The organism is Sedimentibacter acidaminivorans, assembly GCF_017873955.1.
In the GTDB taxonomy this organism is placed as follows: Bacteria; Bacillota; Clostridia; order Tissierellales; family Sedimentibacteraceae; genus Sedimentibacter; species Sedimentibacter acidaminivorans.
Map to the genome: position 1 here is coordinate 173,014 of NZ_JAGGKS010000004.1, position 115,343 is coordinate 288,356.

The window sequence follows — 115,343 nt, forward strand, 5'->3', positions numbered from 1 at the left end:
TGACATTGTTAGATTTATCCTTTGCTCAGATAATGAAGATCTCCTGAATATTATTATTAATCAACTGTTTGATTTAGCTTTATTAAACCAACAGGCTTTAGAACCCGAAGATATTGAAAGCTTCGTCAACAGAAGCGAAAATTTGCTCATTAGAACAATAAAGAAGTAAAAAAACACCATTTTAAAAAACTACCTAGATTATAAAAGGTAGTTTTTTGTTTTATGAAATTCTTTCAAGCCATCCTTTTACAGTGTTTACTTTCTCCAGTTGGTCTAATCCCTCTAAAATTACAAGGAAGTCCTTTATATAAACAATATACCTTTCATCCATATGAAGGGAATACACATTTATCAAATAATTAATAACTTCACTTATTTCCTCTGACTTAGTTTGATACATTTGCCTAGAATTTTTTTTAATTACCATTTTTAAATTTACTGTTGTAATCTGATAAATTATTTCTTCAAATTTTTGTAATTCACAACAACCCATTATGCCATAGTATATTCTTAGCATATCCCTAGTCATATCACTGGACCAAGGTTTTTTCTCGGTTGCATAATAAAGAGATAAAAGTTTAGCAAGAAAAACCCAATCATAATGAACTGTACTACTGATATCTAAATTTATATAATGATCAACTTCCACAATATAATGATAAATAATTCCTTTGTTCACTGCAGATTTAAGCTCCCCTTCGTAAAACTTTTCGTTCATATCGTTATCTCTCTTGTATATAGAAATTGTTGAACCCTGAACATACGTTTCAAATTTTAGTTCCTCAAATCCAACAATTTTATCCTTTATAGTTTGATCATCAACTATATCTAAGATATCTTTTTCCTCTTTATTTAAACCTGATAGTGAATACTCCTCCTCTATATAATTCAAAACCCCTTTAATATCATCTCTGTCATAATATGTATAACGCTGATTTCCCTTTAACTTTACAATTATAATTTTTAATCCTAATAAGTATTGAACAAAATCTTCTTTCTCTAAGTCCCTGCAAGCCATTTTATAAATACTACTATAAGTTAATCCTGTAATATCCATCCTAAATACAAAATTATCAGCTGCAGTATAGTATTTATGTTCAAATACTTCTTTTGAAAAATACTCATCTTCAATATATTTAATAACGTTATTAAAATCTCTTAAAATAATCAAACTTCCTATACGATGAAATTTAATGATATTTTGTTTATTTATCCTTAGGCTATTGTCCATTTGAATCTCCTTTTTTATTTTAATATAAAATAGTATTTATATTATAATCATTAAAATAGGTTAATATATTTAATTCAAAATACTAAATTTAACATCTTAATTATTATAGCAGAATATTCTTAACTTTTCTATAATGTACATGGATATTTATCCATACGAAATTAGCATTATACAATCCATTTTACTTTTGCTATAATGATAATCTAGAATTTATATTACATACTAACATCAAAATTTATTTAGAATCCCATAGGAGGTATAAAAAATGAAAAAACTAGAAGGCAAAATTGCCATAATTACAGGTGGAAATTCAGGAATAGGACGCGCAACTGCTGAACTTTTTTGTAAAGAAGGTGCTAAAGTAGTAATAGCATCAAGACGTTCTGAAAAAAATAATGAGACAGTAAATGAAATCACATCTCAAGGTGGAGAAATTATGGCTATTATGGCTGATGTTTCTAAAAAAGATGACTGTAAAAAGATAGTTGATGAAACAATCAAAAAATATGGACACATAGATGTCTTAGTAAATAATGCTGGTATTGCAGACAAGCATATGCCTATAAATCTTTGCACTGAAGAATGGTATGAATATGTGTGCATGGTTGATCAGTTTTCTGTTTTCTATATGACAAAATATGTATTAGAATATATGGAAAGGGAAGGAAAAGGCTCAATAGTAAACATATCTTCTATAGGCAGTCAGGGTGTAGCAGGTATTTCTTACAGTGCAGCTAAGGCAGCAGTAAACAGTATGACTAAAAATGTAGCCCTTCAATATTCTCCTACAGAAATTCGTTGCAACGCAGTTGCACCAGGGCCAACACCAACTCCATTGAATGCGGCTGAACAATTCAAGCAATTTAATCAAGAATTTGCAGCAGCCTGTGCAAAACATATAGATGTTGAACTTCCAGAAGCTCAGGCAAGTGATCAAGCTGAAGCAATTTTATTTTTTGCTAGTGATGCTTCAAGAGCAATTACTGGCCAAATTTTATATGTTGATCACGGTACTACTTTATATTAAATAAGCTTCAGAAGGGCGGGTATATAAACCCGCCCCTACGTTAGATTCTAATTATTGTCTCGACACTGTTATTGTTTTCTACGTTCTATTATTTTTTTCAGTTCTTTTTCTTTTTCTTCTATGATTAATTTTTTATTCACTTTTAGTTCTATTTCTAACATGTTGATTAGTTCATCAGCAAATCTCAATTTCCATTCTGTCATTATGGGATTGTATGTTAAGGCATATGCTACTAGCTTTCCCAAATCAGATTCTATTTTACCTTCGCATGATTGTTCAAAGTCAATTCCATATATTTCTCCATTTTTTATAATGAAATTTCTAAAATTTACATCAGAAATAATAATTCGTTTTTTGTAATAGTTAAAAGTTACATCATAGAACTTTTTCAACCACATGCACAATTTTATAATTATATTTTTGTAATCACATGAATTATCTACTTCAATTTGCTCATACCAATCTAGTAAAGTTAAATCTCCTAGGTCTTCCAATTCTAGTGTATTATTTTCTTTAGAAATAATATTTGGAACATTAATATTTTGATTTTTCAATAAAATTAAGAAATCTTCTTCTTTTCTCATATCGGATATATTCATAAATGTTTTTGAAATATATTTTTTATCACCATCTATAATTCTATAAACATCATTTCTCTTACTCAGTAGTTTTATCTTCTGATACATATTTCTATGTCTCCATTTTCAAAATATCCATCTAATTCTTTGGCTACAGCTTCAACTGTATTTTGTAATATTTGTTGTACGAAGGGAACCATTTTGATTTCTTTTCCATTTATTTTAAGTGATACCTCTTGATTATCCAATAAGCATTCACTTCTTTTTGCTTTTTTTCCTAATATTAATGAGCTTAATTCTCTACATGTATGTCCGCATTTTTGACAGCATTCATCTTTCATATCAGGTAACAATTTAAATACCTTTTCTTCTATTAAATCTACTAATTTATCCACATGTGTAATTGAATTTATAACTGGTATTCCTTTATATTCTGTCATAGAATTCGATATTTGTCCAGAAATTGCAAATGTAGTTTCATCAATTCTATCTTCTATACCCTTTATATCATGTGCTGTTACAATTTTTGGTGCCGATGTATCTCTAACACCTTCCATAACAACATAGTCATGGTCATAAAATTTCAAAATTTCATTTACACTTAATTTATGTTGGTACATTATATCTGTTTCATAGTGACCTCTTGCAGTAACTAAGCTAGATCCTGCTTCTTTATGTCTGCTTGTATTTGTTCCATCTGCATCTATTTTAAACTCTTCAAAATGAATTTCTTTTATAGTACCTACTGTATAATTTCTTTTTACTAGTTCTTTTATTATGTTTTCTATAGTTGTGGTCTTGCCTGTACTTGATGTGCCTATTACTGAAAAACCTTTCATTTTACACCTCTTTATTTATAAAGTTGTAGTTAATTTTTACATTGCTTTAATTAAAATAAATAAAATAGTAACTACTATACTTGAAGCTATAATTAAATAGTCTAGTCTATTCATTTTTAAAACCATATAGCTTGTTCTAGTTGAATATGCTCTAAACCCTCTCATTTCCATAGCTAATGACAACTCTCTTGCTTTTAATATGGAATTAGTTACAATTGGAAGCATTATATATTTATAAATTTTTATTTTCTTTATAAGTTTAACTTTTTTTATATCTATTCCTCTAAGTTGTATTGCAATTATCATATCGGACATTTCTTCTTTTAAAATTGGAAGAAATCTAATTGCAATCGAAACCATGAATGCTATTTCATATGGACATTTCCACTGAACTAACCCCTGTACTATTTCTCTGCTAGTAGATGTTGTAATTATTGTAGCTGATACAACTATTATGCTTATCCTTAGAATAAATTGCAAGGCACTCCTAATACCGTAATCTGTAATAATCACAATATTATGAAATTTTAAAATAGGCTGTCCCATTTTTATAAACATACTCTGAGCTATTGCTATAAAAACCATTAAAATAAATACTTTTTTTAATTTAAAAAACACAACAGCTACATCACTTTTGATTAGCAGTGAAACTGAAAGGGATATTAACAAAATTATAAAAAGCATCGATATTTCATTATATATCAAAGCTAAAGTAGATAATAATAGCACTATGACAAGTTTTGGACGAGGATCAATTTTATAATCTTTTATCACTTATAATTTCCCCTTCCTCCATATTTATAATTCTATCTCCATGCCTTTCCATAAAATAATCATTGTGAGTTATTATTAAAAAACCTATTTTTTCAGCCCTTAATTTATCCATTACTTGAGATAAAATTTCTACTCTTTCACTATCTAAGGATGCTGTAGGCTCATCTAATATAATATATTCAGGCTTATTCATTAAAACAGATGCTATGGCAAGCCTTCTTTTTTCTCCATAACTTAAAAAAAATGGGTAAGAATTTTTAACCTGGTTTAATTCAAACAGCTTAAGCATTTTTTCTGCTCGCTTATCTACTTCTTCTTTATCATAACCCTTAAGTATAAGTGGAAATACTAATTCATCCATAACAGAAGTAGAAAAAAGTTGTCTTTCAGGATATTGAAATACATATCCTATTTTTTCACCTATTTGCCCAAGAGTTAATTTTTTTGTTTCTTGTCCAAATATTTCAATATAACCATTATTTGGCTTTAATATACCCATTATAAGTTTAGTTAACGTTGTTTTTCCGCATCCATTTTTCCCTGTAATTACAGTTGATTCATTAACATTCAGTTGTAATGAAAAGTTATTAAATACGCATCTTCCCTTTTGATATTTATATGTAATTTCATTTATTTCAATATTATTTTTCTTAATATTAGTATTCATGGATACCACCAGTTTTTATATATTAATTACCCTATCGGCTATTTTCAAGTTTTCTATATCATGTTCAACAATGATTATTGTCTTACCTTGTTTTTTTAAATTCATTAACAAGTTTTTGATGATTTCCTTACCACCTTCATCAATCCAAGACATTATTTCATCACAAATTATTATTTTAGGATTTAGCATTAAAACAGAAGCTATTGCTATTAATTGCTGTTGTCCACCTGATAATGAATTAGGATTTTCATATCTATATTCTTCCATATTTATTATTTTAAGTATTTCATCTATTCTCATGGCTATTTCGTTTCTATCCACGCAAAGATTTTCTGGTCCAAATGCTAGTTCATCTTCAATAGTTGGTGAAAAAAGCTGTGTTGATGGATTTTGAAATATTATTCCTATATTTGTAGCTATTTCTGCCCTTGACATAAGGCTAATGTCTTGTCCAAATATTTTGACCTCTCCACTATATTCACCTTCGTATACATTAGGGATCAAACCACATATACAATTACATAGTGTGCTTTTTCCAGATCCACTCACCCCGCAAATAGCAAGTATCTCTCCTTGATTTACAATTAAATTTACATTTTCCAATGTCCTTTTTTGTACACTTTTATATTTAAAGTTTAATTTATTTAATTCTACTGCATTCATTTTATTACCTCAATTTTAGTTAGCCATTTACATCTTCTATTGCTAAATTTATCAGATACAACTATAGACTCATATGGCCCTCTTCCACCTTCATTCCTGCTTTTTAAAAACTTCCCATCTTTTTTATAGGTAATATAGACATTTTTATCTAATAGCACCTCTTCTATTGAATATGCAACAGAATATCCATCTACTGCGCTTAATATTACAGCTTTTCTATCAGATAAATCAATATTATATTTATTGAAGATATCTTTTAATTGTGCTCCTGTATAATTATGTTCAACTGGGTCAGTTGTAGATGTATCTAGAACTGCCTTAAAATTTCCTACTGTGATATTGTTAATTTCATTAATTCCAACAACTACCTCATTATCTCCATCTACTAAAACTATTTCTGCATTTGCAAGAATTTCTTTTTGCTTTTGAATTGACGGTTGCGACAGTTTTATTGAAACAATCATAATAACAAATAACACTATTATCACTAATGAAACTACAAACACTCTTTTATTCATATCATTCCCCTATTATAAAATATGGAACTATCATATCTTCCGACCTACACTCACCATGACTTCCACCATCTTCTGTATCATGCATACCGTGATCAGCTGTTAAAATTATAGATTTACCCCATACTTCACTTAGTTTTTGTATATAACCATCTACTTTATTTATGTAGCTTAATGTTTTCTCAGATTGAGTACCATAGGCATGACCTCTATCATCTATTCCATGAAAATGTATAAATATTAAATCATTATCACCACTTACAGCATCTAGACAGCTATTGAACATCTCATCATCTGTATCAGAATCCTTATTTAAATCTAAATGTAGAATTGGTTCTATTTCCGTATTGAGGATTTTTATATCACTTTCTAACAATATCGCTTTTTCCCCTTTTTCTAGAGCATATGCAAATATACTATTTACATTCATTTCACGCACACTCCTATCGTGAACACCATTTATATTAGGTGTTTGACCTGTAATCATGGCTGCATATCCAGCATTAGTAACTGGAGTATAAACGCTAAGAGCTGTATGCTTATAATACTGACTTAAAAATGGTATATAATCTTTTTCTTTTGCTAATTTATACTCATTGTATCCAAACCCATCTAACAAAACTACCATAAGCTTTTTATCATTATCTATATAATTTTTAATGTGATAATAAACATATGTAATGCTTTTATAATTATCTGATAAATAAATACCCACAATATTTTCTATAATATTTTTTTTATCTATGGTAGCACAATATACTCCATCTTTATTTTTACCTATAAACACATCCGAGGTCATCTTGAAAGATTCTCCATCTGCTTTAATTACAGTTATATTTCCAATTGAAACATCACTAACAATGGATTTTAGCAAAATGTCCTTTTCAATTTGAGGCTCATAGTTTAGTAAATAATTTCGATTATCATCAAATATATTTATACTATGTTTTACATTTGTATCTTCAATTGTTTCTTTATAACCCATACTTAAAAATATTTGATATCCTATCACAATAGCAAATATTATAAAAAGATCAGCAACAATAATTTTCATATTTTTATTCATACGTATGTCCCTCTATATATTTATATTCATTTTTTCTAAACTATTAATAATACTGCTAGCTATGATTCCTCCAACAGCACCAGAAAAAGCAGCACTTGATAACATAATCATAACAGCTAGACCAGGAAGTCTAAAGAACATTATGTTAGATATAAATGTTCCTAATATATTAGCAAACATACATCCAAAAACATAATGCAAAATATTGTAATTTTTATTTTTAGCAAGCATAAACACTAGGTCAACACAAAAACCTGGTAATGTATATGATACAATTGACATAATTCCATGAGACCCCATAGCGCCAGTAGCAATTACCAATATCGCTTGCACTATGCCAATAAGTAGTCCTGTACCAAATTTTTTAACCAAACCTGCTCCTATGACAATCCACAGCATATAAAAGCCGCCTGCTATAGCACCGCCTGGTATAAACAATGGACCTGTAATAATATGTACCAATGGTACTACTATTGGTTTAGTTGCTACTCCTAAAGCTGAAACAATGGCTATAATAGTTAAATTAAAAACTGAAAAGTTATATAGTAATGTTTTTTTCTTATACATATTTTTTCCTTTATAAATTTATTGATTAATTATAAGATTATTCTATGATTATTTCACCCACATGTTTGCACCAACGCTGGCTAAAAGGATCACGCCTTATAACAATTTGATAAGGTCCACTTCCACCTTGCTTTTGTGATTTTAAATATTCACCATCTCTTTTTAAAACTAAATAAACATTTTTAGGTTCATAAATTTCTTCTATGTCCAATACAACCATATATCCATCTAATGCATTGAAAGTGATTTTACTTTTACCAGATAAATTAATATTTAATGAATCAAACAACTTTGTCAGCTCTATTCCTGTAAATTTGGTTTCAACTGGTTTATTTCCACTACTCCTAATAACCGAAGGAAATTCTATCACAGAATCTAAATCAAGGATATGACCTTGTCCAACACTATAAAAAGTAGTACCATCTTGAATTTCTAATAAAAATGTTTTATTTTCATTGTTTGTACATGAAGTAATAAATATAATCATAATAAATATTGTTACAATTAATCTCTTATTTTTTAAAAGAGTTAATTTCATTTTTAATACCACCTGTACTTTATTTATTTCTATCAATACCTTTGCTCACAGCATCTCTAACTGCATTAATCATACCCCTACTAGATACAGTTGCACCACTGACAGAATCTACTTTAATATTCTGTTCTTCGACTATTTCCCTGGAAATAATTTTAAATACTTCCTCATAATATCCCGAAGTTTCACTATGTTTGTCTACAAATATTTTATTTATTTTATTGTCGCTTACATATATCTCAATAATTATTTTACCGCCAAAACCCATACTCTCTCCAATGTATGTCCCATTTTCAATTGTACCTATTTGTTCTATTATATTGTTATTTCTACTTAATGGTACAATGGGTAAAATAAAATAAATTCCAAGTAATATAATCATACTTATTATTACATATGATATGCTTTTAATTGTTTTACCTGCAAATTTTATTGTGTACCCTTCCCCTCCTTTGAAACACTTTGAATTTGTGCATTCTAAACAATTTATGCACTCTGGCGATATTTCTATATCTTTAATATTGTTAATATTTTTTGTTTGATTTATATTTTTAAAATTCGATGTATTTCCTGTTTTTTCAACATATTCTGCATTATCTATATTCACAGGACAATCGCTTATACACTTATTACATTCTTTGCAACCTGTACTACTAACTATCTTCAATGGGCCAATTGCATAAAATAATGCTTGTACTGCGCCAAGAGGGCAAAAGAATCTACAAAAAATCCGCTTTACAAATAGTGATAAAATTATAATAAGAAATAATATCCAAGTACCCCTGATAAATTTAAATCCCATAAAAATATTCAAATAAGCTATCCAAGGTGAATAAACTGATACAACCATACCCATTTTTAAGATACTTAACACTAATACAAAAATTAGTATTAAGTATTTAATAATTTCAGGATTAAAATGTCTGCTTCTGCCCAAATGAATTTCTTTAATATTTAATTTTTTACCTATATACTTAAAAAAATCCTGCAACGCACCAATTGGACAAATGTATCCGCAGAAAAATCTACCCATCAATAGAGATGTACTTAAGATGGCAATTGTCAAAGCAATACTTTTGCTTATTCCCCGAAATCGGTAGGATATATCTATAAACGCTGATTTTAAAGCACTCCAACCTCCATATGGATTCATATCACCTACAGATAAAATTTTCATGCTTATAATATCTCTTATATACAAATAATATATAAAACAAATTGCAATTACTGCTAGCGTTATTGTAATTTGAATAACATTACGAAGTTTTAGCTTCATTACACTCAATCCTCAATAAATCTTTTAACACTTCCTCAGTGCCATTAAACAATATTACTTGATTGTTGTTATTTATTATATAGCATTTTAACAATTCATCTAAAGAAAGTACACTCTTTACTCCATCTAGATTAACTGCTGTAAATTTACTATTATCATCCCATCTCATCCCAGCTGTCAACAGAACATCCTCTAATAGCAAACCTTCTGATCCATTGATATCTTTGGTTCTTACTACTTCTTTCATTTTATCAGGGAAAATTACGGCGTCCTTTGTTGTAGAAAAATGGCTCATTTTTTTTACATTCATACCAAGCTTAAAGTTTGGTGCTATATTCATAGGAGCATTTTCACCTTCAACTTTTATAAAATACCTTTGTCTAACCAAAGATATAGTTTCGTTTTTAATTAATCCATCTTCTGAAACCATAGTAAAAAAACCTTTTAAATCAACTGAATCAAATTTATTAAGAATTTTACCTACTTCTATAGATTTGTCTTTGCTTCCATAATATTCATAATAATACGGTTCGATATCTCTTGTCAACGCATCAAACATATATACTTTATTTATTTGTTTTGGAGAAACTTCTAAATATAAATCTATATTGGAAACCATCTTAACCCAATATGGACCCATTTCGTTTGGAATAACAACTCTTATAGGTTTCTCATCCTTCTTAATTTCCTTACCATCAAATTTCCACCCAAGAATTACTTGATTTGCATCAAGTTTTTCCTTATCCACCATTGTGTAATATCCATCTCTACCGTTTATCCCAATTCCTTGATAATCACCTAATTCTATTCCTTCTTTTTGTAGAACTTCACTAAGAGTTGGACCTTGCACATGCATATTTGTTTTTGTACCAGTGGTATTAATTAAAATTACATCTTCTTCAATTTGTTCGTATTCTTTAAGATCATCTGAATTTAACCTAACTGTTCCACCTTCCCAATTAATAGAAAAACTGTTTTCATCCTTTTGCCACATTTCTTGTGAAACAACATCTGAAACTTTTTCCATTTCCACATTATTATTAAGATATTGATATGCTCCAATTGCAGAATTAACACCATTTACAACTGCTTGGGAACTAACAGTTGCTCCTGTGACTTGTATTATATCCTCAGGTTTTTCTTTGTCTAATACAACTAGATTTAAATATTTATTTAAACCCATATTTATAAATCTCTCTAAAAACCAATCACTTTCAATATGTTCAGCATAATCTAAAGCTTCTACATGTGAAAGTATTTTTATTCCCTTCAATGTATCCTTGTCAATATCCATTGCTGCTAATAACTCTATTGGACCATTATATCCTACGCTACTAACGATATATGCTGATATTTTCCCGTCTACTTCATAGGCTCTTTTAACAGCGGGAAAATTTAGAGATATAAACAAATTGTCACTTGTGTTTTTTATGAGCTTTATTTCCTTCGCATTCGGATAAAATGCTTTTACCTGCAATTTTTCTTGTTTTCCTTCATCATTGAAAAAAAACAAAACTCCAATAACAGCCACTATAATTATAATTAAACCTAAGTAAACTTTCTTATTTTTCATAGCATACCTCTATATTTTTTTATTCTATAATTATTTTACTTATATTTGAAACCCACTGAGGTTTATTTACATCTCCTGCTTCCTTTTGTCCTACCACTAATTTAAATGGGGCACCTTCTGAATCATCGTATTCTACATTATTTTCTTCCCATGCAATTATCATAGGATAAAGCATGTTTTCATTTTGTTCATCTATATAATCCTGTTTTTTTACTTGTTCTAAAGTAAACACCATTTTATAGCCATCTTCTGCTTGAATAGTTACACTTGTTGCATCTTCAGATATTTCAGCCTTTTGCTCTAATAAATTCCAAAGCTTTGCACCTTTAAAATGAAAATATGCTTTTGTACCAAAGCTATTTAAAGCAAAAAAATCTGCTTCGAAAATTATATCATCCATTGATTTTAAATCTTTTACAGATAATTGTATTTCATTTTTTACATTACCTTCAACACTAAATGAGACATCATTATTTTGTTTCTCATCTTTATCATCTTTTGTTATGCCTTCATCTTCTTCGTTTGTTTTTAAATCTTGTTCTTCCTGATTTATTTCTTGGTTTATAATATTATCTTTTTCATTGTTATTTGTACTTACTATTTCTTCTGTTATGTTGTTTTCAACGCTATTTGTATCACTTGTTGTTTGTTGTATCTTAGATTCTATGTTTTTATCAACTTCACTATTTTCAATTGCTTCATCTTCTTGCTTTTTTTCATCTGTCTTTAAGGTATCATCTGTTATTTCCTTTTCTGTTTCTGCTTGGTTTAATTTGCCCATTTGAATTTCATTTGCTGATTCTAATTCTTTTTCCTCATTAGTTGTATTTTCTTCTGAAGCATTAGGAACTTCTAAAGTTTCAACATTATTTTTAGGGGCACACCCTGAAATTACAATTAAAGTTATTAAAAATATAACAGCTAGTTTATTTAATATATTCATATTTTCCTCCCACTAAGGAATTTTACAACTTAATTCAATAGGAGAATTGTTGATTCTCCTATTGAATATTAATTCTTTTAATATTAAAATAATCTAAATAGCATAACAACCATTGTTGACACTTTATTTATACTTTCTTTTATACAATTAAATTTAATATCTTCTAATGTTTTCGCTTCTTTAAGTACTGCCAAACCACCATTAGATCCAATTACTGTTTCGCCATCAACTTCTTTTAAATAATAAATGTTATCCCATTTCTTATTAGGAAAAACTGTTGTTGAGTTATATTTTTCAACAATTTCTCCGGGTTTATTACAAACTAATACTCCACTTAATTTTGTTGCAACATATAGTTTCCCATCCTTAGATACATGAACAAGTCTTATATCATCATCAGTGCTAATTCCTGGATAAATTTGCTCTGCTGTATAAACTGTTCTAACGCCATCTAATACATAATCTACTTCTCCATGTCCTTGTCCAGTGTAGTTTCCAGACCTAGTTACCCAAACTCCTCCTTTATCATCAATTGAGATACTTCTAACCCAATTTCCTCCATAGCTTTTGTTCTCAAAGTTTGTGTAAGTAGTAATTTTACCATCTACATCTATATGTTGATATGCACCTTTACATACCATATCTGTGCCTTCACCGTTTGCTTCAACAAAAAATCCTAACCATACTCCGCCTTTTCCATCTAACTCAATAGCATCTATTGAATCTAACAAAAGTCCAGTTGTCTTATCATATATGGTCCAATTTTCATCTTTATCCACATGTACTGCTCCAATTCCTGTTCCTATCCACAATCCTCCATTGCCATCAAGCTCTATTTCTTGAACAAAATCTGAAGGCAATTTGGAATTATTAGTATTAATTAAATTCCAATTATTATCTTTTTTAACCAATATACCTTTTGGAGTTTCAGGTCCGCCTATAGCCATCCATAGTTCACCGTTTTCTCTTTGAACTATAGCATAAGATGTGTCAACTTTAACATTTTCACCTTTTTCTGTAATTATTTCTTTGTATAAATTCCACTCACCTTTTGGACTTCTAACAGAAACACCACCATTGTTTGTACCAATCCACATATTGCCTTGTGAGTCATACTCCATACTTCTCACACTAGCCTCTGGGAGCTCTTTACCTGTATCATTTCTAAATGTAACCCATATTTTATTTAAAGTAGAATTTAAAGAAACATCCTGTTCTTTTTCTTGTTCACCAAAAGTTAAATCTTTTACATCTTTAATATCTGGTGCTTCATAATCTCCAGTTCCAACTACAATACAATCTGCCCACTTAACCCACATTGATTTGTTTTCTTCAATTATAAGTCTCAATGGTCCATGTGCGTTATTATTTGCATATCCTATATCTCCTTCATTTCCTACAAGAGGGTAACCATCTACAGCATATGCCAAAATTATGTCCTTTATTTTTCCCTGTGAATTTGTAACTCCATTCACAACTTGTTCATTGCTTTTTAATATTTGATTGTAATTAACCCCACTAAAAATCCTAATACTAGGTACATCAACCTCATCTTTAACGCCTACAACCTTTGATATGATAGCCCACAAATTTATTCCTTCAAATTCATGGATTCCATCACCTGTATACACATCTCTTAGAGCATACTCTGTTATAGCTTCCACTTGACCTAAAGTGAATGTCATTGGTTCTTTTACTTGAGAACCAGTAACTCTTAAAACAGGCATATCTTTGTAAGTTTCATATACTCCTTGATTGTGTTTCCAACTTGAATTTTCATCTACTTGTATCTGAGTTTTTTCACCACCAGCAGTTGTCTCTGTACCTTCTACTTCATTATTTAATGCTTTTCCTTCACCTATAATTATTTCTTTGACAAATTGAACTTGATTAGATCCATTTGTATGTTGATAATTTGTTTTTCCAAAAATTATTCTTAGTGGACCACCATCATTTCCAATACCTGCATTATATCCAGCATCATTAGGACGTGTAACATAAGGGTATCCGTTAAATCCATACGCTACTAATACAGGTGCACCAGTATATAATGGTTTAACATCCTTGCCATTAAATTCTCCATCGCCTTTATCATATACACTTTTTTCGTAGTAACCATACAATGAATCATCTTTGATTTCTTTGATTGTCATCGGCGGAAAATTATAATTATCGGCTGCTATAATTTGAACCTTTGTATTGTCATTTATTTTTGGGTTCATGCCTGCTTTTAAAAGCAGATCCCACAATGGTACTCCCTTGTATGTATTGTAATACCAAAAATACTCACTGTTTGATAAGCTATATTCTTTTGATATCTGTAAGTTTTTCATAGCTTCTATGTCTGATACTTTATACCTTACTTCTTTACCTATTCCATCCCCATGTATAACTAATTCATAGCTCTTATACTTTGAATCGTTATAAGGAGCATATGAGTGTTCGAAGATATTTTTCGCATCACGCTCTTCTATATAAATATATGCTACATTTGAAAATTCTTTTGCTATAGACTCTTGTTGTTCTGTTACTAGCTTAAAGCAACCATTATCATTATATTTTTCATCCTTATATCCAACATCGCTATCTAAAAAAACAAGGGGAACTTCATTTATACCATATGCAACCATATATTTTTCTGCATCTTTTATAGGACATGTAAGAATTGTTTTTCTTGATTTATCCTTAAAAATAATATTCCCTGCATTGTCTTTTGCTTTTACAAAATTATCAATTAAATATTTAACATTTATTCCTTCATAGGAATTTCGAACAACTTTGGTATTTATTTTTTCATTGTAAATACCCTTTTCTTGACCAGCAGTTTCCTCTTCTATTTGTCTCATGGATATAGCTCTATATCCTTCTACTCCAGGTCCTTCAATAGTAAGAGTTGCACTTGTTATGGCATCTATATTGTAAGGAGCCCCACTATAACTAATATGTTTGTATGTGGATTTATCATCTACACCTTTATCATCATCTACAGTATTATTTGTTTTTTCATCACCAACAGTTATAGTAACAATTCTTTTTCCCCATTGAGACATATTCATATCATCAATACTTGTTTGTCCAAATACAAACTTAGGAAAATCCTTATCTAAATCATTTTCTGTTATAACTTTATCATCCCATTTAACAGGTGGATTAAAGCTATCCTTTGGAAAATCCGCTAGAACAGCTGTATACATAGCAATTAAAGGAGAAGATTTTATTTTAAAATTTTCTGTAAAATCACTATAATAAAATGTATTTTTTAGCTCACTAATTTTTTTCTTAAACTCTGCTCCATCTGAACAAGTGAACTTTATTTCGTAATCCTTATCAGTTTTTAAATTATCTATTCCAATGAGTTCAAACAAATCATAACCCTTTGTTTTGATAATTTTATGAAAATTAAGACTGTTGTTAGTAGAATAAGTTCGTTCAACTAATTTATACTTTGACCAATCAGATGGTGTGATATTTATATCTTGATTTATACCTGTTCCTGTTATTAACATGCTAGCATTTACAGTTGCCTCCACAGAAGTAATATTTATTAATGTACCCTGTGAAAATATCATAGCAGCTACTATTATCCAAGTAATAATTCTTGTTTTTTTAATATTCATGTAACCTCCCCCTTATATTTTTATATGTAAATGAGCGAAAGCTTTATTTAATTATTAGCTGTCGCTCATTGCAATTATTATAGATAATTTTTATTTAAAAAGTGTTCTAAATACTACAACTGCAGCTTCTGCACGATTTACATTTTTAGCAGGTTCAAAGTTTTCACCTGTTATATCAACAAAAACTTTCCCTGCTTCTAACCATGCTACTGAAGATGCTGCCCATTCTGCAACTTCAGCTTTGTCAGCATATGCTGATTTATCCATAACAAATTTTCCTAGTTTTTGTTCTGAAACTTTATCTAATTTTACTGCTGCTCTTGCTGCAACAGATGCCATTTCTTGTCTAGTTATTGTTTTATCAGGTAGGAATGTTCCATCAGTATTCCCTTTAAATAAACCTGCTTCAACAGCTGCTTGTACATATTTTGCATGCCAATCTCCACTAGCTATATCACTAAATCCGCCAGTGTAATCTTTTTGTTCAAGATTCATGCCCATTACCATCATTGTACAAAATTGTGCTCTTGTAAATTCTCCTTGAGGCATGTATAATCCATTACCCATTCCTTTAACTACACCTTTTTCAACTAATGCATTGATTGCTTCTTCTGCAAATTTATATTCATCGGTTATATCTGTAAATAATACTGCATCAGTAATATCCTCTGGTGTTACTGGTGTTTCAGTTGTTGTAGGTGTTTCTGGTGTTGTAGGTTCTTCTGTTGTTGCAGGTTCTTCAACAACTTCTATCGCTTCTCCAATAGTTATATTTGATATATATTTAAAAACTGTTCCAAATTCACCTGTTTCTTTTTGTTTTCTATAAATAGTGATAGAATCTTTTTGTTCTCCATCTATTTCAAAAGCTAAAACATATTTTAAATCACTATTCTTAATATCCATAAGATTTTGTGGATCTATTGGATAACCATCTGATGCTTCGAATATAACCTCTGCATTATCAGCAACAACTTTAGCTTTTTCACTTAAAAGATATGACAAGCTCACACCTTTAACTTTAGCGGATTTTTCTCCAGTTTTGCTGTTATAAATATATTCATCTTCAATTTGACCTTCTGCTGGTATCGCTTTCAAATCATCCATAGTTAAATTAAGTTCTGTACCTACTCCAACTCCACCAATTGAAATTGCATAATTTCCTGCGTCTGCAAATGCCGATACTTGTGACAATACTAGCACTATTGCCAATACTAGTGTAATTAATTTTGTTTTTTTACCAAACATATTTTCCTCCATTTTAATAGTTATTTATTTAATTTAGATATCTAAATTTAAATCAAAAAACAGCATCCCTAATGGAAATGCTGCTACATACAACATATTAATTCTCCTTTCCATCAGGAGGCATGACCGTTTCCAATCATACCCTATCGGTATAATTACCATAAAAAAATTCTTAGGTAATTATACTCGGAGTTGTAACTTTTATCTAATTGTATCACAATCTGGATTTGTTGTAAATATTATTTCAAAATACTTACTATTTTAATTTTACTACTTATAGATTCTGACATTTAGTATTTTTATATTATCTTAGCTCTTATAATTATTAATGAATTAAATGAATAAATATTAGTAATTTTTCAACATTTGCAGTTTTCTTTTAAGTTTAAGCTTTATACCAATTATTTTTATAATTTTCTAAAAATTTTATCACGTTCATCCAATTCCAATACCTTTCATGCCCTTTTTTATTATGTGTTTTTTTATATTTATACATCAATTAAACAATTTATATAAGGATAACTATACTATAGTATAGTTATCCTAAAAAATGTGATATGTTTTTTTAATTATATTAAACTTACGCAATTTGCTTGTTTTCACTTCAATTAGCAAAAAACGCACAAAAAAGTAGGCTTAAACCCTACTTTTTAAGTTAAAATATAAATGCTATGCACTTAATTATAGCAACTATTATCCCTATAATAATTGCAGGTATTAATAATATTGTTATTAGACCTATACCTAATGGTATTAACATTATAAATACTACTAACCCCACCAATGCGCCTAGAATTGTAAACAATATTTTAAAGAATACAACACCCGCAGTTAATGCAGCTGCTATAAAAACAAAGAAAACAACAACACCTAATAATACTTCCATCATAACTCTCCTAATAAAATTTTATACTTTACTATATTATATTACAATTTTATACTTAATTCATTTAAAAGTTCTTAATAATTTATTAGAATATGATTAAAATAATAAAATCTTAATACTCATTTACGCTAAATTTTGTTTAATTATTTTTATAATAATGATATAATATATTATCATAATTAAAAGGGGATAAAAATGATTGATTTACACATTCATTCTATATTTTCAGATGGTACAGATTCTGTTGATGATATTTTAAATATTGCTAAAGAAAAAAACCTTCCTACCATAGCATTAACTGACCATGATACTACATTCGGAGTTAGTGATATAATCAATAAAGCCTCAAAAATAAACATTAAAGTAATCCCTGGCATAGAAATTTCATCAGTTTCAAATAATCATATGATACACATACTAGGATATAATATAGACATAGATAATTCACAACTAAAGGAACTTTCGAAAATAATAGGTACTTATTACACCAAATGTTTCTGTGAGCAGTATAGTTGGCTTCATAAGAATCATATTGTAGATTACGACTTAGATAAAATACTCATGTTTGCAAGCTATAAGCAAGCTGTTGCCCCTTCAGATATATTAAAGGCAATGATAGCAGATGGAGCACCCTATACTCTTAAAGATTGGCCTGAATTTTATAATACAAAAGTGCGACAACATCCAGTGAATTTTATAGAGAATTTCCCAATTCATCCTTCCGAAGCTGTTGAAGTTATAAAAAACGCAGGTGGCATATCGTCTTTTGCTCACCCGGCCCGAATAGGGAATGATGATTTAAAGGAAATGGAACTAATCCTTCCATATGGTCTTAGTGGTTTAGAGGTTTATTATCCCTATCACGACGAAAAATTAATCAAGCGATATGAAGACTTTGCAGACAAGAACGACTTAATAAAAACTGGTGGAACTGATTGGCATGGAATTGAGTTAACCACATGGGATGCAGAAATAGGTGATTATGGAATTAAAGAATTGTGGCACTAAAAAAGAACAAAAAATTTAAATAATTTTTTTGTTCTTTTTTCTATTTATAGTTAATATCACTTCATAAAATTTTCTATATCATTAATCGTTTTTATTATATCTTTTGAAAGATTGATATTACCATCTTTTGTTACCCAAATATCATCTTCGATTCTAATGCCTATACCTTCTTCTTTTATATACAGTCCTGGTTCAACTGTATATACATTGTTTGCTTGCATGATTTTATCTCTTCTTCTCAAATCATGTACATCAAGTCCTAGTGGGTGTCCTATTCCATGATAGTAATATTTTTCAACATCCGAATCATCTTTAATTAGCTTCAAGGTTTTTAATCCTCTTGCAAAATGTGCTTTAACTGCATCATTTACTTCTGCTTCAAATGCACCTACATGCATTTTATCAAATGCAACATCTTGAGCTTCCAAAACAATGTTATAAATGTCTTTTTGTCTTTGAGTAAACTTACCATTAGCTGGATATGTCCTTGTTATATCCGAAGCATAATTGTTAGATAAAGCTCCTAAATCTAAAAGTATTAAATTTCCATCTTCTATTTTATTTAGTAAATCTATGTAATGAAGTATAACTGCATTTTTACCTGATGCTCCAATTGTTTTAAAACTAGGACTTGAGCCACGAAGCATAAGTTGATATTCAAAGTCAGCTTTTACTTGATACTCAAATTTTCCTGGTTTTAAATTTTTCATAACAAATTCTAATGCATCTTTTGTATAACTTATAGCTGTCTTAATTTCTTTTATTTCTTCTTCTGATTTTGAACCTCTTAAACTTGTTACAATATCAAGGTAATTCAAAAGCTTCACAGTTGGGAATTGCTTTCTTATTATAGAAGCAAGTTTTCTATACTCATCATAAGATTCACTAATATCTATTATATGTGATAATATGTACACATTATCTGGTCTATCTGCTGAGCATAATCTTTTTGCAAACAAAACATTAAATTCATTGCTGTTTTGAATTGTTTTTATGCCAGAAATTTCTACTGCTTCCTCTTTCCGAAGAAGTATACCAAACCATTTTTCAAACATTTCATTTACAGGTGGTATAAATAACTCTTCTGTTACTTTACCTGCTATTTTATTTATTAATAGAATCATATTTTCTTTATTGATTCCAGTTAAATAAAAAAAGTTTCTATCTACAGAAAATTCATATTCCTGGTCAGCACTTTGCCTTGGTGCCTTTCCTGAGAAAAATACCGCCGTAGAATTATCCTCCATTTGTTGTGCAAAATTGTTTCTGTTATTAACAAAAAAACTTGTGTTCATATACTTCCTCCAATTTATATTATTAAAAACCACTTTAATTAATGTGTTAGGTTTTACTTAAGTAATATTATGCGTAATTTTTAGACCTTTCAACTGCCTTTTTCCAACCATTGTAGAGCTCATCCCTCTTTTGTTGTCTCATATCTGGTTTAAACTTTCTATTAATACTCCAATTTTGAGAGATTTCACCTTTTGATTTCCAAAATCCAACTGCAAGTCCAGCTAGGTATGCTGCACCAAGGGCAGTAGTTTCTGTCACTTCAGGTCTTTCAACATTTACATCAAGTATATCAGATTGAAACTGCATTAAGAAGTTATTTGCTGTTGCACCTCCATCTACTTTCAAAACTGTTAAATTAATTCCTGAATCCTCAATCATTGAGCCTATTACATCTTTAGTCTGATATGCTATAGATTCAAGAGTTGCTCTAATTATATGATTCCTATTTGCACCTCTTGTTAAACCAAGTATCGCTCCTCTAGCATACATATCCCAATGCGGTGCTCCAAGCCCAGTAAATGCAGGAACTACATAAACTCCATTTGTATCTTCAACTTTGCTTGCAAAATACTCAGAATCTGCAGCATCATTTATAATTTTAAGTTCATCTCTTAACCACTGAATTGATGCTCCTGCTACAAATATTGAACCTTCAAGTGCATATTCAATCTTATTATCTATACCCCAAGCTATAGTGGTTAAAAGACCATTATTTGAAGTTACAGCCTTTTCTCCAGTATTCATTAACATAAAACAACCAGTACCATATGTGTTTTTAACCATTCCTTCTTGAAAACATAATTGTCCAAAAAGTGCCGATTGTTGATCTCCTGCCATACCTGATATTGGTATTTCTTCTCCAAATAATTCTTTGTATGTGTTATCATAAAACATTGATGATTGAACTACTTTAGGTAAAATTAATTCTGGGATATCTAATTCTTTCAAAATTCTATCATCCCACTTTAAATCTTTTATGTTATAAATCATGGTTCTAGAGGCATTGGAATAATCAGTGATGTGAACTTTTCCTTTTGTTAAATTCCAAACAAGCCATGAATCAATTGTACCAAATAATATATCACCATTTTCTGCTTTTTCTCTAACACCTTCAACATTATCTAATATCCATTTAATTTTAGTTCCTGAAAAATAAGCATCAATTATTAAACCTGTATTTTCCTTTATGTAATCAGAGTATCCTTTTTCCTTCAAATCATCACAAATATCAGCGGTACGTCTACATTGCCATACAATAGCATTATATACAGGAACTCCTGTATTTTTATCCCATAAAACGGTTGTTTCTCTTTGATTAGTTATACCTATTCCTGCTATATCCGAAGGGTCTGCATTTATTTTTTTCATTGCTTCTTTTGCAGATGCTAGTTGAGTTTCCCAAATTTCCACAGGATTATGCTCTATCCAACCTGGTTGTGGATATATTTGTGTGAATTCTTTTTGAGATGAACTAATTATAGAACCGTTTCTATCGAAAATTATAGATCTAGAGCTTGTCGTACCTTGATCCAATGCTAGTATGTATTTCTTACTCATGAAAACTTCACACCCCTCATAATTTTATAATTCGTTTGCTTTATTATATATTAATCAAACAAAATAATCAATGATACAAAATTGCTATACTAACAATATATTAAAATTAGACCTTATATTTATGTTGGAAATTAATTACAATTAGTAGCAGATAAATGTTGATTTTTATCTTACTGTATAGTAAGATAAATTAGATAGTAAAAAAAGATTTTAATATGGAGGAAATATGAAAAAAATTATTTTTACAATTACACTTGTCTTGTTGCTAGTTATGTCATCAGTTGTGGCATTTGCACAAGAAGAAATTATTGTTGCTGTTGATTCAAATAAAGTTGAGTTTAATAGCGAAAGTGGAGCACCCTTTATTGACCAAAATAACAGAACTCAAGTTCCTTTTAGAGCAACTCTTGAAAAATTCGGAGCTACAATTGATTGGAACAATGATACTCGTGTTGCAATTGCAACTAAAGGTGATATAACTGTTGAAGTTCCAGTAGATCAAAACTACATACTTAAAAATGGTGAAAAAATTGATACGGACACTGCAGCAATTATAGTAAACAGTAAAACTTATTTGCCTATTAGACCAGTAGTTGAAGCTTTTGGTTCTGAAATTCAATGGGATGAAGCACTAAATACTGTAGTTATTACATCTACACCAATTGATGCTAAAAAAATCTTAATGGATTCATATACTAAATCTTCTGAATGGAAAAACTATGATGGAAATATAGTTATGGACATGACTATGCCAATACCTGGAGAAAATGGCGAAACTGTATCAATGGCAATGAAGATGAACATGTACATGACTGCATTTACAAAGCCTAATAAAATCAAATTAACTTCAGATATGACAATGGACTTTGCGGGTCAAAACATAAAGCAACCTGTAATGGATATGTATATTACTATTGATGCTGATAAGTTTGTAACTTATATGGGTATGTATGATGCAAATGGTGAAATAACTTGGACTAAATCAACTATAGAAGATGCATTATTGTCAGAATTAGCAAGTTATGATATTAAAGCAAATTTAGAATTAACAGAAAAGTATACTAAAGATGTTAAATACTTTGGTAAATATACTGATGAAAACGGTAAAACATTATTAAGAATTCAAAATACTCTTTCTGGAGAAATATACAGCGAGTTGTTAGGCAAATATATAGAACAATTAGCTGGTTCAACTAATACTCAAGATATTATGACTTCTGAAATGCTAAAAAGCCTAGGTGATTTTAAATTCGTATTGTATATTGATGAAGAAACTGGTGAATTAGTTAAGTATGAAATGGATTTAAGCTCTATTTATTCTTCAATGTTCTCAGGAATGGCTGATAGTGAAGCTCTTTCTGCTGAAGACAAAGAAGCTTTATCCATGTTAAAAGATATGAAAGCAACAATGATTATGAATATAATCAATATTAATCAATCAAAAGATTTTGAAATACCAAAAGAAGTTCTAGATGCTCCTGAAGCTCCAGCAATAGACGAAGAATCAGTTGTAGAATAATAAAAATAAAGAATAGCATTGATTTCATATATGAAATCAATGCTATTTTAAATTAAACTATAAATTAATTACTTTAGTTGCAATACTCTCATTAAACATATAGTCATGTTCAACAAAAATCATTGTAGGCTCATAAGATTTAATTAGTTGTTCTATTTGCATCCTTGATAATACATCAATAAAGTTCAAAGGTTCATCCCAAATATATACATGGGCGATTTGTGATAAGCTTTTTGCGATTAATACCTTTTTCTTTTGACCACCACTTAAATCCTTTAAATCCTTATCAAAAATGTTAGAACTGAAATCAAGCTTTGATAGTATAGCTCTAAATAAAGTTTCATCAATGTTTTCCTTTTGAGAGTAATCTTTAAATGTTCCAGATAAAAATGAGGTATCCTGTGAAATATAGGAAATTTTTAATTCACTGCCTATATTGATGTTACCACTGAAACTTATATTTTCTCCAATTAAAAGTTTAATAATACTGGATTTACCACATCCATTTTTCCCTCTTAATGCAATTCTATCACCTTGATTGACTGCAAAACTTACATCCTCAAATATTATTCTATTATCGTAATAGACTGAAAGGTTATCAATATTAATTAAGGTGCTTTTAGAATATTTTAAAGGATGTATTTTTAAAGCGTCATTTTTCTCAATATCTTTTAGAAACTTTTTTTTATCGTCAATTAAATTTTTTTTACGCAATTCATTTGATTTTGCTCTCTTCATCATTTTAGCTGCTTTATGTCCTATATTCCCCCTATCTGGAGCATGCTCTCCAATTTTAGATTTTTCAATTTTATCACTCCACCCTGCAGTTCGTCTAAATGATTCTTCAAGCTGCACTATATCTTTTCTTAATTTTTCATTTTGTTTAATTTCAAAGTTATCTTGTCTATTTTTATTATCCTGCCAACTAGAAAAGTTTCCCTTCTGCACATCAATACTATTTCTATTTATAGAAATTATATGATCAACTATATTGTCGAGAAAATACCTGTCATGAGAAACAAGTATAAATCCTTTTTTACTGCTCAAATATTTCCCCACACATTTTCTTCCTTCAAAATCAAGGTGATTAGTTGGTTCATCAATAAGAAGAAAGTTATTCTTTTTCAAGAATAATGCAGCAAGCATGAGTTTAGTCCTTTCTCCATTACTAAGAGAAATAAATGGACGCGTCAAAACATCTAAGCTAACATCAAGTTTTCTAATTTCTTTTTCAATAAATTCTTCAATAATATAACCATCGTGACTAATAAATAAGTCAAGAAGTTCCCCATATCTATTTATTGATTTTTCTGTATTTTCTGCAATACACTCATTCATTTCATACTCCCATTCAGCAAATGGAGCTATAATATTCTTAACTACTTCTAGCGTATTGTATTCATTAACTACTTTAAATGGAAAGTAATCAAATTGTACAGATGATGTTATAGTTCCTTTGCATTTATATTTTCCCATGAGAAGTTGCAAAAATGTTGTTTTACCACGTCCATTTCGACCAATAAATCCTAGTTTCCAATCTGTATCAATATCAAAAGATGTGTTTTCAAATATATTTTCATAATTAGTTTCATAACAAAAAGTTAAATTGTTCACACTAATTAATGACATAAAAAAATCCCTCCTTGTAACGAGAGAGAATATAGTTCTAAGCACTATAAAAATTGCAACAACAAATAATATAACAATTTTAGATTATAATAGCAATATAGAAATATAATTATCCACTCTCATTAAGTAAAATGCATCAAAACAAACCTTTATTAAGGTCCATTTTAAAATTTATCAATAACATTTACATAATTTAAAAAGTGAATTATCTAATCATTCCTATATTCCTTTCTTTCTTGCATTTTTCTTAATTATAATATCAATTTGCAATTATGTCAAATTTTTTTCGTTAAATGCTTTAATTTCAATAAGTTATTTTAAAACTAATTGAAATTAAGGACAAATAAAGTATAATTAATTATAATTATTCTTTACAAACACGTTTATTAATCACAGAGTTTATAAATGATTATATAAAAACCAATCAAAATTAAAAATTAATGGAATTAAATTAGTCCATTATGCAAGGAGAAAACAATGAAAAAATTGCTATTTATATCAATAGTATTAACTATATTATTGACAGCTTGTAACAAATCAAATGATAATAATACAAATGATAACAAACCACCAAATGAAGACCCATCAAACAGTGATAATATAACTGAAAATAATTTAGATGATAAGAATATATTTAAAGATTATAATGAGGATGCCCTTAAATATTTAGAAAAACTCACTTTAGAAGAAAAAATTGGTCAAATATTTTTAGCAAGATGTCCTTTAGAAGAAGATCTCAATTCATTTCTATCTTTGAATCCAGGAGGATTCATATTATTTGGAAGAGACTTTGCTGATAAAACTAGGGATGAAATTATCTCTAATATAGAAGGCTATCAATCTGCTAGTAAAATGCCAATGATTATAGGTGTTGATGAAGAAGGTGGAACAGTAGTTAGAGCAAGTTCTAACCCATTGCTCTCAAATGAAAGGTTTAAATCTCCACAAGAATTATATGAAATAGATGGATTTGATGAAATCAAAAAAGATACTATATTAAAATCAAAGTTTTTATTAGAACTAGGAATAAATCTTAACTTAGCACCTGTAGCTGATGTATCAACTAATGATACAGATTTCATAAATCAACGTTCCTTTGGAAAATCTGCAGGTGAAACCTCTGAGTATGTAAGAACTGTTGTAAATGCAATGAAGGAAAGTGGAATTTCTGGAACTTTAAAACATTTCCCCGGTTATGGAAATAATGCTGATACTCATACAGGTTCTGCCTATGATAAAAGACCTTATGAAAATTTTATTCTTAATGACTTTTTACCCTTTGGAGCTGGTATAGAATCTAATGTTGAAAGTATTTTAATTTCTCATAATGTAGTTGAATCAATTGATGCTAACTTACCAGCATCTCTATCGAAAATAACACATGATATTTTAAGAAATGAACTTAATTTTACTGGAGTAATAATGACTGATGATATGTCTATGGGAGCTATTCAGGAATTAGAAACATCTCAAGCCCCTGAGGTTATTGCTGTTCAAGCAGGAAATGACATGCTAATTGTAACCGATTATATAACAAGCTATAATTCACTACTAACTGCTGTAAAAAATGGTGAAATTTCAGAAGAGAGAATAAATGAATCTGTTTTGAAAATTTTGGAATGGAAATACTACATGGGTATTATTAAATAATGCCCATGTAGTATTAAATTTTTATATTATTTAATTATAATACTATCTTCACAATGAATTTTAGTTTCATTTTCTCTAAGGTATTTTAGGCACATATCTTTGATCCTATCAACAGAATCAAAATTGTTAGGATCTGCTTTTCCTTTAATATCTGCTATATTTAATTCAAACATATCATTAAGTCTATTTCTGCCTACCTCATTTATGAATTTTTCTACTCTATTCTCATCTATTTTCATATCTTTTATGTAATGATATCTAATTAGAATTTTTACTTCCTGTATAAAATCATCATCATATCCAAGTCTTTTGAGTATAATAACGCTTTGTTCTGCTGATTTAATATGGTGGCCATAAAAATGTCCACGCCCTTTTTCATCAACTGTAAAACAATCTGGCTTGCTGATATCATGTAATAGTGCCGCCATTCTTAGTTTTAATGTAGGCTTTATTGAATCCAAAACAGCCATAGTATGGTCTAACACATCTTTGTCATGATAATGCGTTTGTTGATTGAATCCCTTCATTTTCAAAACTTCTGGAATTATTTTTTTCATTTCACCCGTTTCAATTAATTTATATATACCATGAGATGGCTTTTCACTCAAAAGTATGTCATTTAATATTTTTTGATACATTTTTCTCCTTTATAAAAAAACTTATCTTTTGGAACTTTATTTCTATATAATACGTCATATATAATAATATAGCAATAATAAGATATTTTATTACATTAAGAATCTATATATCTAATTATACTACTTGTTATTTTTTTTTAAAATACTTTTATTATTGTTTAAAATCGTGTATAATCTATTAAGTACCAATATTATGTAAAGAAGGTGGAATAATGGAAAGATTTAGCTTTAAAATCATTGTAAGTGTCATACTTATGTTTATGTGTATTTTTTCCTTTACTGTATATGCTGTTACATATGAATCATCAAATATTAACGAGTTTGAAGATATAATATTAAAAGAGTTGAATTTAACAAATGCTAATTTTAATATTACTTATTACGGTGAATATGAAGATATAGAAAATATAATGAAAACCATTTTAAAAAAAGATCCATATCTCAGATGTACAATTACTTCTATTAAATGGAGTACTTCAAGTACAATTAATGGTGTTTATAATGTAAATATTAAAGCAACACATATTTTATCAGCTTCCAAAAGAAATGAAACTGATAAAAAGATAGATGATATTTTATCAGATATAATTAAACCAAATATATCTGATGATGAAAAGGTTAAAGTGGTTCATGATTACATAGTAAAAAATTCAAAATATGATACATCATCTGTTTTCTATTCAGACTATGATTTGCTTACAGAAGGAAAGTCTGTATGCAATGGATATGCTCTATTAACTTACAATATGCTAAAAAAACTTAATATTCCAGTTGAATTTGTATTTGGAACAAGTAATTCACAATCTCATGTTTGGAACATGGTTAAATTAGGTGAGTATTGGTTCCACCTCGATACAACATGGAACGATCCTGTACCCGACAGGGATAACACTTCATCATACAACTACTATATGTTAACCGATGAAGAAATAACAAAAGACCATGTTATAGAAGAAAACCAAAATCTGCCCTTAACAAAAATAAAATATTATAATTACCTAAGTAATTTGTCTAAATCAAAAACTAATCTTAAAAATTATGTTTATACTAATTTATTGATTGAAACAGGATTAAACATTTATGATGAAGAAAATACTGCTATTACAATTGAAGAATTAAGTAGAATATTAAAAGAAAAAATAAAAAATCATCCATCAAATATTTCTATAAGATTTAGTGAATCAATAACTAATGATAATGTTAACAGTGCAATGTCTAGTTTATTTAAAATTGATTCTATATCTGAAATAAGCTACGATCAAATAACCAAAGATAACACTGGTGATTACAAAGTTCTAAATTTATACATAAAATATAAAGAAATTCCTGATAGTATAACTACTAATTTATCTGATAAAATTTATAATACTGCAACTAAAATAGATTTAAATGTTTATGCAAATTATGGAACTAGAAAAATAAATATAACAAAAGATGTTATGATTCATCCATACGATTCGAATTTTTTAAATATATCTGGTGATTCCTTAACTTTTAATAATTGTGGCACTCATAATCTAATATTTGAATTTGAGGGAAAAAAAGCTGTAGTTAATATTACTGCCCTTAATGCCAAAGGATTTGAATATATCACAGATAAAAAACCAGATAATTCTATAAATGTAATGGTTTTTAACAAATACATTGATTTTAGTTCAATTAATCAGTGGCCATTTATTGATAATAATAGAACTTTAGTTCCAATAAGAGCTGTATTTGAAGTATTAAATTGTAACGTAGAATGGAACGACCAAAACAATTCAGCAGTTGTTCAACATGATTCTACTAAAATAGTTATATCGCCAAATAGTCAAATTGCATATGTTAATGGCATAGCCAAAAAATTAGATGCACCTGCCAAATTGGTTAATAATAGAATTATGGTTCCATTAAGATTCATTAGCGAATCAATTAATAAAACAGTAATTTGGGATGAGTTAAATAAAACAATTTTAATATATTAGTTTTAAAAATAATAGGGGTTATATTATAGTAACTATAATATAACCCCTATTTTATAAATGCGAATCCTTATAATTATATTTAAAAATTATCCGACAACACTGAGCTACTATTATTGTCAGTGTTATCAAAACTTTCAAGATCATCACTTACATCTTTATCATTTAAAACTATACTTTTCATTTCAAATTTTTCCCTAATTTTTGATTCAATCAGATCCATAAATTCGGGATTTGATTCAAGATAATATTTCAAATTTTCCATACCCTGTCCTATTCTGTTTCCTTCATAAGAATACCATGATCCTGATTTATCTATAATTTCTGCTTCCACTCCTACATCTACAATGCAGCCTGCTTTGGATATACCTTTGCCGTATATTATGTCAAATTCTGCTAGTCTAAAGGGAGGCGCAACTTTATTTTTAACTATCTTTACCCTTGTTCTACTGCCGTAGACATCATCACCTTTTTTTAAAGTTTCAATTTTTCTTACATCAAAACGCATGGAAGAATAAAACTTAAGGGCTCTACCTCCTGTAGTTGTCTCTGGATTTCCAAACATAATTCCAATTTTTTCACGCAATTGGTTAATAAAAATCACCACAGTATTTGACTTATTTATTACACCAGCCAACTTCCTTAAAGCCTGTGACATTAGCCTTGCATGCAATCCCATATGAGAGTCTCCCATGTCTCCTTCAATTTCAGCTTTAGGCACTAACGCTGCTACGGAGTCGATGACTACAACATCAACAGCACCACTTCTTACTAAAGCTTCTGCTATTTCAAGGCCTTGTTCTCCTGTGTCAGGCTGAGATATAATTAATTCCTCTGTATTAACGCCTAGTTTTTTTGCATATCTAGGATCTAGGGCATGTTCTGCATCTATAAACGCTGCAATACCTCCCTTTTTTTGTGATTCAGCAATTATATGCAATGCAACAGTAGTTTTACCCGATGATTCAGGTCCATATATTTCAACAATTCTTCCCTTGGGGACACCGCCTATCCCCGTTGCAATGTCAAGAGGTAATGAACCTGTAGGTATAGATTCAATATTCAACTTTACATTATCTCCAAGTTTCATTATGGAACCTTTTCCAAATTGCTTTTCAATCTGAGCAAACGCCTGCTCAAGAGCTTTTTCTTTTTCCATTATATACCCCTTTATTTATTTTCTACTGTAACATTAATAAAAATAGTTAGCATTTTATTTATGATTATCACTCCATGGCATATTCCCTCCATAATTAATTAATTTTTCTTTATTTCTTTTATTCTGTTTTCAATATAGCTTATAACTTCTTCTTTTGGAATTTCTAGTGATGCTGCAAATTCCCCGTAAAGTATATCTTCAGCAACTTTCATGTAATTCCCATCTGTTTGCCCAAGTTTTTTCCCATTATTAATTGCATTGTTTTTTTTCATATATACCATTTTAATTAGCTGAATTAAATCCTCACACTTGTGAGTCTGAATTAGTGATTTATAATAATCATTTAATTCTCGTAAACCGTTATTATTGTAAATTTCAACTTTCATATCAGGTATCTTGTCTATGATTTTCAAAGCCTTTTCATATGTAATTATTGGCCTCATAAAAACATTTGTATCAATTGGCGAATATATTATTACATCATGGTATAAAGGCTTTAAAACATAATATAGTTTATTTACATCTGTATTCGCCATAGCCATCTTGCGTATATCTTCTACACGACAAATACCATCATTACCATAAATAATTAATTCATTAACTTTAAACATAATATAAATTCAGCTCCAATCTTTTTCACTTACATATCACAACATTGTTATATGTTTCTTCTTTAAATTAAATTATAGTTTATATTATAAATCTATATAAAAAAGGTGTAGATTTGGCAACTGGTCTTACGTTATCAAAACTACACGTTGTACATATATATTAACATTTTTAAATTTTTGATGTAATACTTTTCTTGAAAATTTTCGCAGGTAAATTTTCCCCACATATTATTAATTCATTATTAGTAAAAATAAAACAGCCTCCAATGATTTTTATATTATCATAGAAGGCAATTTCATCAAATCTAATTTATAGATTTATATTTACATGAACTTTGTTTATTTATTGAGATATTTTTTCATTAATTACTTCAACCGCTTTTTGAAGTTGAACATCAGTATCATAATACTCACTTCCATATCCAACAGCATCTTCTGGTAATTCAACTTCTATATCTGGCTCTATACCTATTCCATGTATATTAATTCCGTTAGGAGTAAAGTATTCAGAAATAGTCATTTTGATTCCTTCTCCATCATTGCCAAATTTTTGTACTCTTTGAACTATACCTTTTCCAAAAGTTTTAGTTCCTATAAGAGTTGCTCTCTTAGTATCTTTCAATGCTCCTGACATAATTTCAGATGCGCTGGCACTTCCATCATTAACTAACAAAACAAGAGGTATATCATCTGCCTTGCTGTCCGATTTATAATAATCCATCTCTCCAGCTTTGGTTTTAGTATATGTAATTATGCCTTCTCCTAAGAATTTATTTGTAATATCAACAGTTGCATCTATAATCCCACCAGGATTATATCTAAGGTCAATTACAAGTCCTTTCATGCCTTGATTTTTTAAATCATTATAAGCTTTATTAAAATCATCTGCAGTTTGCAAATCAAATGTTGTTATTCTAATATATCCAATATCATTTTCTAACATTGCTGGTTTTATAGTTTTTATTTTAATTTTCTCTCTATTTACTACAACTTCTGAAGTTTTATTAATACCATCTTTGTCTTCTCTCAAAATAGTTAGGTTTACACTCGTACCTGGCATACCCTTCATTAACTTAACAGCTTCATCCATCTCATCAGCAGAAAAATCTGTACCATTAATTCTTATAATTTTATCACCTGTTTTCAACCCTGCTTTTTCAGCTGGTGTATCCTCTATGGGTGAAACAATAAGAATTTTGTTGTCATCACTTGCAGTAATGTAAACTCCAATACCTTCATAAGAACCTTCAGTATCCTGCATAAGCGCATCAAATTGCTCTTTGGTCATAAACTGCGTGTATGGATCTCCTAATGCGTTAAGTGTGCCTTTTAATGCACCTTCAAGCATAGCACTTTCATCTGCATCATACAAAAAATTTTCCTTTGCATAATCCATAACACTTTCTTGTTTTGCATACTTGTGTACAATATTCTTCATATCATTATAACTTGCTTCTGATATAACAACCTTTTGACCGAATTCGACCATAAGCACATTTCCTAATGTCATTGAAAGAAATGCGGTCACAAAAACAGCTATAACGACTGTTAGAATATATTTTTTTTTTGATATCATATACTCACTCCCGATAATTAATGTCAAGCCAATTTACAGCTCGTATAAGAAGGATAACTACAAGTTGCCCAATACTTATACTTATTTATATGCTGTGATGTACCATTTTATCCTATTTAAATTAATAGAACCTTAAATCATTATTGTATAGAGAATATTATAGCATATTTAATAACCAAGAGACACATTTTTTAAATATATTTTTATTTTAAATAAATATATTGATAATTACTATTTTTTATACTATAATTCTAATAGCAATTTAATAAATATATTTTTTGACTGCTCTATAACTTTGACTGTTAATTGTTAATCGCTTCTTAAGCTTTATTAACTTTAATATATTGAAAATCTTATAAATTTGTAGTAAAATAATAACTAATCATGGACCATTAGCTCAGTGGATAGAGTGCTGGACTTCGAATCCAGGCGTCGGGGGTTCGAATCCCTCATGGTTCACCATATGCAATAGGCGTAAGACTTTTACGCGAAACTAAAATTTCAAGTTCGCCAAAAGTTCGCCACAATAAATTTTAATTTAAGAAAAAAGGAACTTACTAAAATATAAATAGTAAGTTCCTTTTTTCTCCCTAGTTAAATTTTTTATCAAAGTATTCATCCGTCTTGTTTAAATCAACTCTTATTCCTCTTTTAGTTCCTAGCCTTTTTGACGGAAACCCCTTTGCATTAACAAGTTGGTATGCATAACTAGGACTTAAATCATAATGCTCTCTAAATTTTTCTACTGTTACCCAGTTCTCTAGTTGCAGTTTACCTTTTACTCTCGCCATGTTAAACCTCCTATATTATCTGATTAAACACCTATTTGTATTTTTTAAACTATTAATTTTTATTTATACAACCTTTACTCCGGCTAATATTTGATAGATTACTTTAAATTTGTCATTGCCTGGTATTACATAACCTTCGATTGAGTCTCTAACTGAACCATCAGCCATAACATGCGTTATTTTAATTGGTTCTTTTTCTTTCTTTTTCTTTGCCATTTTTACACTCCTAATTTTAAAATTTAGTTTTATTATATCATTTTATTCGATTCGATTCCATCCCACACTATATAAATAATTTTCTTAATGCTTCCTTAATTATACTTTTTAATTTCCCCTCCTTAATATAAAAATATCTGTTATATTCCTACACCATCTCCTTTTTATTAATTTCGCAGCTCTATTTTGAGCAATCAAATAAAAAAAGATACCCATATTTTGATAATACGGGTATCTTTATATTTTAAATCGTTGACGGCATAGTTCCTCTTTGTGCATTGAATTGTAATTTATGTAATTCTCTTGAAAGAGTTTTCGCTAACCTAGAAACATCTTCATTATTTCTGATTGTTGCATCTTTTAAATTGATTTCAATGTTATTTGTTATATTACCTCCAGCGCCTTGATTTTGTTCTTTAGTCAAGACCCTTTCACCTTCGTGCAATTCCGCAATATAACCATCAAACGGTACATAAGCGAGTCCGTTTGCATGACTGCCATTTACCTTTTTGCTGCTACTAGATGATGTTCCTACATTTTTTTCCTCTGCATCGGTATCATTCCAGCTTCCTAACCAATCTATAGCTGTTTTAATAGCTCCTGTAACTCTATCAAATACATCAACTACAAACTCAACCGACTTGACTATAGCTCCAAATGTTACCTCTACAACCTCTTGTATTAATGGAAATGTTGGAGAAATAAAGTCCCATAAAGCTTGTAATATTGAAAATAATTCAACATAGATAGACCATACAGTTTTAACGTATTTCCCAATAGCTTCAAATACAAATTCTACTACTTTTTTTATAGCTGGCATGTTTTCCTCTATCCAACCATATAAAGTTACTAGAATAGGCAATAAATAAGTATTAAACCATTCATAAGCTGTACTTGCAACTGTGCTAATTGTAGTAAATACATTTTTAAATACTGATTGTATTGCTGGCATGTTTTTTATTATCCAATTAGCAAAGTCTGTAAACATCGGCATTACCGCTGTTCCTACTTGTGTAAATACTGCACCAAAACTCCGCTTCAGTTGATCCATTGTGTCTGTAAATTTTACACCAGCGTTTACTGCATCATCTGACATTACAAGACCTAAATCTTTTGCTTGTTTTTTCATAGCCTCTACGGAATCAGCACCAGCATTTAGTAATGGTGCAAGTTCTGAACCGCTTTTCCCTAACAAGTCATTTGCAATAGCAGCTCTTTTTGTAGTATCTTCTACGCCTTGTAATGCAACTATAGTCTTTTCAAATATTTGTTCTTGGCTTAATCCTGCCATATCTTCATAGCTTAGTCCTAGTTGTCCAAATGCATCTGTAGCTACTTTACCGCCTTTGCTAAGTTCGTCAACTTGATTAGTTAGTGTTTTCATGCCTGCCTGCATGCCATCAATAGATGCGCCATTTTGCGAGAGTATGAAATCCCACTCTTGGAAACCCTCTCTACTCATGCCTAGCTTTTGACTCATTTTATCTATATGGTCCGTAGTTTCAGCTGCTTTATTTGCAACTCCAAGTAATGCCGCCCCTGCTGCTGTTGCTCCTGCCCCTATAGCAAGTCCCCATTTACCAGCAGTTTTTATTCCATTACCTAGTTTAGTTCCTAAGCTATCTGCATGTTTTTCCGTCTTTGATAATGATGCTTCGGCTTTTGCGGTATCACATAACACCGTTCCGAACAAACGAAAAATCTCGATAATAATCACCTCACTTTATAATTTTTAAATGTGCATATTTTTTCTTTTCGTTAATTTCCTTAATTTTTTCTTCATCGAAAGTATATAATAAATCTATTAATTCTGATACGTCCGAGTTAATTTCATAAGCTAAATCATTTAATAAATGATATACAGATAATATTATTTCTTCGGGCTCGTCACTTAATATAATATTATAATTTTCAACACCTTCAATATTTACAAGTTCCACCTTTAAAACATCTCGTATTTTCTCCATAATGCACCTTTCTTTATCAATATTTTAAATATTAAACATACTTTAATCATCTCCTTTCTTTTACTTGTATTTTCTAGTAAATCTTTATATCTTTTTCTAAATGGTTTTTAATCTACTCATATATCACCTCTTTTAATAGGTAGGGGGGTCACGTGTGGACCCTGTGTATTTTTTGAAGGTTTGCCATCGGTAGTTTCATTTTAATACACCGCTTTTCTCGAAGGGGGGGCGTGGTTGTATCTGTCCCTCGCTATCAAAATAATAATTAGATTCTTTTTCTCTTCCAAATGTTTTTTTATTATGGCACTCTAAGCAAAGATACTGAAAGTTATTATGATTCAATGTTATGTCTGGATTGTTTATATTGTCTGGTGTTAGTTCTTCTTTATGGTCCACTATGTAACCTAACTTATCTTTGCAGTGTTCGCACATGCCACCATCAATAGATATTCTATATGCTATGAATGATTGTCTGCACTTCTTCCATGTCTTGCTATCGTAAAACTTCTTAGCAAAAGGGACGTGCCATATTGCATCACCTTCTATCTTTACAATTTTATTTGAGTACATTGACAAGAGGACACTAAGTTATTTAATATCCTCTTGATGTATATTTATTTTACCAATCGCCTTTATCTGATTGTATACCTGTGTATTTAGCATAAGCTTGATTGAACATGTGACTATACTGTAAGCTATCTAAGTTATCAAGTTTCTCTTGCATAGCTTTATTGTAAGAGTCCCACTCTTCTCTATATTGTTTCTCTAATGCTATCCTTGAAGTATGAAACATATCATTTTCTTTTGATGCATTATCTCTGTGCTGCTCTATTCCTTTGAGCATGTCCTTAATTATTGGATTATACTTTGTAGCCTTAATGCTCTCATACTCTTCAATCTCGTAACGAATACTTTTTTTCTTTTCTGCCAACTCTTTAATCTTTGCTGAATCAGTTTCAAATAAGTATTCTTTGTCCAACTCTGCAAGTTGTATCTTTAACTTTTCAATCTCTTGATTAGCTGTTACCTTCTTTTTCAATAATTGTTTTTTTACATTTTCTATTTTTTCAACTTCTTGAAAAAATTTCTTACTTTCTATTTGATTTTCCTCTGCTAATAATATTTGTTCATCTGTTAATTTTTGTTTACTCATAGTTTCTTTCTCCTTCTAATTTTAGTAGATTTAATTTTGCATTAGCTAAAGCCGCAGCCTTAGTATCAGTTTTATTATTCTTTAATAATTCAAATCTTTCTTTAGTATTGTCTATCTCTAATCTATCATCAAACAATATACCATCAATTAGTTTGTATTTTAAGGCTTTCTCAGGTGTCAACCATGTTTCAGCGTCCATCATTTCAAGTATATCTTTTTTATCCATGCCACTTTTTATAGCATAAGCATTTGCAAGAGTGCTGTTATAATCTTTTAGCATGTTAGCACTGTGCTCCATTGCTCTATAATCTCCCTGAGCTCCACTCGATACGTTATGTATCATCATTTCAGCTGTAGGAGACATAAATAAGACTTTACACCCCATTGCTATTACTGATGCAGCACTTGCAGCTAAACCTATAATCTTTCCTGTTGTCTTGCCTTTGTACTCTTTTAGTACGGTATATAGCTCACTTCCAGCAAATACATCTCCACCAGGTGAGTTAATATAAAATTCTAAATCTTCACCATTAGCCTTTTCTATTAAGTCATTTACCTTCTTTGGGTTTGTTGCTGATATTCCTATCCATTCATAAATCCAAGCTTCATCATCTGATACAATTACTCCCTTGATTTCAATTTTCTTAGTCATTAATCATCTCCATTAAATATTTTTTCTTGATAACTCATCTAAATCTTTTTGTGCTGATTCTTTAGTAATTGGTCTCGTTCCTGAAAGTCTATACCCTTGCCAATTATTTTTTTTAAAGTCCTCAATTGTATCAATCATTTTTTTCTCTGACTTTGTTAGCATAGAGTTAGTTTTTTTCTTTTCAACCCATGATTCCATTTCCTTAATTTGTTGTTCTGTTAGTTGTTCTCTTATTTTCATTTGATTTCTCCCTTTTAATTTTTATAATTTGTCTGGTATCGCCACAACGCTTGTTGCCATAGGTCTTTTTCTATTATCAATGCCTATTAAATAATTTACTGACATTCCTTTTTTTAAATCTTCAAATCCTGGATCTACAACTTGATTTTCATGAAAGAATATATCATTTTCAGAATCATCAGGCTTAATAAAACCAAAGTTCTTTTCTTTTAATACGCATTTTATGGTCCCTGTTTTTATATCTTCACAACTCATTTTCTCACCTCTCTTTCTCTAATTCTTTCTCTATCAAATACAACTAATTCAGTTGAACTTGTCCAAGTGTTGTTAAATCGTCTAGAGCCAACATTTTTATACATATTTATTGATGTATAATCTATTACTTTTTCTCTAAACTTTACATCTCTTCTTAGTTTCAACATTGCTTCTTTTTCACGCTGTCGAACTCTTTCAACGGATACACCTTTTTCCTCACTGATACTTTTAAGTGTTTTATTTTCAAAGTATCTCATATTTATAATATCTCTCGATGCATCAGGCAATGAATCAACTTTTTCATGCACTATTCTTTTAAGTTCTTGTTTTTCTGAATTATCGTTGCATTCTTCTTCTGAATCATCAGATATACTATTAGCTATTAAATCCATTCTTGTTGCTGTTCCATCTTCGCCGATGGGCTCATTTAACCTTGTTGGTGATTTTATCTGCATTGCTGCTTTTATGTTGTCTAACTCATCTAAGCTGATACACATTTCAAGCCTTATTTGGTTACCTTTAGGCTCATACCCGAGTTCATTACGGAGTTGATTGTAGACTTTTTTATACTTGATTATCTTTTGTATCATATGAGCTGGTAAATCAATTTCTAAACTTCTTATTTCATTCCATATACAGAATTTAAGTATTTGTAAGAAATTACTTTCCTCAAGCGGTCTTGTTATATCGTACCGTTCAACAGCTTTCACTAATGCCAGGAATGCTGATTGCATTAAATCATCTATTTCATTTATTCCATGAACTCTATTTCTTATAGTTTGGTATATAAAGCCATGATTTTTTTCATATAGTTGTAAGTAATTTTCTTCGGTATCAATGCCTTTTTTTATTAACTCAATAAGATGTTCGTTACTATCTTGATGATTCATTGATTCACCTCTTGAACTGCTTTCTTGTCTTATGTTTCATAAAATGTTTGTACTCCGCCATAAAAATTCAAGTTTATTTTGCCGGTTCTACCAAGTTTATTTTTAGCTACAATTAAGCTTCGCTCTTGTTTTTCAATATTTATTTTCTTTTCTGCTTGCTCTGCATCTGATAAAGAAGTAACTGGATCATAAAGTAAAAATATTGCATCTGCATCTTGTTCAATAGCTCCCGATTCCCTTAAATCATTCATTGCTGGCTCTGACACTTTTTTACCTGAATCTGGTCTTTTTAGTTGACTTAATGCTATTATTGTTATTTTATTTTTTTGTGCCATTGTATGAAGTTCGTTTGATATCCTTGTTGCTTTTTCATACAAACTTTTTGATTCAGCTTTTACTAAAGTCAAATAATCAATAAAAATTATATCCGCTTGTCTTTGAAGTGATTTTGTAATTATTTGATTTACCGTCATGCCACCAGCTTCTATAATTTCAAGATTAAGCTTCATTAATTCGCTTGAAGTATTTAAATATCTTGATTGTTCTTCGTCATTTAAACTTTTATGTAATATCTTGTTTAATTGAATTTTTCCAGCTGAACATATTAATTTATTGGCTATATTAATTTTATTTGTTTCTAAACTAAAGAATAATATCTTATGTTTCGTAGCCATGTTTTGCATTATATTCGTTGAAAATGTCGTTTTTCCGCTCGAAGGTCTTCCACCTATAATGATATAGTCTCCAGGACTTATAAGTACGGTATCATCAAGCTTTTTAAATCCTGTTTTATAGTAGTTTTCTTTTGAATTATAATTTTCATAGGCTTCGTTTAACGTTTCTGTCATGTTGTAACTTTTATATGCATTCGCATTTGAATTAAACATTTTACTTATTTCAATATATTTGTTTTGTAAAACCTCTGCATCGCTGTTATTTTGCCTTAAATTCGATAGCAACTCTTCCGTTTGACTAATCGCTTGTATAGTGTAATAACTTTCTTTTAAACGCTTTATATATTGACTTGTATTAGGCTTAATAAAAATTGGATTTGCTAAATCAGCTATTAAATCTTTATAAGCAACACCTAAGTTTTGCATGATAATTACAGGATCTATATCTTGTCTTTGACTATAAAGTTTTTTCATTTCTTTAAAAATTGTTTTGTATTCATTTGTAAAATGTTCTTCTTGCAGTTCTCCAAAGATTAAATATCTTTGTTCTTCATAAAGAATAGCTGTTGATAACAATGATTTTTGAATTTCTCTCATAAATTTCACCTACAATTCAGGATATATACTTGTTGTTTCTAATTCTTCGGACACATGGTTTATTTCAAAATAATCTTCATAGCGGGAATTGAAGAAAGTCGAACCATTCATTGCTTGTTTCCAGGTATTAGCTTGTAAGTCTTGCTTATAGTTATTGATTGCTGTTGTCATCTTATCAATGCCTATTTTATATATAACTTGTTTGCTTTTTTTACTTACAGTTGATTTTCCTTTTTTATTAGGATAGAGCTTCCAAAGTTCTTCAAATAAATCATTTATTAAATTGCTTGTACTATTTTCTTTAATATTTTCTTTCTTTCTTTCTTGGTTGGTTATTTCACCGTCAGTACTATTGGTTATTTCACCGTCAGTACTATTGGTTATTTCACCGTTGGTTAATTCACCGTTGGTTATTTCACCGTTGAATTTATCCCATTGATTATAATTTTTATTAAAAGCAATTATCCTTTGTTGTCCGTTTAATGTTTGTCTAATAATTTGCCTATTTTCAAGCCTTTTTAACTCTCTTTGAATATTTCTTTTGTCGGTATCTATTGCTTTAGCTAAAAAGGATAATGATATTATATGCTCCTTGCGATTAAACCCGTATGTATACCGCCAAATAACATAAATTATGCTGTGCTGTGTTGAGCTTAATTTGAGTTTTGCAATGTTATCTAATATTTCATTTGCTATTCTTGTAAATCCATTTTCAAGTTGTACGTCATTCACATCACCTCACCTCTTGTTTTTTCTCTTTTTTCTTTTTTCCCATATCTGCCTATTTATATTTAAAGCTTCAAAATGTATTTCAGGATTATTTGTAATTACCTCGAAATAAATCTCTTTATCAAAATACGATGTTCGTTCCGGTTGTCTATAATACATTGCAATTCTTTCAGCTAATAAGGCATTTTCATTTGTCATATAGAATTTTCACCTCTGTTTTTATTCGTTTAAAAAAATATTTTCTTCAGGGATATTTAAAGCATCTGAAATTTTTCTCCTCCAACCTGGGTAAGCATAAATTTTTCCATTCTCTAAGCGTGATATTTCTGAAGGTGGTATTCTTGTCATCATGCTTAAATCAAATTGACTTAATCCCTTTGAAGCTCTTATTTCCCTTAATTTATTATCTTTCATATTCTCACCTCTCTTTCATGTACATTGCTACAATATTAAAATAAAAAAAATATGCCTATAACCTTTAGTTATAGACATATCCATAAATTCTATATGATTTTTCAATATATTAAATACGCCAGCATTAGCAAAAATATTGTATCGTTTTGCAGACAATACATTTTTTACTATTGACATGACCATATTATGAATGTAAAATGATATTGAAAGAATATATAGTTATTTTGGTTTCGCAGCCCTTATAACTAAAAGTTCATGCCTTGTAAATGTTCGCAGCATTTACAAGGTCTTTTTTTTATTACATGTGCATTATATCAAATTAGATATATTAATTCAACACAACTTTTTTACATACACATTTGCATTTTAAGGCTAAATTTTATATTTAAATTTCAATACTTTCATCGATTTACATACTCTAAATAATTGTAGAAATGCAATATTTTATTGCAGATATGCATAATTTAATTTATATTAATTTTTTGTAACATATTATTTCATGCAAGTAATTAAACAAAATTGAACTTTAAAATTAATACTTTAAAATAATTTAAAATAAACCTGGCATTTACATCAGGCTTATTTTAAATAACTTAATGCACTATTTAAAATAAATAATTGCTACTCAAAATATTGTTTGAGCACATTATCTTCTAATTCATCATAATCAACATTTAACATTTTCACAAGTGTATTAAATTTCATTTGCAATTCTTCTAATTCTTCACTATCTGTTTTCTGTATACAAACTCTAGCCCCACCTTCTCCAGTACTATCAATAGCGTATATCCTGCCTTCATTATCTTGCAGATATAAAACCTTACCGCTTTCTTCTATGTCTATTAATTCAAATTTTTTACCTATCAACTTATTTCTTGCACCATTTAAACTTACAAATGTATTTTTTATCATTTTTTTATTCTCCTTTAGATTTTTTTTATAATATTGTATTACTAGCTGAAAAAATACTTTGAATACTTGTATTGTAATAATTAGCAATTTTTAATTTTATTTCATCTCTGGGTACTCTTTCAGCATTTTCATAAGCTGCTAGAGCTTTAATACTTATACCTAAATCTTTAGCAATTTCTTCTTGAGTCTTATCACCTCTTAACTCCTTTAGTTTTACTGTAAGTTTTACTGTTTGTTTTACATTTTTTCTCCTTGCTTTTTCTGCCTTAATTCCTTGTAGATAACCAATTCTAAAACCATTAAGTATAGAATCAAAGTCTCCATTGCTGTTATTCATAATTTCAACTAGATCTCCTAGTCTTAAATCGTATCTTTTATCAATAATTTCCTTTGCTTCTTCAATCTTTAACATTATATTTTTCATTTGTAATACTCCCTTCAAATTTTTTTATTGCATTTATTTATAAAATAGGATATACTTTATTTAGAATATGCCTATATATAATAGCCATTACTTTGGTCGGTGTCGGCTGTATAAAAAATTGTGGGCTTGCGTTAAAGAGTTGTTTCATCTTGAGATAGCTCTTTTTGTTTTTGATTCTGATAACCACTTACAAGTGCAAATAACCTTCTGATTAACTTTTCATCATTTGATGTTTCGATTATATTAATTAATTGTTCTTTCACAGTATCACCTCTTTTTCATTATTACTTGATTCAATTTTTTCTTTTTCATAAGCTTCTATTATTCCATCAACAATTTTTTCGTATTGTTCTCTGAAATTCCAATTAACATTAATAGTTTCATCTATAATTGAAATATACTTGTCATAATCTTTTCTATTTCGTTTCACAATACCTTACCTCCTATTACCAACAATATAAAAATTATTGTTGCTTTAAATCTTATTAAATCAGTATCGTTTAAGAACCTTGTCCAAAACCTTTTTATCATTTACACCATTCTCCTTTTCATAACATCTATCACAAAGATATCTTCCATCTTCTGTAACATTTTGATTCTCATTTGTTTCATAATCCATTAATATTCTTTTACATTTATTACAACTAATTGGTATTTGCACTTAATTCACCTCAATTCTAATCACTTATTAACTAATAAGATTTTATTACTGCATTCCTTTTTTTGTCTTTTCACTTTCCAAGTAATCCTTAACAATAAAGCTTAAATTTCTAATAGCTTTTTCACTTTCAATGCTTCCAATCATTTCAATCAATTCTTTTTTAATTTCCTCTATTAAAATTCACCTCAACTGTTATTAATATTATCAATATGCTATCATCTTTAACCTTGATATTTTTACCTCTCATGCTCGTATGAATAAAAGAGAGTATGTTGTTTTATGTCTATGGTATATTTACACCTTTAGCATAATAATTTTACGAAACATCTTCATATACACTTATAACTAATCAAATTTAAATATACCAGTTCTTAAAAAACTACCTATTTCACTTGTATCAAATTCATAACTCCTGCTGTATATCTTTCCGTCAATCGTATCTTGTTTGCTGTGTTCATATCCCAATCGCTCTAATCTATTCATGACTGTTGCTCTGTTAGTATAAAGTCTTAATCTTTTAGCTTCATAATCAATCACTCACTATGTCTGTTTCTGTATCTTGTAAATCTGCAATCTGTTTTAAACTATTTTTCATGGTTTCTTTTCGTTTTTCCAAATTATTTTTTTAATCATGTACTTTGACCTCCTAGACCTTAATATTTTTTATTCTCTTGCTTATATGAATACATGGAGCCCTTTTGTTTTAACGCTCTAGTATATTTACATTACAGACACACTTTTTTTTGTAAAAATGCTCCTATGAACTAATCTTCAAGCTATTGTTTTGTACAAATACCAAACTTTTAAAAACTTCTATCTTCTTCTTGCAATCATCATAGATTTTTTTATAATGAATTCCCTTGCTTATTTCTTCCTCGATTGTATGAAATATTATGCTTTCAACTAATGTTAAATTATTAAGCTGCACTATAGTTGCCTCATCTCTCTTACTAATTCCTACAGTTTTATTTACTAATGTTGAATACAGCCTATAATAATTGTTAGGGTGTTCACTTCCTTGACTTCTTGCATACTCAATAAATCTTTTAATGGTATCCGATTCTGTCATGCGTGTTGATTTACTATGTTTCCTCGTTTCAAACCATTCCTTAGATTGTCTTTCAATAATGAATTTCCGCATTGCATAGAATTGTCTGACTAATTCTTTTTTAAATGCTACTACAATGTTGTTATTTCTTAAAAGTGTCATTAAAAATGTAGCTTGTTCTTCGTTTAATTGATAATATTGTTCTGGTCTACCTCCAGTACTTTATCGGTTTAAAACCGATAAAGTTCCAAAATCTAAAAAATCATTTTTATAGTCATTAATTAACTCTTTTATACTAATATGTTTATTGTTTGTACCTTCTGCAATAACTAAACTGTCTGTAAAAACATCATTTCCTTTTATAGCAACTAAATCATTCAATAATTTACACCTTCATTATAATTGTCTGCCTTCTCGAGCTGCATTGTCTAAAAACTCCTTCATTAAAGGAATGTTTATTTTAGTAATAGCTCCAATTTTCACAAAACATGGAATCTGGTTTGTCCTTGCAAGCTGATAGAGCTTGTCCCTTCCCATATTAAAAATAATAGTCCCTTCTGCTATTGAGCACATATATTGATTCTTTTCCAATTCATTCACCTCATTTCTATATTATACTAAATTATATGATTTTGAATTATTATGCGCAAGAAAACTAATTTCACAAATAAAGGCGTTTATATACTTCTTAATTACCATCTTTATTTTCAATGTTATATTTATATTCAAACATAGACTAAACTGTTTAATAAAAATATCGTTACCCTTTAATTAATAATTAATTGTATATTCCTTTTATTTTTTATATCGTTTTCGAAACTTTTTGATTAAAAAAATATTCATCTGCACTTATATTATAAGAACTACAAATAATTCTTACATCATTTAGAGTAAAATCTGAACCAGTTCCATTAAGATTCTGATTGAAAGTAGATTTAGTTTTCCCCAATAATTTAGCTACTTCGTATTGTTTGATATCCTTTTCTACTAAAAACCCCTTTAATTTTAAATATGGTTTATGTGTTCTATCTATTTTCACCAACACCCCTCCTTTGTTATTTGATTCGAAACTTTGTTTAAATTAAGTATATCAAAATAAAGTTTCGTTGTCAATAACTTTATTGCATTATTTCAAAAATAATATTTGCTTTTTCGAAACTTGTTTGCTATAATCAAATTATTATATTTAAGGAGTATATTTTTATGAATATTGAATTCGGACAACGTTTAAGAAAAATAAGAAAAGAAAAAAATTTAACTCAAGAAGAGTTGTCTATTAATTTAAATAGAAAATATAACACAACCATTAATAAAGGTATGATTTCAAAATGGGAAAATGGTAAAGAACAACCTAGACTTGAATTTATTCTAAATATTTCTGACTATTTAAATATTGATGTAGCATATTTAATGGGATTTAAAGACTCTTTAAAAGGTAGCAATTTATTTCCTGATGACGATATTGATAAAGTTATTAATAAAAACATTCCTAACTTTATTAATTATTTGAATGATGTATGTAAGGAACTATTGATTTTCAATGAAAAATTGACAGATGAATATTTTATGGAAATATCATATGAAATATCAAAAGATATCTCAGAAAAAATAGACTATGACTTCTATATGGATATTATTAATAAGTGTATTGAAAATACAGAAAAATATAAAGAGTCAATTACTATTAGTGATATACATAAAGAAATTAAAAATATAGATATACTTTATGAAATCAAATCTTTTATAGAAGGTAAATTCATAAATACATTTTATGATATTTATAGCTATGTTTATGATATTGAAACTTCAGTTTTTGATATATTCAATTCAGAAAAAGATAGTTTTAATATAAAACCAATTATTGAAAATATAGATTATGTTAAATTTATAGAAGATATGTCACTTGAAATATCTGAAATAGTCGAAAATGAAGTATTTCATAGTGTTCTTAAAGAAATTCTTATTTTTTTTACAAGACAATTAAATGTAAAAGCAAAAGAAATGGTTCTAGAATATATTAAATTTCTATTAAATAATGATATACATAAAGAATCAAATAAAATGTCTAAATAAATCTGGGGGATATATAATGAAAATAGGACTAAGAAAACCAAGTTTAAAGAAGAGTATTAAAGCTCGCACTACTGGAAGAATTAAAAGGGAAATCAAAGGAACTATTAATCCTTTGTATGGTAAAAAGGGCATGGGGTGGATACGTGACCCTAAAAAAGCTATGTACAACAAAGTGTACAACAAAACAACATTTAGTATATTTGATGTATTTAAAAAGCTATTTAAGTGAGGTGTAATAAATGGCGAACAAACCAAAGACAAATGCAAATGCAAAAGGACATGACTATTTTCGTGTACGTGCATTAATGGGATATGACAGTAAAGGAAGTCCAGTTTATAAAAATTTTTACGGTTCTTCTAAATCAGATGCTGAAAAAATGAAAAAGAAATATCTAGATGATTTAGAGGACGGTTTAAATCCTGACTTAGCATCACAGTCACTAAGTCAGGCAATGTATACATGGTTGTGGGATATTGAGAAATATAACGGCAATAAATCGTCCAGTTTCGAAAGATATGAGAGTATCTATAGAAATTATATAAAAAATTCAAAACTTGGTTTATTGGTTGTGTCTGAAATAAAAAAATTACCTGTACAGAAATATTATAACTCATTAGTAAATGAAGGTAAGAGCGAATCACAGGTTAAAAATCTTCACAAACTACTTAATAAATTTTATAGGTATGCCGAAACCGAAGGATATATAATCAAAAATCCACTCGTAGGATTGAAACTGCCTAAAGGTAATGAAGAAGACCTTGATGAAGATGATAGGATTGTCGAAACATTCACCAATGAAGAAATAAACAAAATACTTGCTAGTCTAGAAAATGTAAAATTACGATATATAATCGTCTTTGCATTGCTGACTGGGTGTAGACAAGGAGAAATATTGGCTCTTAAAAAATCAGATATAAAAGGCGATGTTATTAAAATAAATAAAAGTGTTCGTAATGTTAAGATATTTGATGATGAAGAAAACTATTCACATGAATTGAAAGTAACTAAACCTAAAACAAAGAGTTCCAATAGAGAAATACCAATAACCGCTAAATTGCATTCAGAACTCAAAAAGTTAGATAAGCTAAATATGGAGGAAAAATTAAAACTCGGACCTGCATATACTGCAAACAATCTTTTATTCCCCTCATTGACAGGTACTCATATAGATGCTAAAAATCTAAGAAGGTCATGGGAACGTGCTTTAGATAATGTAGGAGTCCCTAGGAAGAAATTTCATGCTTTAAGGCATACATATGCCACAAGATTATTTGAGAACGGAACTTCCATTTTGACAGTGTCAAGATTACTCGGTCACAGTTCAACCAGAACAACTGAAATATATACTCATGTATTAGAAGAAGTAAAAGCTAAAGAAGTTGAATGCTTAGATGCTATTTTTTATTAGAAGATAAAAAAGTTCGCCAAAAGTTCGCCACTATGAGAAAAATAATACTAGAAAATTTTAGTAAACATCAGTAAGATATTTGTTGATATTTCAATATTTTTAGAAAAGTTTAGTATACATCAGAAAGCTATTTTTCAATTCCAGGCGTCGGGGGTTCGAATCCCTCATGGTTCACCAAAATTAAAAACAAAAGAACTTACTAAATTTTATTTTACATTAAGTTCTTTTGTTTATTCAAATAACAACAAGAATATTTTCATTAATTTTTAAATTCTTCAAGCACCTTAAAATCAATTTCCGCAATATCTTTAGTATTTTTAATAATATCTGCAATCAAATTATAATTTTTATCAATATTTTTATTTAAAACAAGTAGTTTATTTGATGTTTTGAAAACAATAGGATATAACATATCTAACTTATTCGCATCTTTAACTATGCTTTTGAAATCGGACCATGGATAAATATAATTCTTCTTTCCATTAAAGTGTATAAGTGCATTATTAGTTACCTGATAATATATTGCTTTATGTTTAGATATTGATTTTGTACACAAAATTGTATTTAGAACTCCAATCAATGCAAAAAGCCCAACTAAGGTTATTCTTATGCTTTTATAACTTGATGATTTGGAAAACAAAATATTAAAAATTACAAAAAAAGATAATATAATAACCATATCAAGATACATATTTTTTATTAATTTTGATATATATTTTTGTTTGAGGAAATATTTTTTTCCAATATAATCCTCATGTTTTTTTAACTCATTTCTAAATTCATCCATTATATTACCATCCTTTTTATTATATTACATCTTATCATACATTTTTTATAATATAAATAGTTTTATATTATGTTAATCTAAATAGTAATAACTTTTTGTGTGACAAATAAAAAATTGCTAAGTTCTCTTTAGTATTTTTAATTGAATTATTTTTTCTCACAAGAAAACAGACAAGGTTAATACCATGTCTGTTCTTGTCTATATATTATATTTATTAAAGTTCTTTTGCTTTTTCTTCATCTCTTAGAATACGAAGTGCTCCATATGCTAATGCTTCCATTTCATTTTCACCAGCAACAATTTCTACTGGTACAAGCTTATCAATTCTAACTTTTATCATATCTGTAAGCATTTTCGAATATGCCATACCACCAGTTAATATAACCGCATCAATTTTTTCTTCAAAGCTTGCTAACAGAATTCCTATGCCCTTTGCAACTTGAAGTGCCTCTGCTTCATATACTAACTTAGCATATTCATCTCCATCTGAAATTCTTTTCTCAATCTCACGACAATCGGTAGTTCCTAATAAGGATTTAAGCCCACCTTCTCCCCTTATTTTCTTTAGCATTTCTTTTTTCGTATATTTTCCAGAATAGCACATTTCAACAACATAAAATAAATTAAGGCTTCCAGAACGATCTGGCGAAAATGGACCTGCATCATCACTAACAGAATCTATAATTCTACCGTGTTGATGTGCACTAATACTTATGCCCCCACCCATGTGTGCTACAACATAATTCATATCCTCATATTTTTTACCATGACTTTTTGCCAATCTCATTGATATAGCCCTAGAATTTAACACATGACAAAAGCTTTCTCTTTCTACTTCCTTAAAACCAGTAACCTTAGCAACAGGTAGCAATTCATTGCTTGTTACCGCATCATAAATATAAGCTGGAATTCCTAATGGCTTAGCAAAAGAGTCAGCTATAAGTCCACCTAAGTTTGAAGCATGCACAAATATTGGATTGTTTTCAAGTTCATTTCTCATCTTTTCATTAACAATATATCCACCTGTAGTTAGGTTCCTTATAATTCCACCACGTCCAACTACTGCAGACAATGTAGACGAATCTATTTTTGCCTCACTTAGGTATTTTCTAATTATGTCTTTTCGATAGTCAAATTGCTCTATTAATTCTGAAAATTTACTAAGTTCCTCAACAGAATGTTCAATGTTTTTTGAGAAAATTTCTTTTTCCTCATCAAATACTGCTATTTTGGTACTTGTAGAACCTGGGTTGATTGCAAGTATTCTGTAACTCATAAATTTCACTCCTTAACGTAGATTTAGTAGTATATCAATTTATATTGTATTTATTATATCATAAAGCAAGCCAGATAACGGCTTGCATCACAACGATTCAATAAATACATCAAGACAAAGACTTATGTCTTTGTTTCATTAATTGTATTTATTATAGCACAAAATTTATAAAATTACATGTTTTTTTGTATAAGTATCGTTTATAAAAAAGTTTGTATGTTTTCAATATGATGACAATATTTATTTGTGAATAATAATAATAGTAATAGTAATAATAAGCCCTTTATTTATAATAATATTTCTTGCAATAACTTGTTGTTAATATTATAATGATAAAAAATACTTTATTAAAAATAAAAAAAATGAGGATTTTTACAAATGACATATGATGAAAAAAAGAAATTTATAGTTAACATTGTTTATATCATAACAGTATTTGCAGTTGCATATTTTATTTTTAAATATGCAATAAAATGGGTCATGCCATTTTTTGTTGGTTTTTTAATTGCATTTATTTTAAAACCTATTACTGAGTTTATCACAAAAGTTACTCATATTAAAAGAAATGGAGTATCAATATTTGTTATAGGAATTTTTTATTTCATAATAGTAATATCTATATGGTTTTTATCTGCTTTCTTATGGAATGAAATATCGGGTTTGATAAAAATTGTACCTGGCTTATATTTTAATAAAATTGAACCTTTATTACTTAATATTAACAATTGGATTGTAGATAGGGCTAAATTGCTTTCACCAGAATTTGCTAATACTCTTTCTAATATGATAATTAGTGGTTTACAATATGTTGCATCTATCGTAAAAAATTTATCTATATACTTGGTTTCAGCAATAACTGGATTAATATCAAATATACCACTATACCTAATTACAGTTATTTTTTCTATTGTTTGTTCATTTTTCATCAGTGTCGATTATAGAAATATTACTTCGTTTATAAAACGCCAGCTTCCTAATAAATTTAATTCAAATTTAGTTGAAGCACGTAGTTTTTTATCTGGCACATTGTTAAAAATGATTAGGGCATACACTATAATATTATCAATTACATTCATTGAAATGATTATCGGATTGTCCATATTGAAAGTCAAATATGCATTACCTATTGCTGCGATTGTAGCAGTGTTAGATATTTTACCTTTATTGGGCACAGGTGGATTTCTCATTCCATGGGCAATAATTGAATTAATCTTAAAGGATTATCGTATGGGTTTTGGACTGATAATAATTTATATAGTAATTACTGTAGTCAGAAATACTATTGAACCAAGAATCGTTGGTCATCAAATTGGCCTTAACCCTGTTGTTACAATTACGGCAATGTATGCTGGATTAAGGTTGTTTGGATTTGCTGGATTTATTTTAGCCCCTATGATTTCAATTTTGATAAAACATTTAAATGATACTGGTAGAATACATCTTTATAAGTAATAAAAAAAATCGTGAAGAATTACTTTCTTCACGATTTTTTTATGACATGTTAAGCTATATAAAAATACATCATTACAAAATGACAAAATGTACCTGCTAAAACAAACAAATGAAAGAGCTCATGAAAACCGAACCATGGTTTGTCTATATTAGGCCTTTTTAACCCGTAAATCACTCCACCAACAGTATACATAACCCCACCTAGAACAAGCCAAATCACTCCGCCTAATGCCATACTTTTAACAAGAGGTGCAAATACTAAAACTGAAATCCAACCCATCCCTATATATAACCCCGAACTTACCCATCTTGGAGCATTAATCCAAAAAATTTTTATAAATACACCTATAAGTGTAATAGTCCAAACAACACCTAAAAGCGTATATCCTACAACACTTTTTAAAGCAAGAAGGCATATAGGAGTATATGTACCTGAAATTAATACAAATATCATTATGTGATCTAGTTTTCTCATAACAAGTTTGGCTTTCTGTTTAGATGCATCAATAAAATGATATATTGTACTTGTTGAATACAATAAAATCATACTTAATCCAAATATGATAAAAGCAATTATACTCATTGTGTTTTGAGATTTTATTGCATTATACAATAGCATAATCATTCCTATTATAGCAAATATAGCACCGCCTAAGTGCGTAAGAGCACTTGTTATTTCTTTCTTATCTTTATTCATTTTAGCACCTTCCTTATATAGTTTTAATAACTATGTTATATGGCTATGATATGACTATTTTTCTAATTTGTCAATATCATAAACGAGAATCTTGTATGCTAAAGTTATTTATTTGGCAAATATAATATATTGAATTGCTGGACTTGCTCCGTAATTGTTGTAATTTTCTTTAATCTTCATTGCCACTTTATGCAATTCTTCATAATTTTCTGAATCTTTCCATTTATTAACTTTAATTAAAGCCTTATCTACTCTTTTTGCTATTGATTCATTTTTTAATAAGTTAACCTCTAAGTCATCGAAATCATCTTCAACCCTCATACCTGCATCTGAAATAAACTCTAATATTTCCTTATGCGAATATGTTTGATGGTGGTAAACTCCAGAATATGTGTCGATTAAACAATCAAGATTATGTATTAAAGCATGCGTCAAGGAAGAACCCGATTGCCCATCAGCAGGCATCTCACTAATAAGGATAATCCCATCATCTTTTTTTATCCTAAGGATTTCTTTTAGCAACGCAGGTATATCATTAACATGATGCAAAGAATTAGATATGCAAACTAAATCAAAATATTTATTAGGAAAATTTGTGTGACATCCATCCATAACCTGAAACCTTATCTTATTATTTCCAGCAAATTCAGCTTCTGCTTTTTCAAATCCTTCATTGGAAATATCTATTCCTGTAATTTCATCATACCCACTCAAATTATTAACTAATCGTTTGATAAAAGCACCATCTCTTGTTGCAATATCTAAAATTGAACCAAACTTCATATTACATAATTTTTCATTAAGACCTTTCATTTCCTACTCCTTTAAATAAACTTCTTTTAAAAAATCACCTAAAAACCGCTATGAGAAAATTTATATTACATCACATATACGATTATTTAGATGATTTTCAAAAATAAAGATATTATTAAACTTTTATATCAAGAATTTAAAAATTAATTCATTGTAAATATTCTAATTTGTTTATATTCTTGTATAATTATCTTAAGCCGTCTTCACACTTAGCTTCTTCTTTTGTAAGTCCACCTACTCTTGGGTGAGGTCTTCCACAGTTTGTTACTGAAAGTATTAATACTAATTCATTATCTCTTGGTGCATCTGGAACTCTTACTTCCATTGCATCAAAGTGAGTTCTTACAAATGCTGCATCTTTAAAGCCAAGTGGAACATCTATTGCAACTCCTGGGTAACCCATTTTTTTAGCAGAAGGTATAAGTGCTTTTCCTCCTCCTATAGCTGCTCTGAAAGGCTTTCCTAATGTTGGGTGTAGTAAAGCTGCTCCGTGTTCAAGCTCTCCATTTCCCCCAATAATTGCTGCTTTACCATAGCTCTCTACTTCGTTTTTGTCCATTCCAGCTGCTTTTAATGCTCTATCAACTAGATCTAGTGTTATCGATGCACTCCAATCTGAGAATGCTGATAAATCTTCAACATATTTTCCTGCATATGGGTTTTCAAATACTACTGCTATAGCTGCTCTTTTATGGCTTCCTTCTACTTCTTTTCCACCATCGCTTTTGATATCTTCTACAAATGTGTAATACTTTCTAATTTTAACATCCATCTTCATTTCCTCCATAATTATATTTTTTTATTCTTAATAATTCTTAATAAACAAATAATTAACAAACTATACTAGCAAACTTCTGCTTTTGTTTTTGGTGGTGGTGTATTTTTGCTCTTAGTAACCATTACTTTTCCATCAACAACTACCATTGAAATTCCTGGCAAATCTCCTGCTTCTAATGCTTCTAAACTATTCTCTCCTACTGAACCCATTGGAGTATCCATTATTACGAAATCAGCTTCTTTTCCTTCTTCAATTAATCCTGTGTTTAAACCATATACCTTTGCAGTATTTCCAGTTGCAAAACACAATGCTTCTGCTGCTGTTATTTCTGACTCTGAAGCTATATATGATACTGTTCTTAATACTCCTAATGGTATAAATCCTGTACCTGATGGTGAATCATTTCCTACGATTACTCTATTTAATTCACCTTTTGCTTTAACTGCATTTACTGTATGCTTCATTATTTTATAATTACCGCATTGTACTATCTCTAAAGTTAATTTTGTATCATTAACAAGCTTATCTACTTCTTGTGGAGCTATTGCTGTTGGACCACCATTGATGTGTGACACTACATCTGGATCAGTATTTATTACATCATCAGCAGTTATTGTACTGCTTCCAGGTATAGATGTTCCACCCGTATGCATCATTACTTTAAATCCATTTTTCTTAGCCCACTTAACCATTGGTGCTGCAATTTCTGGGTTATTAACTGAACCTAGTCCTATTTCACCTACTAACCAAACTCCTTCTTTGGCAAGTTCTTCAAAATCCTTTTCTACTAGACCTTTTTCTAAAATCAATGCTCCACCATGCAGTTTTACTCCACCTGGTCTAGCATTTTGCGAACTTTTATGTGCAAGCATTGCTAATGCTTTTGTACCTGCAGCATCTTTTGGTCTACCTGGTGTATGACACTCTCCAGCTGATATCATTGATGTAACGCCACCATTCATTGAACCCTCAATGAATCCTAATGTATTTAATCTTGGTGTAAAATCACCTAACACTGGGTGGACATGTGAATCTATGAATCCTGGTGCAACGGTTGTACCATTTGCGTTAATAACCTTATCACATTTACAATTATCTAAAATACTTTCATTTCCTACTTTTTTTATTTTACCATCTTCTACAATAATTGTATTTGCTTTTGATACAGGATTATTTATATCTCCTGTAATTAAAATACCTATGTTTTTAATAGCTAAAGTTGACATTATCTTACCTCCTATAATTTTATATTTATTATTATACTTATTAAACCTAGCATATTTCATGCCATTTATTTAACAAGTTAATATTTAGAACATTACCGCATATAATTAAATAATATTATAAACATAAAGTAACACAACATTTCAATTTTGTAATGTTATTTCTTTTGAATGACTATAATACACTAATAAACTTGCGTAACATATATTTCACAAATGAAACAATCCTTTCATTTATGAAGTAATTATCTATAATATATTAGAAAAATACTAATATTTATATTTTAAAAACTGAAACTAAATTCTTTAATTCAAGTGCAATTTGAGCAAGATCTTCACAAGATTTACCTACCTCCGACATAGAAGCTGCTTGCTCTTCTGTTGAAGCTGAAGCTTCTTCTGTACTCGCCGCATTTTCTTGAGCTATTGAAGATAAATTTTGAATAATGCCTAATATCTCAGCCTTTTTTTCTTCCATATCTTTGCCTGAAATATTTAATTGTTTAATAGCATTCTCTGCATTATTCATAGCCTTAAGTATTTCTTTGTATTTATTTTCTGAATTTGACACACTTTCTATTTGCTGTTTAAAGTAGACTAAAACTTCTTGTATAGTATTTACAGAATTAGTTGAGTTTATTTGCAACTCATTAACTGCCTCATCTATTAATTTAGTTGAATCCGCTGATTGTTCAGCAAGCCTTTTAATTTCAGCAGCTACAACTGCAAATCCCTTTCCATGTTCCCCAGCTCTCGCTGCTTCAATTGCAGCATTTAAAGCTAATAAATTTGTCTGTTGTGATATTGATGCAATTACCTCACTTGCCTTACCAATATTATTAGCACTTGTGTTAGTTTTTATAATATCCTCATATACTTCTTTTATTGACATTTCATTATCAGATGTCTTCAATGTAAGGTCATTCATAATTTCTAAACCGTCATCAATTAGTTTAATAACTATATTAGTATCTTCGTTTAACTCTTCCATATTTTGATTATTTGTTTCTATCAAATCACCTAATTCATTAACCTTAATAGAACCAACTTCTGTATCTTGAGCTTGATTACTTGCCCCTCTAGCAATTTCTTCAATTGAACTTGCTACTTCTTCAGATGAAGCTGTAGTTTGTTGAGCTGTAGCACTTAATTCTTCAGAAGACGTTGCTACTTGCTCAGAAGTATTAGTTATATTCCCTATAAGTTTGATAAAACTCTTATTAAGCGTGTCAATAGCTCTTGAAAGTTCACCGGTCTCATCCTTTTTATTAAGATAAGATTTTGAAACTTCTTTAGTAAAATCTCCAGAAGCAATTAACTTTATATGCTTTGTAACAGTTGATATAGGATTTGCAATTTGAATTCCTATTAACAAAACAAGCACAAATGCAATAACTATCATTACTATAGAAATTAAAATCGAATTTTTGGCTAATTGTGATAATTCTGACAATATTTCTTCATTATGGGCCGTAACAGCTAAAGACCAATCAGTTCCATTAATAGGTGTATACCCAATAAGACGATCCTTAGTACCATCATGATACTCTCCTGATCCAGTTTCAGCATTTATCATCTTATTAACTATCTCAGTAAGTTCACTTATACTATCATTTTCTGTACTGCTCTTTAATAAATTATGACTATCAAGTACTAAATTACTATCTTTATGAGCTACTAACGTCCCTTCTTTATTAATAATAAAAGTTTCGCCATTCTCTCCAATGTTAATATCACTTACAACATTGCTTAAATCACTACCATCTCTTACTGCAGCAATTACACCAGTAATTTTTCCATTTTCTTTAATTGGAACTGAATAAACAATTATGATCGTTCCATCTTCCTTACTAACTAAAGGATCAGATACATAACTTTCGCCACTCAATGCTTTTTGGAAAAACAATCTTTCCTTTAATTCGTATATTTTACCATTTGTTGCAACTGCATGTCCATTAACGTCTATAAGATCAACTATTTGATGACCACTTCTTTTTAATTCTTCATTAAGAAGAATTAACTTATCTTCTGCTGAATTTTCTGGATCAGAAATTCTTGGTTGAGATGCCAATGTTTCTAGTTTTCCTAACTGTTCTTGCATCCTCGCTTCAATTGTTTTGGATGCTTGACTAGCTATAATCTCTAAATCATATTTTGTAGAACTTTTTAATACACTAGATGCCTCATAATATGATATGTAACCTAAAACTGCACAAATAGCTATAATAATAGCTGAAAAATACGTTACGATTTTTAACTTTATACTTTTCATTATTTCCCCCAAATTTTTTTAAATTTATACAAAACTAACATTCAAATTATCTGGGAATTTGACTATATCGTTTCCTATACATATAATTGCACCGCTTATTATACCTCTTTTATACAAATCCTCCGCTGCACTTAACCCGTTAAATAGAGCTTTATATTTATTTTTTTCATTTATTTGCCCTACTTTTAATGTCACCATCTGTCCAGGTATATCTGTTCCTGAATCTATTTCTTCAGCTAAACACCGAACTATATTATCATCATCAATATTTGTCATATTGCCAAGATATGTGGCACAAGCATCGGCTATAGCCGCATTTTCTCCTAATGCGACTGCAGCCGTAGCTATACCTTTTGTAAAACTTCTTCCACCAATTCCACTAGTACATATACCATGGATGTTCATCTCTTTTGTAATTGTTAATATAAGTTGTCCTTTATCTGCATCTTTATATAGTGGGATTCCAACCTTAATATCTTTCCCTGTCAAATCAGTTAGTGCAAGGTCTCCACCATTATTAATAATTACTCTTGTCCCGCCTAATTCCAATGCATATTCTAGTGCGAGGTCTGAGAAGGAACCTGCTACTGCACCTAGAGTATTCAGCTCTTGATATCCACTCTGTTCAACTGCAACAATCATCTTATTTAAAACTTTTGGAAACTCATCACTTGTTTTTCTATAAGTTCGCATCTTGCTTAGTTGAGGCAGATACACAGCTAATTCCTCAAGTTGAGATATCACGCGCTCTGCAGTTATTACTCCAATTTCTGGAACTCGCTTGTCTCCAACATATACATCTATTACCATTTGTGTCGGTCCATGATCTATAAATACTCTGTTGTCTGGAAGTTGTTGAATCATAATTATTCCTCTGTTTCTAATTTTTCAAGGAGTTCTTTCATACCGATTATATGATCTGTATGTCCTCCAAGTTTTTCAAATTCATCTCTTGTCATAGTATATTCTATAGGAACAACTGTAGCAGGCGTTGGTACCCAAGTAGTCGATTCTGGAACCATTTTTGCTACATCAACCATAAAGTTTATTCCTCCTCCAGGAAGAATAAATACTGGAGCCCCAGCAACTGTCATACGAATATCTTCGTCATGAACTGCGTCTGTTAATTTTTTAGGGAATTTTGTAACACCTGCCCTAGCACTTCCACCTGTACCACCTGTACATATAACCGAAACCTTAGATTCCTCACAAGTGTCAGAAATAAGTTTAACAACGTTTATTACATCTTCTGTAATTGAGATTTCTTTTATACTTCCATCTTCTTGCACTTCTAATAATGAAGCTTTCTGCCCTGTAGTTTCTGTAACTAATATTTTATATCCTGGTTTTGCTGTATTCATATCTACTGATTTTACTGCATCAATAGGGTTTAGGATTGTAGTTCCACCCCAACCATGTCCACTTTCTCCAAAATATCTTCCTCTTGTACTTCTAACTCCAGCAGGTACTACTCCGCTATATTTCATTCCAACTTCTTCACCAGCAAAATGCTCTGAAAGTAATCCTATTACATGATAGTCAAGAACTATTGCTTCATCTACAACATCAGACATAAATCTAGCAAACATTCCTATTGTAGCACTGCCACAACCTACTCTCATAAGCTTCTCTTTTAAACCATCTATAATAGGTGCCTCACCTTGTTGAATTTCCAAAGTGCTTCCATTTTCTACTTTTAAAGTTACCCTACGTCCATTAGCCAAATCAACAATTGTTCTTGCAACTACGAAACCATCATTTCCATGACTTAACAAGTTAGCTCCACCAATTGATAACATCTTTGAACCATATTCTTCAGTAGTAATATGTCCTACTACCTTTCCATCTCTTTTTATATTTGCGCCTTCTTCTCCAATATGCATGTTTGTATCAATTTTAACTTTTACTCCACTATAGCTTAATGGTGCTTCAGTAACAACTGTTACAACATCTACGCCATTTACGTTATCTTGAACTATAAATGGAGCTGGACGGCAGCATGGATAATTTGTTCCGCTACCTGTGGCTGTAATCAATGGTTTATATGGTAATTTGGTATTTGTTGGTTCTTTAGTAACAGCTTCAACTACAAGCTTTCTATTTCTCTTTATTTCACCATTTACATTTGTATATCTCTTGCAAGCTCCTGTGCTACCAGTTGGTATTGCACAGCTAACAGGACAATTTTTACACTTAACTGTATTTTTCTCTTGTTCTTCTGTCCTTTCAATTGCTCCAAAAGGACATACCCTAAAACAAATGCCACAAGATACACATTTACTATTAGTTTTTGCTTTTTTGTCTATCATTTCTATTGCATCTAATGGACAGTTTTTAACACATAAACTGCAACCTTTACACTTATCTACAATTATGTTTATCATATAAACTTTCTCCTACCTATATTAATATTTGCTTGTAAATTAACGAATTACCTTATAGTTAGTTCAACTTAATTATTCTCTAACATACTTATCTTCAAGTTCGCCATACTCACCTAACCCAACTAAGTTGTTGAAATCTGGGAATGTAATCATTTTGTCAGTATAATTTGCAGTAGTTTCATCAACTTTTAAAGCTTCCATAAGGTCAAACATAGCTTTTGACACAACATAAGTTGATGCAGTTGGATATATTACTAAACTATATCCTATTTTTTCTAATTCGCTATTTTTAAGAAGTGGTGTTCTTCCACCTTCCACCATATTAGCTAATGTTGGAACTTTTATTTCATCATGAACTCTTTTCATTTCTTCTTCACTTTCCAAAGATTCAACAAATATTACATCAGCACCTGCTGCTTCATATGCTTTAGCTCTTTTTATTGCTTCATCAATCCCTAGAACTGTTCTTGCATCTGTTCTTGCAATTATAACAAAATCTTCATCTTTTCTAGCTGCCTTAGCTGCTTCAATTTTACCAACCATTTCATTCATGCTTACTACTTTTCTTCCAAGCATATGACCGCATCTTTTTGGAGCTACTTGATCTTCTAATTGAATAGCTGCTACTCCTGCTGCTTCATATTCCTCAACTGTTCTCATAACTGTTATTGCATTACCAAACCCAGTATCTCCATCAGCGATTACAGGAATTTTTACAGAACTTGCCATTTTTCTAGCTCTATCTAACATTTCAGTCATGCTCAACAAACCTATATCTGGTTTTCCTAATGCACTTGCTGCTTGACCATATCCTGTCATATAAACTGCTTTAAAACCTGATTTTTCTATAACTCTAGCAGTCAAAGCGTCATGTGCTCCTGGTGCTACTAATATTTCTTTAGAATTTAATAATTGTCTTAATATAGTTGTCATTTTCATAGTTTTACTCCTAATAATTTTATAATTTAAATTGTTTGCTAAGTACTTCGAATGCATATTCACTATCAATCTGTGAAATAATACCTCCAGTATATAACAAATATTTTTCGTCGATTAATATCTTTGGATCATTTGGTAAAAGAGAAATTCCTTTATCCTTTAACGCATTTTTTATGATGTTCTTGCTTTCTTGTGGTGTTCTATAAGCAAATATGCCACCGACACCTATTATTGTTCTTACATTTCTTAAATCTCTTCCTACAGGCATACCTGGCGAAACTCCTGTTATGGGATCAGCTACAGTTGAAATATATCCCGAATGCCTTTTTAATGCAACTTCTACTGCTGTTTCTGCTAGAAAAGTATCAAACATGTACTCTTTATCATTTTCTGCTATATGCATTGGATTTTTTTCCATGCTTTCGCAATAATTCACAAACTCTTCTAGAAGCTTATCATCTTTTATTCCTCTTTTATGGAATATTGTCTTTGGATTTACTGTATCGATTATACCCATAGCACTTACACGCATTCCTAAATTACCTTCAACAGTTCTATATGAAATTTGTTTTTCATTACTTACTATTAAGCCTATTTCTTCGTCTTCAAGATTTTCAAGACCTGGTATTACTGAGTGCACGTCAGTTGTAGCTCCACCTAAATCAACTACTATTATGTCTCCTATTCCCTTTTCAAGGTATGTTCCTTTTGCTAAGAGCTCCGAAGCCATTAGAACAGCACCTGGAGTAGGTATAATTTTGTCATTTGTAATCTCTTCTTGTAATATGCTTAAACCCTGTGCCTTAGTAATTTGTTTTATAAATTCTCTATGAATTACATCTCTAGCTTCATCAACTTTTAATTGATGAATAGTTGGCATGATATTAGGAACTCTAATATGTGATATATTTCCTTCTTTTAATATCCTTGCAACTTCAACTTGAGCGTTTATGTTTCCTGCTATTACAACAACGCATTTCACTTTACTCTTAACTACTAAATATGCATTTTCTATAAGTGAAGACTCGTCACCATAATCAGTTCCACCTGCTAAAAGTATGATGTCAGGATTTATTTCCTTTAAAATATCAACTCTATATTCAGGTTGATCTTCATTGGAAACTATTTCAAGTATTTTAGAGCCTGAGTTCATTGCTACTTCTTTTGCTGCCTTGGCTGTCACTCTTGCCATATATCCTATGGCAACCATTCTTAACCCTCCAGCTGCACTACTAGAAGAAAGCACATGTTTGGCTTCAATCTTTTCTTCGCCTAGAAGCTCTTTCATCTTATCTCGACCAGCTTTTATTCCTTGATAAACATTATCTACTGTTGTAGGCGACTGAACAGTAGCCATCAACTCACCATCTTTAAATAGTCTTTGCTTTGTATAAGTACTCCCTATATCTATTATTAGGTAGTCATAGTTACTCATGTAATTACCTTCCTTCGACAGTATAACAAGTTCCTTCCATTATCTTTCTAGCTGTCCTACTTATAGCTGCCTTATTTAATTTCCAAGCATCCCCTACTTTACTAGCCAAAGCGTCTACTGTTATTACGCCTGCTGGATGACCTATTCTAAGAACACTGTCTTTTCCTCTGTTTTTTGCATTCATTGCTTCATTTACAATTGTACCTTCAATTCTTGCTGCAGCACCTGTACAAATTGTAGCTGTTCCTGCATAAGTTTTATGAACAACTTGCATAAACATCAATCTTGAAACAAAATCTGTATCATTTTCATTTATTTTCTTGCCTTTTGTAAAATCACTGTAGTCTTGCGCAGGAGAAATGAAAGCTATCATTGGAAATGCAGGTATTTCTTTAACAGCATCTTTCCAATCACTTACTAAACCCATTAATACTGCACCTTTTCCTCTTATTTCTTCTAATGTAGCTAACAGTTTTTTGTTTTCATCAATTTGTGATGGAGTTTCTATTCCTGTCAAATTCAAATCTTTTGCTCTTAAAAATACAACTGGGTTTGCAGCATCTACTAAGGAAACTTCTATTTCACCATATCCAGTTACATCTATTTTGTCTATAGTATTTCCTGTTGGTAATAATTTTCCTGTTGATGATCCAGCAGTATCCGAAAAATCAATAGTAATTTCCGAACCTGTTCCAGGAACTCCTGCTATGCTATAATCACCGGTTACTTTAGCTTTACCATTTTCTACTTCTACTCTTTCAACTAATATTTTACCTGTATTTGTGTTGTTAACTCTAACCGTTGTATAAGGTTCTTCAACTTTCACAAGTCCTTGATCTACTGCAAAAGGTCCAACACCAGCAGATATATTTCCACAGTTTCCTGAATAGTCAATTTTTGGTGCAACATATGATACTTGAGCAAATGTATAGTCTATATCTGCATCTTCTCTAGTTGCGGGTCCAATAATTGCTAATTTACTAGTTAATGGATCTGCCCCACCTAAACCATCTATTTGTCTAACATCTGGACTTCCAAATACTTTTAATATTAATTCATCTCTTTCTTGTTGGTCTTTAGGTAAGTTTTCTTCTTTAATAAAAATACCTTTACTTGTACCCGCCCTCATAATTACTACATGAGTTTCTCTTTGTTCCATTATAATAGTTCCTCCTCAATTTAAAGCTAATAATTATTTTACTATTTATTTTTTTTATTAGCTAAACTTTCATCTACCCATTTTACAAATTCATCAAGATCAGTACCAGGTCCAAAGAATTCATCAACACCAAGGAAACCTGCGCCTTCATCTTTGATTTTCTTTTCAAACATAGCATGGTCTTCTTCTTTTTCAGCAATCCTTCCACCAGCAATTACTAAAACTTCATCTCTTAGACCAAGCTCCTTTAATCTACTTTCTACTCTTGGGAATAATGTCATTCCTAATCCAAGTAGATTACTTACTCCTACTACACTAGCCTTAGTTTCTGCAACTACATCAGCTACTGTTTCTGGCAAATTCATACCTCTTAAAAATATTACTTCATATCCAGCTTTTTGAAAAGCTTCCTTAACCATGTTAATTCCAACAACATGAGCATCTGCTCCTACCGTTGCTAATACTACCTTATCTTTTTTTGTTACTACGTAATCTTGTGGCACTTCAACATCTTCCTTAGTAACTGGCATATACTTCTCATCTACCCCTAATGGAGTATAGTTTGGAAGATATCTTCTGATACCATCTTTATCTCTATGAGTTTTAACAAACCTCTTAAGATCCCATCCACCAGCTCTAGGTGTATCAAGAATACCACTCTTACCTGCTTCTACAATTAAATCTATAAGTTCATGCTCATCATATTGATTCCAGAACTCCACATTTATATCTTCAGGTTTTAACATCTTGTCTTTATTTAATGCTGCGGTTAATACTGCCATTGCTTCAGCTTTGATTTCTTCTTTTCTTTCATCTATAAATGAATCATGAATATCTACTTTATATGTTCCTTCAAATACATTTTGTGAAGCCCATATAGCTTTAGCCATTGATTCACCTGTAGGAATTCCTACATTTTCTGCAGCCTTAGGTCTATAGAAGTTAGCTCCTGCAAGTTTTGCAGAAACTGCCATTCTAGCAAAATGTGCTTGCTCTGCTATAAGATCTGCTGGTGGATTTTGGAATGTTTCAGGAACAGCTATAATAAATTCACTCCATATAGTTTCTCTAAAAGCTTTAACTAATGCTAAATCAGCAAGAATATTAATTCCAGCTACATTCATTTGAATAGCGCTTAATGCTCTGTCCAATCCAGCTTTAACTGCTAATCCTTCAGATAATAAACACATAGCTAATGCCATACCATCTGTACCCATAATGTTGTTTATATGCTTATGAGTATCAAGTTGAACAAATATATTATTTTCTGCACATATTTGAATTGCCTTAAGTCCATTCACTACTTTTGTTCTAAAATCATGAATTCCTCTTCCACCAAAGTGAACGTGAATAACTGGTCCTAAATCTGTACCATCAAATCCAGCTATAAGTCCATTTAATATATTAATATGTGTTGTATCACCTGTAGCATTTATTCTTATTGGATGTTTTGAGCCTCCGCCCATTTGAACGTATTCTCTTTCTCCAGCAGGTGTAATTCCACCTTTACCTCTTGATTGTTCAATTAATTCTATTCCATCAAGCGGGTCTATATGTCTTGTAGCTTCAGAGTGTACAAAATGGAATAATGTTGTTCCATGTTTTTCAGCCATGTCATACATATATTGTGATTCCTTATATGTTTCTTCAGCACTGTTTCTTCCAAGTATAGGATTTAAAATAGGATTTCCAGTTTTTACAGCCTGTCTTCCAAGTTCAGCTATTCTATAACCACTTCTAACTACACCATTAACTTCTCTTGGATAAGGATCAGGCAATCCTTGAACATCTCCATTTTCATCAACATATGGCATTTTTACTCCAAATGCTTTTTCATATGCTTTTATTCTATCAATATCTTCTTTGATGATTCTTTCTGTATTTGGTCTTGCTTTAGCCATTATAGGGCACCTCTTTCAACTAATTTATTTCTTACTTTATTAATCAAGCCACCTGCTTGTAAAGTTTCCAGTGTAGTTTCTGATAAACTATTAAGAACATATTTATTTTGTGTTCTAAGATTTGTTATTGTACTGTTTACTAAATCAACATCAAATTCATCATCTTCTTTTGATTCACTTTTTATTTTATCTATATATTCACAAACTACCACAGGAAGACCTATATTAATAGCATTTTTTCTAAAAATCCTTCCAAATGACTTAGCAATTACAGCTCCAACTCCTGCACTTTTTAAAGCAACAGGAGCTTGTTCTCTACTTGAACCACATCCAAAGTTATCATCTGCAATTATTATGTCACCTGATTTTACAAGATTTGCAAAATCAGGAATAATACTTCCGCAAAGTGCTACTTTCTTAAGCTCCTCAACTGGATATGACATAGCATATCCAGGGAGAATTTGATCAGTATCTACATTTTCATTTAACAAAAATGCTTTCCCTTTTATATTACCCATTTTATTAACCCTCCAATGGAATTACAGTTCCAGGACTAGTTATATATCCCATTACTGCACTTTCAGCTACTGTTCTAGGTGAAGCTAAATATATTTTAGCTTCTTTATGTCCCATCCTACCTGGGAAATTTCTATTTGTAGTGGATATAGCTACATCTTCTTTTGCAAGCAACCCTTGGTGAGCTCCAAAGCAAGGACCACATCCTGGATTAGTAACTATTGCTCCTGATTCTCTAAATATTTTAGTTAACCCTTCTTCTTCCATCCTATCTAATATCTTTTTCGAAGCAGGTACTATTATCATATTTACACCTTTATCAACTTTTTTACCTTTTAACACCTCAGCAGCTACCTTCATGTCAGAATATCTTCCATTTGTACAGCTTCCAATAACAGCCTGATTAATTTTCTGACCCTTAATCTCACTAATAGGTTTAACATTTCCAGGTGATGAAGGGCATGCTGCAACTGGAACTAAATCTGAAGCATTTATACAATACGTTTCTTTAACTTGACCAATCTCTTCTTCTCCTTGGTCTATATAACCTATCATAGCACCCATTTCAATCATCATATTTGCTATAGTCATCTTCTCATCATTTTTCAATCCAAGAATAGTGCTTCCACTAAATATTACTGCTTTGTCTATAAAACCATTTGTTCCAAATTTTCCTATAACATATAATATAATATCTTTTGCATATACACCAGGAGATAATTCTCCATCAATATTTATAAGATATGTTTCAGGAACTTCTAAGTCAATCTCACCAAGTGCCATAACAGCTGCCATTTCTGTTGATCCAACTGGTATTGCAACTACTCCATAAGCTCCAGCTGTACAAGTGTGAGAATCTGCACCTACTATAATATCACCTTTTTTATATAGGTTTTCTTCATGCACTATTTGATGAATAACCCCTTCTGCTCTTCCATAAATTTTTGATCCATATTCATTACAAAACTCATGTATTGCTCTATGTTGAATTCTTGAGTCTACTGAGGAACATGGAATATTATGATCTAGTACAAATACTACTTTTTCTTTATCATAAACTTCTTTAACACCAATTTTATTAAATTGTTCTACTGCTATAGGGCCAGTAACATCATGAGCTATAACTAAGTCAACTTTTACACTTAATTCTTCACCCACTTTTACAACTTCTTTATTCGACTTTTTAGCAATGATTTTTTCTATAATATTCATTAACTTCACCTACTTTCTATTCTTCAATTAGAACGATACCTAATTTATTTGCTACATCAACAGCGTCTTGTCGGGATGGACTTGCATCTCTAAGAACTAATCTTCCTCCACCTCTATTCAACGCATCTACCATGTATGTCCCTTCATCAGTATATATAGTAACTCTTTGAACTTGATATTCTTCATCCTTAACTATTTCTACTTCAATTTTTTCTTTTTCAACAAGTTCCATTACTTCCTTATACATTTTACCATCAGCCGTAGATGAACCATAAACAGCGCCCATTAATACTCCAGGAACATTTATTCCTCTACGAGCAAATAATTCAGGATAAAGCTCTATTTTTACTTTATTAATTTTACCTTTTGTTAAGAAGTGTGCTATTCTTCCTGTATTTGTTGGAGAACCAACGGCTTGGCTACTTCCACCTACAACAGCTTCTCCCAAAGTATTAGTGATTGGTCTAGAACCTTCTGCTAATCTTTTTGCTATTTCTTTTGCTTTAACAAGTGTTTTATCAATATTTTCTTTTTCTTCATCCTTAATTGTTTGATCTATAAGTTTTTCTACTGGTTCTTTAGTTTTAAAGAATGGTTGCATAAATTCTACTACAGTAGGAACTATAGTTTTTCCTGAAATAGGATGAACTTCCGTTGCCATAGCTAACATTACATCAATAGGTACATTAACCTCTATGTCTGTACGTACTGCTAATCCTGCTGACATTGTACCAACTAATATAGCGCCTCCAATATGTGTTGCACAAAGTGCTGGAACCATAACTCGAGGGGTACATGGAACTGCTATTGTTGGTGAAATCGCCATAACCATTGCACGTTCTGTAGCTTTTGGACTTCCTTCATACAACTCAACTGTTGCTGCTGCAACTGCTGCCGCACCAGCTCCAAAGCCCTCCATGTTACATCCTGTTGTAATTTTTCCTACTCTGAACATTGAACCAACTTTTAATAATATTGCTGCAACTTCTGCTACTTTAGTTCTTTCATATCCTGTATCAAACATAGCTCTTATAAATCCAGTATATGGACATGAATCACCAGTACCAGCACATGGATTTAATCCTAAGCTATGGTTGCCTGTTTGCGCTGCAATAGTATTTACCAAAGCTCTATCAACAAATTCATCTTTAAATAACTTTGTTCCTTCAATATTATTTAATTGTGCTGCAGTAGTTCCAAGTAACAAACTACTTCCAGTAGTCAATCCTATTTCTACAGCATTTAAATTATGCTCAAATTCTTTTAATACTTCTTCTAATATTTCCTCTTTTGTTTTTCCTGTTTGAATTTCTGTCTCTGCTAATACAACATCAACGAATCTTAATTTGTTTTTATCTGCTATTTCCACTATCTCACTTAGTGTCAATGGCATTTTTTCTTTAATCATATCTGTGATGTTCATAACTAAACTTCCTCTCTTACTTCAATATTTCCCAATTCTTCATATACTTTTATTACTGCTGAAATATCTTCAGTACCTAATCCTTTAGCTCTTGCAACTTCATACATTTGTTGAGCTACATTTCCAACAAGTAATGGCATTTTCAAATCTTTAGCTGTATCTACAGCAAGTTGTAAATCTTTATATTGTAAATCAGTAGAAAAACCAGGTGTAAAATTGCCTTTTGCTATAAAGTTTTTATACTTTGCAGTTAATGCATATGATGATCCAGAACTTTGACTAATAATATCATACATTACTTCAGGTTTTAGCCCTGCCTTTACACCTAATGCAAGTGCTTCTGATACTGCTACCATATTAATTCCTAATAAAAGGTTATTTACTAATTTCATTGTATCACCTGCTCCAATATCACCAACATGAGATACTTTTGTACCTATGCAACTCAATACAGGTAGTGCTTTATTAAATGTCTCTTCATCTCCGCCAACCATAATTGTTAAAGTACCTTTTTGTGCTCCAGCTAATCCACCACTTACCGGCGCATCTAATACCTTTACACCTTTTTCACTAGCTTTTTTAGCGATGTTTTGTATAGTTTTAGGCGTTATACTACTTAAGTCAATATAAATAGTACCTTCCTTAGCGCCTTCTAAAATACCACCCTTGCCTGTAACTACACCTTCAACTATTTGTGAATTAGGAAGAGAAGTAAATACTATATCTGACCCCGAAGCTACTTCTGAAGCACTCTGTCCTTCTTCTGCTCCCATTTCCTTTAATTCATTTACAGCATCTTTGTTTAAATCAGAAACTTTAAGATTATAACCCTTTTTAATTAAATTAGTAGCCATATTTTTACCCATAACTCCTAACCCTATAAAACCTATTTTCATTTTGTTTCCTCCTATTTTTTATAACATTATATTCTTTATTATACATTATATATTTATAGCAATTTTCATGCCAACTTCACGCCCTGTTTAACAGGGTAAAATAGCAACTGTTTTACCCTTAATGTTTCAAAATTGAAATGCTTTTTCTAAAATATTCGCTAAAATAGAGAGAAAAGCAATTCTAAAGCATTTCAAATTTGAAACGAATGTTCAGTTTTGAAATGCTTTAGAATTACATAAAATAGAAGCGTACATAGTACACTTCTATTTTACTTGAGCACTATTTAAATTTTTATTTACTAATAGCAGCTAAAAGATTGATTAATACGAAACTTTCCAATTATTCCAAATTCAATTTTAGGTCGTTTTCTTTAATCCAACCTTTTTTCCTCATAAAGTTAGCAATTATTGGAGTAAGAACTACTGGTATAACAATATATAATAACAATATACCTATCCACATCATTCCGCCACCTTTTCCAGCTGCTTCCATCGCTGGTATAGTTTCGATAATTCCTACTAATCCACTAGTTCCCATTCCTGAACCAATTGGGCTATTTTCCATTTGGAAAATCATTGTTGCCATTGGTCCTGTAATAGCCCCAACTAACATTGGAGGTATCCATATTTTTGGATTTCTAACTATGTTAGGTACTTGCAACATTGATGTTCCTAATCCTTGAGATGCAATTCCTCCCCAACCATTTTCTTTATAACTCATTACTGCAAAGCCTACCATCTGAGCACAACATCCTGCAGTTGCTGCTCCACCTGCTATTCCTGTTAAACCCAGCATCATACAAAGAGCAGCACTACTAATAGGTAAAGTTAATGTTATACCAACTATAACTGAAACTAACACTCCCATTATGAATGGTTGTAAAGTTGTAGCATACATAATTAAATTACCAGTTGCGGTCATAAATGCACCAATAGCAGGTCCTACCGCTGTTCCAACCAAAACTCCGACAATAATTGTAACTGCAGGAGTAATTATTATATCAATTTTAGTTTCTTTTGATACAATTTTACCAAACTCAGCACCTAATATTGCTGCTATAAAAGCACCTGCCGGTCCTCCTAATGCATTTCCTGCTGTACCAGTGATTGCTGAAGCAAATAATACTAAAGCCGGGGACTTTAATCCATAAGCAACAGAAACACCAATAGCTGCACCTGTCATTTGTTGAGCTATAGGCCAAATAGTTTCATTTAAGAATGGAATATGCAACTTAACGCCTATAGTTTTCATTATAGTACCAATTAACAACGATGCAAAAAGACCTTGTGCCATTAAACCTAGAGCATCAATTAAATATCTTTGAACCGAAATTTCAATATTTTTTCTTTTTAAAAACTTTTTGAATTTCGTCTCATTTTTTACTTCGTTTTTTGTCGTTTCATTTTTACTCATTTTCAAACCCTCTTTTCTTTAATTTTGTTTTTCGCTTAATGCCTCTATTATTTTTCTAGGTGTGACAGGAACCTCAGTAAACCTAACTCCAATAGCGTCATAAATAGCATTTAAAATTGCGGGTGCAACTGGTATTAAAGCTGGTTCACCTACTCCTTTAGCACCGAAAGGCCCTGTTGAAGTTGGGTCTTCTACAATTATTGGATATATTTCTGGCATATCCATAGCTGTATTTATTAAATATTTTGAAAATCCTGGGTTTTTTATAGCTCCCTTTTCTAACTCTAATTCTTCTAATACGGCAAAACCAATCCCCATAGCACATCCACCTTCTATTTGTGCTTCTACCATCTGAGCATTTATGGCCTGACCTACATCATGAGCTGCAACAATTTTTAACACATCCACTTGACCTGTATCTGTATCAACTTCTACTTCAACTATATGTGTTGCAAATGCATAACAAGCATAAGGATTACCATGCATATCGACAGGATCTAACGATGTTGTATCCGGATTAAAGGAACCACTTCCTAATGCAATTTTACCTCTTTTTTTCAACTCTCCCATTAATGTTAAAAAGTCCATTTGTTTTGATTCATCATTCTTAACAAAAACATTATTATTCTTAATCTCAACTTCATCTTGTTCAACACCAAAAGCGTCTGCAGCTACTTCAACTAAAATTTTCTTCGCCACTTTAGCAGCTTCACAACATGCATTACCTGAAATATATGTTTGTCTACTTGCTGATGTAGCTCCACCTTCTGGTGTAACTCCAGTATCAGCAGCAGTTACATTTACAGCTTCATATTTAACTCCTAATGTTTCAGCTACTATTTGAGCCATAACAGTCGATGAACCTTGACCTATATCAGCACATCCAACTAAAGCCGTTACTGAGCCATCACTATGCACCTCTACAAAAGCTGCAGCAGGATTTGGCAAACCAGTATTTCCTATACCATACCACATACAGCCTATTCCAGTACCTTTTTTCTTCATCCTACTTCACCTCTCCTTCATTGAAAATAACTTCTTTTGATTTTTCCACTGCCTTTTCAATGGTTTCAACTATTCCTATACTATCATTTAACTTTTGATTTGTAGGAGTACAGTCTCCTACTCTCAATGCATTTTTTAATCTTATTTCTATAGGAGACATTCCTATCTTTTCAGCAAGTGCATCCATTTGTCCCTCGTGCGCTATTGCTGCTTGAGGAACTCCAAACCCTCTATACGCTCCAGCCATTGGATTGTTAGTATATACAAAAGTAGCATCTATTCTTACATTTGGTATACGATACGGACCGCTTATATGAGTCATCGCTCTAGCAACAACAGCTGGACCATATGATGCATATGCACCAGTATCTGATGTTAATTTAGCTTCATAAGCAAGTATTGTTCCATCTTTTTTTGCCCCTGTCTTAACCTTCATTTCAATAGGGTGCCTCTTAGAAGAAACCTTCATAGAGTCCTCTCTATTTGTAACAATTTTCACAGGTCTTCCAGTATAATATGACAGTAATGCAATATGACATTGTACTGATATGTCAAGCTTACCACCAAATCCTCCACCAGTAACCGCTTGTATAACTCTAACTTTATTCTGTGGCATATTTAAAGTTCTTGCTACTTCTCCCCTGTCAAAATGAGGATTTTGAGTTGAGCACCAAACACTCATTATTCCATTTTCATATTTAGCAACACCAGCTTCAGGTTCAATAAACATATGCGCAACATAATTAGTTTTATAAGTATTTTCAACTATAATATCACACTCTTTAAAAGCTTCATCAACGTCACCCTTTATAAGATGTTTTTCTTGAAGGACATTAGTTTTACCATGAACTTTACGTGACTCTTCTTTTAATGCATCTTCTATACTGAGAATTGGTTCTAATTCTTCATATTCTACTTCTATTAATTTCAAAGCTTCTTCAGCAATTTCTTTAGTTTCAGCTGCAACTATAGCTAGTGCATCACCTATTCTTCTTATATTATCATCAACTAGTACAGGCTCATCTTTGATAATAATACCTATTCTATTTCCTCCAGTTATATCTTTATAAGTCAACACTGATACAACACCCGGCAAAGCTTTTGCTTTGCTAACATCTACATTTTTTAAAATAGCTGAAGGCACTTCGCTTCTCTTTACTGCGCCATAGAGCATATTTTCAAATTCTATATCAGCCGCAAATTGTGCTGTTCCTAATACTTTACTCAACGAATCTTTTTTCTCAACACTTTTACCAATTATATTAAAATTACCCATTTTAATTCCTCCTTTCATTTACTTATCTCTAGCTATTTCAACTGCTTCAACTATTTTTTTATACCCAGTACATCTACATAAATTACCAGACATAGCTCTTTTTATTTCATCTTTACTAGGTTTTGGATTTTTCATAAATAAAGCTTTCGCCGATAGAATCATACCTGGTGTACAAAATCCACATTGAACCGCTCCTGCTTCCATGAAACTTTCCTGTAATTTATCTAACTCTCCATCTTTAGAAAGTCCTTCTAGTGTGATTACACTGCAGCCATCTACTTGTGGTGCTAAAACCGTACAAGAAGTTACTGTTATACCATCTACTATAACTGTACATGCGCCGCATTCTCCTTCACCACATCCTTCTTTTACACTTTTCATGTTTAAATCTTCTCTTAGCATATCTAATAATCTTTTATTTGATTCAACTTCTACAACAATATCTTCATAGTTTAAATTAAAACTTATCTTTACCTTACTCATTTATTTTAGCCTCCTACTTTATATTATTTAATTTCTAAATCTGAAAGGATGCTTTCAAAAGTTGTTTTAGCAATACCTTTAATGCTTTTGCTTTTATACTTCGCACTATTCAACCTACGTAATGATCCTGGGGATCCCTCTACAATTGTCTTATAAATAGTTGTAGACATGTTATCTATTAATTCATACAAGTTGTCTCTATTTATTTCTTGTCCAATTATTTGATTTTCTATTTCATATAACCTGCTAGGATGTCTAGAAACAGCACCTAAAACAAATTGTGCTTTTGTACATATATTAGATTCATCTTTTTCTAACAAGGCTCCCATACTCATAACAACTATAGCCAAAGCTTTTCTTCTACCTAATTTTGTAAATGCTGTTGCTGTATTTTGGTTTGGTTCATCAAAAAATATTTCTGTAAGCAACTCATTTTTTCTTATTTTTGACTTTCCATTGTCATAAAAATCTATAAGTTTCATTGTTCTTTCTTCATTTTTACTTTTCAATACTACACTTGCATCTAGTGCAATTAATGCAGCTACAGAATCAGCCGCAGAAGAAGAATTTACAACATTGCCTCCAACTGTACCTAGATTTCTTATTTGTGTAGATCCAATTTCTCTACATGCAACAACAAGAACCTTAGCTTTTTTATTAAGTAACTCATCACTTTCTATTTCACTAAAAGTCATAGTTGATCCAAGTTTAATTAAACCATCTTCACATTTTACATATTTTAGTTCTTGCAACTTATTGATATTTACAATTTCATCTGGCTCTATACGACCTTTGTTAATATCCAAAACAATATCAGTTCCGCCAGCGATAATATGCGTATCATTATTTGCATTTTCTAAGATATCAAGCGCTTCAGAAACTGTTTTTGGTGAAAAATAATCATATCTTTTCATAATTTTCCTTCCTTTTCAATATTTTCTTCCTTTTAAAATTTCCACTAAATTAAAGTTTGAAAAATAATTAACTTTTAATTTTAAATTTTCAACAACATTATCTCTTGCAATAAGCTTGCCAAAATTTAAGTTACTTTTATTATTAACAATTTTCTTGCAAATATATAATGAAAATTAGTATAAAAGGTTGTGTTTTCTCAATACCCCATCTTTAACAATGCTAAACTTAATTATACCTAAATAATTATACAAATAATAAAAATAAAAAAAATATTTCATAGTTGAAACACTTTTTTTATTTTTACTATTTAATTGATATTTAACAAGGTATTTTATATTTCAATTTTGTAATGGTGCATTTCATTGTTGAAATGCTAATCAATCCCAATATTATACTGATTAATTTTTCTCCAAAGAGTAGTTGTACTAATCTTTAGATAGTCAGCCGTCTTTGATTTTATTCCACAATTTAGCTTAAGAGCTTTTTCAATAATTTCTTTTTCATATCCTTGAAGCATTTCATCAAGGCCACTTCCATTTGCATCATCATTACTTATTTTATCTCGTATATTCCTAGGCAAATGTTCCACTTTTATAATTCTTTCATTTCCAATTATATTAAATGTTTTTTCTATACAGTTCATAAGTTCTCTTACATTACCTGGCCAGTTATAATTAATTAACACATTTAATGCAGATTCATCTATTCCTTCAACAAATTTTCCAAATGTGCGATTCATTTGTTGAATAGAATTCTGTATTAAAGTTGGAATATCTTCTTTAATATGCCTTAAAGAAGGAATATGTATATCCAAAACATTTAATCTATAGTATAAATCTTGTCTAAAACTACCTTCTTTTATTAATTTATCTAGATCCTTATTTGATGCTGAAATAACACGAATATCCAGTTTTACAGTCTTTGTACTACCTATCCTTGTAACTTCTCTTTCCTGAAGAACTCTCAATATCTTTGATTGTAGTTCCAAATGCATTTCACTAATTTCATCTAAGAACAATGTACCTCCATTAGCTTGCTCAAATGCTCCAACTGACCCTCCTTTTTTTGCCCCAGTAAAAGAACCTTCTTCATACCCAAAAAAATTGCTTTCCATAAGGTTTTGTGGAATAGCGGCACAATTTATTGGTACAAAAGGCTTATTAAATCTACTACTAGCATTGTGTATTGATTGCGAAAACATTTCCTTACCCGTACCTGTTTCGCCAAAAATCAATACATTGGAATTCGATTGAGCTGCAATATATGCAATTTCTTTGGCTCGCTTCATTTCTATACTATTACCCATTATATCAGAAAAATTATACCTTACATTTTGATACTTTTTCATCTCTTTTAAAAGCTTTTGGCTCTTACGCACTTGGTCTTCATTATTAAATCCAAATCCAAAATAACGATCTATTGGTATCCTAACAGCACTAGCACCACTTACATAATTAGATTCACCAATAATTGGTTTTTGTTTTTTCATTGCCTCACTAGCATGTTTACTTATTTCACCTAAAAATTCTGTACTTTCTTCTCCATTTGAGTTAACAGAAGCCATCCTTTTACCTTCTTCATCAAAAACTACTGCTTCTCCACCAGCTACTCTCGCAATAAAAGGTAGTGCTTCAATAAGTGAATTTCTTAATGTATTACTATATCTTACCCGTTCAACATTGCTACAACATATTACATAATCTCCAAAAGGAATACACCATGTTTCAGCCCCTGCCTCGAGCTGAGACATACCGTACACAGCATGTTTTTTTTCTGCTGTTTCTCTAGCTAAATCAAAACAAACCCCTTTTAACCCATCTATTTCTTTACCAGATGAATCAACAGTCTTTATTCGCTCTCCATTTTTATTGGTTAGAGTAGCATATCCAGCAGTTACTCTTGCTACAATAGGAAGTGCATCTAAAAGCATCTCTGTTATTTTATCCATAATAAGGAATTGTCCTCCTCATAAAATATTTGTACTTTACACTAATTATTATTTTATTTATTAAATATTATTTATATTCTAGTTTCTTACTATATCACGCAATTACAAGCGAGTCAACCCAGAAAGAACTCAGAATTAGAATACTAAAAAGCAAGGTTAACAATTTTCATTGTTAGCCTTGCTTATATATTATAATGCTTTTAAACTAATCCTTGTGCCATCATAGCATCTGCAACTTTCTTAAATGCAGATAAGTTTGCACCTGCTACTAAATTGTAGCCTAATCCAACTTCTTCAGCAGCATCTCTTGAATTATTATGTATATTTACCATAATATTTTTAAGTTTTTCATCAACTTCTTCTGCTGACCATGAGTATCTCATAGAGTTTTGGCTCATTTCTAATGCTGAAACTGCAACACCACCAGCATTAACTGCTTTTGAAGGAGCAACTACTACGCCACTTTTTTGAAGATATGTTAACGCGTCATTAGTTGTTGGCATATTAGATACTTCTACATAGTATTTAACTCCATTTGCAACCATTTGTTCAGCCTCTACCATAGTTACTTCATTTTGAGTAGCACATGGCATACAAACATCAACTTTTTCATTCCATGGTTTTTGTTTAGGGAAGAATTTTACTCCATATTTGTCTGCATAATCTTGTACTTTATCTCTTCCTGATGCTCTCATTTCTAACATAAAATCTATCTTTTCACCTGTTATTCCATCTGGATCATATATATATCCATCTGGTCCAGAAATTGTAACAACTTTACCACCAAGTTCATCTATCTTGCATACAGTTCCCCAACATACGTTTCCAAAACCAGATAATGCAAAAGTTTTTCCTTTAACTTCTTCTCCAAAATGTCTAAATACTTCTTGTGCAAAATATACAGCACCATATCCTGTTGCATCTACTCTTCCTAAGCTTCCGCCAAATGATATTCCTTTACCTGTAAGTACTCCATTTTCATAAGCACCTTTTATTCTTTTATATTGTCCAAACAAATAACCTATTTCTCTTCCTCCAACACCTAAATCTCCTGCTGGAACGTCAACATCTGGTCCTATATGTCTATATAATTCAGTCATGAAAGCTTGACAGAATCTCATTACTTCAGCATCAGATTTTCCTACTGGATCAAAATCTGAACCGCCTTTACCTCCACCTATAGGAAGACCTGTTAAAGAATCTTTAAATGTTTGCTCAAATCCTAAGAATTTCATTATACCTGAATATACTGTATGATGGAATCTTAATCCTCCTTTATATGGTCCTATAGCACTACTATACTGTACTCTGAATCCTCTATTAACTTGTACTTTTCCTTTATCATCTACCCATGTAACTCTAAAAGCTACTTGTCTTTCTGGCTCAACCAATCTTTCTAACAATCCTGTTGCTTCATACTCAGGATGTTTTTCTATAGCTGGTTCTAGTGAATATAAAACTTCTTCAACAGTTTGAATGAATTCTGGTTCTCCTGGATTTCTTTTTTTTACTTCTTCTACTACTTTTTCGATATAAGCGTTCATCTATTAACCCTCCAAAATTTATAAATAGTAATCCTATTGCTAATTATAACAGGATTCATATACATTACAACTTTAAAATAAGAACTTTATATTAACTATTTGTCAATATAAAAAAAATATACTAAAATTAATAACTTAATTAATAATTTGCTTAACTATTTCTTAATTTATTTAATTTAAAGTTAAGTATATGTTAATTAAATGTAATATTTACATAAATATCTACACATTTTTTAATATACCACTTTTTTTAAGTTTAATACATAAAAAAAACAGAGCTATATAAACCCTGTTTTTATTCACCTTTTAATTTGTTGTAGTAATATGTTAATGAAAACAAACTTTCATTTAAGTGTACATTTTCTACATATACTCCTTCAGGCATTTTTAAATCTTTTGGGGCAAAATTCCATATGGCTTTTATTCCACATGCAACAATTTTTTCTGCTATTTGCTGACAAACACTTTTAGGGGTGCAAATTACTGCAATATCTACTTTTTCAGCCTTAAGATATTCTTCTATATAATCAATATCTCGTATTACAGCATTTCTTATAGATAAACCTATAAGCTTTGGATTTTTATCAAATAATGATACCACTTCATAATCTGCTTCATAAAATCCTGTATAATTAGCTATAGCCTCTCCAATATTACCAGCACCTACAATAATAACCTTATACTTTTTATCTAATCCTAATATTTTTCCTATTTCAAACCTTAAACTTTCAACATCATAACCAAATCCTTGTTGACCAAACCCACCAAAATTATTTAAGTCTTGACGTATTTGAGATGCAGAAAAACCAGTCATTTCACTTAATTCTCTAGAAGAGGTCTTATTGACTCCCATTCTTTTCAATTCCCCAAGATACCTATAATATTTTGGTAATCTTCGTATTACTGCAGATGAAATTTTTCCGTTCTTTTCCATAGTAACCCTCCTGAATATATTTTAACAATCTTTGCATACCTTTGCAATATTTTTTTTACCTTTTATCAGTATTTTTTACTTTTATTTTTTAATTAGTCCAAACTTATCTATTAATTTTTAATTATTATACATAATATTTATTATTATATTACCATTTGTTGTGCAATTTTTTTATTATTATATATTTTTATACCAAACAAAAAACTTTCTGCCTAAAATACAGCAGAAAGTTTTTTGTTTATTATTTAGAATATGAGAAATCCAGCTGTTATGATTACACCAGTGAACAATAATGTAATTACACAATATCCCATAATGTCTTTAGCACTCAATCCTGCTATACCAAGTGCAGGAAGTGCCCAGAATGGTTGAATCATATTAGTCCATGCATCCCCCCATGAAATAGCCATAGCTGTTTTAGCTGGATCTACACCGATCAATGAACCAGCTGGCATCATTATAGGAGCTTGTACTGCCCATTGACCTCCTCCTGATGGTACAAAGAAATTAACAATTCCTGCACTTAAGAAAGTAAACAATGGAAAAGTAGTTTCTGTAGAAATATTTACGAATGTAGTTGATATAACCCCTGCTAAAGATATGCCTGTTTCAGGATTCATACCAGTCATCATACCCATTATTCCAGCGTAGAAAGGAAACTGAAGTATAATACCTGCAGAACTTGATGCTGCTTCAGTTATAGCATCAATATATCTTCTTAAATTTCCATGTAATAATATACCTACAAACATAAATATAAAGTTTACAAAATCAAGACTTAAATTTAACCCTACTTTTGTAAAGTTATATATTATATAAGCGAAACCTAAAACCAATGTAATTACCCACATAATTTTACTGCGTTCCAATTTATCTGCAGGCGTAAATTTACTTACATCTTCTGTAATAGCTTGTTCATCTATTAATTTGCTTGGATCTACTTCAACTGTATGTTCCTTGTCAGGCATCATGGCTTTGCAAACAAATGGCAATCCAAATATTATAATTCCTGAAATAAATAAGTTCATTGGTGAAAATATAGTCTGACTTGTTGATATAGTAAATGTTTTATCAAATATATCTGGAGCAACAGCAGAAAGTGCACCTTCATTAGCTACCTTTAATGGAATTGAACCGGATATACCACCATGCCATACAACGAAACCTGAATAAGCAGATGCTATTAGTAATCTATAGTCAATACCTTTTACTTCTTTAGCAATTTCTCTTGCCAATAACGCACCTATTACTAATCCAAATCCCCAGTTAATCCAGCATGCTATTACAGCTACAAATGCTGTAATCATAATACCTCTTGCTGGTGTTTTTGCAGTCTTCGCTATTTTACTAAGTAAGTTTTTGAATACTTGAGCCTGCGCCATTGCACTACCAAGTACTAACACTAGTACCATCTGCATAGAGAATGCAAGCAATCCCCAAAATCCTTTTGCCCCTGCCCAATTAAGCAACATTTGAAGCGGTGTCTGTGCCGTTAATACCATACCACCTAAAAAAGTAATGATGGTAAGAATAATAGCAAATAAAAATGGATCTGGTAGGTATCTGTTCATAACATATACACAACCGTTAGTAAATTTTTTAAACATAATAAGTCCTCCTTAATTTTATTGTAACTAGCATAGTGCTAATTTACAGTCTTTTATTAAAATAAAAAATAGTATTAATTTACCCGGCTATATTTTACATCTATTAATATAAACTTTCAATTATGTATATTAATGTTATTTGAAGTTTTTACAACGAATTATTGTTAAATCTTTCACTAAGTTTGCATATCTTATAAATGCTACTACTTACTTGGTTTTATTAAGGTATAGTCTCAAAAACAATTTTTATAACTTGTTTTATTAATTTTATCTTGCCTAAATTTAAGATCAAATAAATCAGTAACTAATTCATATTGCTAGGAATATAATAACAAATATATCGTTACAGGAGGTTTTTTAATGAAAAAATTTATTTCTTTACTACTTGTTGTGGTCCTAGTTGCATCCCTACTACTTGTTGGGTGTGAAAAACAAAAGGAAAAACAAAATGTCCGACTTGTAGAGGTAACACATTCTGTGTTTTATTCACCTCAGTACGTTGCAATAGAAAAAGGATTTTTTGAAAAATATAACATTAACATAGAGCTTACTAATGGCGGTGGTGCTGACAAATGTATGTCAGCAGTACTAAGTAATCAAGCTGATATCGGATTTATGGGTCCAGAAGCTAGCGTTTATGTTTTTAAGCAGGGCAGAGAAGATTATGTAATTAATTTTGCACAACTTACACAAAGAGATGGTTCTTTTATCGTTGGAAGAGAAGATGATGATAACTTTACTATTGAGAAAATGAAGGGTAAAACTATACTCGGAGGTAGAAAAGGTGGTATGCCTCTTATGACATTAGAATACGTATTAAAGCAGCATGGATTAATCCCTGGTGTAGATGTAGATGTTCGTACAGATATACAGTTTGATATGATGGCAGGAGCCTTTGCTTCTGGTCAGGCAGATTTTACAACATTATTTGAACCAGTTGCTTCAACATTCGAATTAGAAGGCAAAGGTTATGTAGTAGGTTCATTAGGTGTTGAAGCAGGTTATATCCCATACACTTGTTATTCAACAACAAAAAGTTTTATTGAAAAAAATCCTGAATTAATTCAAAATTTTACAAATGCAATTTATGAAGGAATGGTTTGGGTACAAGAACATACAGCACAAGAAATTGCAGAAACAATTTTACCGCAGTTTCCTGATTCTGATGTAGAATTCTTAGCTAGTGTTGTACAAAGATACAAAGATCAAGATACATGGAAACCAGATTTAGTTTTAAAAGAAGATGGATATAATCGAATGATAGATATAATAAAAACTGCAGGAGAACTAGATGAAGGGGCTCCATATGAAAAAGTTGTTACTACGGAATTTGCAATAAAAGCAATGGAAACAGTAAAATAACGACATAATAAAACCTAAGCTTTTATTTCTTACAAAAGCTTAGGTTTTACATAGTGATATAATTACTACTTTAATACTGATTAAAAACTGGAGTTACATTATTATCCTCAAAATTAAGTCCAGCCTCTTCAAATGACAAGCCTTCTATTTGAAAATCTACATTTGCAATATCACCAAATTGTTTTAGACATAGAACTACTATCTTATTCATATCTTCATATTCTTCTTGAGATAAATTTACTGCACCAATTCCAAGATTCAAAACAGCTGTATCACCTTGAATATTAACTCCCTGAAGATTTATTCCATATGGAATTTTGTTGCTAACTTGTAAATCAGCTGGTGGCCCATTAAATAATTTTTCCATAACAGTTACAACTGGATTTTCAACCTTATCTGCTGAGAAAGTAATGGGTACATAGTATCCTGCAACCTCTGTATCCGGAGATTTATAATAAACTGTATAGTTAGAACCATTTTCTGATCCTAACAAGTTTATATTTTTTCTTTCAAAAGCAGTATTAATTGCATATCCCTTTGATAATGATGCTAATTCTTTACCTTCTACTAATACTTCAACCTTATCTATAGTAGGAAATTCCGTCAATGTGTATGTTAGTGCAGATACCATGTTTTGCTCTTGCTCATAGGATTCTGTATTTAGAATATTTTGACTAAAATCTACTCTACATAATCCATCCTTAATTGACATACCTTTAATTTCTGTGTTCTCAGGTAATACTCCATGCAAACCGGATTGAGCAATTCTTTGTTCAATTTCATTTCCTATTACCATACTTCTAATTGTTGCCTTAGCTATTCCTTCTTCCCATGGAATTTCTGTGTTAACAGGCACAACAAATCCATTTTCATCTTCATAGTACGCTACTATCTCTTTTAATTTTGTATCAGCGGCATTTACAGTTATAGTTTCAACTGATTCTTCTGATGTTCCCTGTTCGATGCTATCATCTACAATAGCGAAATCTGATAAATCAGATACATCTGAAATATCAGGATTTGTATCCGACTTTAATCCCTTCATAATATCTAAAGTTCCGCATCCTGTAATACTAACCACCATACAAATGATTATCGTAATAGATATAATTTTCTTATAAGCCAATTTCACACCCTCCTCACGCCTTTATATATATAATTATATTAGATACATTGACGAGATATGAAAGTTTTTTTTATTATTTTACTGAACAATTATACTAATACAAATTTATAGGTTGTTGTTTTGCTCTTCTATTTTATCTGCTAAGTCGTTTAAGTATACCCACCTATCCATTTTTTCCTCTAATAGTTTTTCCGTTTCTATTTTTTTCTCCATTAATTCCTGAAGTTTTATATAATCAGTTGAATTTTTCTCTAAATCATTTTCTAAAGATTCTATTATATTTTCAAGTTTTGCTATATCTTCATCTATATTTATATATTCCTGTTGTTCTTTGTAAGTAAATTTCAGTTTTTTAGTTTTCGGTTTGTTATCATGCCTTTGTTCCTTAGTTTCTTTAACTTTTTCAAAACTATTATTCCCCTCATTATAAATTCTTCCTTCTAAATAATCTGAATATCCACCATTATATTGTTCAACCAAACCATCTCCTGGAAGTTCTAATATTGTATCTACAACCTTATCCAAAAAGAATCTATCATGTGAAACAGTTATAACAGCACCACTAAATGATTCTAAATAATCCTCTAGAATAGTAAGTGTTTGAATATCCAAATCATTAGTAGGTTCATCAAGCAATAATATATTTGGAGAGCTCATAATAATGCTTAATAAAAATAGCCTTCGCCTCTCACCACCAGATAATCTTCGAATAATATTATACTGTAAATCAGATGAAAATAGAAACTTTTCCAACATTTGAGATGCAGTAACAGTTCCATCAACTGTTTCTATAATTTCTGCTATATTTTTTATATATTCAATAACTTTTATAGAGTCATCCATAATTTCTGACTCCTGAGAAAAATAACCCATTTTAACGGTGTCTCCAATTTCTACTATCCCACTATCTGGTTCGATTCTCCCAGCTATAATATTTAATAACGTAGACTTACCTGCACCATTGTTTCCTACAATACCAATTCTAGCATCTCTTTTTAATGTGTATTCAAAATTTTCAACTATTTTTTTATCTCCAAAACTTTTAGAAATATTTTTAATCTCTATTGTTTTTTTACCCAATCTAGAATACACAGAGCTTAATTCAAGTTTTTCACTAGTATCAGTTCCTAGTTGTTCGCTTAACTGTTCAAACTGTTCAATTCTTCCTTTTGCTTTAGTACCTCTAGCCCTTGCACCTCTTTGTATCCATGCTAATTCTTTGCGAAATAAACTCTGTCTTTTTCTTTCACTGCTCGATTCATTTTCTTCTCTCAATGATTTAAGTTCTAAAAATTTAGAGTAATTTCCTTCATATGAATATATATTTCCCTTATCTAATTCTACTATCTTATTAGTCACTCTATCCAAAAAATATCTATCATGAGTAACCATTAGTATAGAACCAGAATATTTAATTAAATATTTTTCTAACCAAAGTATCATATCATTATCTAAATGATTTGTTGGTTCATCAAGAACTAACAATTCACACGGATTAACCAATGCACTTGCAATAGCAACTCTCTTCTTTTGTCCTACTGACAACAAATTTACATTTTTATCAAATTCAGTTATTCCCAATTTATTTAATATTGTTTTTGCTTCATATTCCATTAATCCTTTAGTTTCATTGCTTGCATTAAAAAATACCTGTTCCAAAACTGTAGTATCTTTTTGAAAAACAGGACTTTGTGGCAAATAACATATCCTATCATTATTACGCTTTATAATTTCTCCGCTATCAGGGTCTTCTATTTGTGAAACTATTTTTAGCAATGTTGATTTTCCTGTGCCATTAACACCTACAAGCCCAACCTTGTCACTCTCATTTAAATATAAGTCAACATTATTTAATAGTATTTTTTCTCCATAGTTTTTACTTATTTTATTTAAAGTTAGTATCATAAATTTTATTACCTTTCAAAATATGTAAATATAATAATTTATTATATCATCAAGCAAGCGAGATAACGGCTTGCATCATACCGATTCAATAAATACAATCAGACAAAGGCTCATATCTTTGTTTCCTCTGTGTATTTATTATACCATATATTAAGTAGAAATAATAAGAATATTATATCAAGATATATTATTATAATAAAAAAACTCCCATTAAAAGGAGTTTTTGTCTAAGTTAATACCACAAATTTATATACGTTATTATATGTTTTCTTTCTTACGAACAAACATGCTGCCAATTACCATTACAAATGCAAAAATAATTAAATATGCAACAACTGCCATTCTATGGGAGAAACAAGCAGCTATTATCATGAAAAAGCAACCCATTAAAGATACTGTAGGCATTACATATCTCTTGAATACACTTAAATCTTTTTCCCTTTTCATAATCATAATAAATATAGGAATATATAAAGCATAAATAGTAACTATAGGTAATTCTGAAGAATCAAAACAAAAAAATCCAAACCAAGGTTCAGTTAAATTTGCTCCATAGAAAAATAATAACCAAATACCACAAAGAAGCAATCCAAATATTGATGAATTAGTTGGCATATTTGTCTCGCTATCTATTTGCTTAAATACTTTCGGTTTTGGTCCAAATCCTCTAGCTGCAACTGAATAAATACCACGAGTACATCCAAGCATTAATCCGTTTAATGTTCCCAAACAAGAAATAATAACAAATACAAAGATTAAAGAACCTCCAACAGAAGAAAAAATTGTTTGAAATGCAGTTTTTGCACCAGCTTCTCCTCCTGCCATCATAACTTCATTTGTTACTGTACCAGCTAGTCCTATATAATAAAAGATATATACTATCATAATAATAAAAGTACCAGCAACTAAAGCAAGAGGTAAATTCTTCTTTGCATCTTTTAATTCAGCATTTATACTAGTAGCAATAATCCAGCCCTCATATGCAAATGCGGTAGCAACAACAGCTGTAAATAATGCATTTGCAGTATTTACTTCATTTACTACTGTTGTAAAGTTTTGTACAGTCATACCACTACTAATACCAACAATTGTACCTACTATTGCCATTAAAAATAACGGAACTAGTTTGATAATGGTTGTACTAACTTGAAATTTACCAGCTAAAACTGGTGATAATGCATTTAAAGCATAGCTACCTACTAAATAAAAACAAGCAATAGTCATACATTCCCCACCAGTTATATTAAAACCAAATAACACGCTGGTATATCTAGCCGATACCCATGCTAATACAGATGTTAATGTTGGGTAATAAATAATTGCCATAAACCATCCAACATAATAACCATATTTCTCACCCATAGCAGCTTCAGCATAATCTACTATACCATTTACTTTTTCATACTTTGTTGCCATAACAGCAAAAGTATAGGCACAAGATATCATGATAATACCTCCAATAACCCAACCTAAAATACCAAGGGGAAGATTACCACCTGTTGCTGTCAATACTTTTTCAGCCTTAAAAAACACCCCACTACCAATAACAATTCCCACAACCATAGCTATTGCAGTTATAAGTCCATATTTCTTCTCCAACTTTGTTTCCATAATGTCTCTCCTCATCTGTATGTAAAATTAATATTTACATTCTACATCAGCCTACAACTTTTAGCAACAAGAATTTTGTTAAATGCATTTTAAAATTAATATTCAGTTTATGCAACATTTCAAACATTTAATAAATTGATTAAAATGATAACTTTATTCTGTACATAGAAATACTCGTTAAGGTTCATCGGAACAACAGATGGAAAAAAAGCAACTTTTATCATTTCTTCAATACCTTTAATACTTGAGTTTCCCTATTTTTGAAAACTTGTGATTAAAAAAAGTTATCCACAATAGTAAGTAAAAATTAAATAACAATCCACAAATTCAGAACACTTAAGTGAACTTACCTATCGTCAAACCTCAAATTTTATTTAAGAATGTATTTATACCCAAAAAATCAAAGTCAAAATAACTTAATCAAATTACTTTATACTGACTCTGCTTTAAAAATAATATTATTCCTCTTCCCACTACAACAACTCAACCCCATTAATAACCAATTTAAACCTGAGTTTCAGATAGTTTGCTGCTCTTCTACAAAGTAGCATTCTTCCTAGGAATATTTCAAAGTAATCCATTACTGCAAACATATTTGTATCAATTTTTAAATCTATAATTATATCCTTAGTATCTTTTATCAGAATAAGGTCCGATGATTCTACGGAGTAATTTACTCTGTCGTGTATATCAAATGAAGCAATATCCCTATTTCTGACCCTCGAGCGGCGAACATCTGATTTATCTGCTAGTATTAGGGCTGCCGCAACTTCGTTTACTGGCACTGCTGTTGATTCATCATGGTTACCTATTGCAGATATAATTGTTGCTATTTCTGAAACCTCCATGCCCATTTTATCTAGTATACGAAATGCCATTATTGCACCGCTTTGGGCATGATCAACTCTGTTTACTACATTTCCTATATCATGCATATATCCAGCTATACTAGCTAGTTCCGTTGTTCTTTCATCAAAACCAAGATTTAATAGTAGTTCATTTGCTTTATGTGCTACCTTTGCTACATGTGCAAATGAATGCTCTGTATAACCTAGTTCTATTAGTGATTCATCTGCTCTTTTTATATAAGTTTGTATTTATTTACTATTTTTTATATCTTCGAATGTAATCATTTAGTTTCCTTTCTGTTAGATCATTTAATATTATGAATATTTAGAATTACTGATAACTAACCATTTTACACATACTTCATTTCATCATTATAATTCCAGACATTAGTCCTCTTTTACCTTTTTGTCCTCTATGTGAAAAGAATAGGTCATTGTTGCATTTTGTACACAACCCTGATATTTCTATATTTTCTTGTTTTAATCCTTCGTTTAGTAATATATATTTATTTATTGCCCATAAATCAAAATGATATTTTATTCCTCGAACTTCCATGAATTGAAGGTAATCCTTATTTTCTGATAGTATAATTTCAGCTACATCTTTATCTACTTCAAAACAACATTGACCTAGGGATGGTCCTATAACTGCAATTATGTCTTTAGTGTTTGAATTAAAGTCTTCTACGAATTTTCGTATCATATTACCTGAAATGTTTTTTATGGTACCTCTCCACCCAGCATGTGCCATACCGATTACTTTTTTAACAGGATCATAAAAAAATATAGGTGTGCAATCAGCATGAGATGTAGATAATATAATATTTTGCTTATCTGTTATTAGACCGTCGATATCTTTGTATCCTGGTGTTTCATGATATATTTTGCCCTTATCTTCATCTGTTGCATATCTAATGTTCGATGTATGTGTTTGACAAGTTTTTACCATATCATATAAATCAAGCGATAGTCTTTTTGATAATATTTCATAATTTCTAACAATATGTTCCCTCTTATCATCTGTACTCATGCCAAGATTCATTGATGAAAAACAACCCTCACTAACTCCACCTAGTCTTGTCGTAAAGCAATGAAATAAACTTGGATATTTTTCTAATGAAGAAAATGTTAAATATTTAAAATTATCTTTTTTATTTATTTTATACATATTTTACCTTCCATATAGTTTCACTTATTGTTGCAATATTGATTCAAATAATTTAAATGGATATATATTTTCTGGCATACAACTAAATTCCATATATTCCTTTGTTTTTGGGTGACGAAAACCAAACTTGTATGACCATAGCGCAATTTGTGTCCAGCCTTTTTTCTTTACAAATACTTTATTATATTTATTGTCTCCCCAAATTGGCATATTTGCATTTGAAAGTTGAACTCTTATTTGATGGTGTCTTCCTGTTAATAGTTTAATTCTTAGTAATGAAAGCCAACCATATTCTTCTGTTTCAACTGTTTCAATGACTTTATAGCTTAGGCTAGCTAATTTTCCTAGTTTATCATCTTTGGTTGTTACTTTTGACATATTAATAGTTTTAAGTTTTTTTAAATAATCTTCAATCAAACCTGATTCACTTTCTGGTCTACCACATATTACGGTAATATATTCTTTTTGTGTTTGTCTTAATTGAACTTGTTTTGAAAGCTCTTTATTAGCAAATTCATTTTTTGCATATACTATAATTCCACCTACTGGTCTATCAAGTCTATGGATTAATCCTAAATATGGATTTTCTGTTTTTTGTCCAATATATTTTGTAGCTAATGTCATTAGGTCTTCATCATTTGTTTTATCGCTTTGCGATGGTATTCCCTGTGGCTTTTCAATGCAAATGATATGTTTATCTTCGTATATTATTTTTAATTCCATTTTATCTCCATTAATTTTATTTTTGTAGTTAATTCAGTGTACATAAAACGCTAGCCCTACATATTAGTATTAAAGTATCTTTAATTTTAATGTTTTTATTATGTAATTATATCACATAGAAAAATTCTTGTATATTTAAAAAGTGTCCTTACAAAACATTTTACTATTATTTTATATTTTTTTTACATTTAATTTTTTTTATAGTATAATTATGATAATTATGAAGGAGATGATAACTCTATGATTTTTTCACCCATTTTAAACAAAAATAGTAATGTACCTCTTTATATACAACTTTATGAATATATAAAATTAGAGATAACTACGGGATTATTAAAACCTGATTCTAAGCTTCCATCTATTAGAGAAGCATCATCAACCCTGAAGTTAAGTAAAACCACAATTGAAAATGCATACAGTCAACTCGTTGCTGAAGGCTATATAGATAACCTTCCTAAAAAAGGATACTTCGTGTGTAATTTAATTGAATATAAATTTAAAGAAAGTTCTAATTACTATAAAAACAATACCGATCAATTTCCTGAATTTAAATATGTAAATGATGGAGTTGATAATACAAGTTTTGATATATCAACATGGAAAAGACTGTATAATAAAATTATATCAGATAGCGAAACATATATATATAACAATGGTTCTATCCAAGGTGAGATTGAATTAAGAAATGAAATTGCGGATTTTGTTAATTCAATGCGTGGTGGAAACACCTCAGCTAATCAAGTAATAATAGGTGCAGGTGTTCAATATCTCATAGGAATATTAATAGGAATTATAAAGAATAGCTATAATACTGTTGCTGTAGAAACTCCTGGATATAGTAAGGCTGAATATATATTTGAGGATTATTTGTTTAATGTAAAACATATACCCGTTAACGAAAGTGGTTTTCCAATATCCTCTCTGAAAAATAGCGGTGCTAACCTAGTTTATATAAGTCCTTCTCACCAGTACCCAATGGGTAATGTTATGCCTATAAACAAACGTATGGAGCTACTTGATTGGGCATATGAAAACAATGGATTAATAATTGAAGACGACTATGATGGCATAATAAGATATGGAGGTATGCCTATTCCATGTTTACAGGGTTTAGATAAAAATGATTGTGTAATATATTTAGGTTCCTTTTCTAAAATGTTGTTACCATCTCTTAGAATAAGTTACATGATTATCCCACAAAATCTGTTATCAAAATATTACAGCATAAAATCTAGATATACTCAATCAACTTCCAAAATTGATCAATTAGTTTTAGCTAGTTTTATGAAGGAAGGGTATATGCTAAAACATCTACGAAAAATAAAAAGGATTTATAGAAAGAAAAATCTATTATTAACAAATAACCTAAAAGAAAAATATAATGATAACATTGAAATAATTAACTCTGATTCAGGTCTACATATTGTTTGTGAAGTTAAAACATCAAAGAACATAAATAAAATTATTAGTGATTCAAAACAAAACAATATTCTTCTAAACATAGTTAATATTAACGGAGATAAAATAATTTTTTCCTTAAATTACAGTGGTATCCATATAAATGAAATATCAGAATTTACTGATATTTTAGGAAATACCCTTTTTAATAATTAGTTAATAAAATGCTCACTAAATAAATTTTAGTGGGCATTTTATATTATGCTTCTAATTGAATCACAAAAAATTTTTGCCATTATATTATGTCCTTCTTCATTTAAATGTAATCCATCTAAATACAAATCATTTACCTTAGATAAATTGTCTATTTCTAAATCAAAGTCTACATATTTAACATTAAATGTTTTGCAAAATTTCTTTATCCATACTTTATATTGTTCTAATTCATTAGATATTTTATTAAAATCTGTGAAACTATACCAATCACCGCGTATTTTTTTTATATCCATCTTAATAGGTATTCCTATTATTGGTGTTATTAATTTGCTTATTGCTTGATGAGACATAGACATAATATTTGCTTGCACAATACCTAAACTAGCACCTGCTATTAAATCATTTGCTCCACCCATTATAAATACTACATCAGGTTTTTCTCTTTTAATAGAATCATTGAACCTACTAATCATTCCTCCTGTTGTGTCTCCATTTATACCTTCATTTAATATTTCTATTCCAAGCTCCTTTTTTGATAAAGAAACCCAAGTTTTAGACCTTTGAACTCCAAAACCATATGTTAAACTATCACCAACACATAATATCTTCATATCATACCTCAATTTTATATTTTAATATAATAATTTTTATAAATAATAAAAAAAAGGGCAAAGAAAATTGGAGGGGGATTGGGGATTTGTATCTTCTTTGCCCTGGTGCAACCTTAAATTATATAACTGTATATATCCATACAAAAATTGGAATTGTAACTAAAGAAACAAGATGCGTTATAACAACAACTTTTGAAGCAAAAGCATCATCACTGCCATATTTTCTTGCCATAATTGGCATCAATACAGCAACGGGTAATGCTGAATATATTAGATAAATCTGTTCTATCATTTCATCAAAATTTAAAAACTTCAATATAATAAGCATACAAACTGGTGAAATTATCAATCTCCAAAAAGTTGTGTAATATGCTTCTTTATCAACGAATGAATTACTAATACCAATAGTAGCTATTTTACTTCCAATAATCATCATAGACAGAACAGTAGTAACATCAGTTAATAAACCTAGCAGATTCTTTGCAAATATAGGTACATGTACTTGTGAGAAGTAAATAAAAACTCCAATATAAACGCCAATCATACCTGCATTTAAAAACATTTGCTTATATCTTGCTCTATCTTTTTTACCATCTAGTAAAACTCCCATGCCATATGTCCACATAAAAATAATGTTAGGTGTGTGAAACATGGTAGCATAAAACATACCTTCTGTTCCAAACATTTGATATACAATTGGGTACCCCATGAAACCACCATTCATTAAGGCTACCGCATACTTAATAATTTTCTTCTTTTCCTTGTCTCCAGATTTAAGTGCAGCTATATTTCCCAAAATTATAAGAAATAAGTCAAATAACACCGCAATAAATATTAAAATTAATCCCGTTTTGAACTGCTCTATTGAAAAATCAATTACTAGTGTGTTTACAATCATTGCAGGGGTTGTTACATTCATTAATATATAAGTGAAAGAAGTTTCTGCTTCATCATTTAATATATTTTTATTTCTGAGATAAAACCCTATAAGCATTAAAATAGCCATTAAAATTATGCTATTAATTAGTGTAACTATTATCATACTTTGTCCTTTCAATCATTCTAGTAGTTGTAATGCAAACTTATTTTTTTAAAATATGCAGTCCATTAATTGTTCAGTTGTAATTATACCAAAATATTGATCTAAATTCAATTTATCGATTTCTTCTCTGATTGTATTAATGCTATACATTTTATTTTTTATAATATTTTCTACATCACTAATATCTCTAATACCAATAAAATCACCAAATATTTTACATTCTGTAACATAACCATTTTGAATATTTAAATTAATGTCTATTCCCCCACATGGTTGTTTTGTATATTTATGAAAATTACATTTTGGAGAATACCCATAATTCCATTCTGATTTTGAAAATTTATTATTATATAATTCGTACACTCTATCTATCTCAGATTGATTCATATCTCTCTTAATAAAATCAACACTGTTTTGTTCAAAGCTACTAATTATTTTTTCTTTAAAATCATTTATATTTAAACCTTGAAGATATGGTTTTATGTTTGTCATCCTACTTTTTACAGACTTAATACCTTTTGATTCTATTTTATCTGCTTTTACAGTTAATACCTTCGATGCCATTTCGATATTGATATCAAAAAGTAATGTACCATGAAACATAAACCTATCACCAATACACGCTTGAGCAGTTCCTGATATTTTTTTACCATCTAGCAGTATATCATTTCTGCCTGATAATTCTGGATTTAGCCCTAAACTCTGCAAGGCTTTAACAACAGGAATAGCAAATTTTTTAAAGTCAACATTTTTCTTGTCATAGTAATTAGTAATAAAAGTATAGTTTAAATTACCCAAATCATGATAGACTGCTCCACCACCTGTTGTTCTACGAGCAATTTTAATATTATTACTATCGGCAAATTGTTGATTTACCTCTTCAACCGTATTTTGATGTTTACCAATGATAACTGATTTATCGTTTTGCCACAACATAACAATATCATCATTAATGCTTTTGTCCTTCATTAAAACCTCTTCTAATGCAAGGTTAAACCAAGGATCTGTCGAATTATTTATTATATATAACATTTAATCCTCCATAGTATTTTTATAAACAATAAAGGATATATGTTAGCATAACTAATTATACAGCCTTTACCTTAAATAATTCAAAGCCAGTTTGTTCATCAAATTGTCTATTTAATTCAACATTTTCTACTTCATGAATTACTATTTCGCCTGTAGCGGCAACAATATTCCCGCCCTCGACAAAATGTCCTCCATATACTCTCATATACTTATCACTTACAAGCATATGCAAATGAACAGATAAATCTCCGTTTACATCTAATCCTATAAGTCCTTGGCTAGAAAGCATTTCTAATGGTCCTTCTAAATCAACTGGTTCACTGTACTTAAACCCTATTTTCGACTCTTTTCCTGGTTGTGCATATATAAATCTCCCAGATTCAAGACTACCGATAAACATTGAAATATAACCACATTTTATTGAATACTCTTTACAAATTTCTTTAATTCCTGTTATTAAATCTACACCTCTTGGAATTCTTCCTACTATGACTCGTCCTATATTTGATTCTTTTGTATGTTCTTTTGCATTCATATTTTTATTACCCTCTTTTTTAAAATTATTTAATACCTTATTATTTAAATATTATTTCATTCCCATTAAATCAGGTAAAAATGTAATAATTGTCGGTATATAAGTTATTAATAATAAAATTATCAATGACGCAACTAAATATGGAATAATCGATTTCGATATTTTTCCAAGGCTTATTTTTGATACACCACATGCTACATATAGATTAACTCCTACTGGAGGTGTAATCTGACCTATAGCAAGGTTAACTGTCATAATAACACCTAGGGCTACCGGGTCATATCCAAGTTGAAGTGCAACTGGAAGCATAATAGGTGTGAAAATGTATAAAGCTGAAGTTGCATCGATAAAGCAGCCTGCAATAAGTAACAATACATTTATTATCATTAAAAATACATACTTATTTCCAGCTACGTTCAACAATAAGTCACTGGCCATATCTGATATACCTTCTGTTGTACAGAACCAAGCAAAGAAACTTGCAGTAGCAACTATAAACATAACAACTGCTGACCCAACTGCTGATTCAACTAATAATTCATACAAATCTTTAAACTTGATTTTCTTATATATAAACATACCTACTAAAATACCATAAACTGCTGCAACTGCTGCTGCTTCAGTTGGTGTAAAGATACCTCCATATATACCGCCTAATATTATAATAGGCATCATTAATCCCCATATTGCATCTTTAAAAGCCGTCCATCTTTCTTTTGAAGTTGCTTTAGGTTGTGGTTCTATATTCATTTTTCCTACTAAAAATAAACTTGCAATTATTAATGCTCCACCCATTAAAAGACCAGGTATAATACCTGCAATAAATATTTTACCTATTGATACACCAGCTATAGCGCCATAAACAACGAAAGGTATACTTGGTGGAATAATAATTCCAATTCCTCCTGCTGATGCCATCAAAGCAGATGACATTCCCTTATCATAACCTGCTCTAATCATAGCTGGTATAATAATTACTCCTAGAGATGCAACGGTTGCCGGTCCTGAACCTGAAATCGCTGCAAAAAAACAAGAAGTTATAACTCCAACTATTGCTAAACCACCTTTTTTATGTCCAACAAGCTTATTAGCTAAGTTTATTAACTTATCAGATATACCTGCTTTTTCCATAGTATTCCCTGCTAACATAAAGAAAGGTATTGCCAATAAAGTAAATTTAGCTATACTTGCATAGATTTGCATTGGGAACATATCGAGAGGTAACTCGGCAATTAACATTGCAATAATTGATGATACTCCTAAGCTCAAAGCTATAGGAACATTTAATAATAGCAAAATAGCAAATGATAAAAATAATATTGTTGCTATAGACATATTATTTTACCTCCTTAGATGATATAAAGAAACTAATAGTCCACAAAGTAAATCTCACAAATATAAACATTCCTCCTATTGGTAAGAACGTTCCAAATATCCATTCTGGCCAACCTAACGCTGCAGTTGTCATACCCATTTTTATTTCTGATTGAACCATTACAACTCCAAACTTTATTAAAAAGAATGAAAAAAACGCTGCTGCTGCCCAAGTTAATAAGGCTACATATTTCTGGAATTTTTTTGGTATCAAATCTGTAAGTACACTTAATCCTAAGTGACCACCTCTTTTTGCTGCTACAGCAGCACCTAATAAACTTATAAGAATAAACATAGCTGTTGTTATTTCTTCTAAAAATGACATTGATAAACCTAAAAACTTCCTAGACATAACATTGATTACTGTTATAAATGTCATTATAAATAATCCACCAGCCATAAAATAATTCTCGAAATTATCAAAAAACTTTTTCAAATTAATTACCTCCATTATTACTACCTATATAAATCTTATATAAGTTCTAATATAGGTCCCACATTATGCAGGACCTATATAATTTCTAACCTATATCCTATTTAAAGGCATCTATAAGATCTTTACCCATTATTGGTTCATATTCATCGTATACAGATTGAGCTTTAGCCTTAAATGGAGCAATTTGTTCCGGTGTTAATACATTAACATTCATACCGCCATCAATAAATTCTTGCGTTTGTTTTGATGTTAATTCTCTGTTTAAATCTCTTTGGAAAGCGCATGCTTCAGTTGCAGCTTCTGTAATTATTGCTTGAGTTTCTGCATCAAAACTTTCAAACTTATCTTTGTTTACACCAAGAATTATTGCATCATATGAATAGTTCCAAACAGTCATGTAATCTTGAACCTCATTAATTTTCGAAGATGAGATAACATCTGTTGGGTTTTCTTGTCCATCTATTGTTCCCTGTTGTAATGCTGTAAATACTTCACTAAAGTTCATAGATATTGGATCTGTTCCTAAAGCTTTATATAAAGATATGTACATCTTGATTCCAGGTATTCTTATTTTTAAACCTGATAAATCTTCTGGAGTTTCAATTGGTTTTTTGCTATTAGTAAGCTGTCTGAAACCATTTTCACCAAATCCAAGTCCTACTACATTTTTTTCAAATAATAACTTGTTTATAGCTTCTCCACCTGATCCACTAAGCAACTTGTCCGCTGTTTCTGTATCAGGAATTAACCATGGTAAACTTATAACACCGAATTTTTCATCCATAATAGAGTAAATAATATTTGAATGGTAAGAAAAATCAATTGCACCTGACATAAGCATTTCTATACCTTTACTTTGGCTTCCTCCTGAAAGTTGCTCATTAGGGAATACTTTAACTTCTATATTTCCGTTTGATTTTTCATCAACTAATTCTGCAAATTTCTTAGCACCTTGTACCCATGATGAAGTATCAGCAGTAGTAACACTCATTTTCAAAGTTATTTTTTCTTTTGGAGTTTCACCTGCTGCTGGAGCTTCACCTGCTGGTTCTTCTTTAGGTGAACAACCTGTTAATCCTAAACTTAAAACTAAAGCCAATACAATAACTAAAGATAGTATCTTTTTCATTTTTTATATTCCTCCTAAGTTTGTTCAATTTTAATAAATATTTTTTACATTTGTTACATTTCTTTTACTACTTAGCATTACTAACATTTAATGCTGATATTCTAATAATGCACCTCCTTGCACATTCCTATAAGGAGCTATTATGCAATTGCTATGCCAAACTTACTACGATATTCAATAAACCTAATCTTTTCAAAATAGTTAATTTTATAACAAACTTTTTCTTTTACTTTTATTATATATAATTTTTACCTGCTAATATTTTACACGTTTTTTACGCTCATATTTTAAACAGTGTTTATTTTTTTAGCAATGCTCAAAAATTAAACTCTCAGACCAACGAAAGACTCACTAAAACTCTAAATTGTATTTTTTCATTTTATTATAAATAGTATTCCTTGTAACTTTTAAAAGATTTGCTGTAGCAGTTATATTTCCATTTGCAGCAAACAATGCGTTTTGTATTGCTCTTTTCTCTAAAGTCTCTAATGGCTCAATTTCATTTTCAAAATTTTCGATTTTATGCTTGCTATTTTTAACTGGCTCACCGTGAGTATTTAAATAATCATCTAATTCTTTCTCTGTAATAATACTCCCCTGACATATATTTACTGATCTTTCTAAAATATTTTCTAACTCTCTTATATTTCCAGGCCAATCGTATTTCATAATTATTTCCATTGCACCGATTGATGCTTCATAAACTTCTTTGTTTAACTGCCTGCTTATATTTCGTAGAAAATGTTCAGTCAATTCATGAATATCAGATTTTCGTTCTCTCAAAGGAGGAAGATGCACATTTAACACATTAATTCTATAATACAAATCTTCTCTAAAAAGACCTTTCTTACACAAGTCATATAAATCTTTATTTGTTGCTGTTAGTATTCTTACATCTACATCAAACACATTATTGCTACCTATTCTAGTGATTTTTCTATCCTGTATCACTCTTAGTAGCTTAACCTGCATATCTATAGGCATTTCTCCTATTTCATCTAGAAATATCGTTCCTCCATCAGCTAATTCAAATTTTCCTATTCTTCCTTTAGTAGAAGCTCCTGTAAAAGAACCTGCCTCATACCCAAAAAGTTCAGATTCTAAAAGGTCTCTAGGTATAGCACCACAATTTATCGTAACAAAAGGTTGTCTGTTTCTCGAACTATAACTGTGAATAGAATGTGCTATTAATTCTTTACCCGTACCACTTTCACCAGTTATTAAGACATTTGACATGCTACTAGCTGCAATTTTTGCAGTCTTTATACATTCTTCTAACTTCCTGCTCTTTCCTATAATATCATCAAAATTAAAATTAGAATATGCACCTGTCATTTCATTTACAAGCTTATGAACCCTCTTTATCTTCCTAAACGTATCAACAACAATTACTACATTGCCATCTTCATCTTTAATAGGAACAGCAGTTTTAATAAAATGTAGCTTGATACCAGCCGCATTTTTAATAATAAATTCCTTATCTACATAACCTTTTCCGGTACTCAAAACCTCTAATATGACAGGTCTAAAATCAACTACTTGATTTATATGCTTACCAATTGATTTCTCTCTATCAACACATAGTATTTCTGAACCAATTTGATTTAAATAATTAACAAATCCATCCTTATCAACAATCAAAAGTCCATCAGTAATAGATTCAACTATAGCGTTTTCATATTTGTAACGAACCATTAATTCTTGATTAATCTTTTCCGATTCAAGACCAACACTTATTGCCCTAGCTGATGATGCTAACATACCTAAAGTATGATTATTTGTCTTATCTGCAAACCCAATCATAGACAACAAGCCAATAATCTCTTTATCCTTATAAATAGGTGCACTAAGAGTAGCATATTCATGGAATACACTACAATAATGTTCTTCTCCAACTAAAGCTATGGGTTTATTTTCAATTACAGCAGTACTCATTGATGTATTGCCATTAAAATCTTCCCTAAACCTTCCGCCTACACGTAATTTTAATTTTTCATTACATTCAAAGTCTGAATTGCTGCCATTTTCTACCTTTAAAATATATCCTTCTTTATTGACAAGTAATATAGATATATAATTTTTTAAAAATATTTCTAATTGTTCTATGTAAGGATTAGTTAAAGTTATTAAACTTTTATTCTTATCTAACAAAATGTTTAAATCAAAAGCTGAAATGTTGTAATAACATAAATCACTATCCTTATTCGTATTTAATGACTCGCATCTTTTCCAACCATCTGAAATATATTTTTCATTTGTCAATACGTTATTCAGTTGAATCACTCTCCTTGAACTAAAAATTGTTAAATCGAGTTACCATATATCATATTTTAAATTAATTTTACTTATACTAATATTATACAATAATAAGGATACTCAGTCAATTAATAGTTCGTTTAAAATGTTTTCATGATTAAAAAATGAACATTTTAGTTGAATTTAAATTCTATTCCATATTGATTAAGTATAATAATTATTTATTAGGAATATGAATAGCTCTTTTATCAACTGATAACGCCGCTTCTTTTATTGCTTCGGCCACAGTTGGGTGAGCATGTATTGTAGCTATAACCTCATCAATTGTAGCCTCCATCTGAATTGCAAGTGCCAATTCTTGTATTAAATCTGTTGCTCTAGGTCCTAGTATATGAGCACCTAATATTTCTTTGTATTCTTTTCCAGCAATTATTTTTATCATGCCATCTTCACCCATTATCATAGCTCTACCATTTGCAGCTAAAGGAAATTTTCCAACTATATAATCAATTCCTTTAATCTTTGCTTCTTCTTCTGTCAATCCTACTGAAGCAAACTCGGGTTTAGTATAAACACATGATGGATTTGTTTTGCTATCAAATACATTGCAATGTCCTAATGCATTTTCTGCAGCTACTTCTCCTTGTGTAGATGCAATATGAGCAAGCATAATTTGTCCTACACAATCCCCAATTGCATATATTCCTGGTACATTTGTTTCCATTTTGTTATTTACTGTTATTCTTCCTCTATCATTTACAATACCAGCTTTGTCTAATCCTATAGTTTGCGTATTAGTTCTTCTTCCTATAGAAATTAATGCTTTATCACCTGAAAACACCTTAGTTTTTCCATCACTCATCTGTACAGTTACATCAACATTGTCACCATTATCTTTAAATGACATTACTTTGGCACCAGTATTAATTTCAACACCTTTTTTTGCTAATTTTGAACGAATAGATTTTGTAAGTTCACCGTCCATCATTGGCAATATTTCATCTAACATTTCTATTATTGTAATTTTACAGCCTAGTGTACTATATAATGTTGCTATTTCAACACCTATTACACCACCACCCACTATAATCATTGTTTTTGGAACTTCTTGAAGTTCAAGTGCACCTGTAGAATCTATACATTTTGTTGATTCAATACCTGGTATTGGGGGTTTAGCAGGTATTGAACCTGTTGCAACTATAAATTTATCAGCTTTTATTGTTTCTGTACCCTTTTCTGTCTTTATTGCTATTGAATCTTTACCAGTAAATGTTGCTTCTCCAAAAACTACTTTTACCTTGTTTGCCGCTAATAACCCTTTTACTCCACTTACTAATTGTTTTGTAACTAATTTTTTTCTTTCTTGAACCTTTGTAAAATCTATTTTAATATCATTTGCAAAAATACCATATTTAGCACCTTCTACTGCCTCTTCATATATTTCTGCTGAATGAAGCAATGCTTTTGTTGGTATGCAACCAACATTTAAGCAAGTTCCACCTAAATATTCTTTTTCTACTAAAGTAACATCTCCACCAAGTTGCGAAGCCCTTATAGCAGCTACATATCCGCCAGGACCTCCTCCAATTACAACTACTTTTATTTTATCACTCATATTTTCCTCCTGTTCACTTTTCACTTTAAAACCGCTACCCCCTATGCAATTAATTGCTTGAGATAGCGGCCATTTAACACTATATTATATTAAACATACATATTATCAGGATCTTCTAAGTATCCCTTTAATTTTTTCAAAAACTCTGCTGCAGTAGCACCATCTACTACCCTATGATCAAATGACATACTAAGCACCATCATTGAAGCAGGTACAATTTCATCATTCTCATTTACAATAGGTTTTCTAACTATACGTCCAACACCTAAAATACAACTTTCAGGAAGGTTAATAACTGGAGTAAATCCATCTATGTCATATCCACCTAAATTGCTGATTGTAAATGTTGCATCGGACATTTCATCTTTTGAAAGTGTATTTGTTCTTGCTTTTGATATAATATCTTTTGTTTCTTTAGTTATTATTTTTAATCCTTTTCTATCTGCATCTCTTACTACAGGAACTATTAATCCATCATCAAGAGCTACTGCTACACCTATATTTACTTTGTCGTGTATTATTATACTATCATCAGTAATTGATGAATTTATTATTGGATAGCTTCTAAGTGCTGTTGCTGTCATTTTTACCAATATATCAGTGTAGCTAAATTTAACATCTGTGTTTTTTGCATTTAACTTATTTCTTAACTCAACAGTTTTATCTACATTAACTTCTGTTGTTATTGTAACATGTGGTGCAGTTTGTTTGCTTTGAGCCATTCTTTTTCCAATAACTTTACGCATATTGGTCAATGGTATAATAGTATCTGCACTTACCGCTTGTACTTGTTTAATTTCTTCTTTAACAACTTTAGACTCTGTTGATGATTTGCTTTCAGCTGCTAATACATCTTTTTGAACAATGCGACCATTAGGCCCAGATCCTTTTACCGTTGACAAATCAACACCAATTTTCGCTGCAGTTTTCTTAGCTAGCGGAGAAACCTTTATTCTTCCGCTATTTGAAACTGGCATTTCTTGTTGAATTTTTTCTTCAATTTTTGGTGTGTTGTCAACTTCTTTTTCTTCGGATGTTGGTGCTTCTTTTAGTAATTGAGTGTCTATTTGTTCGCCTTCTTCTCCTATTATTGCAATTAATCCCTTTACAGGTATATCTTCACCTTCTTGTGCAATTATTTTAAGAAGTGTTCCGTCAACTTCACTTTCTATCTCAGTAGATAATTTATCTGTAGTTATCTCTACAATAACATCACCTTTTTTTACAATATCTCCTACTTGCTTAATCCATTTTCCTATAGTGCCCTCTTCCATAGTTAGTCCTAATTGGGGCATTATCACATTTGTTGCCATATTCGTCCTCCCCTATTTATTTAATACTTTCTTAACTGCTTTTACAATGTCTTCAGCATGTGGAAAGAATTCATCTTCTAATGTAGGTGCAAACGGTGGTACTACATTTAAAGCTGCTACACGCTCAACTGGAGAGTCAAGTTCATCAAATAATTCTTCTGTAATTTGTGCAGATAATTCTCCACCAAATCCACTTCTTTTTACACCTTCATGTACTATTACAACGTTATGTGTTTTAGAAACTGATTCTTTAATTGCTTCCCAATCTAGCGGAACAAGAGATCTAAGGTCTAATACTTCTGCATCAATACCTTCTTTTGCAAGTTCTTCAGCCGCATCTAAAGCAAAGAATACTTGACGAGACCATGTTATTATAGTAACATCCTTGCCTTCACGTTTAATATCTGCTTTTCCTAATGGTATGATGTATTCTTCTTCAGGAACTTCACCTTTTTTAGCATAAAGAAGCTTATGTTCTATAAACATTACAGGGTCATCATCACGAATAGCTGCTTTAATTAATCCTTTTGCATCTGCTGCTGTTGAAGGACAAACTACCTTTAATCCAGGTATAGCTGTAAATAATGATTCAAGACATTGTGAATGTTGTCCAGCGTTTCTTCTTCCTGATCCCATTGGAGCACGCAAAACCATTGGTACATTTATTTGACCACCAGTCATGTATCTCATTTTTGCTGCTTGGTTCATAACCGGATCCATACAAACACTGATAAAATCTACATACATCAATTCTGCAACTGGACGAATTCCACACATTGCTGCACCAACTGACATTCCTACAAATCCTGCCTCACTTATTGGTGTATCTATTACTCTGTTTTCTCCAAACTCCTCAATAAAACCTAGAGTTATTCCAAAAACATTCCCCATTTTTCCTACATCTTCACCAAGCATTATTACACTTTCATCTCTTAACATTTCTTCATGCATACCTTCTCTAATGGCATGGCTCACACTTAGCTTTCTCATCTCAACACACACCTTTCATTATCGCTGGAATATACATCTGTAGTAACTTCACTTGGATCCGGGAAAGGAGAATCAAGTGCAAATTGCAATGCATCTTCAATTTCTTTATCCATATGATTTTCTATTTCTACTATTTCTTGTTCCTCTATTCCTTCATTTAAAAGGTATACTCTAAAATTATTTATTGGATCTTTTTTAGCCCACTCTTCCGTAACCTCTTTTGAACGATATGAAGCAGGATCACCTTCGTAGTGTCCTCTCATACGCCATGTCATACACTCAACAATCGATGGACCATTTCCTTCTCTAGCATACTCTACAGCTTCTTTTATAGCTTCATATACTGTCAATGGATTATTTCCATCTACAGTAACCCCTGGAATATCATATGCTTTTGCACGAACTGAAATGTTATCCGTATTTGTTACACTATGTATATTTACTGATACACCATAGTTATTGTTTTCGCAAAGAAATACTACTGGAAGCTTCCAAGCAGCAGCCATATTTATTGCCTCGTGAAATGTACCTTCGTTTGATGCAGCATCACCAAAAATTGCTAGAGTAACTTCTTTTGTACCTTTTATTTTTGAAGCCAATGCTGCTCCAGCCCCTATAGGAATACCAGCTCCAACTATACCATTTGCTCCTAATATTCCTAATGACACATCTGCTACGTGCATCGAACCACCTTTACCACCACAATAACCTGTTTTTCTACCAAAAAGTTCAGCCATCATTTTATCGGTTTTTGCACCTTTAGCAATTATTTGACCATGTCCTCTATGTGTAGTAGTAATTAAGTCTGTTTTCTCCAAAGCTTTATTAGCACCTGCTGCAACAGCTTCTTGTCCTATGGAAGTATGAATATTTCCAAAAAGCATACCTTTAGTAAAGCAATTTGATAACTCAGTTTCAAATTTCCTAATTCTTACCATAGTTTGATATAAGTCAAGAATCATTTCTTTTGAATATTTTTTATTTTCCAAAATATATACCACCTTTCTAATAATTTATACTATTTAGTTGTCTGTAAATTTAACAGTCACTAAATGTGTTAGCAATTCTTATGCCAAATTTCAATTAAGATTTATATATTGTAATAAAAAAAATTAATATAATATGAAATTGTTCGTAATTCGAACAATTTATTTTTTCACTTTAACAAATTTTATTATTTTTATAAATACCATCATATTCTAATCCATAATTACGAATTTTTTGATATAATGTATTTCTCCCAATATCTAATAATTTCGCTGCTTTTGATACATTTCCATTAGCATAATCAAGCGCCCTTTTAACAGCGTTTATCTCAGCTTGTCTAATAGTCAACATACTACAATCCATTGAATCCATAACATCCTTATTAAATTTATTTTGTAAGTGCTCTACTTCAATGATGTTGCCTTCACAAAGGTAATAAGCACATTCTATTGAACTTTCCAACTCCCTTACATTTCCTTGCCAATCCCAGGTTTGAAAAATTTTAAGTACTTCTTCAGAAATAATTTTTTGTGTACCATTAACTAAATTGTATTGTTCAAGCATATGATTTGCAATCAACTCTATATCATATCCCCTCTCTCTCAATGGTGGAACTTTTATATCTATAACACTTATTTGGTAATATAAATCTTCTATGAAATTTTTTTCTTTTATCATTTGTTGTAAATCTTTATTAGTGGTTACAATAGTTCTAACATCAATAGGTATTTCTTTAAATCCCCCAATTCTAACAACGCTTTTACGCCTTAAAACTCTAAGAAGTTTACTTTGTATGTCTAGAGGCATATCTGTTATTTCATCAAGCAGCAACGTTCCTCCATTGGCCATTTCAAATTTTCCAGGGTAACCTCCCTTGCTTGTTCCTGTAAATGATCCCTCTTCATAGCCAAACAATTCTCCTTCTATTGAATTTCTTGGTAATGCTGTACAATTAATATCGATAAACGGTCCTTCACTACGAAGACCATATGTATGAATAGCTCGTGCAATTAATTCCTTACCTGTACCAATTTCTCCTTGCAATAACACCACACTTTCGTTCATCCCAGCCAATTTGATCATCTTTTTTATTTCTTGGATTTCACTTGACTCTCCAACAATATTTTCTATAGTATATTTAGCCTGAGCACCAGTCATTTTATTTATCATATATTTAACTTCATTAATGCTACGAAATATATCTAGAACCCCAATCATTTCGCCCTTATCATCTCTCATAGGAATAGCTGTCTTTACAAAGTGGATTATTCCACTCTTGCTCTCAAGTCTAAACTCTCTATCAGTATATCCTTCTTGAGTTTCTAGCACATGTAATATTGTTGGTTCAAAATCTACTCCTTCTGTTATGTGCTTTCCTATAACACTTCTATCTACATTTAGAATACGCATACCTGCAGGATTAATAAATGTTATAATACCATTGTTATCTACAGTTAGCATACCCTCAGAAGTAGCATCAACAATAAGACTATGTAAATATGTTTTTTTTACTAATTCACCCTCTACCTTAAGCCTTTTAATACTGTTACTTATCATTTTACTCATAATTGATAACACTATTTTTAAGTTTTCGCTCGTGTTTTTTAGTACACTAACAGTACCTATATATGCTATTATCTTATCCTCATCATAAATAGGTGCCGCAACACAAATCAAGTTGCTGTACTCCTTACAATAATGCTCATACCCTGATACTACTTCAATTTGTCCTGTCTTTTTACAAAGAGAAAAGGCTGTAGTTCCTACTATATTTTCTCCAAAGCAAATGCCAGGCTTAATTAAATCTTTAAAAATCGTTTCCATGCTAGATTCTTTTGCTTGCTGTACTGACAAAACGCAAAATTTTTCATCAACCAATGTAACTATTAAGTTTTCATTACTAAATTGACAAAACAATTCTTCTAATACAGGTTCAGCAATTTTAATAATCGACTCATTCTTATTTAGAAATACTTCCAATTGCTCATCTGTGTAGCTGTTTCTTTCTAAATCCACCTCAATAGGATCTACCCCCATCTCCCTTGATTTCAACCATGAATCTACAATTTTCTCTGATAAATTATCATCAACAATTCCGCTAGCATGAAAATTTAACCATGTTTTTTTCATTCTGTCATATTCCATAACTGTACTAAGCATCATTACAATAATATCTTGTGATATGCATTTCCATCCTTCCTAATTTATTTTAACAATTTACTTATATAATAGAACAATGCAATATTCATGCCAAAATAAATGATTTATTTTTGTAAACTTACGAGCGAATTTTATATTTTTTTAGATAAAGCTGTATTAAATTTATTAAATAATTTTATCCGTTAATTTTTTGCACGGTAGCGTGCTCAATTTTTAATCAATGCTCAAATATTCAACATCAAGAAAATTAATCAAAAATAACTTTCCTAGTATATAAAAAAGGATTTGTGATAGTACACAAACCCTTTTATTAAACGTAAATTTTTTTCACTATTTTTTAACAGTCAACTTTTTCTTTTGAAATAAATTCTGCATCTTCCCATCATTACTATTCTCCTAGTATCTGTCCCATTCTAACACCCATGAGAGATGCCATCATCAGCCCTCTTGTCCACCCACTTGAATCTCCAAGACAGTACAGATTTTTTATATTTGTTTCAAAATTTTCACTTAATTCAACTTTATTGCTATAAAACTTAACTTCTGGCCCATATAAAAGCGTTTCTGTTCCAGCAAAGCCTGGCACTACAGTATTTAAAGCCTCTATAAAATTTAAAATATTTGTCATAGTTCTATATGGCATTGCAGAAGTAATATCCCCAGCTACAGCATCTTGAAGTGTCGGAGTTACATTTGAACGAGACAACTCTTTTTGCCATGTCCTCTTACCATCTATTATATCACCATATCTTTGTACTAAAATTTTGCCATCACCAAGCATATTCAATAATTCTGATACCTTGATACCATATTTAATTGGTTCATTAAACGGATAACTAAAATTATGAGAACAAAGTATAGCAAGATTTGTGTTATTAGATTTCTTATCCTTATAAGAATGGCCATTAACAACTGCTAAATTATTATCATAATTTTCTTGACTAACAAATCCTCCTGGATTCTGGCAGAATGTTCTCACTTTGTTTTTAAAAGGTGCAGGATATCCAATTAATTTCGATTCATAAAGAATGTTATTTACTTTCTCCATAACTTCATTTCTTACTTCTACCCTAACTCCAATATCAACCGTACCTGCTTTGTGAGATATATCATGTTTCACACAAAGGGATTTTAACCAATCAGCACCCTTTCTACCAGCAGATATAACCACATTATCCGAATAAACTGTTTCCTCTTTTTCATGTTTTAAAGAATCTGTTAATAATACTCCCTTTATTTGTCCGTTTTCAACTACTATATCTTTGGCCTGAACATTAAATCTAACTTCAATGTTATTATCTATTAAGTATTCTTCTATTTTCTGATAGATTTCTTGTGCCTTTTCTGTACCTAGATGTCTAATAGGACAATCAACAAGTTTCAATCCAGCTTCAATTGCTTTTCTTCTTATTTCTTTTATTTCTTCTTTGTCCTCAATTCCCTCAACCTTAGTATCTGCTCCAAATTCAAGATATATTTTATCAGTATAATCTATTAATTCCTCTGTATATTCGTACCCTATTAAATCAGGTAAATCTCCACCTACCTCTGGACTTAAGGATAGTTTCCCATCAGAAAAAGCACCAGCTCCTGAAAACCCTGTTGTTATATGGCAATAAGGCTGACAATTGACACAATTTTTCGTTTTATCCTTTGGACATCTTCTTTTTTCAATAGCACTACCCTTTTCAACCAAAAGAATAGACTTATTTTTATCCTTTCTTATTAACTCTAAAGCAGTAAAAATTCCAGATGGCCCTGCCCCTACTATTATTAAATCATATTTCATAATAAACTCCTCTTCCTCATATTACTTTGATAATTCGCATTTTGTAAGACCACTAAGCGGCACATAGTATTTTGTATAGTGTTGTCCACTTTTATCAACATATTTTCCATATTGACTTGGTGACATTACAGTGGCACGTTTATTAATTCTATTTATTATACCATAGATTTCTTTTCCTTCATAATTAAATAACACACGGTTGCCTACAAGAAGCTTGTATTTTTGATAATTTGCTTCTTTTTCAGATACAAGCTTGTGGGTTGTTTCATGTTGTCCAAACAAATTATATATTATATCTTTAAATACCTGTTTACTACAATCTGATTTTTTATATATTAGAAACTCAATAACATGGCATAATTCATGCTCAAATACAAGAATTAAGCTATCTAGTTTGCTATTAACTTCAATTCCTCCTACAGATTTGCTTCTATCTATTTTATCAAAATTCAATAAATGATTTACTGAAATTTTTATTTCGAATTTAATGTCCTCTTCTTTAATATCACCAATATTTTTTTGTGTTTTAGTATTTCCAGCCGCTCTAGAAAGTTGTTTAGATAATTTAAATGTAATTTTACCTTTGAAATTTTTCTTAAACCACGAATCTAAAAAAAATTCATCATATAAATTATATAGTAAAACCAAATCACTATTTGCTATTTCTTTAAAATTAACTGTCTTTACATATTTTGACTTCTCGAATAGTTTATTTTTAACTAATTCTCTTTTTTCATTTATAGTTCTCAAATCATATTTAATATTAACCATTAATCCCTTCCTTAATTGAAATCATTGTTATCTTTTGAATCTTTATAGTATATATTTAACTTTCTTAGGTTTACAATCCAAAGATATATTACAAATGGTACAAAAAGAATCATTAAAATTTGAATTTCAGACATAAGGATAAAATCAAAAATACCATGTAAAATGGTAGGTACAACTAAAGACCTTTTATAATAATATTTGCTCATTTCAGTTGTAGATGCAAATTTGGCTAAAGACAAATAATATCCCATAGTTACAGCAAAAAGCATATGAGCTGGTACAGAGACTATAGCTCTATATAAACCAACAAATTCAACATCTGAGAATCTAAATACAACATACATTATATTTTCAATAGTTGCAAATCCAAGAGCAGAAAACGCGCAATATATAATACCATCAAGTTTTTCATTAAAAACAGGATTATAATACACCGTTTTTAAAACAACTTTTCTCTTCATAAATTCCTCAGTTAATCCAGCAACAATAAAAGCTCTATAAAAAACACCTGCTAAACCATAAAAAACATTAAATGAAGATAAAATATTTTCTACAAGTATTGTTGGTATCACAATAAAAACACCCATAAAAAATACTTTCATGAGCATCTTAAGAGGCTCTCTATCATGCCTATCAACAAAATACAAAGCTAATCCCAATGCTATACCTGGTGTTATTGCTGTTATAACTAAATCTATCTTCAAATTATCCCTCCAAAAGTCGTTATTACTGCCTTATTATATTATTTTTTTGTATATAAAACAATAATAAATTTATAATATTTCAATTTATTAAAAAATCTGACATTACCTATTCCATAGATAATATTTCACTTTCTGTTAAACCTGATAGAACTTCAAAATATTTATCATCCTTTATACCCGTAGTTATTTCTCGTTCCTCTGGTTGGTTCCCATTTAATACTGTAACATACTTTTTTCCAGACATCTCGTATACAGCATCTTTTTCAACTAAAATAACATTATCCTTTTTTTCTAAAATAATTACTGAATCAACTTCTGTTCCTATTTTTAAATTATTTTTATTATTATCAATATCAGCCTCTACTCTAATACGTTTTTGTTCAACACCAAGTTCCGAAACCGTAGATAAAGCTTTAGGATAAATTCTATCAATTTTTAGTTCGTCAATTTGTTCTTCTGAATTTTGATATTTTATTACCATTTTCATTCCATTAGATGCTTCCATAGCTTCATCAGACAATAATTCCACATAAACACCAAGGTTATTTTCATCTTGCATTTCAACTACAACTACACCTGACTGTGTCATTCCACCTTGATGGACGTTAAGCTCCGTTATTATACCATCAAATTCCGCAATAATTGATGATTGTTCTTTACTTTTTTCCAATATTTTTATTTGAACCATTATTTCTTCTATTTGTGCCTCATATTTATTTTTTATATTTGATGAAACGCCTTTTAGCAACAGCGCATAATTATTCTTTGCTTCTTGTAGCTGATTTTCTAATACTAGTACATTATTTTCAGCTTCATCATAATCAACTTTACTAACAACACTATTTTCATATAAGGATTTAATTTTATCAAAATTGTTTTTTGCAAATTCCAAGTTGTTTTCTATTGTATTAATACTTAATTTTTCATTAGAAATCTCTTGAAAATCTGCTCCCTTACTAGCTTCATTGTATGATGCAGTAATAGCCTCTATTTGTTTTTTTGCTCTTTCTATTTCTAAATCATAATTATTATCATAAGATAATATTATGTCACCTTTATTAACCTTGTCACCTATTGACACATTAAGGGTTTTAACAGTTTGACTCATATCAGAATAAAAGGAGTTAACTCTCTTAGAATAAACAGTGCCAGTTTCTTCTATTGTCTTGGCTATACTACCAAGCTTTACCTCGGATTTTTCGACTTCAATTTTGTTCTGTCCTTTGAAATAAACAGAAGCTATAACAGATAAACCTATAACTATTGCAATTGCTAAAATAATATATTTCTTTTTATTTTTCATTTTACCCTCCATACTTAATTGTTATGATATCCTATTTTTAAGCGCTTGCATAAAATCTAATTTGTGAATTTTTGCATATGTCATAAATTGCGCTAATGATAAAAAAACTATAGTTAATATAATAGATACTACAATACTGTTTGTTCTAACAGGTTCATTCATTGTGTAAACATCCGTAGTAAATGACTTACCCATATAATCTACAAGCCACAATCCTAAGGGTATACCAATAATTATTCCTATAAAAGACATTATCATGTTTTCTCTAATCAACATATAAAAAATTTCTTTCTTTGAAAATCCCATCACTCTTAGAGATGAAAATTCTAATGTTCTTTCATTTATACTCATTAAGGTCATACTATACACAATTACAAATCCTAACAATCCTGAAAACATCACCATAAAACCCATTGATATTGCTGTAATTGTTGTAAACTCTTCAAACGCACCCCTCATGTCAGCTTGAGATTGAATAGAACTAATATTTTTTATATCCTTTAACTTTTCTTGAACATCATCATCTGAATTAAGGTATATACCATTTATGATTTCTCTATCTAAAAGTTTATCATTTAAATAGTCTATATTCATATACCCATTAATTCCAAGACTTTGCTTAATAATCCCTCTCACCTTAACATAACGATCATCTTTGTTAGGAATAAAGTTTTTAATCAACACTTCATCTCCTACTTTAGCGTGCAGATTATTTGCTAAATTTGAAGATATTAGAATTCCATCTTCTGGCACTTTTAACGAATTGCCCTTCATGTCTTGAAAGCCATAGAATTCAGTGTTTTTGTCAAGTCCAATAATATTTACAATTTTAGAGTTTCTACCATTTTCAATTTCAAATGGAAGTTCTATTCTACCTTCCATATCCTTTGGATTTATATATTTTGCAACCTCTTTTTTTATATTTTCATTCTGAAAACCCGAGAAGCTTATATTGTATTGCATTTTCATAAATTCAGTGTACTGTCTGTTAAACATTGCATCCATAACATCAATCATCCAAATTGTCATTATCATCATCCCACAAGTTATAGCTACAGCAGCACCTATAAAAGCAAATTTTTTCTTTTCTCTAAAAATGCTTCTTAGTACCATTTTCCATGAAAAGGTCACATTATTCCATACAAATTTTATATTTTCAATAAAAATTCTCTTACCCTTTTTGGGTGATTCAGGTTTCATAGACTCAGAAGGATTAATTTTTGTAATTCCCTTAACTCCCCAATAACCTGATATTATGCAAAATATACACGAAAGAATTACAGAAACTACAATTCTATTATAGTAAACCTTAATTGTAAGTGTTGGAATATTAAAGAAAACTAAATAATAATTTGTCATTGCTCCAGACAAAGCTGAACCAATTATCGAACCTAACAGACCTCCAACAATTCCAACAGAAGCCGCATATTTTAAGTAATGAGAAATTATCTCACTACTTTGATATCCAAGTGCCTTTAAAATACCTATTGAAGTTCTATCTTTTTTTACGATTCTTGAAAGCATGGAAGATAGCATTATTCCAGCAAATATTAAAAATACATATGGAACTGACTGTGACATCATCTCGAGACCTTCAATTTCTTGGCTCAACATGCTATGGCTTAACTGTTCATCTTTTTTTATAACTCTTTTTACACCATACTTATCCAAAGCATCTTCTAAAAAGTCTTTTGTTTGAACTAAATTGTTTTCATTATTAATTTTAATAAGTATTTCATTATAATTGCCCTTAGACCCATAAATTTGCCTAAGATAATTATCTTCAATATATACTATTCCAAAATTTTCAGGATCAGGTAACAGTGTTTGTTCATTTTCCATTATATAAGCATATTCCGAACTAGACGCAATACCAGATACATTGAATTTATACTGCTTTCCATTTATCTGGATTTTTATTTGTTCTCCAACATGTATGTTTCTTGCAAGAGCAAATTGTTCAATAATAATTATATCTTTTTCTGTTAATTCTCTTTTTCCTGACTTAATAAATAACTTATTTATTTTATTTTCATTTTTATTTATAGAAACTACTCTAACATTTACCTTTTCATCATCTTCTTCTGTTATAAATGATGTATCAAACACAAGTCTAGCTTCAGCTTCTTTTATATCAGCTTGCCCTATCAAACTACTTTCAATCTTTTCTGGCAAACCCATCGCCGACACAAATATATCTGCAAAGTTAGTTTTTTTATAATAGTCATTAAGTGAATCTTTTAAATTTAAAGCAGAATTGCTTACTGCAGTAAATACAAATATACCTGTAATAATGATAGATAACACAGCAAAGTATTGACCTTTTGTATTCTTTATCATTCTGAAAAGTCTTTTATCAAGCTTTTTCATTACCACTCAATCCTTTCAGGTTCTATAGGGTTTTTATTTTCTATAATTTCAATAATTTTTCCACTTCTCATTTTGATTACTTTGTCTGCCATTTGTGCAATTGGTGAATTATGAGTTATAACTACAATTGTATTTTTATATTTTATATTTACATCTTTTAAAACTTTAAGTATAGAAATACCTGTTTCAAAATCAAGAGCACCTGTAGGTTCATCACAAAGTAAAATTTGAGGATTTTTAGCTACAGCTCTAGCTATTGCAACTCTTTGTTGTTCACCACCACTCATTTGAGATGGGAAGTGATCAATTCTATCCTTTAATCCAACAGATTCTATAACATCTTCTATATCAATTGATTCTTCACATATTTCTGTTGCAAGTTCAACATTCTCCCTTGCTGTAAGAGATGCCATGAGATTATAAAACTGAAATACAAAACCTATTTTATTTCTCCTGTACTGGGTAAGCCCTTTATCATTCATAGTTGTCAAAAGTTCATTATTAAAATATACATTACCACTAGATGGTGTATCCATACCTCCCATAATATTTAATAATGTACTTTTACCAGACCCGCTAGGACCTAATATTACAATAAATTCACCTTTTGATACTTCAAAGCTCGCATTATCAAGAGCCTTTACAGTAACTTCGCCCATCTTGTAATTCTTACTAAGGTTTTCAACCTTTAGTATAGTTTCACTCATACAATGTTACCTCCAAATTATTCATAGCTATCTATTATACCATATAGTACTATATTCATTAATTCTATATATTCATTTTTCACAGCATCATAAAATTTCTCAAAACTTGTTTCCTCTTCAGTAAAGTAAGTCAGATACTTGCTTTCAACAACATTAGTTATTACTGCTATAACTGATACGATATGATCTATAGAAACATCTTTTTTAAGCGGTAGACCTTTAATTATATCTACAATAATATCAAATCCAATTTGCTTTATTTCTGAGTATCTTTGTTGTAGTTGTGCCTTCAACTTTTTGGGTGTATTATAAAATCCATTTATAATTAATTTATAATGCATGGGATTTTTTATAAAAAATTCATATTTTGTTTGCATTAATTTCATAATTATTGATATAAAATCTTCACCAAGAATATTGATGTCATTAAATTCAAATAATATATCATCAATGCATTTATTAATTGTTATAATAAAAAGATTTTCTTTAGAACCAAAATGATGAAATATAAGACCTTTTGACACTCCTGCTTTCTTACTTATCCTATCTGTATTGGCTTTCTCATACCCATATTCCGAAAATTCTTCAAGACTTGCTTCTAAAATTTTTTGTTTTTTTGAATTGTCGAGCATCGTTTTAACACCTACTTATAATTTTACAATTTATTGTTATTGACTTGTTAGTCAATAACATTATATATTATATTGACTAACTAGTCAACGTATGATTGATTTATATAATTTTTATTAAACATTATTAAACAAAAAAACAAATCACAAAGAACTACTTTCCTTTAAATGATTTGCTTTATATTAATAATATTTTAAAACCGTTCTAGTCAACTCTATATTAAATCCTCATAACTCGCTTCTGATGCCTTGATTAAATCATTTGGATTAATTATTATTTGTACACCTAAACATCCTGCACTAACTAATATTTTTTCATTTAAACTGGCAGTTTCATCTATAAATGTTTTGTAATGTTTTTTCATTCCTATTGGTGAACATCCACCTCTTATGTATCCTGTATTTTTAGTTAATTCTTTTAATGGTAATAATTCTATGTTTTTTTCATTTGATGCTTTTGCTGCTTTTTTCAAATCTAGTTCATACTCCACAGGTATACAAAACACATACAATTCTTTGCTATGCCCTACAGAAACAAGTGTTTTAAATACAGTTTCAGGATTTTGACCTGTTTTTAGGGCTACTGAAACACCATCTATTTTTCCATCCTCACACTCGTATGTAATATAATCATATTCAATATTCATTGAATCAAGTATTCTCATTGCATTTGTTTTATTGATCTTTTTCATTTTATCACCTACTTATTTGTAAATATAATAGCAATAGACATATATTATAAAAATATTAAAAATAAAAGATATTGCTGTAATAACACAAAATTTAATTTTTCTAGTTTTGTGATGAAAGAGGTACATTGCTAAAATACTCCCTAATGCTCCTCCTAAAAACGATGATATATGTAGTGTTCTTTCTTTTATTCTCCATTTATCCTTAATCGCTTTTCTTTTATCTAAAAAAAACAATACAAAGGATAAAAAATTTATAAAAAGGGCGTATATTAATATATATTCTTTATAATTCATAGTATTATCCTACCCTCTATTTCTTGCTATTAACTTATTTATATGTCTGCCTTCTTCAGCGAATTTTTCTTCATATTCAGTCATAATATTTTCTTCATTGTACGGGCTATTATGCAAATCTCTATTTACCATAATTAAATCCCAATTATCTTCTTGAAACTGTAAAACAGAATATTCAAACAGGTCATCATTATCTGTTTTCATATGTATTTCACCATTTTTAGTTAAAACCGACCTATAGACA

Annotated in this window: 114 protein-coding genes, 1 tRNA gene and 1 riboswitch (2 of these 116 only partly in view); of the genes, 13 read left to right on the forward strand and 102 right to left on the reverse strand. The window is 30.2% G+C overall.

Annotated features, from left to right (window positions below):
- Positions 1-169, forward strand: partial view of a molecular chaperone HtpG gene (gene htpG / locus J2Z76_RS08195; protein WP_209511553.1) — the end only. Its footprint begins 1,673 nt before the window's first position; 169 of the gene's 1,842 nt are visible here — the last part of the coding sequence; its start codon lies off the left edge, out of view; its stop codon occupies positions 167-169.
- A 51-nt stretch (positions 170-220) separates the two neighbouring features.
- Here htpG and J2Z76_RS08200 read toward each other — a convergent pair whose 3' ends face one another.
- On the reverse strand, positions 221-1,231 hold the full coding sequence (locus J2Z76_RS08200; RefSeq protein ID WP_209511554.1) for a hypothetical protein: 1,011 nt from the start codon (positions 1,229-1,231) through the stop codon (positions 221-223).
- 265 nt (positions 1,232-1,496) lie between these two features.
- Between J2Z76_RS08200 and J2Z76_RS08205 the strand changes: the two genes are divergently transcribed.
- A complete protein-coding gene (locus J2Z76_RS08205; RefSeq protein WP_209511555.1) occupies positions 1,497-2,258 on the forward strand; it encodes an SDR family NAD(P)-dependent oxidoreductase in 762 nt (253 codons plus the stop codon).
- 68 nt (positions 2,259-2,326) lie between these two features.
- On the opposite strand, the gene J2Z76_RS08210 is transcribed toward J2Z76_RS08205, so the two are convergent.
- The 15 genes from J2Z76_RS08210 to J2Z76_RS08280 all read right to left on the reverse strand — a co-directional run bounded on the left by J2Z76_RS08210 (position 2,327) and on the right by J2Z76_RS08280 (position 18,005).
- Positions 2,327-2,944: an RIO1 family regulatory kinase/ATPase domain-containing protein gene (locus tag J2Z76_RS08210; protein ID WP_209511556.1), complete on the reverse strand. Its 618-nt coding sequence runs from the start codon at positions 2,942-2,944 to the stop codon at positions 2,327-2,329.
- Positions 2,929-3,675, reverse strand: coding sequence for a molybdopterin-guanine dinucleotide biosynthesis protein B (gene mobB, locus J2Z76_RS08215; RefSeq protein ID WP_209511557.1), 747 nt, complete (start codon positions 3,673-3,675; stop codon positions 2,929-2,931). The genes J2Z76_RS08210 and mobB overlap by 16 nt, the downstream gene beginning before the upstream one ends.
- 36 nt (positions 3,676-3,711) lie before the next feature.
- Positions 3,712-4,449: an energy-coupling factor transporter transmembrane component T family protein gene (locus tag J2Z76_RS08220; RefSeq protein WP_342455032.1), complete on the reverse strand. Its 738-nt coding sequence runs from the start codon at positions 4,447-4,449 to the stop codon at positions 3,712-3,714.
- Positions 4,433-5,116 carry an energy-coupling factor ABC transporter ATP-binding protein gene (locus J2Z76_RS08225; RefSeq protein WP_209511558.1) on the reverse strand — a complete coding sequence of 228 codons (684 nt, stop codon included), beginning with the start codon at positions 5,114-5,116 and terminating at the stop codon, positions 4,433-4,435. Before J2Z76_RS08225 ends, J2Z76_RS08220 begins: the two co-directional genes overlap by 17 nt.
- Before the next feature lie 15 nt (positions 5,117-5,131).
- Positions 5,132-5,779: an ABC transporter ATP-binding protein gene (locus tag J2Z76_RS08230; protein WP_209511559.1), complete on the reverse strand. Its 648-nt coding sequence runs from the start codon at positions 5,777-5,779 to the stop codon at positions 5,132-5,134.
- Positions 5,776-6,297: a molybdopterin-dependent oxidoreductase gene (locus tag J2Z76_RS08235; RefSeq protein ID WP_209511560.1), complete on the reverse strand. Its 522-nt coding sequence runs from the start codon at positions 6,295-6,297 to the stop codon at positions 5,776-5,778. Before J2Z76_RS08235 ends, J2Z76_RS08230 begins: the two co-directional genes overlap by 4 nt.
- Position 6,298: 1 nt before the next feature.
- The gene (locus J2Z76_RS08240) at positions 6,299-7,360 is read right to left on the reverse strand and encodes an alkaline phosphatase family protein (RefSeq protein ID WP_209511561.1); all 1,062 of its coding nucleotides are present in this window, start codon (positions 7,358-7,360) and stop codon (positions 6,299-6,301) included.
- Between the two features lie 12 nt (positions 7,361-7,372).
- Positions 7,373-7,927, reverse strand: a complete 555-nt coding sequence (locus J2Z76_RS08245) for an ECF transporter S component (RefSeq protein ID WP_209511562.1) — start codon at positions 7,925-7,927, stop codon at positions 7,373-7,375.
- A gap of 37 nt (positions 7,928-7,964) precedes the next feature.
- Positions 7,965-8,465 (reverse strand): hypothetical protein, encoded by a 501-nt coding sequence (locus J2Z76_RS08250; protein ID WP_209511563.1) that lies wholly within the window; start codon positions 8,463-8,465, stop codon positions 7,965-7,967.
- A gap of 19 nt (positions 8,466-8,484) precedes the next feature.
- Positions 8,485-9,738: a 4Fe-4S binding protein gene (locus J2Z76_RS08255; RefSeq protein WP_209511564.1), complete on the reverse strand. Its 1,254-nt coding sequence runs from the start codon at positions 9,736-9,738 to the stop codon at positions 8,485-8,487.
- Entirely contained in the window at positions 9,719-11,311 is a 1,593-nt protein-coding gene (locus J2Z76_RS08260) for an FMN-binding protein (RefSeq protein WP_209511565.1), read from the reverse strand. Before J2Z76_RS08260 ends, J2Z76_RS08255 begins: the two co-directional genes overlap by 20 nt.
- A 19-nt stretch (positions 11,312-11,330) precedes the next feature.
- A complete protein-coding gene (locus J2Z76_RS08265) occupies positions 11,331-12,254 on the reverse strand; it encodes a molybdopterin-dependent oxidoreductase (protein WP_245210382.1) in 924 nt (307 codons plus the stop codon).
- An 83-nt stretch (positions 12,255-12,337) separates the two neighbouring features.
- The gene (locus J2Z76_RS08270; protein ID WP_209511566.1) at positions 12,338-15,871 is read right to left on the reverse strand and encodes a two-component regulator propeller domain-containing protein; all 3,534 of its coding nucleotides are present in this window, start codon (positions 15,869-15,871) and stop codon (positions 12,338-12,340) included.
- Positions 15,872-15,961: 90 nt separating this feature from the next.
- Positions 15,962-17,119, reverse strand: a complete 1,158-nt coding sequence (locus J2Z76_RS08275; RefSeq protein ID WP_209511567.1) for an S-layer homology domain-containing protein — start codon at positions 17,117-17,119, stop codon at positions 15,962-15,964.
- Between the two features lie 87 nt (positions 17,120-17,206).
- A riboswitch (molybdenum cofactor riboswitch) is annotated at positions 17,207-17,323 on the reverse strand.
- A gap of 451 nt (positions 17,324-17,774) precedes the next feature.
- Positions 17,775-18,005: a hypothetical protein gene (locus tag J2Z76_RS08280; protein WP_209511568.1), complete on the reverse strand. Its 231-nt coding sequence runs from the start codon at positions 18,003-18,005 to the stop codon at positions 17,775-17,777.
- Positions 18,006-18,200: 195 nt separating this feature from the next.
- On the opposite strand from J2Z76_RS08280, the gene J2Z76_RS08285 reads away from it, so the two are divergent.
- Positions 18,201-19,013, forward strand: a complete 813-nt coding sequence (locus tag J2Z76_RS08285) for a PHP domain-containing protein (RefSeq protein ID WP_209511569.1) — start codon at positions 18,201-18,203, stop codon at positions 19,011-19,013.
- A 56-nt stretch (positions 19,014-19,069) separates the two neighbouring features.
- On the opposite strand, the gene J2Z76_RS08290 is transcribed toward J2Z76_RS08285, so the two are convergent.
- A complete protein-coding gene (locus J2Z76_RS08290) occupies positions 19,070-20,308 on the reverse strand; it encodes an aminopeptidase P family protein (protein WP_209511570.1) in 1,239 nt (412 codons plus the stop codon).
- Between the two features lie 67 nt (positions 20,309-20,375).
- Complete coding sequence (gene glpK / locus J2Z76_RS08295) at positions 20,376-21,866, reverse strand: glycerol kinase GlpK (RefSeq protein WP_209511571.1); 1,491 nt, start codon at positions 21,864-21,866, stop codon at positions 20,376-20,378.
- A 226-nt stretch (positions 21,867-22,092) separates the two neighbouring features.
- Here glpK and J2Z76_RS08300 point away from each other — a divergent pair, with 226 nt between their 5' ends.
- The gene (locus J2Z76_RS08300) at positions 22,093-23,385 is read left to right on the forward strand and encodes a copper amine oxidase N-terminal domain-containing protein (protein WP_209511572.1); all 1,293 of its coding nucleotides are present in this window, start codon (positions 22,093-22,095) and stop codon (positions 23,383-23,385) included.
- A 57-nt stretch (positions 23,386-23,442) separates the two neighbouring features.
- On the opposite strand, the gene abc-f is transcribed toward J2Z76_RS08300, so the two are convergent.
- Entirely contained in the window at positions 23,443-25,014 is a 1,572-nt protein-coding gene (gene abc-f, locus J2Z76_RS08305) for a ribosomal protection-like ABC-F family protein (protein ID WP_209511573.1), read from the reverse strand.
- 477 nt (positions 25,015-25,491) lie between these two features.
- Here abc-f and J2Z76_RS08310 point away from each other — a divergent pair, with 477 nt between their 5' ends.
- Positions 25,492-26,664, forward strand: coding sequence for a glycoside hydrolase family 3 N-terminal domain-containing protein (locus J2Z76_RS08310; protein ID WP_209511574.1), 1,173 nt, complete (start codon positions 25,492-25,494; stop codon positions 26,662-26,664).
- A 26-nt stretch (positions 26,665-26,690) separates the two neighbouring features.
- Here J2Z76_RS08310 and J2Z76_RS08315 read toward each other — a convergent pair whose 3' ends face one another.
- Positions 26,691-27,302 carry an HD domain-containing protein gene (locus J2Z76_RS08315; protein WP_209511575.1) on the reverse strand — a complete coding sequence of 204 codons (612 nt, stop codon included), beginning with the start codon at positions 27,300-27,302 and terminating at the stop codon, positions 26,691-26,693.
- 212 nt (positions 27,303-27,514) lie between these two features.
- Here J2Z76_RS08315 and J2Z76_RS08320 point away from each other — a divergent pair, with 212 nt between their 5' ends.
- A complete protein-coding gene (locus tag J2Z76_RS08320; protein ID WP_209511576.1) occupies positions 27,515-29,266 on the forward strand; it encodes a copper amine oxidase N-terminal domain-containing protein in 1,752 nt (583 codons plus the stop codon).
- Between the two features lie 79 nt (positions 29,267-29,345).
- Here J2Z76_RS08320 and recA read toward each other — a convergent pair whose 3' ends face one another.
- The 3 genes from recA to J2Z76_RS08335 all read right to left on the reverse strand — a co-directional run bounded on the left by recA (position 29,346) and on the right by J2Z76_RS08335 (position 32,609).
- Complete coding sequence (gene recA / locus J2Z76_RS08325) at positions 29,346-30,425, reverse strand: recombinase RecA (protein ID WP_209511683.1); 1,080 nt, start codon at positions 30,423-30,425, stop codon at positions 29,346-29,348.
- A gap of 95 nt (positions 30,426-30,520) precedes the next feature.
- Positions 30,521-31,033 carry a CarD family transcriptional regulator gene (locus tag J2Z76_RS08330; protein ID WP_209511577.1) on the reverse strand — a complete coding sequence of 171 codons (513 nt, stop codon included), beginning with the start codon at positions 31,031-31,033 and terminating at the stop codon, positions 30,521-30,523.
- Between the two features lie 343 nt (positions 31,034-31,376).
- Positions 31,377-32,609: a S41 family peptidase gene (locus tag J2Z76_RS08335; protein WP_209511578.1), complete on the reverse strand. Its 1,233-nt coding sequence runs from the start codon at positions 32,607-32,609 to the stop codon at positions 31,377-31,379.
- 386 nt (positions 32,610-32,995) lie between these two features.
- On the opposite strand from J2Z76_RS08335, the gene J2Z76_RS08340 reads away from it, so the two are divergent.
- Positions 32,996-33,071: transfer RNA gene (locus J2Z76_RS08340), tRNA-Arg, on the forward strand.
- 128 nt (positions 33,072-33,199) lie between these two features.
- On the opposite strand, the gene J2Z76_RS08345 is transcribed toward J2Z76_RS08340, so the two are convergent.
- The 24 genes from J2Z76_RS08345 to J2Z76_RS08450 form a co-directional block, all read right to left on the reverse strand.
- Complete coding sequence (locus J2Z76_RS08345) at positions 33,200-33,400, reverse strand: hypothetical protein (protein WP_209511579.1); 201 nt, start codon at positions 33,398-33,400, stop codon at positions 33,200-33,202.
- A 63-nt stretch (positions 33,401-33,463) separates the two neighbouring features.
- Positions 33,464-33,616: a BOW99_gp33 family protein gene (locus tag J2Z76_RS08350; protein WP_209511580.1), complete on the reverse strand. Its 153-nt coding sequence runs from the start codon at positions 33,614-33,616 to the stop codon at positions 33,464-33,466.
- Between the two features lie 244 nt (positions 33,617-33,860).
- Complete coding sequence (locus tag J2Z76_RS08355) at positions 33,861-35,297, reverse strand: hypothetical protein (RefSeq protein WP_209511581.1); 1,437 nt, start codon at positions 35,295-35,297, stop codon at positions 33,861-33,863.
- Positions 35,298-35,334: 37 nt separating this feature from the next.
- Positions 35,335-35,583, reverse strand: a complete 249-nt coding sequence (locus tag J2Z76_RS08360) for a hypothetical protein (RefSeq protein ID WP_209511582.1) — start codon at positions 35,581-35,583, stop codon at positions 35,335-35,337.
- Positions 35,584-35,778: 195 nt separating this feature from the next.
- Positions 35,779-36,153 (reverse strand): HNH endonuclease, encoded by a 375-nt coding sequence (locus J2Z76_RS08365; protein ID WP_209511583.1) that lies wholly within the window; start codon positions 36,151-36,153, stop codon positions 35,779-35,781.
- Positions 36,154-36,202: 49 nt separating this feature from the next.
- Positions 36,203-36,736 carry a hypothetical protein gene (locus J2Z76_RS08370; protein WP_209511584.1) on the reverse strand — a complete coding sequence of 178 codons (534 nt, stop codon included), beginning with the start codon at positions 36,734-36,736 and terminating at the stop codon, positions 36,203-36,205.
- Positions 36,729-37,388 (reverse strand): head maturation protease, ClpP-related, encoded by a 660-nt coding sequence (locus J2Z76_RS08375; protein ID WP_209511585.1) that lies wholly within the window; start codon positions 37,386-37,388, stop codon positions 36,729-36,731. Before J2Z76_RS08375 ends, J2Z76_RS08370 begins: the two co-directional genes overlap by 8 nt.
- A 12-nt stretch (positions 37,389-37,400) precedes the next feature.
- Positions 37,401-37,628, reverse strand: coding sequence for a hypothetical protein (locus tag J2Z76_RS08380; protein WP_209511586.1), 228 nt, complete (start codon positions 37,626-37,628; stop codon positions 37,401-37,403).
- A gap of 21 nt (positions 37,629-37,649) precedes the next feature.
- Positions 37,650-37,883 carry a cold shock domain-containing protein gene (locus J2Z76_RS08385; RefSeq protein WP_209511587.1) on the reverse strand — a complete coding sequence of 78 codons (234 nt, stop codon included), beginning with the start codon at positions 37,881-37,883 and terminating at the stop codon, positions 37,650-37,652.
- Positions 37,880-38,773, reverse strand: a complete 894-nt coding sequence (locus tag J2Z76_RS08390; protein WP_209511588.1) for a sigma-70 family RNA polymerase sigma factor — start codon at positions 38,771-38,773, stop codon at positions 37,880-37,882. Before J2Z76_RS08390 ends, J2Z76_RS08385 begins: the two co-directional genes overlap by 4 nt.
- Before the next feature lie 29 nt (positions 38,774-38,802).
- Complete coding sequence (locus J2Z76_RS08395) at positions 38,803-40,044, reverse strand: replicative DNA helicase (RefSeq protein ID WP_209511589.1); 1,242 nt, start codon at positions 40,042-40,044, stop codon at positions 38,803-38,805.
- Positions 40,045-40,053: 9 nt separating this feature from the next.
- Positions 40,054-40,776, reverse strand: a complete 723-nt coding sequence (locus tag J2Z76_RS08400) for a replication protein (protein WP_209511590.1) — start codon at positions 40,774-40,776, stop codon at positions 40,054-40,056.
- A gap of 6 nt (positions 40,777-40,782) precedes the next feature.
- Positions 40,783-40,971, reverse strand: a complete 189-nt coding sequence (locus tag J2Z76_RS08405) for a hypothetical protein (protein ID WP_209511591.1) — start codon at positions 40,969-40,971, stop codon at positions 40,783-40,785.
- A gap of 21 nt (positions 40,972-40,992) precedes the next feature.
- Positions 40,993-41,187, reverse strand: coding sequence for a helix-turn-helix transcriptional regulator (locus J2Z76_RS08410; RefSeq protein WP_209511592.1), 195 nt, complete (start codon positions 41,185-41,187; stop codon positions 40,993-40,995).
- Between the two features lie 621 nt (positions 41,188-41,808).
- Positions 41,809-42,099 carry a hypothetical protein gene (locus J2Z76_RS08415; protein ID WP_209511593.1) on the reverse strand — a complete coding sequence of 97 codons (291 nt, stop codon included), beginning with the start codon at positions 42,097-42,099 and terminating at the stop codon, positions 41,809-41,811.
- A 25-nt stretch (positions 42,100-42,124) separates the two neighbouring features.
- The gene (locus tag J2Z76_RS16980; protein ID WP_342455033.1) at positions 42,125-42,523 is read right to left on the reverse strand and encodes a helix-turn-helix transcriptional regulator; all 399 of its coding nucleotides are present in this window, start codon (positions 42,521-42,523) and stop codon (positions 42,125-42,127) included.
- Positions 42,524-42,654: 131 nt separating this feature from the next.
- Positions 42,655-42,786, reverse strand: coding sequence for a hypothetical protein (locus J2Z76_RS16835; protein ID WP_280922380.1), 132 nt, complete (start codon positions 42,784-42,786; stop codon positions 42,655-42,657).
- The gene (locus J2Z76_RS08425) at positions 42,783-42,953 is read right to left on the reverse strand and encodes a hypothetical protein (protein WP_209511594.1); all 171 of its coding nucleotides are present in this window, start codon (positions 42,951-42,953) and stop codon (positions 42,783-42,785) included. Before J2Z76_RS08425 ends, J2Z76_RS16835 begins: the two co-directional genes overlap by 4 nt.
- A 60-nt stretch (positions 42,954-43,013) precedes the next feature.
- Complete coding sequence (locus J2Z76_RS16840; RefSeq protein ID WP_280922381.1) at positions 43,014-43,142, reverse strand: hypothetical protein; 129 nt, start codon at positions 43,140-43,142, stop codon at positions 43,014-43,016.
- Between the two features lie 387 nt (positions 43,143-43,529).
- Positions 43,530-43,721, reverse strand: coding sequence for a hypothetical protein (locus J2Z76_RS08430; RefSeq protein ID WP_209511595.1), 192 nt, complete (start codon positions 43,719-43,721; stop codon positions 43,530-43,532).
- A gap of 220 nt (positions 43,722-43,941) precedes the next feature.
- The gene (locus tag J2Z76_RS08435) at positions 43,942-44,394 is read right to left on the reverse strand and encodes a hypothetical protein (RefSeq protein ID WP_209511596.1); all 453 of its coding nucleotides are present in this window, start codon (positions 44,392-44,394) and stop codon (positions 43,942-43,944) included.
- Between the two features lie 60 nt (positions 44,395-44,454).
- Positions 44,455-44,613 (reverse strand): Rha family transcriptional regulator, encoded by a 159-nt coding sequence (locus J2Z76_RS08440; protein WP_209511597.1) that lies wholly within the window; start codon positions 44,611-44,613, stop codon positions 44,455-44,457.
- 15 nt (positions 44,614-44,628) lie between these two features.
- Positions 44,629-44,823, reverse strand: coding sequence for a hypothetical protein (locus J2Z76_RS08445; protein ID WP_209511598.1), 195 nt, complete (start codon positions 44,821-44,823; stop codon positions 44,629-44,631).
- 211 nt (positions 44,824-45,034) lie between these two features.
- Positions 45,035-45,271: a helix-turn-helix domain-containing protein gene (locus J2Z76_RS08450; RefSeq protein ID WP_245210384.1), complete on the reverse strand. Its 237-nt coding sequence runs from the start codon at positions 45,269-45,271 to the stop codon at positions 45,035-45,037.
- Between the two features lie 164 nt (positions 45,272-45,435).
- Between J2Z76_RS08450 and J2Z76_RS08455 the strand changes: the two genes are divergently transcribed.
- From J2Z76_RS08455 to J2Z76_RS08465, 3 genes are read left to right on the forward strand one after another with little or no spacing between them, the layout of a single operon-like run.
- Positions 45,436-46,305: a helix-turn-helix domain-containing protein gene (locus J2Z76_RS08455; RefSeq protein ID WP_209511599.1), complete on the forward strand. Its 870-nt coding sequence runs from the start codon at positions 45,436-45,438 to the stop codon at positions 46,303-46,305.
- Between the two features lie 16 nt (positions 46,306-46,321).
- On the forward strand, positions 46,322-46,534 hold the full coding sequence (locus J2Z76_RS08460) for a hypothetical protein (RefSeq protein ID WP_209511600.1): 213 nt from the start codon (positions 46,322-46,324) through the stop codon (positions 46,532-46,534).
- Positions 46,535-46,544: 10 nt separating this feature from the next.
- Entirely contained in the window at positions 46,545-47,714 is a 1,170-nt protein-coding gene (locus tag J2Z76_RS08465) for a tyrosine-type recombinase/integrase (RefSeq protein WP_209511601.1), read from the forward strand.
- Between the two features lie 259 nt (positions 47,715-47,973).
- Here the strand turns inward: J2Z76_RS08465 and J2Z76_RS08470 are convergent, their stop codons facing one another.
- Positions 47,974-48,501, reverse strand: a complete 528-nt coding sequence (locus J2Z76_RS08470) for a hypothetical protein (RefSeq protein ID WP_209511602.1) — start codon at positions 48,499-48,501, stop codon at positions 47,974-47,976.
- Positions 48,502-48,715: 214 nt separating this feature from the next.
- Complete coding sequence (gene buk, locus J2Z76_RS08475; protein WP_209511603.1) at positions 48,716-49,777, reverse strand: butyrate kinase; 1,062 nt, start codon at positions 49,775-49,777, stop codon at positions 48,716-48,718.
- Positions 49,778-50,155: 378 nt separating this feature from the next.
- Here buk and ytvI point away from each other — a divergent pair, with 378 nt between their 5' ends.
- The gene (ytvI, locus tag J2Z76_RS08480; protein ID WP_209511604.1) at positions 50,156-51,229 is read left to right on the forward strand and encodes a sporulation integral membrane protein YtvI; all 1,074 of its coding nucleotides are present in this window, start codon (positions 50,156-50,158) and stop codon (positions 51,227-51,229) included.
- A 49-nt stretch (positions 51,230-51,278) separates the two neighbouring features.
- On the opposite strand, the gene trhA is transcribed toward ytvI, so the two are convergent.
- From trhA to J2Z76_RS08600, 24 genes are all read right to left on the reverse strand, one after another.
- Positions 51,279-51,926 carry a PAQR family membrane homeostasis protein TrhA gene (gene trhA / locus J2Z76_RS08485; protein WP_209511605.1) on the reverse strand — a complete coding sequence of 216 codons (648 nt, stop codon included), beginning with the start codon at positions 51,924-51,926 and terminating at the stop codon, positions 51,279-51,281.
- A gap of 108 nt (positions 51,927-52,034) precedes the next feature.
- Complete coding sequence (locus J2Z76_RS08490) at positions 52,035-52,739, reverse strand: class I SAM-dependent methyltransferase (protein WP_209511606.1); 705 nt, start codon at positions 52,737-52,739, stop codon at positions 52,035-52,037.
- Positions 52,740-52,926: 187 nt separating this feature from the next.
- Positions 52,927-53,511, reverse strand: a complete 585-nt coding sequence (locus tag J2Z76_RS08495) for an amino acid synthesis family protein (RefSeq protein ID WP_209511607.1) — start codon at positions 53,509-53,511, stop codon at positions 52,927-52,929.
- Positions 53,512-53,582: 71 nt separating this feature from the next.
- Positions 53,583-54,743 carry an amidohydrolase family protein gene (locus tag J2Z76_RS08500; protein ID WP_209511608.1) on the reverse strand — a complete coding sequence of 387 codons (1,161 nt, stop codon included), beginning with the start codon at positions 54,741-54,743 and terminating at the stop codon, positions 53,583-53,585.
- A 274-nt stretch (positions 54,744-55,017) separates the two neighbouring features.
- Positions 55,018-57,012 (reverse strand): methyl-accepting chemotaxis protein, encoded by a 1,995-nt coding sequence (locus tag J2Z76_RS08505; protein WP_209511609.1) that lies wholly within the window; start codon positions 57,010-57,012, stop codon positions 55,018-55,020.
- 24 nt (positions 57,013-57,036) lie between these two features.
- Positions 57,037-57,876, reverse strand: coding sequence for a UPF0280 family protein (locus J2Z76_RS08510; RefSeq protein WP_209511610.1), 840 nt, complete (start codon positions 57,874-57,876; stop codon positions 57,037-57,039).
- 2 nt (positions 57,877-57,878) lie between these two features.
- The gene (locus J2Z76_RS08515) at positions 57,879-59,396 is read right to left on the reverse strand and encodes a DUF362 domain-containing protein (protein ID WP_209511611.1); all 1,518 of its coding nucleotides are present in this window, start codon (positions 59,394-59,396) and stop codon (positions 57,879-57,881) included.
- A gap of 72 nt (positions 59,397-59,468) precedes the next feature.
- The gene (locus J2Z76_RS08520; protein WP_209511612.1) at positions 59,469-60,335 is read right to left on the reverse strand and encodes an isocitrate lyase/PEP mutase family protein; all 867 of its coding nucleotides are present in this window, start codon (positions 60,333-60,335) and stop codon (positions 59,469-59,471) included.
- Between the two features lie 19 nt (positions 60,336-60,354).
- Positions 60,355-61,770 carry a glutamate mutase L gene (locus J2Z76_RS08525; protein ID WP_209511613.1) on the reverse strand — a complete coding sequence of 472 codons (1,416 nt, stop codon included), beginning with the start codon at positions 61,768-61,770 and terminating at the stop codon, positions 60,355-60,357.
- A 4-nt stretch (positions 61,771-61,774) separates the two neighbouring features.
- Positions 61,775-62,929: a 2-methylaconitate cis-trans isomerase PrpF family protein gene (locus J2Z76_RS08530; protein ID WP_209511614.1), complete on the reverse strand. Its 1,155-nt coding sequence runs from the start codon at positions 62,927-62,929 to the stop codon at positions 61,775-61,777.
- A 41-nt stretch (positions 62,930-62,970) separates the two neighbouring features.
- On the reverse strand, positions 62,971-64,830 hold the full coding sequence (locus J2Z76_RS08535) for a cobalamin-dependent protein (protein ID WP_209511615.1): 1,860 nt from the start codon (positions 64,828-64,830) through the stop codon (positions 62,971-62,973).
- On the reverse strand, positions 64,830-65,348 hold the full coding sequence (locus tag J2Z76_RS08540) for a LeuD/DmdB family oxidoreductase small subunit (protein WP_209511616.1): 519 nt from the start codon (positions 65,346-65,348) through the stop codon (positions 64,830-64,832). The genes J2Z76_RS08535 and J2Z76_RS08540 overlap by 1 nt, the downstream gene beginning before the upstream one ends.
- Before the next feature lie 4 nt (positions 65,349-65,352).
- Positions 65,353-66,558: a 3-isopropylmalate dehydratase large subunit gene (locus J2Z76_RS08545; RefSeq protein WP_209511617.1), complete on the reverse strand. Its 1,206-nt coding sequence runs from the start codon at positions 66,556-66,558 to the stop codon at positions 65,353-65,355.
- Between the two features lie 16 nt (positions 66,559-66,574).
- Positions 66,575-67,981 carry a serine dehydratase gene (locus tag J2Z76_RS08550; protein ID WP_209511618.1) on the reverse strand — a complete coding sequence of 469 codons (1,407 nt, stop codon included), beginning with the start codon at positions 67,979-67,981 and terminating at the stop codon, positions 66,575-66,577.
- A 2-nt stretch (positions 67,982-67,983) separates the two neighbouring features.
- Complete coding sequence (locus tag J2Z76_RS08555; protein WP_209511619.1) at positions 67,984-68,877, reverse strand: NAD(P)-dependent oxidoreductase; 894 nt, start codon at positions 68,875-68,877, stop codon at positions 67,984-67,986.
- 340 nt (positions 68,878-69,217) lie between these two features.
- The gene (locus J2Z76_RS08560) at positions 69,218-70,291 is read right to left on the reverse strand and encodes a PTS sugar transporter subunit IIC (protein WP_209511620.1); all 1,074 of its coding nucleotides are present in this window, start codon (positions 70,289-70,291) and stop codon (positions 69,218-69,220) included.
- A gap of 18 nt (positions 70,292-70,309) precedes the next feature.
- A complete protein-coding gene (locus tag J2Z76_RS16845) occupies positions 70,310-71,296 on the reverse strand; it encodes a xanthine dehydrogenase family protein molybdopterin-binding subunit (protein WP_209511621.1) in 987 nt (328 codons plus the stop codon).
- A 1-nt stretch (position 71,297) separates the two neighbouring features.
- The gene (locus J2Z76_RS16850) at positions 71,298-72,572 is read right to left on the reverse strand and encodes a xanthine dehydrogenase family protein molybdopterin-binding subunit (protein WP_209511622.1); all 1,275 of its coding nucleotides are present in this window, start codon (positions 72,570-72,572) and stop codon (positions 71,298-71,300) included.
- Between the two features lie 18 nt (positions 72,573-72,590).
- A complete protein-coding gene (locus J2Z76_RS08575; RefSeq protein ID WP_209511623.1) occupies positions 72,591-73,055 on the reverse strand; it encodes a (2Fe-2S)-binding protein in 465 nt (154 codons plus the stop codon).
- Positions 73,056-73,078: 23 nt separating this feature from the next.
- Positions 73,079-73,969 carry an FAD binding domain-containing protein gene (locus tag J2Z76_RS08580; protein WP_209511624.1) on the reverse strand — a complete coding sequence of 297 codons (891 nt, stop codon included), beginning with the start codon at positions 73,967-73,969 and terminating at the stop codon, positions 73,079-73,081.
- Between the two features lie 374 nt (positions 73,970-74,343).
- Positions 74,344-75,918 (reverse strand): sigma-54 interaction domain-containing protein, encoded by a 1,575-nt coding sequence (locus tag J2Z76_RS08585; protein ID WP_209511625.1) that lies wholly within the window; start codon positions 75,916-75,918, stop codon positions 74,344-74,346.
- A 200-nt stretch (positions 75,919-76,118) separates the two neighbouring features.
- On the reverse strand, positions 76,119-77,462 hold the full coding sequence (gene gdhA / locus J2Z76_RS08590) for an NADP-specific glutamate dehydrogenase (protein ID WP_209511626.1): 1,344 nt from the start codon (positions 77,460-77,462) through the stop codon (positions 76,119-76,121).
- A 295-nt stretch (positions 77,463-77,757) separates the two neighbouring features.
- On the reverse strand, positions 77,758-78,396 hold the full coding sequence (locus J2Z76_RS08595) for a redox-sensing transcriptional repressor Rex (RefSeq protein ID WP_209511627.1): 639 nt from the start codon (positions 78,394-78,396) through the stop codon (positions 77,758-77,760).
- 245 nt (positions 78,397-78,641) lie between these two features.
- The gene (locus tag J2Z76_RS08600; protein ID WP_209511628.1) at positions 78,642-80,003 is read right to left on the reverse strand and encodes a short-chain fatty acid transporter; all 1,362 of its coding nucleotides are present in this window, start codon (positions 80,001-80,003) and stop codon (positions 78,642-78,644) included.
- Between the two features lie 360 nt (positions 80,004-80,363).
- On the opposite strand from J2Z76_RS08600, the gene J2Z76_RS08605 reads away from it, so the two are divergent.
- The gene (locus J2Z76_RS08605; RefSeq protein ID WP_209511629.1) at positions 80,364-81,365 is read left to right on the forward strand and encodes an ABC transporter substrate-binding protein; all 1,002 of its coding nucleotides are present in this window, start codon (positions 80,364-80,366) and stop codon (positions 81,363-81,365) included.
- A 70-nt stretch (positions 81,366-81,435) separates the two neighbouring features.
- Here J2Z76_RS08605 and J2Z76_RS08610 read toward each other — a convergent pair whose 3' ends face one another.
- The 6 genes from J2Z76_RS08610 to J2Z76_RS08635 all read right to left on the reverse strand — a co-directional run bounded on the left by J2Z76_RS08610 (position 81,436) and on the right by J2Z76_RS08635 (position 88,746).
- A complete protein-coding gene (locus J2Z76_RS08610) occupies positions 81,436-82,491 on the reverse strand; it encodes a GerMN domain-containing protein (protein WP_209511630.1) in 1,056 nt (351 codons plus the stop codon).
- Positions 82,492-82,596: 105 nt separating this feature from the next.
- The gene (locus J2Z76_RS08615; protein WP_209511631.1) at positions 82,597-84,396 is read right to left on the reverse strand and encodes an ABC-F family ATP-binding cassette domain-containing protein; all 1,800 of its coding nucleotides are present in this window, start codon (positions 84,394-84,396) and stop codon (positions 82,597-82,599) included.
- A gap of 258 nt (positions 84,397-84,654) precedes the next feature.
- Positions 84,655-86,007 (reverse strand): APC family permease, encoded by a 1,353-nt coding sequence (locus tag J2Z76_RS08620; protein ID WP_209511632.1) that lies wholly within the window; start codon positions 86,005-86,007, stop codon positions 84,655-84,657.
- Between the two features lie 473 nt (positions 86,008-86,480).
- Positions 86,481-87,104, reverse strand: coding sequence for an HD domain-containing protein (locus J2Z76_RS08625; protein WP_342455034.1), 624 nt, complete (start codon positions 87,102-87,104; stop codon positions 86,481-86,483).
- A 112-nt stretch (positions 87,105-87,216) separates the two neighbouring features.
- A complete protein-coding gene (gene pgeF, locus J2Z76_RS08630) occupies positions 87,217-88,023 on the reverse strand; it encodes a peptidoglycan editing factor PgeF (RefSeq protein ID WP_209511633.1) in 807 nt (268 codons plus the stop codon).
- A gap of 24 nt (positions 88,024-88,047) precedes the next feature.
- On the reverse strand, positions 88,048-88,746 hold the full coding sequence (locus J2Z76_RS08635; RefSeq protein WP_209511634.1) for an RluA family pseudouridine synthase: 699 nt from the start codon (positions 88,744-88,746) through the stop codon (positions 88,048-88,050).
- A 240-nt stretch (positions 88,747-88,986) separates the two neighbouring features.
- On the opposite strand from J2Z76_RS08635, the gene pdxR reads away from it, so the two are divergent.
- Complete coding sequence (gene pdxR, locus J2Z76_RS08640; RefSeq protein WP_209511635.1) at positions 88,987-90,360, forward strand: MocR-like pyridoxine biosynthesis transcription factor PdxR; 1,374 nt, start codon at positions 88,987-88,989, stop codon at positions 90,358-90,360.
- A gap of 38 nt (positions 90,361-90,398) precedes the next feature.
- On the opposite strand, the gene J2Z76_RS08645 is transcribed toward pdxR, so the two are convergent.
- From J2Z76_RS08645 to trmB, 23 genes are all read right to left on the reverse strand, one after another.
- Positions 90,399-90,971 (reverse strand): GDSL-type esterase/lipase family protein, encoded by a 573-nt coding sequence (locus J2Z76_RS08645; RefSeq protein ID WP_209511636.1) that lies wholly within the window; start codon positions 90,969-90,971, stop codon positions 90,399-90,401.
- 118 nt (positions 90,972-91,089) lie between these two features.
- On the reverse strand, positions 91,090-92,013 hold the full coding sequence (locus J2Z76_RS08650; protein WP_209511637.1) for an AEC family transporter: 924 nt from the start codon (positions 92,011-92,013) through the stop codon (positions 91,090-91,092).
- A gap of 48 nt (positions 92,014-92,061) precedes the next feature.
- A complete protein-coding gene (lplA, locus tag J2Z76_RS08655) occupies positions 92,062-93,045 on the reverse strand; it encodes a lipoate--protein ligase (protein ID WP_209511638.1) in 984 nt (327 codons plus the stop codon).
- 55 nt (positions 93,046-93,100) lie between these two features.
- A complete protein-coding gene (locus J2Z76_RS08660; RefSeq protein ID WP_209511639.1) occupies positions 93,101-93,580 on the reverse strand; it encodes a PPC domain-containing DNA-binding protein in 480 nt (159 codons plus the stop codon).
- Positions 93,581-93,631: 51 nt separating this feature from the next.
- A complete protein-coding gene (locus tag J2Z76_RS08665) occupies positions 93,632-94,915 on the reverse strand; it encodes a TRAP transporter large permease (RefSeq protein WP_209511640.1) in 1,284 nt (427 codons plus the stop codon).
- A gap of 1 nt (position 94,916) precedes the next feature.
- Positions 94,917-95,390 carry a TRAP transporter small permease gene (locus tag J2Z76_RS08670; RefSeq protein WP_209511641.1) on the reverse strand — a complete coding sequence of 158 codons (474 nt, stop codon included), beginning with the start codon at positions 95,388-95,390 and terminating at the stop codon, positions 94,917-94,919.
- Between the two features lie 97 nt (positions 95,391-95,487).
- Positions 95,488-96,519, reverse strand: a complete 1,032-nt coding sequence (locus J2Z76_RS08675) for a DctP family TRAP transporter solute-binding subunit (protein WP_209511642.1) — start codon at positions 96,517-96,519, stop codon at positions 95,488-95,490.
- Positions 96,520-96,870: 351 nt separating this feature from the next.
- Positions 96,871-98,802, reverse strand: coding sequence for a sigma 54-interacting transcriptional regulator (locus J2Z76_RS08680; RefSeq protein ID WP_209511643.1), 1,932 nt, complete (start codon positions 98,800-98,802; stop codon positions 96,871-96,873).
- A 190-nt stretch (positions 98,803-98,992) separates the two neighbouring features.
- A complete protein-coding gene (gene lpdA / locus J2Z76_RS08685; protein ID WP_209511686.1) occupies positions 98,993-100,378 on the reverse strand; it encodes a dihydrolipoyl dehydrogenase in 1,386 nt (461 codons plus the stop codon).
- A 101-nt stretch (positions 100,379-100,479) separates the two neighbouring features.
- Positions 100,480-101,703 (reverse strand): dihydrolipoamide acetyltransferase family protein, encoded by a 1,224-nt coding sequence (locus J2Z76_RS08690; protein WP_209511644.1) that lies wholly within the window; start codon positions 101,701-101,703, stop codon positions 100,480-100,482.
- A gap of 12 nt (positions 101,704-101,715) precedes the next feature.
- Complete coding sequence (locus J2Z76_RS08695) at positions 101,716-102,693, reverse strand: alpha-ketoacid dehydrogenase subunit beta (RefSeq protein ID WP_209511645.1); 978 nt, start codon at positions 102,691-102,693, stop codon at positions 101,716-101,718.
- Entirely contained in the window at positions 102,690-103,655 is a 966-nt protein-coding gene (locus tag J2Z76_RS08700) for a thiamine pyrophosphate-dependent dehydrogenase E1 component subunit alpha (protein ID WP_209511687.1), read from the reverse strand. Before J2Z76_RS08700 ends, J2Z76_RS08695 begins: the two co-directional genes overlap by 4 nt.
- Before the next feature lie 199 nt (positions 103,656-103,854).
- Entirely contained in the window at positions 103,855-105,840 is a 1,986-nt protein-coding gene (locus tag J2Z76_RS08705; RefSeq protein WP_209511646.1) for a sigma-54 interaction domain-containing protein, read from the reverse strand.
- A 388-nt stretch (positions 105,841-106,228) separates the two neighbouring features.
- Positions 106,229-107,629, reverse strand: a complete 1,401-nt coding sequence (locus J2Z76_RS08710) for an NAD(P)/FAD-dependent oxidoreductase (RefSeq protein WP_209511647.1) — start codon at positions 107,627-107,629, stop codon at positions 106,229-106,231.
- Between the two features lie 21 nt (positions 107,630-107,650).
- Positions 107,651-108,400, reverse strand: coding sequence for a hypothetical protein (locus J2Z76_RS08715; protein ID WP_209511648.1), 750 nt, complete (start codon positions 108,398-108,400; stop codon positions 107,651-107,653).
- Positions 108,401-108,411: 11 nt separating this feature from the next.
- Positions 108,412-109,104, reverse strand: coding sequence for a PrsW family intramembrane metalloprotease (locus J2Z76_RS08720; RefSeq protein WP_209511649.1), 693 nt, complete (start codon positions 109,102-109,104; stop codon positions 108,412-108,414).
- 106 nt (positions 109,105-109,210) lie between these two features.
- Positions 109,211-110,407, reverse strand: coding sequence for an efflux RND transporter periplasmic adaptor subunit (locus tag J2Z76_RS08725; RefSeq protein WP_209511650.1), 1,197 nt, complete (start codon positions 110,405-110,407; stop codon positions 109,211-109,213).
- Between the two features lie 21 nt (positions 110,408-110,428).
- On the reverse strand, positions 110,429-112,777 hold the full coding sequence (locus tag J2Z76_RS08730; protein ID WP_209511651.1) for an ABC transporter permease: 2,349 nt from the start codon (positions 112,775-112,777) through the stop codon (positions 110,429-110,431).
- Complete coding sequence (locus tag J2Z76_RS08735; protein ID WP_209511652.1) at positions 112,777-113,484, reverse strand: ABC transporter ATP-binding protein; 708 nt, start codon at positions 113,482-113,484, stop codon at positions 112,777-112,779. The genes J2Z76_RS08730 and J2Z76_RS08735 overlap by 1 nt, the downstream gene beginning before the upstream one ends.
- A gap of 17 nt (positions 113,485-113,501) precedes the next feature.
- Complete coding sequence (locus tag J2Z76_RS08740; protein ID WP_209511653.1) at positions 113,502-114,116, reverse strand: TetR/AcrR family transcriptional regulator; 615 nt, start codon at positions 114,114-114,116, stop codon at positions 113,502-113,504.
- Between the two features lie 212 nt (positions 114,117-114,328).
- A complete protein-coding gene (gene ybaK, locus J2Z76_RS08745; RefSeq protein WP_209511654.1) occupies positions 114,329-114,805 on the reverse strand; it encodes a Cys-tRNA(Pro) deacylase in 477 nt (158 codons plus the stop codon).
- A 12-nt stretch (positions 114,806-114,817) separates the two neighbouring features.
- Positions 114,818-115,099 carry a DUF1294 domain-containing protein gene (locus tag J2Z76_RS08750; RefSeq protein ID WP_209511655.1) on the reverse strand — a complete coding sequence of 94 codons (282 nt, stop codon included), beginning with the start codon at positions 115,097-115,099 and terminating at the stop codon, positions 114,818-114,820.
- A 9-nt stretch (positions 115,100-115,108) separates the two neighbouring features.
- Positions 115,109-115,343 carry the end of a tRNA (guanosine(46)-N7)-methyltransferase TrmB gene (gene trmB, locus J2Z76_RS08755; protein ID WP_209511656.1) on the reverse strand. The gene runs 407 nt beyond the window's last position, so only the last 235 of its 642 coding nucleotides appear in the window; its start codon lies off the right edge, out of view; its stop codon occupies positions 115,109-115,111.

Excerpts from the sequence above, each read along its gene's own strand:
- J2Z76_RS08225 (WP_209511558.1), bottom strand. The coding sequence starts at position 5,116 with ATGAATACTAATATTAAGAAAAATAATATTGAAATAAATGAAATTACA.
- J2Z76_RS08205 (WP_209511555.1), top strand. The coding sequence starts at position 1,497 with ATGAAAAAACTAGAAGGCAAAATTGCCATAATTACAGGTGGAAATTCA.
- J2Z76_RS08530 (WP_209511614.1), bottom strand. The coding sequence starts at position 62,929 with ATGGAACAAAGAGAAACTCATGTAGTAATTATGAGGGCGGGTACAAGT.
- J2Z76_RS08435 (WP_209511596.1), bottom strand. The coding sequence starts at position 44,394 with ATGACACTTTTAAGAAATAACAACATTGTAGTAGCATTTAAAAAAGAA.
- pdxR (WP_209511635.1), top strand. The coding sequence starts at position 88,987 with ATGATTTTTTCACCCATTTTAAACAAAAATAGTAATGTACCTCTTTAT.
- J2Z76_RS08725 (WP_209511650.1), bottom strand. The coding sequence starts at position 110,407 with ATGAAAAATAAAAAGAAATATATTATTTTAGCAATTGCAATAGTTATA.
- J2Z76_RS08490 (WP_209511606.1), bottom strand. The coding sequence starts at position 52,739 with ATGAAAGGTCTTAATGAAAAATTATGTAATATGAAGTTTGGTTCAATT.
- J2Z76_RS08535 (WP_209511615.1), bottom strand. The coding sequence starts at position 64,830 with ATGGCTAAAGCAAGACCAAATACAGAAAGAATCATCAAAGAAGATATT.
- J2Z76_RS08575 (WP_209511623.1), bottom strand. The coding sequence starts at position 73,055 with ATGAGTAAGGTAAAGATAAGTTTTAATTTAAACTATGAAGATATTGTT.
- J2Z76_RS08455 (WP_209511599.1), top strand. The coding sequence starts at position 45,436 with ATGAATATTGAATTCGGACAACGTTTAAGAAAAATAAGAAAAGAAAAA.
- J2Z76_RS08700 (WP_209511687.1), bottom strand. The coding sequence starts at position 103,655 with ATGATTCTTGACTTATATCAAACTATGGTAAGAATTAGGAAATTTGAA.
- J2Z76_RS08290 (WP_209511570.1), bottom strand. The coding sequence starts at position 20,308 with ATGAACACAAGTTTTTTTGTTAATAACAGAAACAATTTTGCACAACAA.
- buk (WP_209511603.1), bottom strand. The coding sequence starts at position 49,777 with ATGAGTTACAGAATACTTGCAATCAACCCAGGTTCTACAAGTACCAAA.
- J2Z76_RS08545 (WP_209511617.1), bottom strand. The coding sequence starts at position 66,558 with ATGAATATTATAGAAAAAATCATTGCTAAAAAGTCGAATAAAGAAGTT.
- J2Z76_RS16980 (WP_342455033.1), bottom strand. The coding sequence starts at position 42,523 with ATGAAAAATATAATGTTAAAGATTGAAGAAGCAAAGGAAATTATTGAT.
- J2Z76_RS08660 (WP_209511639.1), bottom strand. The coding sequence starts at position 93,580 with ATGAATGCAAAAGAACATACAAAAGAATCAAATATAGGACGAGTCATA.
- pgeF (WP_209511633.1), bottom strand. The coding sequence starts at position 88,023 with ATGTATAAAATAAATAAAAAAGATAATTTTAAATATTTAACATTTTCT.
- J2Z76_RS08730 (WP_209511651.1), bottom strand. The coding sequence starts at position 112,777 with ATGAAAAAGCTTGATAAAAGACTTTTCAGAATGATAAAGAATACAAAA.
- J2Z76_RS08210 (WP_209511556.1), bottom strand. The coding sequence starts at position 2,944 with ATGTATCAGAAGATAAAACTACTGAGTAAGAGAAATGATGTTTATAGA.
- J2Z76_RS08615 (WP_209511631.1), bottom strand. The coding sequence starts at position 84,396 with ATGATACTAACTTTAAATAAAATAAGTAAAAACTATGGAGAAAAAATA.
- J2Z76_RS08555 (WP_209511619.1), bottom strand. The coding sequence starts at position 68,877 with ATGAAAATAGGTTTTATAGGGTTAGGAGTTATGGGTAAAAATATGGCT.
- J2Z76_RS08585 (WP_209511625.1), bottom strand. The coding sequence starts at position 75,918 with ATGGATAAAATAACAGAGATGCTTTTAGATGCACTTCCTATTGTAGCA.
- J2Z76_RS08345 (WP_209511579.1), bottom strand. The coding sequence starts at position 33,400 with ATGGCGAGAGTAAAAGGTAAACTGCAACTAGAGAACTGGGTAACAGTA.
- J2Z76_RS08620 (WP_209511632.1), bottom strand. The coding sequence starts at position 86,007 with ATGGAAACAAAGTTGGAGAAGAAATATGGACTTATAACTGCAATAGCT.
- J2Z76_RS08385 (WP_209511587.1), bottom strand. The coding sequence starts at position 37,883 with ATGAGTTGTGAAGATATAAAAACAGGGACCATAAAATGCGTATTAAAA.
- J2Z76_RS08315 (WP_209511575.1), bottom strand. The coding sequence starts at position 27,302 with ATGTATCAAAAAATATTAAATGACATACTTTTGAGTGAAAAGCCATCT.
- J2Z76_RS08300 (WP_209511572.1), top strand. The coding sequence starts at position 22,093 with ATGAAAAAAATTATTTTTACAATTACACTTGTCTTGTTGCTAGTTATG.
- J2Z76_RS08330 (WP_209511577.1), bottom strand. The coding sequence starts at position 31,033 with ATGTTTAAAGTTAATGAATTAATTATTTATGGTAATGATGGTATTTGT.
- J2Z76_RS08275 (WP_209511567.1), bottom strand. The coding sequence starts at position 17,119 with ATGTTTGGTAAAAAAACAAAATTAATTACACTAGTATTGGCAATAGTG.
- J2Z76_RS08470 (WP_209511602.1), bottom strand. The coding sequence starts at position 48,501 with ATGGATGAATTTAGAAATGAGTTAAAAAAACATGAGGATTATATTGGA.
- ybaK (WP_209511654.1), bottom strand. The coding sequence starts at position 114,805 with ATGAAAAAGATCAATAAAACAAATGCAATGAGAATACTTGATTCAATG.
- J2Z76_RS08230 (WP_209511559.1), bottom strand. The coding sequence starts at position 5,779 with ATGAATGCAGTAGAATTAAATAAATTAAACTTTAAATATAAAAGTGTA.
- J2Z76_RS08255 (WP_209511564.1), bottom strand. The coding sequence starts at position 9,738 with ATGAAGCTAAAACTTCGTAATGTTATTCAAATTACAATAACGCTAGCA.
- J2Z76_RS08285 (WP_209511569.1), top strand. The coding sequence starts at position 18,201 with ATGATTGATTTACACATTCATTCTATATTTTCAGATGGTACAGATTCT.
- J2Z76_RS08710 (WP_209511647.1), bottom strand. The coding sequence starts at position 107,629 with ATGAAATATGATTTAATAATAGTAGGGGCAGGGCCATCTGGAATTTTT.
- J2Z76_RS08665 (WP_209511640.1), bottom strand. The coding sequence starts at position 94,915 with ATGTCTATAGCAACAATATTATTTTTATCATTTGCTATTTTGCTATTA.
- J2Z76_RS08705 (WP_209511646.1), bottom strand. The coding sequence starts at position 105,840 with ATGCTTAGTACAGTTATGGAATATGACAGAATGAAAAAAACATGGTTA.
- J2Z76_RS08265 (WP_245210382.1), bottom strand. The coding sequence starts at position 12,254 with ATGAATATATTAAATAAACTAGCTGTTATATTTTTAATAACTTTAATT.
- J2Z76_RS08515 (WP_209511611.1), bottom strand. The coding sequence starts at position 59,396 with ATGATAAACATAATTGTAGATAAGTGTAAAGGTTGCAGTTTATGTGTT.
- J2Z76_RS08600 (WP_209511628.1), bottom strand. The coding sequence starts at position 80,003 with ATGTTTAAAAAATTTACTAACGGTTGTGTATATGTTATGAACAGATAC.
- J2Z76_RS08635 (WP_209511634.1), bottom strand. The coding sequence starts at position 88,746 with ATGGAATTAAAAATAATATACGAAGATAAACATATCATTTGCATTGAA.
- lplA (WP_209511638.1), bottom strand. The coding sequence starts at position 93,045 with ATGTTATATATAATAAATAATTCGACAGATCCTTGGTTTAACCTTGCA.
- J2Z76_RS08740 (WP_209511653.1), bottom strand. The coding sequence starts at position 114,116 with ATGCTCGACAATTCAAAAAAACAAAAAATTTTAGAAGCAAGTCTTGAA.
- glpK (WP_209511571.1), bottom strand. The coding sequence starts at position 21,866 with ATGAGTAAGAAATACATACTAGCATTGGATCAAGGTACGACAAGCTCT.
- J2Z76_RS16845 (WP_209511621.1), bottom strand. The coding sequence starts at position 71,296 with ATGAAGAAAAAAGGTACTGGAATAGGCTGTATGTGGTATGGTATAGGA.
- J2Z76_RS08500 (WP_209511608.1), bottom strand. The coding sequence starts at position 54,743 with ATGTCAACTTTAGCTATTAAAAACATAGGTATTTTAATTACAGGAGAT.
- J2Z76_RS08695 (WP_209511645.1), bottom strand. The coding sequence starts at position 102,693 with ATGAGAAAGCTAAGTGTGAGCCATGCCATTAGAGAAGGTATGCATGAA.
- J2Z76_RS08335 (WP_209511578.1), bottom strand. The coding sequence starts at position 32,609 with ATGATATCAAAAAAAAAATATATTCTAACAGTCGTTATAGCTGTTTTT.
- J2Z76_RS08460 (WP_209511600.1), top strand. The coding sequence starts at position 46,322 with ATGAAAATAGGACTAAGAAAACCAAGTTTAAAGAAGAGTATTAAAGCT.
- J2Z76_RS08245 (WP_209511562.1), bottom strand. The coding sequence starts at position 7,927 with ATGTATAAGAAAAAAACATTACTATATAACTTTTCAGTTTTTAATTTA.
- J2Z76_RS08410 (WP_209511592.1), bottom strand. The coding sequence starts at position 41,187 with ATGAAAGATAATAAATTAAGGGAAATAAGAGCTTCAAAGGGATTAAGT.
- mobB (WP_209511557.1), bottom strand. The coding sequence starts at position 3,675 with ATGAAAGGTTTTTCAGTAATAGGCACATCAAGTACAGGCAAGACCACA.
- J2Z76_RS08405 (WP_209511591.1), bottom strand. The coding sequence starts at position 40,971 with ATGACAAATGAAAATGCCTTATTAGCTGAAAGAATTGCAATGTATTAT.
- J2Z76_RS08525 (WP_209511613.1), bottom strand. The coding sequence starts at position 61,770 with ATGAGTAACTATGACTACCTAATAATAGATATAGGGAGTACTTATACA.
- J2Z76_RS08650 (WP_209511637.1), bottom strand. The coding sequence starts at position 92,013 with ATGATAATAGTTACACTAATTAATAGCATAATTTTAATGGCTATTTTA.
- J2Z76_RS08250 (WP_209511563.1), bottom strand. The coding sequence starts at position 8,465 with ATGAAATTAACTCTTTTAAAAAATAAGAGATTAATTGTAACAATATTT.
- J2Z76_RS08365 (WP_209511583.1), bottom strand. The coding sequence starts at position 36,153 with ATGTACTCAAATAAAATTGTAAAGATAGAAGGTGATGCAATATGGCAC.
- J2Z76_RS08595 (WP_209511627.1), bottom strand. The coding sequence starts at position 78,396 with ATGGAAAAGAACGGAAAAATTTCATCTGCAGTAATACGAAGATTACCA.
- J2Z76_RS16840 (WP_280922381.1), bottom strand. The coding sequence starts at position 43,142 with ATGGATTATGAAACAAATGAGAATCAAAATGTTACAGAAGATGGAAGA.
- J2Z76_RS08260 (WP_209511565.1), bottom strand. The coding sequence starts at position 11,311 with ATGAAAAATAAGAAAGTTTACTTAGGTTTAATTATAATTATAGTGGCT.
- J2Z76_RS08540 (WP_209511616.1), bottom strand. The coding sequence starts at position 65,348 with ATGGGTAATATAAAAGGGAAAGCATTTTTGTTAAATGAAAATGTAGAT.
- J2Z76_RS08465 (WP_209511601.1), top strand. The coding sequence starts at position 46,545 with ATGGCGAACAAACCAAAGACAAATGCAAATGCAAAAGGACATGACTAT.
- J2Z76_RS08350 (WP_209511580.1), bottom strand. The coding sequence starts at position 33,616 with ATGGCAAAGAAAAAGAAAGAAAAAGAACCAATTAAAATAACGCATGTT.
- J2Z76_RS08495 (WP_209511607.1), bottom strand. The coding sequence starts at position 53,511 with ATGGATGTTAAAATTAGAAAGTATTACACATTTGTAGAAGATATCAAA.
- J2Z76_RS08675 (WP_209511642.1), bottom strand. The coding sequence starts at position 96,519 with ATGAAAAAGATACTATCTTTAGTTATTGTATTGGCTTTAGTTTTAAGT.
- gdhA (WP_209511626.1), bottom strand. The coding sequence starts at position 77,462 with ATGAACGCTTATATCGAAAAAGTAGTAGAAGAAGTAAAAAAAAGAAAT.
- J2Z76_RS08270 (WP_209511566.1), bottom strand. The coding sequence starts at position 15,871 with ATGAATATTAAAAAAACAAGAATTATTACTTGGATAATAGTAGCTGCT.
- J2Z76_RS08395 (WP_209511589.1), bottom strand. The coding sequence starts at position 40,044 with ATGAGAGAAATTCAAAAATCATTGTTATCAACAGCTATTCTTTATGAA.
- J2Z76_RS08390 (WP_209511588.1), bottom strand. The coding sequence starts at position 38,773 with ATGAATCATCAAGATAGTAACGAACATCTTATTGAGTTAATAAAAAAA.
- J2Z76_RS08605 (WP_209511629.1), top strand. The coding sequence starts at position 80,364 with ATGAAAAAATTTATTTCTTTACTACTTGTTGTGGTCCTAGTTGCATCC.
- J2Z76_RS08360 (WP_209511582.1), bottom strand. The coding sequence starts at position 35,583 with ATGGAGAAAATACGAGATGTTTTAAAGGTGGAACTTGTAAATATTGAA.
- J2Z76_RS08200 (WP_209511554.1), bottom strand. The coding sequence starts at position 1,231 with ATGGACAATAGCCTAAGGATAAATAAACAAAATATCATTAAATTTCAT.
- J2Z76_RS08520 (WP_209511612.1), bottom strand. The coding sequence starts at position 60,335 with ATGAAAATGACAACTATATTAAGACAATTATTAAATTCTAAAGAAATA.
- J2Z76_RS08735 (WP_209511652.1), bottom strand. The coding sequence starts at position 113,484 with ATGAGTGAAACTATACTAAAGGTTGAAAACCTTAGTAAGAATTACAAG.
- abc-f (WP_209511573.1), bottom strand. The coding sequence starts at position 25,014 with ATGTCATTAATTAGTGTGAACAATTTAACTTTTTGTTATGAAACTAAT.
- J2Z76_RS08560 (WP_209511620.1), bottom strand. The coding sequence starts at position 70,291 with ATGAGTAAAAATGAAACGACAAAAAACGAAGTAAAAAATGAGACGAAA.
- J2Z76_RS08510 (WP_209511610.1), bottom strand. The coding sequence starts at position 57,876 with ATGATTCAACAACTTCCAGACAACAGAGTATTTATAGATCATGGACCG.
- ytvI (WP_209511604.1), top strand. The coding sequence starts at position 50,156 with ATGACATATGATGAAAAAAAGAAATTTATAGTTAACATTGTTTATATC.
- J2Z76_RS08240 (WP_209511561.1), bottom strand. The coding sequence starts at position 7,360 with ATGAATAAAAATATGAAAATTATTGTTGCTGATCTTTTTATAATATTT.
- J2Z76_RS08580 (WP_209511624.1), bottom strand. The coding sequence starts at position 73,969 with ATGAAAAGATATGATTATTTTTCACCAAAAACAGTTTCTGAAGCGCTT.
- J2Z76_RS08750 (WP_209511655.1), bottom strand. The coding sequence starts at position 115,099 with ATGAATTATAAAGAATATATATTAATATACGCCCTTTTTATAAATTTT.
- J2Z76_RS08235 (WP_209511560.1), bottom strand. The coding sequence starts at position 6,297 with ATGAATAAAAGAGTGTTTGTAGTTTCATTAGTGATAATAGTGTTATTT.
- J2Z76_RS16850 (WP_209511622.1), bottom strand. The coding sequence starts at position 72,572 with ATGGGTAATTTTAATATAATTGGTAAAAGTGTTGAGAAAAAAGATTCG.
- J2Z76_RS08375 (WP_209511585.1), bottom strand. The coding sequence starts at position 37,388 with ATGACTAAGAAAATTGAAATCAAGGGAGTAATTGTATCAGATGATGAA.
- J2Z76_RS08715 (WP_209511648.1), bottom strand. The coding sequence starts at position 108,400 with ATGGTTAATATTAAATATGATTTGAGAACTATAAATGAAAAAAGAGAA.
- J2Z76_RS08370 (WP_209511584.1), bottom strand. The coding sequence starts at position 36,736 with ATGAGTAAACAAAAATTAACAGATGAACAAATATTATTAGCAGAGGAA.
- J2Z76_RS08415 (WP_209511593.1), bottom strand. The coding sequence starts at position 42,099 with ATGATAAAAAATACATTTGTAAGTTTAAATGGTGCAAGAAATAAGTTG.
- J2Z76_RS08645 (WP_209511636.1), bottom strand. The coding sequence starts at position 90,971 with ATGAAGATATTATGTGTTGGTGATAGTTTAACATATGGTTTTGGAGTT.
- trhA (WP_209511605.1), bottom strand. The coding sequence starts at position 51,926 with ATGAATAAAGATAAGAAAGAAATAACAAGTGCTCTTACGCACTTAGGC.
- J2Z76_RS08380 (WP_209511586.1), bottom strand. The coding sequence starts at position 37,628 with ATGAAAATAAGAGAACAACTAACAGAACAACAAATTAAGGAAATGGAA.
- J2Z76_RS08690 (WP_209511644.1), bottom strand. The coding sequence starts at position 101,703 with ATGGCAACAAATGTGATAATGCCCCAATTAGGACTAACTATGGAAGAG.
- J2Z76_RS08550 (WP_209511618.1), bottom strand. The coding sequence starts at position 67,981 with ATGAACATCACAGATATGATTAAAGAAAAAATGCCATTGACACTAAGT.
- J2Z76_RS08280 (WP_209511568.1), bottom strand. The coding sequence starts at position 18,005 with ATGGAAGTATTATTAGGTGTTGTTGTTTTCTTTGTTTTTATAGCAGCT.
- J2Z76_RS08320 (WP_209511576.1), top strand. The coding sequence starts at position 27,515 with ATGGAAAGATTTAGCTTTAAAATCATTGTAAGTGTCATACTTATGTTT.
- J2Z76_RS08310 (WP_209511574.1), top strand. The coding sequence starts at position 25,492 with ATGAAAAAATTGCTATTTATATCAATAGTATTAACTATATTATTGACA.
- J2Z76_RS08505 (WP_209511609.1), bottom strand. The coding sequence starts at position 57,012 with ATGAAAAGTATAAAGTTAAAAATCGTAACGTATTTTTCAGCTATTATT.